At 63.0% G+C, this 115,343-nt stretch carries 88 protein-coding genes, 1 tRNA gene and 1 pseudogene (1 of these 90 cut by a window edge); 56 read left to right on the top strand and 34 right to left on the bottom strand.

The annotated features are described in order from the left end of the window. The 11 genes from HMPREF3170_RS10915 to HMPREF3170_RS10865 form a co-directional block, all read left to right on the top strand. Window positions 1-371: the end of a glycosyltransferase gene (locus HMPREF3170_RS10915; RefSeq protein ID WP_256365846.1), read on the top strand. It extends 1,579 nt beyond the left edge of the window; only the last 371 of its 1,950 coding nucleotides appear in the window; the start codon falls outside the window, past its left edge; it ends in the stop codon at window positions 369-371. Beyond that, window positions 358-861, top strand: coding sequence for a phosphatase PAP2 family protein (locus tag HMPREF3170_RS10910; RefSeq protein ID WP_070479664.1), 504 nt, complete (start codon window positions 358-360; stop codon window positions 859-861). Before HMPREF3170_RS10915 ends, HMPREF3170_RS10910 begins: the two co-directional genes overlap by 14 nt. Then, entirely contained in the window at window positions 858-1,844 is a 987-nt protein-coding gene (locus HMPREF3170_RS10905; protein WP_070479662.1) for a decaprenyl-phosphate phosphoribosyltransferase, read from the top strand. Before HMPREF3170_RS10910 ends, HMPREF3170_RS10905 begins: the two co-directional genes overlap by 4 nt. A 13-nt stretch (window positions 1,845-1,857) precedes the next feature. Next, the gene (locus HMPREF3170_RS10900; protein ID WP_070479660.1) at window positions 1,858-3,666 is read left to right on the top strand and encodes an arabinofuranosyltransferase AftB family protein; all 1,809 of its coding nucleotides are present in this window, start codon (window positions 1,858-1,860) and stop codon (window positions 3,664-3,666) included. A gap of 27 nt (window positions 3,667-3,693) precedes the next feature. Then, the gene (locus tag HMPREF3170_RS10895; protein WP_070361775.1) at window positions 3,694-4,695 is read left to right on the top strand and encodes an alpha/beta hydrolase; all 1,002 of its coding nucleotides are present in this window, start codon (window positions 3,694-3,696) and stop codon (window positions 4,693-4,695) included. A 370-nt stretch (window positions 4,696-5,065) separates the two neighbouring features. Beyond that, the gene (locus tag HMPREF3170_RS10890; RefSeq protein WP_070479658.1) at window positions 5,066-7,009 is read left to right on the top strand and encodes an alpha/beta hydrolase-fold protein; all 1,944 of its coding nucleotides are present in this window, start codon (window positions 5,066-5,068) and stop codon (window positions 7,007-7,009) included. Between the two features lie 9 nt (window positions 7,010-7,018). After that, window positions 7,019-7,486 carry a DUF732 domain-containing protein gene (locus HMPREF3170_RS10885; protein WP_070479656.1) on the top strand — a complete coding sequence of 156 codons (468 nt, stop codon included), beginning with the start codon at window positions 7,019-7,021 and terminating at the stop codon, window positions 7,484-7,486. A gap of 9 nt (window positions 7,487-7,495) precedes the next feature. Continuing rightward, window positions 7,496-8,425, top strand: coding sequence for a cutinase family protein (locus tag HMPREF3170_RS10880; protein ID WP_070479655.1), 930 nt, complete (start codon window positions 7,496-7,498; stop codon window positions 8,423-8,425). A gap of 39 nt (window positions 8,426-8,464) precedes the next feature. After that, window positions 8,465-10,258, top strand: a complete 1,794-nt coding sequence (locus HMPREF3170_RS10875) for a FadD32-like long-chain-fatty-acid--AMP ligase (protein ID WP_070479653.1) — start codon at window positions 8,465-8,467, stop codon at window positions 10,256-10,258. Between the two features lie 38 nt (window positions 10,259-10,296). Further along, the gene (locus tag HMPREF3170_RS10870) at window positions 10,297-14,994 is read left to right on the top strand and encodes a type I polyketide synthase (protein ID WP_070479651.1); all 4,698 of its coding nucleotides are present in this window, start codon (window positions 10,297-10,299) and stop codon (window positions 14,992-14,994) included. Further along, window positions 14,984-16,528 carry an acyl-CoA carboxylase subunit beta gene (locus tag HMPREF3170_RS10865; RefSeq protein WP_070479649.1) on the top strand — a complete coding sequence of 515 codons (1,545 nt, stop codon included), beginning with the start codon at window positions 14,984-14,986 and terminating at the stop codon, window positions 16,526-16,528. The genes HMPREF3170_RS10870 and HMPREF3170_RS10865 overlap by 11 nt, the downstream gene beginning before the upstream one ends. 132 nt (window positions 16,529-16,660) lie before the next feature. Here the strand turns inward: HMPREF3170_RS10865 and HMPREF3170_RS10860 are convergent, their stop codons facing one another. The 6 genes from HMPREF3170_RS10860 to HMPREF3170_RS10835 form a co-directional block, all read right to left on the bottom strand. Beyond that, complete coding sequence (locus HMPREF3170_RS10860; protein WP_070479647.1) at window positions 16,661-17,005, bottom strand: DUF3054 domain-containing protein; 345 nt, start codon at window positions 17,003-17,005, stop codon at window positions 16,661-16,663. A gap of 85 nt (window positions 17,006-17,090) precedes the next feature. Then, window positions 17,091-17,501, bottom strand: a complete 411-nt coding sequence (locus HMPREF3170_RS10855) for a DUF305 domain-containing protein (protein ID WP_083290996.1) — start codon at window positions 17,499-17,501, stop codon at window positions 17,091-17,093. 82 nt (window positions 17,502-17,583) lie between these two features. Beyond that, entirely contained in the window at window positions 17,584-19,806 is a 2,223-nt protein-coding gene (locus HMPREF3170_RS10850) for a copper-translocating P-type ATPase (protein WP_070479645.1), read from the bottom strand. Window positions 19,807-19,857: 51 nt separating this feature from the next. Beyond that, complete coding sequence (locus tag HMPREF3170_RS10845; RefSeq protein ID WP_070479644.1) at window positions 19,858-20,184, bottom strand: heavy-metal-associated domain-containing protein; 327 nt, start codon at window positions 20,182-20,184, stop codon at window positions 19,858-19,860. A 113-nt stretch (window positions 20,185-20,297) separates the two neighbouring features. Further along, window positions 20,298-21,425 (bottom strand): sensor histidine kinase, encoded by a 1,128-nt coding sequence (locus HMPREF3170_RS10840; protein ID WP_070479642.1) that lies wholly within the window; start codon window positions 21,423-21,425, stop codon window positions 20,298-20,300. Beyond that, complete coding sequence (locus HMPREF3170_RS10835) at window positions 21,422-22,144, bottom strand: response regulator transcription factor (RefSeq protein WP_070479640.1); 723 nt, start codon at window positions 22,142-22,144, stop codon at window positions 21,422-21,424. Before HMPREF3170_RS10835 ends, HMPREF3170_RS10840 begins: the two co-directional genes overlap by 4 nt. Before the next feature lie 404 nt (window positions 22,145-22,548). Between HMPREF3170_RS10835 and HMPREF3170_RS10830 the strand changes: the two genes are divergently transcribed. The 3 genes and pseudogenes from HMPREF3170_RS10830 to HMPREF3170_RS12010 form a co-directional block, all read left to right on the top strand. Further along, on the top strand, window positions 22,549-23,124 hold the full coding sequence (locus HMPREF3170_RS10830) for a CueP family metal-binding protein (protein WP_070479638.1): 576 nt from the start codon (window positions 22,549-22,551) through the stop codon (window positions 23,122-23,124). A gap of 71 nt (window positions 23,125-23,195) precedes the next feature. After that, on the top strand, window positions 23,196-24,671 hold the full coding sequence (locus tag HMPREF3170_RS10825) for a multicopper oxidase family protein (protein WP_070479637.1): 1,476 nt from the start codon (window positions 23,196-23,198) through the stop codon (window positions 24,669-24,671). 87 nt (window positions 24,672-24,758) lie between these two features. Next, a pseudogene (locus HMPREF3170_RS12010) lies at window positions 24,759-24,973 on the top strand (cytochrome c biogenesis protein CcdA); the annotation flags it as partial. A gap of 269 nt (window positions 24,974-25,242) precedes the next feature. On the opposite strand, the gene HMPREF3170_RS10820 reads toward HMPREF3170_RS12010, so the two are convergent. The 4 genes from HMPREF3170_RS10820 to trmB are packed head-to-tail and all read right to left on the bottom strand — an operon-like array spanning window position 25,243 to window position 29,998. After that, the gene (locus HMPREF3170_RS10820; RefSeq protein WP_246814976.1) at window positions 25,243-26,241 is read right to left on the bottom strand and encodes a lysylphosphatidylglycerol synthase transmembrane domain-containing protein; all 999 of its coding nucleotides are present in this window, start codon (window positions 26,239-26,241) and stop codon (window positions 25,243-25,245) included. Continuing rightward, window positions 26,225-28,543: an MMPL family transporter gene (locus HMPREF3170_RS10815; protein WP_070479633.1), complete on the bottom strand. Its 2,319-nt coding sequence runs from the start codon at window positions 28,541-28,543 to the stop codon at window positions 26,225-26,227. The genes HMPREF3170_RS10820 and HMPREF3170_RS10815 overlap by 17 nt, the downstream gene beginning before the upstream one ends. 9 nt (window positions 28,544-28,552) lie before the next feature. Beyond that, window positions 28,553-29,233: an NYN domain-containing protein gene (locus HMPREF3170_RS10810; RefSeq protein ID WP_070479631.1), complete on the bottom strand. Its 681-nt coding sequence runs from the start codon at window positions 29,231-29,233 to the stop codon at window positions 28,553-28,555. A 3-nt stretch (window positions 29,234-29,236) separates the two neighbouring features. After that, on the bottom strand, window positions 29,237-29,998 hold the full coding sequence (gene trmB / locus HMPREF3170_RS10805) for a tRNA (guanosine(46)-N7)-methyltransferase TrmB (protein WP_070479629.1): 762 nt from the start codon (window positions 29,996-29,998) through the stop codon (window positions 29,237-29,239). 329 nt (window positions 29,999-30,327) lie between these two features. Here trmB and HMPREF3170_RS10800 point away from each other — a divergent pair, with 329 nt between their 5' ends. Beyond that, window positions 30,328-32,151, top strand: coding sequence for a phosphoenolpyruvate carboxykinase (GTP) (locus HMPREF3170_RS10800; RefSeq protein ID WP_083290995.1), 1,824 nt, complete (start codon window positions 30,328-30,330; stop codon window positions 32,149-32,151). A 60-nt stretch (window positions 32,152-32,211) separates the two neighbouring features. Here the strand turns inward: HMPREF3170_RS10800 and HMPREF3170_RS10795 are convergent, their stop codons facing one another. After that, entirely contained in the window at window positions 32,212-32,595 is a 384-nt protein-coding gene (locus tag HMPREF3170_RS10795; protein ID WP_070479627.1) for a hypothetical protein, read from the bottom strand. Between the two features lie 11 nt (window positions 32,596-32,606). Beyond that, the gene (locus HMPREF3170_RS10790) at window positions 32,607-33,347 is read right to left on the bottom strand and encodes a class I SAM-dependent methyltransferase (protein WP_070479626.1); all 741 of its coding nucleotides are present in this window, start codon (window positions 33,345-33,347) and stop codon (window positions 32,607-32,609) included. Window positions 33,348-33,351: 4 nt separating this feature from the next. Between HMPREF3170_RS10790 and HMPREF3170_RS10785 the strand changes: the two genes are divergently transcribed. Beyond that, complete coding sequence (locus HMPREF3170_RS10785) at window positions 33,352-34,428, top strand: glycosyltransferase family 4 protein (RefSeq protein ID WP_070479720.1); 1,077 nt, start codon at window positions 33,352-33,354, stop codon at window positions 34,426-34,428. Here HMPREF3170_RS10785 and HMPREF3170_RS10780 read toward each other — a convergent pair. Continuing rightward, a complete protein-coding gene (locus tag HMPREF3170_RS10780) occupies window positions 34,425-34,880 on the bottom strand; it encodes a DIP1984 family protein (RefSeq protein WP_070479719.1) in 456 nt (151 codons plus the stop codon). The two genes, HMPREF3170_RS10785 and HMPREF3170_RS10780, sit on opposite strands and share 4 nt — an antisense overlap. Window positions 34,881-35,367: 487 nt before the next feature. Between HMPREF3170_RS10780 and HMPREF3170_RS12005 the strand changes: the two genes are divergently transcribed. Then, entirely contained in the window at window positions 35,368-35,880 is a 513-nt protein-coding gene (locus tag HMPREF3170_RS12005) for a hypothetical protein (protein ID WP_246814975.1), read from the top strand. Between the two features lie 254 nt (window positions 35,881-36,134). Here HMPREF3170_RS12005 and HMPREF3170_RS11775 read toward each other — a convergent pair whose 3' ends face one another. The 5 genes from HMPREF3170_RS11775 to HMPREF3170_RS10755 form a co-directional block, all read right to left on the bottom strand. Next, entirely contained in the window at window positions 36,135-36,284 is a 150-nt protein-coding gene (locus tag HMPREF3170_RS11775; RefSeq protein WP_168161646.1) for a hypothetical protein, read from the bottom strand. A 196-nt stretch (window positions 36,285-36,480) separates the two neighbouring features. Beyond that, window positions 36,481-37,215, bottom strand: a complete 735-nt coding sequence (locus HMPREF3170_RS10770) for a DNA methyltransferase (RefSeq protein ID WP_371327498.1) — start codon at window positions 37,213-37,215, stop codon at window positions 36,481-36,483. 1,222 nt (window positions 37,216-38,437) lie between these two features. Beyond that, window positions 38,438-38,665 carry a three-helix bundle dimerization domain-containing protein gene (locus HMPREF3170_RS10765; RefSeq protein ID WP_070479620.1) on the bottom strand — a complete coding sequence of 76 codons (228 nt, stop codon included), beginning with the start codon at window positions 38,663-38,665 and terminating at the stop codon, window positions 38,438-38,440. 94 nt (window positions 38,666-38,759) lie between these two features. After that, the gene (locus tag HMPREF3170_RS11605; protein WP_246814974.1) at window positions 38,760-39,794 is read right to left on the bottom strand and encodes an MmpA family trehalose lipid delivery protein; all 1,035 of its coding nucleotides are present in this window, start codon (window positions 39,792-39,794) and stop codon (window positions 38,760-38,762) included. 349 nt (window positions 39,795-40,143) lie between these two features. Next, window positions 40,144-40,806 carry a porin PorA family protein gene (locus HMPREF3170_RS10755; protein WP_141742288.1) on the bottom strand — a complete coding sequence of 221 codons (663 nt, stop codon included), beginning with the start codon at window positions 40,804-40,806 and terminating at the stop codon, window positions 40,144-40,146. On the opposite strand from HMPREF3170_RS10755, the gene HMPREF3170_RS10750 reads away from it, so the two are divergent. The 5 genes from HMPREF3170_RS10750 (at window position 40,768) to HMPREF3170_RS10730 (ending at window position 45,454) form a co-directional block, all read left to right on the top strand. Beyond that, window positions 40,768-41,910: an acyltransferase family protein gene (locus HMPREF3170_RS10750; protein ID WP_083290992.1), complete on the top strand. Its 1,143-nt coding sequence runs from the start codon at window positions 40,768-40,770 to the stop codon at window positions 41,908-41,910. The two genes, HMPREF3170_RS10755 and HMPREF3170_RS10750, sit on opposite strands and share 39 nt — an antisense overlap. 65 nt (window positions 41,911-41,975) lie before the next feature. After that, window positions 41,976-43,160, top strand: a complete 1,185-nt coding sequence (locus HMPREF3170_RS10745) for an ABC transporter substrate-binding protein (RefSeq protein WP_070479615.1) — start codon at window positions 41,976-41,978, stop codon at window positions 43,158-43,160. A 7-nt stretch (window positions 43,161-43,167) separates the two neighbouring features. Further along, a complete protein-coding gene (locus HMPREF3170_RS10740) occupies window positions 43,168-44,217 on the top strand; it encodes a FecCD family ABC transporter permease (protein WP_070479613.1) in 1,050 nt (349 codons plus the stop codon). 2 nt (window positions 44,218-44,219) lie between these two features. Then, on the top strand, window positions 44,220-44,945 hold the full coding sequence (locus HMPREF3170_RS10735; RefSeq protein ID WP_070479612.1) for an ABC transporter ATP-binding protein: 726 nt from the start codon (window positions 44,220-44,222) through the stop codon (window positions 44,943-44,945). A 38-nt stretch (window positions 44,946-44,983) separates the two neighbouring features. Next, the gene (locus HMPREF3170_RS10730) at window positions 44,984-45,454 is read left to right on the top strand and encodes a hypothetical protein (RefSeq protein WP_070479610.1); all 471 of its coding nucleotides are present in this window, start codon (window positions 44,984-44,986) and stop codon (window positions 45,452-45,454) included. A 317-nt stretch (window positions 45,455-45,771) separates the two neighbouring features. On the opposite strand, the gene HMPREF3170_RS10725 is transcribed toward HMPREF3170_RS10730, so the two are convergent. The 3 genes from HMPREF3170_RS10725 to HMPREF3170_RS11420 form a co-directional block, all read right to left on the bottom strand. After that, window positions 45,772-46,044, bottom strand: a complete 273-nt coding sequence (locus HMPREF3170_RS10725) for a hypothetical protein (RefSeq protein WP_070361796.1) — start codon at window positions 46,042-46,044, stop codon at window positions 45,772-45,774. A gap of 532 nt (window positions 46,045-46,576) precedes the next feature. Next, the gene (locus HMPREF3170_RS10720) at window positions 46,577-49,531 is read right to left on the bottom strand and encodes an alpha-(1->3)-arabinofuranosyltransferase domain-containing protein (RefSeq protein ID WP_070479609.1); all 2,955 of its coding nucleotides are present in this window, start codon (window positions 49,529-49,531) and stop codon (window positions 46,577-46,579) included. Further along, the gene (locus HMPREF3170_RS11420) at window positions 49,518-49,694 is read right to left on the bottom strand and encodes a DUF2613 family protein (protein ID WP_071565697.1); all 177 of its coding nucleotides are present in this window, start codon (window positions 49,692-49,694) and stop codon (window positions 49,518-49,520) included. Before HMPREF3170_RS11420 ends, HMPREF3170_RS10720 begins: the two co-directional genes overlap by 14 nt. Here HMPREF3170_RS11420 and HMPREF3170_RS10715 point away from each other — a divergent pair, their 5' ends adjacent. The 7 genes from HMPREF3170_RS10715 (at window position 49,695) to HMPREF3170_RS10685 (ending at window position 59,581) form a co-directional block, all read left to right on the top strand. Beyond that, on the top strand, window positions 49,695-50,882 hold the full coding sequence (locus HMPREF3170_RS10715; RefSeq protein ID WP_070479607.1) for a glycoside hydrolase family 3 N-terminal domain-containing protein: 1,188 nt from the start codon (window positions 49,695-49,697) through the stop codon (window positions 50,880-50,882). A 25-nt stretch (window positions 50,883-50,907) separates the two neighbouring features. Then, window positions 50,908-52,554 carry a VanW family protein gene (locus HMPREF3170_RS10710; RefSeq protein ID WP_070479605.1) on the top strand — a complete coding sequence of 549 codons (1,647 nt, stop codon included), beginning with the start codon at window positions 50,908-50,910 and terminating at the stop codon, window positions 52,552-52,554. Window positions 52,555-53,350: 796 nt separating this feature from the next. After that, complete coding sequence (locus HMPREF3170_RS10705; protein WP_070361799.1) at window positions 53,351-55,138, top strand: ABC transporter ATP-binding protein; 1,788 nt, start codon at window positions 53,351-53,353, stop codon at window positions 55,136-55,138. Then, window positions 55,135-56,883, top strand: a complete 1,749-nt coding sequence (locus tag HMPREF3170_RS10700; RefSeq protein WP_070361800.1) for an ABC transporter ATP-binding protein — start codon at window positions 55,135-55,137, stop codon at window positions 56,881-56,883. Before HMPREF3170_RS10705 ends, HMPREF3170_RS10700 begins: the two co-directional genes overlap by 4 nt. A 34-nt stretch (window positions 56,884-56,917) precedes the next feature. Further along, window positions 56,918-57,514 (top strand): MptD family putative ECF transporter S component, encoded by a 597-nt coding sequence (locus HMPREF3170_RS10695; protein WP_070361801.1) that lies wholly within the window; start codon window positions 56,918-56,920, stop codon window positions 57,512-57,514. Then, a complete protein-coding gene (locus tag HMPREF3170_RS10690) occupies window positions 57,507-58,193 on the top strand; it encodes an energy-coupling factor transporter transmembrane component T family protein (RefSeq protein ID WP_070361802.1) in 687 nt (228 codons plus the stop codon). Before HMPREF3170_RS10695 ends, HMPREF3170_RS10690 begins: the two co-directional genes overlap by 8 nt. Then, the gene (locus HMPREF3170_RS10685) at window positions 58,190-59,581 is read left to right on the top strand and encodes an ABC transporter ATP-binding protein (protein WP_070361803.1); all 1,392 of its coding nucleotides are present in this window, start codon (window positions 58,190-58,192) and stop codon (window positions 59,579-59,581) included. The genes HMPREF3170_RS10690 and HMPREF3170_RS10685 overlap by 4 nt, the downstream gene beginning before the upstream one ends. Before the next feature lie 149 nt (window positions 59,582-59,730). Here the strand turns inward: HMPREF3170_RS10685 and HMPREF3170_RS10680 are convergent. Together HMPREF3170_RS10680 and HMPREF3170_RS10675 are read right to left on the bottom strand one after the other, a co-directional pair. Beyond that, window positions 59,731-59,804, bottom strand: a tRNA-Gly gene (locus HMPREF3170_RS10680). A gap of 57 nt (window positions 59,805-59,861) precedes the next feature. Next, complete coding sequence (locus HMPREF3170_RS10675) at window positions 59,862-60,758, bottom strand: lipase family alpha/beta hydrolase (protein ID WP_070361804.1); 897 nt, start codon at window positions 60,756-60,758, stop codon at window positions 59,862-59,864. A 44-nt stretch (window positions 60,759-60,802) separates the two neighbouring features. Here HMPREF3170_RS10675 and dcd point away from each other — a divergent pair, with 44 nt between their 5' ends. Then, the gene (gene dcd / locus HMPREF3170_RS10670) at window positions 60,803-61,366 is read left to right on the top strand and encodes a dCTP deaminase (protein ID WP_070479603.1); all 564 of its coding nucleotides are present in this window, start codon (window positions 60,803-60,805) and stop codon (window positions 61,364-61,366) included. A gap of 12 nt (window positions 61,367-61,378) precedes the next feature. Then, window positions 61,379-62,647, top strand: a complete 1,269-nt coding sequence (locus HMPREF3170_RS10665) for a UDP-glucose dehydrogenase family protein (protein WP_141742287.1) — start codon at window positions 61,379-61,381, stop codon at window positions 62,645-62,647. On the opposite strand, the gene HMPREF3170_RS10660 is transcribed toward HMPREF3170_RS10665, so the two are convergent. The 6 genes from HMPREF3170_RS10660 to HMPREF3170_RS10635 all read right to left on the bottom strand — a co-directional run bounded on the left by HMPREF3170_RS10660 (window position 62,644) and on the right by HMPREF3170_RS10635 (window position 69,494). Beyond that, window positions 62,644-63,930 carry a pyridoxal phosphate-dependent aminotransferase gene (locus tag HMPREF3170_RS10660; RefSeq protein WP_070479601.1) on the bottom strand — a complete coding sequence of 429 codons (1,287 nt, stop codon included), beginning with the start codon at window positions 63,928-63,930 and terminating at the stop codon, window positions 62,644-62,646. The two genes, HMPREF3170_RS10665 and HMPREF3170_RS10660, sit on opposite strands and share 4 nt — an antisense overlap. 22 nt (window positions 63,931-63,952) lie before the next feature. After that, on the bottom strand, window positions 63,953-64,603 hold the full coding sequence (locus HMPREF3170_RS10655) for a DUF1707 SHOCT-like domain-containing protein (protein WP_246814973.1): 651 nt from the start codon (window positions 64,601-64,603) through the stop codon (window positions 63,953-63,955). A gap of 139 nt (window positions 64,604-64,742) precedes the next feature. Beyond that, entirely contained in the window at window positions 64,743-65,966 is a 1,224-nt protein-coding gene (locus HMPREF3170_RS10650) for a Na/Pi symporter (protein WP_240492779.1), read from the bottom strand. A 130-nt stretch (window positions 65,967-66,096) separates the two neighbouring features. Continuing rightward, window positions 66,097-66,807, bottom strand: coding sequence for a chymotrypsin family serine protease (locus HMPREF3170_RS10645; RefSeq protein WP_070479600.1), 711 nt, complete (start codon window positions 66,805-66,807; stop codon window positions 66,097-66,099). A gap of 10 nt (window positions 66,808-66,817) precedes the next feature. Continuing rightward, window positions 66,818-68,173 (bottom strand): FAD-dependent oxidoreductase, encoded by a 1,356-nt coding sequence (locus HMPREF3170_RS10640; RefSeq protein ID WP_070479598.1) that lies wholly within the window; start codon window positions 68,171-68,173, stop codon window positions 66,818-66,820. Window positions 68,174-68,231: 58 nt separating this feature from the next. Beyond that, entirely contained in the window at window positions 68,232-69,494 is a 1,263-nt protein-coding gene (locus HMPREF3170_RS10635) for an AI-2E family transporter (RefSeq protein WP_070479596.1), read from the bottom strand. 241 nt (window positions 69,495-69,735) lie between these two features. On the opposite strand from HMPREF3170_RS10635, the gene dnaK reads away from it, so the two are divergent. The 4 genes from dnaK (at window position 69,736) to HMPREF3170_RS10615 (ending at window position 73,908) form a co-directional block, all read left to right on the top strand. Then, a complete protein-coding gene (dnaK, locus tag HMPREF3170_RS10630) occupies window positions 69,736-71,565 on the top strand; it encodes a molecular chaperone DnaK (RefSeq protein WP_070479595.1) in 1,830 nt (609 codons plus the stop codon). Window positions 71,566-71,595: 30 nt separating this feature from the next. Beyond that, entirely contained in the window at window positions 71,596-72,183 is a 588-nt protein-coding gene (gene grpE, locus HMPREF3170_RS10625) for a nucleotide exchange factor GrpE (protein ID WP_070479593.1), read from the top strand. A 103-nt stretch (window positions 72,184-72,286) separates the two neighbouring features. After that, a complete protein-coding gene (gene dnaJ / locus HMPREF3170_RS10620; RefSeq protein ID WP_070479591.1) occupies window positions 72,287-73,492 on the top strand; it encodes a molecular chaperone DnaJ in 1,206 nt (401 codons plus the stop codon). Between the two features lie 2 nt (window positions 73,493-73,494). Continuing rightward, window positions 73,495-73,908, top strand: a complete 414-nt coding sequence (locus tag HMPREF3170_RS10615; protein ID WP_070479590.1) for a heat shock protein transcriptional repressor HspR — start codon at window positions 73,495-73,497, stop codon at window positions 73,906-73,908. A gap of 472 nt (window positions 73,909-74,380) precedes the next feature. Here the strand turns inward: HMPREF3170_RS10615 and HMPREF3170_RS10610 are convergent, their stop codons facing one another. The 3 genes from HMPREF3170_RS10610 to HMPREF3170_RS10600 are packed head-to-tail and all read right to left on the bottom strand — an operon-like array spanning window position 74,381 to window position 77,614. Next, window positions 74,381-76,144 (bottom strand): pyruvate dehydrogenase, encoded by a 1,764-nt coding sequence (locus HMPREF3170_RS10610; RefSeq protein ID WP_070479588.1) that lies wholly within the window; start codon window positions 76,142-76,144, stop codon window positions 74,381-74,383. Window positions 76,145-76,191: 47 nt separating this feature from the next. Continuing rightward, window positions 76,192-77,376, bottom strand: a complete 1,185-nt coding sequence (locus HMPREF3170_RS10605; protein WP_070479586.1) for an alpha/beta hydrolase — start codon at window positions 77,374-77,376, stop codon at window positions 76,192-76,194. Next, complete coding sequence (locus HMPREF3170_RS10600; protein ID WP_070479585.1) at window positions 77,369-77,614, bottom strand: hypothetical protein; 246 nt, start codon at window positions 77,612-77,614, stop codon at window positions 77,369-77,371. The genes HMPREF3170_RS10605 and HMPREF3170_RS10600 overlap by 8 nt, the downstream gene beginning before the upstream one ends. 89 nt (window positions 77,615-77,703) lie before the next feature. Here HMPREF3170_RS10600 and HMPREF3170_RS10595 point away from each other — a divergent pair, with 89 nt between their 5' ends. After that, window positions 77,704-78,546 carry a carbon-nitrogen hydrolase family protein gene (locus tag HMPREF3170_RS10595; protein ID WP_070479583.1) on the top strand — a complete coding sequence of 281 codons (843 nt, stop codon included), beginning with the start codon at window positions 77,704-77,706 and terminating at the stop codon, window positions 78,544-78,546. Here the strand turns inward: HMPREF3170_RS10595 and HMPREF3170_RS10590 are convergent. Next, window positions 78,503-79,603 (bottom strand): ferredoxin reductase domain-containing protein, encoded by a 1,101-nt coding sequence (locus HMPREF3170_RS10590; protein WP_070479581.1) that lies wholly within the window; start codon window positions 79,601-79,603, stop codon window positions 78,503-78,505. The two genes, HMPREF3170_RS10595 and HMPREF3170_RS10590, sit on opposite strands and share 44 nt — an antisense overlap. Before the next feature lie 79 nt (window positions 79,604-79,682). Between HMPREF3170_RS10590 and HMPREF3170_RS10585 the strand changes: the two genes are divergently transcribed. The 14 genes from HMPREF3170_RS10585 (at window position 79,683) to HMPREF3170_RS10525 (ending at window position 99,477) form a co-directional block, all read left to right on the top strand. Then, window positions 79,683-81,035 carry a sodium/glutamate symporter gene (locus HMPREF3170_RS10585; RefSeq protein WP_070479579.1) on the top strand — a complete coding sequence of 451 codons (1,353 nt, stop codon included), beginning with the start codon at window positions 79,683-79,685 and terminating at the stop codon, window positions 81,033-81,035. Window positions 81,036-81,300: 265 nt separating this feature from the next. Continuing rightward, window positions 81,301-83,859: an ATP-dependent chaperone ClpB gene (gene clpB, locus HMPREF3170_RS10580; protein ID WP_070479578.1), complete on the top strand. Its 2,559-nt coding sequence runs from the start codon at window positions 81,301-81,303 to the stop codon at window positions 83,857-83,859. Window positions 83,860-83,881: 22 nt separating this feature from the next. Next, window positions 83,882-84,295: a DUF4265 domain-containing protein gene (locus tag HMPREF3170_RS10575; protein ID WP_070479576.1), complete on the top strand. Its 414-nt coding sequence runs from the start codon at window positions 83,882-83,884 to the stop codon at window positions 84,293-84,295. A 23-nt stretch (window positions 84,296-84,318) separates the two neighbouring features. Beyond that, the gene (locus HMPREF3170_RS10570; RefSeq protein ID WP_070479575.1) at window positions 84,319-85,161 is read left to right on the top strand and encodes a sulfurtransferase; all 843 of its coding nucleotides are present in this window, start codon (window positions 84,319-84,321) and stop codon (window positions 85,159-85,161) included. A 12-nt stretch (window positions 85,162-85,173) separates the two neighbouring features. Then, a complete protein-coding gene (locus HMPREF3170_RS10565) occupies window positions 85,174-86,313 on the top strand; it encodes a type III secretion system chaperone family protein (protein ID WP_246814972.1) in 1,140 nt (379 codons plus the stop codon). Continuing rightward, window positions 86,303-86,836 (top strand): orotate phosphoribosyltransferase, encoded by a 534-nt coding sequence (gene pyrE / locus HMPREF3170_RS10560; protein WP_070479573.1) that lies wholly within the window; start codon window positions 86,303-86,305, stop codon window positions 86,834-86,836. Before HMPREF3170_RS10565 ends, pyrE begins: the two co-directional genes overlap by 11 nt. Then, entirely contained in the window at window positions 86,823-87,488 is a 666-nt protein-coding gene (locus tag HMPREF3170_RS10555; protein WP_083290988.1) for a TrmH family RNA methyltransferase, read from the top strand. The genes pyrE and HMPREF3170_RS10555 overlap by 14 nt, the downstream gene beginning before the upstream one ends. 12 nt (window positions 87,489-87,500) lie before the next feature. Beyond that, entirely contained in the window at window positions 87,501-88,712 is a 1,212-nt protein-coding gene (locus tag HMPREF3170_RS10550; RefSeq protein WP_070479572.1) for a glycoside hydrolase family 76 protein, read from the top strand. Between the two features lie 45 nt (window positions 88,713-88,757). Next, on the top strand, window positions 88,758-89,798 hold the full coding sequence (gene fbaA, locus HMPREF3170_RS10545; RefSeq protein WP_256006653.1) for a class II fructose-bisphosphate aldolase: 1,041 nt from the start codon (window positions 88,758-88,760) through the stop codon (window positions 89,796-89,798). A gap of 508 nt (window positions 89,799-90,306) precedes the next feature. Continuing rightward, on the top strand, window positions 90,307-90,543 hold the full coding sequence (locus HMPREF3170_RS10540; protein ID WP_070361826.1) for a type II toxin-antitoxin system RelB family antitoxin: 237 nt from the start codon (window positions 90,307-90,309) through the stop codon (window positions 90,541-90,543). Next, the gene (locus HMPREF3170_RS11410; protein WP_371327497.1) at window positions 90,431-90,790 is read left to right on the top strand and encodes a type II toxin-antitoxin system RelE family toxin; all 360 of its coding nucleotides are present in this window, start codon (window positions 90,431-90,433) and stop codon (window positions 90,788-90,790) included. Before HMPREF3170_RS10540 ends, HMPREF3170_RS11410 begins: the two co-directional genes overlap by 113 nt. A gap of 77 nt (window positions 90,791-90,867) precedes the next feature. Next, window positions 90,868-92,040 carry an FUSC family protein gene (locus HMPREF3170_RS10535; protein WP_070479570.1) on the top strand — a complete coding sequence of 391 codons (1,173 nt, stop codon included), beginning with the start codon at window positions 90,868-90,870 and terminating at the stop codon, window positions 92,038-92,040. A 235-nt stretch (window positions 92,041-92,275) separates the two neighbouring features. Beyond that, on the top strand, window positions 92,276-97,096 hold the full coding sequence (locus HMPREF3170_RS10530; protein WP_141742286.1) for a YPDG domain-containing protein: 4,821 nt from the start codon (window positions 92,276-92,278) through the stop codon (window positions 97,094-97,096). 32 nt (window positions 97,097-97,128) lie between these two features. Then, complete coding sequence (locus HMPREF3170_RS10525) at window positions 97,129-99,477, top strand: hypothetical protein (RefSeq protein ID WP_070479566.1); 2,349 nt, start codon at window positions 97,129-97,131, stop codon at window positions 99,475-99,477. On the opposite strand, the gene HMPREF3170_RS10520 is transcribed toward HMPREF3170_RS10525, so the two are convergent. Next, window positions 99,474-100,358 (bottom strand): hypothetical protein, encoded by an 885-nt coding sequence (locus HMPREF3170_RS10520; protein ID WP_070479564.1) that lies wholly within the window; start codon window positions 100,356-100,358, stop codon window positions 99,474-99,476. The genes HMPREF3170_RS10525 and HMPREF3170_RS10520 overlap by 4 nt on opposite strands. A 50-nt stretch (window positions 100,359-100,408) precedes the next feature. Here HMPREF3170_RS10520 and HMPREF3170_RS10515 point away from each other — a divergent pair, with 50 nt between their 5' ends. The 6 genes from HMPREF3170_RS10515 to HMPREF3170_RS10490 all read left to right on the top strand — a co-directional run bounded on the left by HMPREF3170_RS10515 (window position 100,409) and on the right by HMPREF3170_RS10490 (window position 115,124). Then, entirely contained in the window at window positions 100,409-101,698 is a 1,290-nt protein-coding gene (locus HMPREF3170_RS10515; RefSeq protein WP_070361829.1) for an adenylosuccinate synthase, read from the top strand. 257 nt (window positions 101,699-101,955) lie between these two features. Beyond that, a complete protein-coding gene (locus HMPREF3170_RS10510; RefSeq protein WP_246814970.1) occupies window positions 101,956-103,119 on the top strand; it encodes an ATP-grasp domain-containing protein in 1,164 nt (387 codons plus the stop codon). Window positions 103,120-103,216: 97 nt separating this feature from the next. Continuing rightward, window positions 103,217-107,335 carry a YPDG domain-containing protein gene (locus tag HMPREF3170_RS10505; protein WP_070479563.1) on the top strand — a complete coding sequence of 1,373 codons (4,119 nt, stop codon included), beginning with the start codon at window positions 103,217-103,219 and terminating at the stop codon, window positions 107,333-107,335. Window positions 107,336-107,361: 26 nt separating this feature from the next. After that, window positions 107,362-108,669: an AAA family ATPase gene (locus tag HMPREF3170_RS10500; RefSeq protein ID WP_070479561.1), complete on the top strand. Its 1,308-nt coding sequence runs from the start codon at window positions 107,362-107,364 to the stop codon at window positions 108,667-108,669. Next, window positions 108,638-109,492 (top strand): HNH endonuclease family protein, encoded by an 855-nt coding sequence (locus HMPREF3170_RS10495; protein ID WP_141742285.1) that lies wholly within the window; start codon window positions 108,638-108,640, stop codon window positions 109,490-109,492. The genes HMPREF3170_RS10500 and HMPREF3170_RS10495 overlap by 32 nt, the downstream gene beginning before the upstream one ends. A gap of 553 nt (window positions 109,493-110,045) precedes the next feature. Further along, window positions 110,046-115,124, top strand: coding sequence for a Rib/alpha-like domain-containing protein (locus HMPREF3170_RS10490; RefSeq protein WP_070479558.1), 5,079 nt, complete (start codon window positions 110,046-110,048; stop codon window positions 115,122-115,124). The last annotated feature ends 219 nt before the right edge of the window (window positions 115,125-115,343 follow it).

Below are 115,343 nucleotides of genomic sequence, written 5' to 3'. Positions count from 1 at the left end.
CCACCAAGAACATCGGCGGGCGCCTGGCCAAGCTGAAGAAGATCCCGTGGGCGGTCAAGGCGCTGCGCCACCAGTTCACCCAGGAGAACCAGGAGCACTGGGAGGCGCCGCAGCTGAACCTCACCGCGGAGGAGGCCCGCTGGTTCACGCTGGCCCGCCTCGACTCGGCGACGGTGGCCACGGCAGGTGGCACGGGTGTGGCGTTCCGCAAGCGCAACAAGGCGCTTGCGGACGACCTGCTGCGCGAAACCAAGGCGCTACAGGAAGAAATCAAGGAGCGCTGGCAGGAGCTACGCCAGCAGTACGAAGCCGCGAAACCGGCGCTGACCAGCGCTGAGAACTGGGGGAAGGTGTTCGATGAGCAAGCGTGAGGCTGATATCCTCGTCGCGATCCAGAACGCGGCGTACACCCCGGCAGCCGTCAAGGCGGCCAGGGGCCTGAGCCACTTCGGCGAGCACGACCTTGGCTGGTTGGCCGTCGCGGGGCTCGGGGCGGGCGTCGATAAGAAGAGGCGCTCGAAGTGGCTGGCGCTGGGCGTGGGCACTTTCGTGGCGCACGCGGCGAGCGTCGTCATCAAGCGGATTGTGCGGCGCCCAAGGCCGCATGACCCCCGCGTGAACATTGGCGTGGCCACCCCCTCCAAGCTCTCGTTCCCGAGCTCGCATGCGACGAACACGGGCGCGGCCGCGGTGCACCTGATGGACATCACGGGCAAGAAGTGGCCGCTGCTGCTCGTGCCCGTGATGATGTTCTCCCGCAACCTCCTTGGCGTCCACTACCCGACGGATACTATTGTCGGTGCTTTGCTCGGCGCCGGGTGCGCCAAAGCGACGATCAAGGTGGAAAGGCAGCTGAAGTGAGCAACACGCAACCGCACGAACCCTTTTTGAAGCCGGAGCCCCACACCGAGGGCGTGGACTACCAGCAGGTACGCGTCCCGCCGAAGAACCTTCCCGACGCCATGGTGAAGGGCCTTCGCCCGAAGCAGTGGGTGAAGAACGTCCTGGTGCTGGCGGCTCCACTGGCCGCTGGGACGGAGGCCTGGACGTCCCGCACCGCGCTGGACGTGCTGCTGGCGTTCGTGGTGTTCTGCTTCGGCGCCTCCTCGATCTACCTTGTCAACGATGCCCGCGACGTGGAGAGCGACCGCGAGCACCCGACGAAGCGCTTCCGCCCGATCGCCTCGGGCATGCTGCCGATCAACCTGGCCTACGCGATGGCGGTGGTGCTCATCGTCGCAGCGCTTGGCCTCTCCTTCTTAGCGACGGACGGCTTCGCCCTCGCCCTCGTGATTGGCATCTATATTGCGCTGCAGCTCGGCTACTGCTTCGGCTGGAAGCACATCCCGGTCATTGACATCGCGCTGGTGTCCTCCGGGTTCATGCTGCGCACGATGGCCGGTGGCGTGGCGGCGAACATTGACCTGTCGCAGTGGTTCCTGCTGGTCGCGGCGTTCGGTTCGCTGTTCATGGCGTCGGGCAAGCGCTACGCGGAGCTGCTGCTGGCGCAGGAGACGGGCGCGAAGATCCGCAAGGCCCTGGAGGGCTACACGGCCACCTACCTGCGCTTCGTGTGGACCCTGTCCGCGACCGCCGTCGTGATGAGCTACGCCCTGTGGGGCTTCCAGCTTTCCAACTCGGTCGAGGGCGCGGCCGCGGTCTGGTACCAGATTTCGATGGTGCCGTTTGTGATCGCGATCCTGCGCTACGCCGCGAAGGTTGACGGTGGTCACGGCGGCGCGCCGGACGAGATTGCCCTGGAAGACCGGGTGCTGCAGATGCTGGCCGCGGCCTGGATACTGTGCATTGTGCTGGCAGTTTACGTGGTGCCAGTGCTGGCTTAGTAACATTGGCGCAATGAAGATCAACGCCCGGGTGACGCTGCTGCTGTCGTGCGCCATTGCGGGCGTGTTCGCATTTTGGGGCGGGTGGACCAGGCGCTGGATGTCTGACGACGGCCTCATCGTCCTGCGCACCGTGCGCAACCTGCTGGCCGGCAATGGCCCAGTCTTCAACGCAGGCGAGCGCGTGGAGGCGAACACCTCCACGCTGTGGCAGTACTTGATCACCGCCTTCGCGATGGTCAGCGACGCCCGCCTGGAAACCATCGCGATGTGGCTCGCGCTGCTGTGCACCGTCGTCGCGGCGGTGCTGGCCACCTACGCTGCGGGCAGGTTCTGGCGCACCGCGCCGGTGGTGCCGCTGGGCATCTTGGTCTACTTCGCCCTGCCGCCCGCGCGCGACTTCGCCACCTCCGGGCTGGAGTGGGGCCTGTCCCTGCTGTGGCTGGCGGCGTGGTGGGCGCTACTCGTCCAGTGGGCGGGCGGCACCGCGCGCCGCGCCGCCCCCGTGGTCGGCTACTGGCTGGCCTTCTGGTGCGGGCTGTCCTGGCTGGTCCGCCCCGAGCTGGCGCTCTACGGCGGACTGACCGGCCTGGTCCTGTTGGTGTACTCGCCGCGCAAGACGCTCGGCATCCTGGCGGCCGCGCTGCCCGTGCCCGCCGCCTACCAGATCTTCCGCATGGGCTACTACGGGCTGCTCACCCCGCACACCGCGGTGGCCAAGTCCGCCTCCGGCAGCGAGTGGGCCGAAGGTGCCACATACGCCTGGGACTTCATCGGGCCCTACGCGCTGTACCTGCCGCTCCTGCTGGTCATCGCGGTACTCCTTATTTCTTTACGACGCCTCCTCGTCACCGGACGCCGCGCCGCCATCGTGGCGCTCGTCGTGGGGTGCGCGCTGATCCACATCCTGTACGTGCTGCGCGTCGGCGGCGACTTCATGCACGGACGCATGTGGCTGCTGCCGCTCTTCGCGCTGCTGCTGCCGGTGATGGCCGCCCCACTGACGCGCCTCAACGTGGTGGTTGCGCTGGTGTTGGTGGTGTGGGCGTCGATAATTGTGGTGCGTGCCCACCCGCTCGACGAGGACATCCACAGCAGGACGGCGAAAGAGCTCGGCATCGTTGACGAGCGCGAGTTCTGGACGATGGCCGTCAACCGCGAACCAGACAACCCGCCGCGCTACGCCGAAGACTTCCTGGGCTCGAAACTCATGATGAACTACACAGACGCTGTCATCGAGGCCCGCGACGCTGGTGCTGCGCAGATCGCACCGGGGCTTATCAGCCGCGACCCGGAGCTCTACTCCTGGTACCCGCGCCCCCGCGTCCCCGAGGCTGACAGTGACCTGCAGGCCTACCCGTTGTCGCTTTACCTGATCAACCTCGGGATGACCAGCATGAACGCGCCTCTCGACGTGCGCGTCCTCGACACCGTCGGACTCGCCACACCGCTCGCGGCCCGCATGCCGCGCGATCCCGAAGGGCGCGTCGGGCACGACAAGCAGCTCGCCGCCGAATGGCAAGTTGCGGACACGGCCGTCGACCTCTCAAAGCTGCCTGAGTGGATCGACCAGGACGAAGCACGCCAAGCCCGCGCCGCACTCCGTAGCCCCGAAATAGCCGAGCTGCTCGCCACCTCCCGCGAGCCAATGAGCCGCGAACGCTTCTGGAAGAACATCAAATACTCGCTGGGTAACGGCCGAACCCTCCAGCTTTCCGACGACCCCTCCACCTACCTCAGCTACCTCACAGACGACGAACAGGCACGGCTCAGCCAAGGCGAGGATTTGGGTATCCATAGCGGTACCCGTGTAGTTTGGTAGCAAACTGCTGAGAAAGGGAAACGCTGTATGAAGAACCGCCACGGACTCATGGGCCTAGTGGTAGCGCTCCTGACCGCGCTGTCGATGATCGTCGCCGCCCCCCAAGCACAAGCCGCTAACCGTGACTGGCTGCGCCCCGACTCCACCGGAACCTGCGAGTGGGACCGCGTCGGCTACTGGGTACAACGCTGCACCGTCTGGTCGCCAGCAATGGGCCGCCACATCACCGTCCAGATCCAGCCCGCTCAGCGCGGCGGAAACGCCGGCCTCTACATGCTCGACGGCCTCCGCGCCACCGAACGCACCAACGCCTGGGTCCAAGACGTCAACGCAGCACGCACCTTCGTCAACCACAACATCACCCTCGTGATGCCTGTCGGCGGCCAGTCCTCCTTCTACACCGACTGGAACGCGCCAGCCACCTACAACTTCAACAGCCCCGTCACCTACAAGTGGGACACCTTCCTGTCCAAGGAGCTGCCCGCATACCTGCAGCGCCACTTCGGCGTATCCCCGACGAACAACTCCATCCTCGGCCTGTCCATGGGCGGCACCGCCGCGATCAACCTCGCCGCGCTGCACCCGCAGCAGTTCCGCCAGGTGCTGTCCTACTCCGGCTACCTCACCACCACCATCCCCGGCGCCCAAACCGCGCTGCGCCTCGCACTTCTCGACGGCGGCCTCTACAACCTCAACGCCATGTGGGGCTCCATCTTTGATCCCCGCCGCTACGAGAACGACCCATTCCTGAACATGGGTAACCTGCGGGGCCGCGACGTCTACGTCTCCGCCGGAAGCGGCACTCCATCCGCACGCGACGACCGCTACTTGCCACAGCACAAGGCCGCCGGCATCGCGCTGGAGATGGTCGCGAACTTCACCACACGCCTGTGGAGCGCCAAGGCCACGGCCACCGGCGTCAAGCACACCGCCGTGTTCACGCCTGTTGGCCTGCACAACTGGGAACAGTTCGGCCAGCAGCTTGAGTACACGAAGCCGCGCATCCTCAACGTGATGAACGCCTGGTAGTTTTTGGCTCTTGCCCCCGTCAGCCTCGCCTGGCGGGGTTCTTTTTGTCTGCGCTGAGGGCGCGAGTGCCACAGGACGCAATTCGCAAACTGGTACTTTTCGTATTTGCAGTTCAAAAAAGGGCTAGTCGAAAACGATTGTGTCTTTTGGCACCGATATCCACCCAACGCCAAATAACTCGGTGGCGCTCCGGCGTGTCTGGTGGCTAAACTCTCAAGGCATACTTAACCTTTAGAGTGATTTGTTAGCGCCGTCGCTGGTTGATTCCGGGGGAGGGGAACCCTCGGAGTTGGTCGTAGAGCACGCGGCGCTGGTTGTGCACACCCAAAAAATGGCAAAAGCCCAGAAGAAGAGTTGAGGCAGGAAATTCATGCGTGAGACCCGTTCCCCTATGAATCGGATGAAGAAGGCTGCGATTGTTGCGGCAGCGGTGCCGATGGTGGCGTCGTTAGTTCCGGTGTTGTCGACGTCGGCTGCGGCGCAGTCGTCGTTGCCGCTGTCGAGTAACCGTGGTGGGCTGTCGGATAATATTCGGCCGTCGGACCCGCCGAAGCGGACGCCGATTGAGGTTGATAAGAACCCGCAGATCCCGGGCCTGCCTGAGGGCGTGAGCGTGGACCGCATTGAGTGGTTGACGAACCGCCGCGTGGCTGTGTTTATTCGTTCGGCGGCGATGCCGGAGCAGCTGATGCAGGTGCAGATCCTGCTGGCGCGTGACTGGCACTCGAATCCGCAGGCGAAGTTCCCTGAGGTGTGGGCGCTGGATGGTCTGCGTGCTCGTGATGATGAGAATGGCTGGACCATCGAGACGAATATTGAGCAGTTCTACGCTGACAAGAACGTGAACGTGATCCTGCCGGTTGGTGGCGAGTCTTCGTTCTACTCGGATTGGCAGCGCCCGAACAACGGGAAGAATTACAAGTGGGAGACCTTCTTGACGAAGGAGCTCGTCCCGGTGCTGAACAACGAGTTCCGCTCGAACAACAGCCGCGCTGTGGTGGGCATCTCGATGGGTGGTACCGCCGCGATTAACCTGGCGGAGCGTAACCCGCACCTGTTCAAGTTCGTGGGTTCCTTCTCTGGCTACTTGGACACCACGACCACAGGTATGCCGACGGCGATTAAGGCCGCGCAGATGGATGCGGGCGGCTACGACTCGGAGGCGATGTGGGGCCCGGCTGGGTCGCAGGACTGGATTGACCACGACCCGAAGCTTGGCATTGAGGCGTTGAAGGACATGACGGTGTACGTGTCCTCGGGCTCGGGCCGCGATGACTTTGGTAACCCGGAGTCGGTGGCGAAGGGCGCTGCGAACCCGGCTGGTGTCGGGCTTGAGGTGATTTCTCGCTTGTCGACGCAGACCTTCGTCGATTACGCGTCGCGGACGCCGGTGAAGCCGGTTGTGAAGTTCCGTCCGTCGGGCGTGCACTCCTGGGAGTACTGGCAGTTTGAGATGACGCAGGCCTGGCCGTACATCGCGAATGCGTTGGCGTTGGCGGAGGCGGACCGCGGTTCGGACTGCAACCCGGTGGGCGCGATTGCTGAGGCGACGAAGTCTGGTGTGATCGGTAGCTGCGTGAATAACGAGTACGACGTCGCTGACGGCAAGGGCAAGGCCGAGGACTTCCGTGGTGGTACCGCGTTCTGGTCCCCGAAGACGGGTGCGTACCCGCTGTTCGGCGCGATTTTGGCGAAGTACAGCGGCCTGGGTGGCGCGTCGAGCTGGCTCGGTTTCCCGACCACCGGTGAGACTAAGACGCCGGACGGCGTCGGCCGCTTCGTCCACTTCGAGAACGGTTCGATTTACTGGACGCCGCAGACTGGCGCCTACGCTATCCCTGGCGACATGTTCAAGGCCTGGGGCGAGAACGGCTACGAGACGGGCGACCTGAAGTACCCGGTTGCTGAGGCGAACCAGGTGGGCAAGGGCTACGTGCAGAAGTTCCAGGGCGGGTTCCTGACCCGCAACCCGGATAAGAGCCACAACATTGTCCACGGCGCGATCGCCGAGAAGTACGGCGAGCTGGGCACGGCGACGAGCGCGCTGGGCTACCCGAAGAGCAACGAGATCGCGATCCGCGGAGGGTTCTTCCAGCAGTTCGAGAAGGGCAACATCTACTGGTCGCCAGAGACCGGCGCACACGTGGTGCTCTATGGCGACATCTTCGAGGAGTGGGGCAAGCGCGGCTACGAGCAGGGCGCGATGGGCTGGCCGACCTCGGACATGCGCGAAATCCCTGCCGGTGGACTGGTGATTGACTTCCAGCACGGAACGCTGGAGCAGGTCAACGGCGTGGTCCGCGAGCGGAAGTAAGGAGCGGCGATGAAGCGACTGCTGACGAGCGCAAGCCTCTGCCTCGCGTTGGGCTTGGCGGCCTGCGGTGGCACGACGGTGGAAAGCGATGACGTAACGGCGACGCAGGCCCCGCCGACGGCAACGTCGTCGGCGTCTGGCACTGCGAAGGCGACGACGTCGGAGGGAGCGAAGCCGGCGTCGAAAAACCAGGGCCCGGCGGATCAGCCGGCGCGCGAGGTGACCTCGATTCCGGAGCAGGCGCCGACGTTTAGCCCGAAAGAGCAGGCGTTCCTTGACCAGCTGCAGCAAAGCGGCGTGAATGTGAAGGGCGTCGAGGATCAGTTGACGGCGACGGGCGCGACGGTGTGCAATGGTGACTCCGTGACGCGCGATGCGGTTGCGGGGCAGCTGGTAGAGCAGCGCCGCACCGATTTGGATGCGAATGCCGTGGCGGCGCTGATTGGTGAAACCGCGCAGTCCAAGCTGTGCAAGTAAGGGAGTAATATGCGCAGAGCAGGCGTTGTAGCTGCGGTCATTGTGGTGCTCGCGGCGATTGGGCTGGGGGTATTCCAGTGGCTCAAGAACCAGGACGGGCCGAGTGTCGTTGAGCCGGGTGAGCCGGGCACGTCGACGGAGGCTCGCCAGGAGCCGGATTGGTGCCCGACGGTGGAGTTCGTTTCGATTCCGGGCACGTGGGAATCGTCAATTGACGACGACCCCTTCGCCCCGCAGGCGAACCCGAACAGCTTCATGCTGTCGATTACGAAGCCGCTGCAGGAGCGCTACCCGATTGACCAGGTGCGCGTGTTCACGGTGCCGTACACGGCGCAGTTCCGGAACATCCAGACTCCGCAGGGCCGCAACGAGATGAGCTACGACGAGTCCCGCGCTGAGGGCACGGCGCGCGCGAACGGTGAGATTGCGTTTGTGGCGGAGCAGTGTCCGTCGACGAAGTTCATTGTGGCAGGGTTCTCGCAGGGCGCGGTGATTGCGGGCGATATTACGAGCCAGATTGGCGCGGGGACGCACGCGTTGCCGCCGGAGCGCCTGCTGGGCTCGTTGATGATTGCGGACGGGCGCCGCGAGAACGGCGTCGGCGTGAATCCTGGTGTTGAGCTGCGTGGCGTTGGAGCTGAGATTGCGCTGCGCCCGCTGCAGATGGTTGTCAGCGCGGCGACGCCGGGCGCGACGATGACCGGTGCGCGGCAGGGTGGCTTCGGCCAGGTGGCTGACCGTGCGTACGAGATTTGTGCGCCGAATGATTCCATCTGTGACGCGCCGCAGGATATCGGAAATGCTGTGGACCGCGCGAGTGCGTTGTTGCTGGCCAACGGCAATCACGCAATGTATGCCACGAACCCGGATGTGATTCCGGGTACCACTACGCCGCAATGGGCTGTAGATTGGGCAATGTCCGTAATTGATTCTTTCTAGAAACTAACTAATTCTAGGACCTGACTACAAGGAGTGCCCATGGATCTCCAAGTACTGATTCAGCGGTTTATTGACGAAACCGGCCAGATCAAACTCCCGCCGAACTTCACCATCCCGGCCCTGACCGAGATGCTCTACGGGGCGGCGGCACAAGCCGGTGCGACAGACACCATCAATATCCGCTCGTGGGACTACTCCGCAGACCCGGACGGGGCGCTGCGCACGTTCACGCGCGCGGAAGTAAACACACGGATCAAGTCGGTGGCGGCGCGCCTGCAGCAGATCGGAAAGCCGGGGGACCGCGTGGCCATCCTGGCGGACAACTGCCCCGAGTACATCTTCGGATTCATGGGTGCCATGTACGCTGGTCAGATCCCGGTGCCGCTCTACGACCCGACCGAGCCAGGCCACGAAGGCCACCTGCGCGCCGTCCTCGCCGACGCCGAGGCCAACGTGGTGCTCACCAACAAGCAGGGCGCGCCAGCAGTGCGCGCTTTCTTCGCGGAGCTGCCGGGCAAGGAACGCCCGCGCATCATCGCGGTCGACGCGCTGCCGGACACGCTCGCTGCCGGCTGGGTGGCCGGACAGGTGGAGGGGGACGTCGATACGTCGGACAATGTGTCCTTCCTGCAGTACACCTCCGGCTCCACCCGCAACCCGGCAGGCGTGATGCTCACCAACGAGTCCATCGTGTCTAACGTCATCCAGATCTATACGGCGGCGAAGCTGGAACAGCCGATGCGCGTGCCGTGCTGGCTGCCACTGCACCACGACATGGGCATCATCATCTCGATGATGCTGATCATCCTCGGCAGCGAGTTCGAGCTATTCACCCCGCGTGACTTCATCCAGCAGCCGATGCGCTGGGTGGAACGCCTCGGTCGCTGCGAGAGCGACCCGGAGGACATCCACGTCTTCACCGCGGCGCCCAACTTCGCGCTCGAGCTGTGCGCTCGTGCCGTCGGGCACGCGCCGCAGGACCTGGACCTGTCCGTCCTCGACGCCCTCGTCATCGGTTCTGAGCCGGTGACGAAGCCGAGCGTCGACAGCTTCATTGCGGCCTACGAGGGCTTCAACCTGGACCGCAAAGCGATGCGCCCCTCCTACGGGCTCGCGGAGGCGACCCTGCTCGTTTCCACCCCGCAGACCCCGGACCGCCCCAAGTTCGTCACCCTCGACCGTGACAAGCTCACCGAGGGGCTTGCGGTAGAGACAGATGGCGGCGTTGTGATGGCCTCCAACGGCCAGCCGGTGTCATGGATGCACTTCGCCGTCGTCGACCCGCAGACCCACGACGAGGTCGCGCCTGGCACCATCGGCGAGCTGTGGGCACACGGCCCGAACATCGCCCTCGGCTACCAGGACCGCGCGCGCGACACCGCCGACACCTTCGGCAACACCATCGGCGCCACGCTCCAGGAAGGCCTGCCGAAGGACGGCTGGCTGGCAACGGGGGACCTGGGCACGCTTCTCGACGGCCACCTCTACATCACCGGCCGTGTCAAGGACCTCATCGTCGTCGCAGGACGTAACCACTACCCGCAGGACATCGAGGCCACCGTCATGGAGGCCAGCGAACATGTGCGCAAGGATTCGGTGGCGGCGTTTGCGGTGCCGGGGGAGGACGTCGAAAAGCTGGTGTTGCTTGTCGAGCGCGCCGAGACTGCGACCCCGGAAGGCGACGCCGACGCCATCGCCGCGATCCGCTCCGCCGTGACCGCGAAGCACGGGCTGGCGCCGTCGGACATCCGCTTCTACGCGCCGAACGAGATCGCGCGTTCCTCCTCAGGCAAGATTGCGCGCCAGGTCAACGCGAAGAACTACCAAGGCTGATAACGAAAAGAAAGGCACGACCGATAGGGTTGGATGCTATGAGTGAGAATGCATTGATCCAGTGGCTGCAACAGTGGGTTGCGGAGACGACAGGTGTGGAAAGCGTTGACGCGACCACCCCGTTTGAGTCCTACGGGCTCTCGTCCCGCGACGCAGTGGTTCTCTCCGGGGAACTGGAGAAGCTACTGGGCCGACGCATTGACCCCACCGTGGCCTACCAGTACCCGACGATCGCTGCCTTGGCCCACGCGCTGACCGCTGACGCCCCGGCGGCGTCGAACGTCGTCGCCACCGGCCGCGACGTGGAGGCGAAGGGTCACGACATCGCCATCGTCGGCACGGCCGGGCGGTTCCCGGGCGCGAATAACGTGGACGAGTACTGGGAGCTGATCGCCGCAGGCGAGGTCACGACCGGCCCGCTGCCGGAGGGCCGCTGGTCCGAGTACAACTCGGACCCGTTCCTGCGCACCAAGATGCGTGAGGAAGCCACCGACGGCGGCTACCTCGACGACATCGCCGCCTTCGACAACGAGTTCTTCGGCCTGTCCCCGCTGGAGGCGAAGAATATCGATCCGCAGCAGCGCATCATGCTGGAGGTCGCCTGGGAGGCGCTTGAGGACGCCCACATCCCCGCCGACTCGCTGCGTGGGCAGCGCGTGGGCGTGTTCGTCGGTTCCTCGAATAACGACTACGGCATGCTCATGGGCGCTGACCCGGCGCAGGCGCACCCGTACGCGCTGACCGGCGCGTCCAGCGCGGTGATCCCGAACCGGATCTCCTACGCCTTCGACTTCCGCGGGCCGTCCATGAACGTGGACACGGCCTGCTCTTCCTCGCTGGTGTCGGTGCACCACGCGGTGCGCGCCCTTCGCGAGGGCGAAGCCGACGTCGCCCTCGCCGGCGGCGTGAACATCCTGGCCAACCCGTTTGCTTCCCTGATGTTCTCGGAGCTGGGCGTGATTTCGCCCTCCGGGAAGATCCACGCATTCTCTGATGACGCGGACGGCATCGTTCGCTCGGAAGCGGCCGGGTTCATCGTGCTCAAGCGCGTGGAGGACGCCATCGCCGACGGCGACGACATCCTCGCCGTGATCAAGGGCAGCGCCACCAATTCGGACGGCCACTCCAACGGCCTGACCGCCCCGAACCCGGAGGCCCAGGTGGATGTGCTGCAACAGGCGTACGCCGACGCGGGCGTGGACCCGCGCACCGTCGACCTCGTGGAGGCCCACGGCACCGGCACCATCCTCGGCGACCCGATTGAGGCCACCGCGCTGGGCCAGGTCTGCGGTGCCGGACGCGAGGCTGGCCAGCCGCTGCTGCTCGGCTCGGCGAAGTCGAATATCGGCCACTCGGAGTCCGCCGCGGGCGTGGCCGCGCTGATCAAGGTCGTCCAGGCCCTGCAGCACGACACGATCCCGGCCATGGCGAACTTCGCCGGCCCGAACCGCTACGTCGACTTCGACGCCAACAACCTCGAAGTCGTCGAGGACCCGCGCGAGTGGCCGCAGTACTCTGGTCGGCGCGTGGCGGGTGTCTCCGGCTTCGGCTTCGGCGGCACGAACGCGCACGTCGTGGTCAAGGAGTTCGACCCGGCCGACTACGAGGCAGCACCGCAGCGCCTCGAGGCGCTCACCGGCGTATCGACGGCCACCCTGCCCGTCAGCGGCCTTCTGACCTCGCGCCGCAAGACCGCAGCAGCCGGGCTTGCCGACGCGCTCGAGGGACGCCCCGACGCGGACCTTATTCCTTTTGCGCGGTCGTTAGCGCTGCGTAACCATGGCCGTTCCGCCGCGGTGGTTACCGCCGCAACGACCGAGGAGGCCGTCAAACGGCTGCGCCAGGTCGCCGAGGGCAAGGTCGGCCCCGGTATCGCCGTGGCGGATTCGCCGAACGCGCTCGGCCCGGTGTTTGTGTACTCCGGCTTCGGCTCCCAGCACCGCAAGATGGCGAAGCAGCTCATGGCATCCTCGCCGCTGTTTGCGCAGCGGATGCGTGAGCTGGACTCCATCGTCCAGTTCGAGGCCGGCTGGTCCATCATCGAAATCATCGAGGATGACGGGCTGACCTACGATACCGAGACCGGCCAGGTCGCGGTGACCGCCTACCAGATCGCGCTGACCGACATGCTGGACGCCGCCGGGATCCGCCCGGCCGCCGTGATGGGCATGTCCATGGGTGAGATTGCCGCGGGCTACGCCTCCGGCGGCATCAGCGCGAAGGACGCGATGGTCATCGCGTGCCACCGCGCCCGCCTGATGGGTGAGGGCGAAGCGCTCACCGCCGACACCGACGCCGAGGGCGCCATGGCCGTCGTCGAATTGAGTGCTGATCAATTGGAGGGCACGGGCGTCGAAGCGGCCGTGTTCGCCGGGCCTGGCATGCTCACCGTCGGCGGCCCCGTTGGTGCGGTGAAGGGGCTCGTCGAGAAGCTGGAAGGCGAAGGCAAGTTCGCACGACTGATGCGCGTGCGCGGCGCCGGGCACACGAGTGCGCTCGACCCGATCCTGGGCGACCTGGCAGCGCAGATCGCCGGGATTGAGGCGCGCCCGCTGCGCGTACCGCTGCTGAGCAGCGTCGACGAGCGCGTGGTGTACCAGCCGGGCCAGATCGTGCACACCGACGAATACTTCCTGCGCATGACGCGCCAGCCGGTCTACATCCAGCAGGCCACCGAGACCGCGTTCGCCGAGGGCTACACCACGCTCGTGGAGGTCGCACCGAACCCGGTGGCGATCATGGGCCTGATGAACACCGCGTTCGCCTCGGGCAAGCCGGACGCGCAGCTGCTGTTCACTTGCAAGCGCAAGGTCGACGAGGTGGAGTCCATTTTGGACCTCGCCGCGAAGCTGTACGTCACCGGCACCGCCGTCGATTTCACCGCGTTCTACGGCCGCGGCCCGCGTATCGACGCCCCACTAACCCAGTTCAAGCGCTCCGAGTTCTGGACCGACGCGCGCCCCGCCTCCGCGCACACCTCGCTGCTCGGCGCGAAGGTGCGCCTGCCGGAGGGCCAGGTCGCGTACTCGACGGCCGCGGACACGCTGTTTAGCCCGCACCAGATTATCGACGCCGTCGCCGCCGAAGTCCTGCCCGGCTCCCGGGTGGTGGCCTACGAGGACCACGACGTACTGCCTGCAGAGGGCGACGTAACCACCATCGCGGCGACCTCGCTCGGCGGGGTGAGCGTGAAGGTGTTCCACGAGGACACGCTGCTTGCGGAGGGCTTCGCTACCGCGCTCGACCTTGGCGGTGCTGTTGAAGAGGACTCAATAGCTGAGGCTACTGGTGACGCCGCGCCGGCCGTGGAGGAGCTCGCCGACGTCGACGCCATCCGTTGGGACCCGAACTCCGGCGAGTCCGTCGCGCAGCGCCTGCGCTCCATCGTGTCCGAGTCCATGGGCTACGACGCCGAGGACCTCCCCGACGAGCTACCGCTCATCGACCTCGGCCTCGACTCCCTGATGGGCATGCGCATCAAGAACCGCGTGGAGAACGACTTCCAGATCCCGCCATTGCCAGTACAAACGCTTCGCGACGCCTCCGTCGCCGACGTCATCCGCATCGTCGAGGACGCGGTCGCCGGGGTGCAGTCTGAGACCGCTGATGCTGCCGCTGAGCCAGCCGAAGCCGCTGCCGAACCCACCGAGAAGTCGGAGGGCGCCCAGGGCGTCGGCGTCGCACCCCGCGACGCCTCCGAGCGCATGGTCTTCGGCGCGTGGGCCAAGTTCACCGGCACCGCCGCCGCGGGCGTGACCTCCGAGCTGCCCGCCATCGACGACGCGCAGGCCGAAGCCATCGCCAACCACCTGAGCGAGCGTTCCGGCATCACCGTGACCGCGGAGCAGGTCAAGGACGCGGAAACGCTCGAGCCGCTCGCCGACATCGTGCGCGAGGGCCTCGAAACCGAGGTCGAAGGCAACATCCGGGTGCTGCAGCAGCCAGAGCACACCACCAAGCCGCCAGTGTTCGTGTTCCACCCGGCCGGTGGGTCCAGTGCGGTGTACCAGCCGTTGGCTCGTCGATTAGCAGACGACGTCGCGGTGTACGGCGTCGAGCGCCTCGAGGGCACCCTCGAAGAGCGCGCCGCGGCCTACGTGGAAGACATCAACCGCATCGCGCCCGAGGGCAAGGTCGTGCTCGCGGGCTGGTCCTTCGGTGGCGCACTCGCCTACGAAGTGGCGCACCAGCTGGGCAACGACCGCATCGCGTACATCGCGCTGCTGGACACCACCCAGCCGTCCGAGCCAGCCCCCGACACCCCGGAGGAGACCAAGGCGCGTTGGGAGCGCTACGCCAAGTTTGCCAAGGACACCTACGGGCTGGACTTCCCGGTGCCCTTCGACCTGCTGGAGACGGCAGGGGAGGACGCGGTGCTCAACATGCTGGCCGAGTTCCTGGCCACCACCGACGCCTCCGAGCACGGTCTCGCCGCCGGTGTGCTGGAGCACCAGCGCGCGTCCTTCGTCGATAACCAGATCCTCAACCGCCTCGACTTCGCCCGCTGGGCAGACGTGCAGGTGCCGGTGCTGCTGTTCCGCGCCGAGCGCATGCACGACGGCGCCATTACCCTGGAGCCGGCCTACGCCCACATTGACGAGGACGGTGGCTGGGGCGCTATCGTGAAGGATTTGACGATCGTCCATCTGCCGGGCGACCATTTGGCAGTAGTTGACGAGCCCGCGGTTGGCATCGTGGGCAAGTACATGAACGAATGGATTGATAATGGCAACTAGCGCAGAAAAGCTCACTGACCTGCGTGCACGTCTAGAAAAAGCGCAGGACCCCGGTTCAGAGCGCTCGCGGAAGCGCCGCGACGACGCCGGGAACACCACCCCGCGCCAGCGCATCGCCGCGCTGCTCGACGAAGGCTCCTTCGTCGAGATCGGTGCCCTGGCCCGCACACCCGGCGACGAGAAAGCCGTCTACTCCGACGGCGTCGTCACCGGCTACGGACGTGTCGACGGCCGCCCCGTCGCCGTCTACGCCCACGACAAAACCGTCTACGGCGGTTCCGTCGGCGTCACCTTCGGCCGCAAGGTCGTCGAGGTCATGGAGTTCGCGATCAAGATCGGCTGCCCCGTCATCGGCATCCAGGACTCCGGCGGTGCCCGCATCCAAGACGCCGTGACGTCCCTGGCCATGTACTCCGAGATCGCCCGCCGCCAGCTCCCGCTATCCGGCCGCAGCCCGCAGATCTCCATCATGCTGGGCAAGTCCGCCGGCGGTGCCGTCTACGCGCCCGTGACCACCGACTTCGTCGTCGCCGTCGACGGCCAGTCCGAAATGTACGTCACCGGCCCCAACGTCATCCGCGAAGTCACCGGCGAAGACATCACCTCCGCCGAACTCGGTGGCGCCCGCGTGCAGGAGCAGTCCGGCAATATCCAGGCCGTCGTCGGCTCCGAGGAAGAAGCCTTCGACTACGTCCGCGACCTCCTCGCCCACCTGCCGACGTCCACCTTCGACCCAGCCCCCGTCGAATGGGCCCCCGAGGACGACGACCTCGACGACTCCGCCCTCGACACCTTCATGCCCGACGACACCAACGCCGGCTACGACATGATGGACCTCCTCGTGCAGCTCGGCGACGACGAGAACCTCGTCGAAATCCAGGCAGGATACGCCGAGAACCTCATCTGCGCCTTCGGGCGCATCGACGGCCGCACCGTCGGCTTCGTCGCCAACAACCCCATGTACCAGGCCGGGTGCATCGACGCCGACGCCGCCGACAAAGGCGCGCGCTTCATCCGCACCTGCGACGCATACAACATCCCCCTCGTCTTCGTCGTGGACACGCCCGGCTACCTGCCCGGCGTCGACCAGGAACGCGAAGGCCTCATCCACCGCGGCGCCAAACTAGCATTCGCCGTCGTCGAAGCCACCGTGCCAAAGGTCACCCTCATCGTGCGCAAAGCATACGGCGGGGCCTACGCCGTCATGGGTTCCAAGAACCTCACCGGCGACATCAACCTCGCCTGGCCGACCGCGCAAATCGCCGTCATGGGCTCCTCCGCCGCCGTTGTCATGATCCAAGGCAAGCAGCTCGCCGCCATCGAGGACCCCGCCCAGCGCGAAGCGATGAAGAAGATGTTCATGGACTTCTACGACGAAACCATGACCTCCCCATACGTCGCCGCCGAACGCGGGTTCATCGACTCGATGATCGAGCCGTCCCAAACCCGCCTCTCTTTACGACGCGCCCTTCGCCAACTTGCCACCAAACAAGAGCAAGACCTGCCGAAGAAGCACACCATCAGTCCCCTCTAAAACACATAAGGAGAAGAATTTCATGCTTTCCTCAGCACTCGACATCGCCGGAGACATCATCAACCACCTCGTGTGGATGATCTACGCCCTCCAGGGCGGCGACTTCCTCGCCAACATGGGTTGGCTGTCGAGCTAACGCCGCTTCAGAATCAGTTTCGCTGCACCGCGCCATCCCAGCATGAGCAGCGCCGACATGCTGCTCGCCACGATGACGAACGAGTAGTGCGGCAGCTTGTGGCGGTAGAAGCCCCAAATGATCAGGCCCACCACGATCGTGATGAGCCAAATCAGCCACCCCTTGTCTTTGCGGGTGGCCAGCCACGCCAACCCCAGCCCGACCGCGAACGGCAGGAAGGTTTCCAACCAGCCGAAGAAGTTCAGCGGCATGTCTTCGGTCTGGTGCGCGATGCGCGCGAGCAGCGCGAACGCGGCGATGGCAACGTAGTCAGCAGCAATTGCATACGGTTTTTTGATCATGCCAGACAGTCTAACGCGGTGCCAGGCGGCGCGGAGAAGCTGGTGGTGTGAGGTGATCTGAGGCGCTAGGTCTCGCAAAACCCGCTTAGCGAATTTGTGAACAGATTTGCGGTTGTGGCCGAACGGCGCGGCCTAATCTGCAAAGTGTAGCAATAGGATTGTAGTAATCCTCCCGAGGGAGTGGCTGCGGGCCCCAGGCCCCGAGCATGGCGTTCATCCGGTCAATCTCCGGTCCCTGGGCGTCAATAACCCCCTGGGCAAACTCCACAACCTGGGCGAGGATACCCTCCTTGGCCAGGGGCATCTCACTCATCTCCACGGCCTGCTGGTGATGGGGGATCATCATCTGGGCAAACATGATGTCCGTGTCGTCGTGATCGGCGGAGATCTCCCGGTCCGCCTCAGTCGTCGCAGTGTTGGTGGCCGAGGTGGTGGCATCGGTGTTGCCTGACTCGGGGGCCTCACCGCAGGCGGCTAGCGCCGGGGTGGAGGCCACGGCGAGAGCGGAAAGAACAGGGGGTGCGCCTCATGGTGGGGTCTTTCAGGGCCATATGGAGGCAGTGGAGAGAAGTGGTGGATCAGTGGACGGCGGTGGATGCCGGAGTAGGCGTGGTGTGTTCCTCCTTCGACTCGGTCGGAGCCAGGTGAGCCGGATCCAGATCAATACGGCGCAACAGCTGGGCGTTCAGGGCCACCACGATGGTCGAGGCAGACATTAAGATCGCACCCACGGCCGGGGACAACACGAACCCGATCGGTGCGAGCACGCCGGCGGCCAGCGGCACGGCGAGGATGTTGTAGCCAGAGGCCCAGATCAGGTTCTGGATCATCTTGCGGTAGCTGGCCTGGGAGAGCTCAATCATCGACAGCACTGCCCGCGGGTCATCACTGGCTAGGACCACCCCGGCAGATTCCATGGCCACATCCGTGCCGGCACCGATGGCGATACCGACCTCCGCGCGAGTCAGAGCGGGGGCGTCATTGACACCGTCACCGACCATGGCCACGCTCAAACCCCGGTCCTGCAGCTGCATGACCTTGGTGTCTTTGTCCTGGGGCAGGACCTCGGCGAAGACCTCATCAATGCCTAAGTCGTGACCGACCGCGTGGGCCACCTGCTGGGCGTCGCCGGTGATCATCGCAACCTTCACCCCGCGGTCCTGCAGGGCTTTCACGGCGGCGCGGGATTCAGGGCGGATCTTGTCCTCGACGGCCACCGCACCGATGATCTGACCGTCGCGGACAATATGGAGCACACCAGCCCCACGCTCGGTCCAGGCGCTGGTGGTGTCGGTGAGCTCGGCCGGGGTGGTGAGGTTGAACTCGCGCAGCATGTTCGGCCCGCCCACGAGGATCTCAGCGCCATCGACAGTGGCCCGGACCCCCCGGCCGGAGGCGGCGCTGAAACCAGTTGCACGGATTTGCCGACGGGACGCCTCGGGATGGGCGGCCGCGGCCTCCACGATGGCGCGGGCCACGGGGTGCTCGCTGTCGGCCTCCGCGGTGGCGGCCAGGGCCAGCAGCTCGCCCTCGGTGACGCCGACAGCTGCCGCGACATCGGTGACCGCGTGCGCACCCTCGGTCAGGGTGCCGGTTTTGTCGAAGAGTACCACGTCGATGGTGCGCATCCGCTCGAGCGCCATCCGGTCCTTGATGAGCACCCCGGATTTCGCGGCCCGCTCGCTGGAGATCGCAATGACCAGCGGAATCGCCAGGCCCAAGGCATGCGGGCAGGCGATGACCAGCACCGTGACCGTGCGCACCACAGCATCGTCCGGGCTGCCGATGATGGTCCACACCACCGCGGTGATCAGAGCGGAGATCAGCGCGAACCAGAACAACAATGCCGCCGCCCGATCCGCCAGGGCCTGGGCCCGAGAGGAGGACTCCTGGGCGTCGGCAACCATGCGTTGGATCCCGGCCAGAGCGGTGTCCCCGCCGGTAGCCTCCACCCGGATGCGGACGGTGTTGTCGGTGGCCACGGTACCGGCGACCACCTTGTCACCGGTGTCGCGGAAGACGGGACGGGATTCGCCGGTGATCATCGCCTCATCGAATTCGGCGGCTCCGTCGATGATGGTTCCGTCGGCCGGCACCCGGGCACCGGCCCTCACCAGCACGACGTCGTCGACGACCAGCTCGGAGATGGCCACGGTGCGGGTGGTCCCGTCGGTGACTTTCTCGGCTTCATCCGGCAACAGGGCAGCCAGCGCGTCAAGCGCGGAGGACGCTGCCCCGAGAGCGCGCATCTCCAGCCAGTGGCCCAGCAGCATGATGGTCACCAGCAGGGCCAGCTCCCACCAGAAGTCCAGGTCAAAACCGCCCAGCCCCAGAGTGGTGACCCAGGAGGCGACAAACGCCACGGTGATGGCCATGGCGATCAGGAGCATCATCCCGGGTTGGCGGGATTTCAGTTCATTCCATCCGCCCTTAAGGAAAGGCGTTCCGCCGTAGACGAAGATGATCGTGCCCAGCACCGGGGGGATCCAGGTGGATCCAGGGAATGCCGGGAGGTGGTAGCCGAGCAGTTGGGCGACCATGGGGCTGAAAATAACGACGGGAATGGACAGAATCAACGACCACCAGAAGCGGTCCCGAAACATTGCGGTGCTGTGTCCGGCGTGTTCGCCGTGACCATGAACGTGGTGGTCTTCGTCCAGGGCGGAGTGCGGGTGATCGTGGGGCATCGCATGGCCGTGGGTGTCGGCATCTGCGTGGTGTTCGTGGCTGGCATGATCCGGGTGGTAGGTGTGGTCTGTTTCCGGAGCGGGGTGATCACCGGAATGGTTGGGAGTGTTCATGACGTTCCTTTCGCTCAACCCGGTCGGGGTCGAGATTATGGGTAAAACTGATCAGGATAAGACGGCGTAGCCGGCCTCCTCGATGGTCCGGCGAACCATCTCCGGAGGTACGACACCGGTGACCGTGACGGTGGAGACACCACCAGCAGCGAGATCGATCTGGACGTCGTCGACCTGGGGGAGGGCTTGAAGGGCCTGGGCCACGCTTTTCGCGCAGTGCCCGCAGGTCAGACCGGTGACCTGGTAGCTAGGGGAGGATCCTCCTGCTGACGAGTCGCTGGCGGCAGGGATGGAGGCAGTGTCGGCACGTGAGGCAGGTCCGCAACAGCTGCAGCCGTGGGAGGCCATCGGCAAGAGGCGGGGCGGGGACGTGATCATGGGAAAGCTCCTTCGGGTCGGTGGGATGCGACGATGCTACGCTCTAACGCATATCCCCTGAGGTATATTTTCGAGGGGTGGAGGGCACGGCCCTCACGCGAGGCAGGGTGTGGTCACCGAGCAGCCTCCTCACTGTCGGGAGGGGACAGCGGGAGGCGGAGGGTAAACACCGCTCCGCGACCAGGTCCGGGGGAGGTGGCGGTGAGAGTGCCGCCGTGGGCCTCGATCAAGGCCTTGGAGATGGTCAGACCGATACCGGACCCGCCGTTGTCCCGGCTGCGAGCGGCATCCCCCCGGTAGAAGCGTTCGAAGATGTGTCCGAGCTGGCTAGGTGGGATTCCCTCGCCGTCATCGGCGACGTGGATGAGCGCGGTGGACGCCCCCTGGCGCTGAACGCTGATCCGGACCTGCCCGCCGGCCGGGGTGTGCCGTAGCGCGTTGGACAGGAGATTGCTCATCACCTGGCCGAAGCGTTGCCGGTCCACGAGCACCCGGGCGGTGTCCGTAATGGTCTCGACCTGTAAATCGACGCCTTTGTCAGCATAAGCTTCCCCCGCGGCAGCAGCGGCGGTATGGAGCAGATCCCCGAGCCCTTCCTCCACCAGGTCCAAATCGATCCGGTGTTCCTGGGCCCGGGAGACATCGTCAATGTCTTCCATCAACCGGGTCAGGCGGGTGAGTTGGTCAGCCATGATCGTGTGGTTGGCATTATTCCAGTCCACGACCCCGTCCTGGAGACCATCGAGGTAGACCGTGAGCACCGATAAGGGGGTGCCCATTTCGTGGGCCAGATCAGAGAGCATCTGGCGGCGGACCTGTTCGGTGTGTTCCAGCCGGTCGGCCATGGTGTTGAAGGCATGCGCCAGGGTGGCGACCTCGGGGCCTGCTTCTCCGGCGGGCACGCGGGTACGGGAGTTACCGGCCGCTAGGCTGGTAGCGGCGCGGGTGAGATCCTGCAGGGGGGTGCGCAGACGACGCGATAACCACAGGCTGGCCAGTAGGGCGCTGATCAAGGCAGTGGGCAGGGCGACGGCCAGGGTGATCAGGTTGGCGTCCCGGTAGGCCTGCTCGGCATGGAACAGCTCCAGCGAGGGGTCCTCCCGGCCGGCCATCAACATATGATCATGGAACAGGGTCGGGCCCACCGTCGTGGCCACGGCCGTGGCCACCAGCAGGCTAATCACCACGACCAACACCTGGGCGGCCAGGAAGCGGAAGGTCAGGCCGGGTCCGTGATTCATGGCTGCCCCATCCGGTAGCCCACGCCGCGCACGGTGTCGATAAACCCCCGGCCTCGGGTGTCGGTGCCGAGCTTGCGACGCAAGTTGCCGATGTGGACATCGACGATGCGTTCATCACCGACCCAGGTGGTGTCCCAGACCTCGGTGACCAGGTCGTGGCGGGTCAGCGCCTGGCCGGGGCGCAGGGCCAGGGCAACCAGCAGCTCGAACTCCGTGCGGGTGAGCTCCACGGTCGTCTCCCCCACCCGCACCTGATGGGCGACGGGGTCAAGGATGAGGTCACCAACGATCAAGGGGGTGGTCACCTGCGGTGGGGTGGTGCTGGTGCGCGGGCGGCGCAGCACCGCATGCACCCGGGTCACCAGTTCCCGGATGCTAAAAGGTTTGGTGATGTAGTCATCCGCCCCCAGGGTCAAACCGCTGATCTTGTCGTCCTCGCTGCCACGCGCGGTGAGCATGAGGATGTAGCAGTCCGAAAAGGTGCGGATCCGTCGGCATACCTCCAGGCCGTCGAGTTCGGGCAGCCCCAGATCCAGCACCACAACATCGGGGGAAAAGCGACGAGCCTCGTCCACGGCCTGGGTGCCGGTGTGCGCCTGGTGGGTATCGAAGCCTGCCCGGATGAGGTAGGAGGCCACCATCTGAGCCAGGGGTTGTTCATCATCGACGACCAGCACCCGCCCCGGGGGCGTGGTGGTGGTCGGTGTGTGGTCAGCCATAGACCCTAGTATCGCGCCAGCCAGGGGGGAATACCACCTTCACTCAGTGCCCAGCGGGGAATCTTCATCAAATCTTCAAACATCACCCTTCGATCGCCGTCACCCCTGTGCCCCCACCCCGGGCCGGCGGCATCGCCTCCCCTGGTCGGTTCAGCAGGCGCCACCAGGGATTTCACTGCCTGCGCCGCATACCCGGGGCGGGTAGAAGGACATCGCCCACGGCTGTGGAGTGGTGTCCCGGTGGTGACCTAGCCCACTGAATTCACCCCCTTTTCGCCCTGTTATAAGGCTGTGAGCAGGGTTTTTGATTTCTACTCCGTCAGGCACCCGTGCAAGATAACGGTATGGCACCGACCTTGAGGCGGTGTCTTCTCACAGTGTTACCACGATCCAAGGAGATTGACGTGAAACGAGCAGCGATCGCAGCCGCCGCCCTTGCCCTCGCCCTCACGGGGTGTTCGACCGCCGACCCGGAACCCACGGCCGACGGGACGGTGTCCCAAGATACATTCCTGACTACCCATGGCCTGGCCGACATGGACGCGGTGGAGATCATTGATCACCTCGACCGGCAGAAGGTCACTGAGCGCCCCACGGATCTGATCGCCTCAGTGCGTGCCGATGAACTGCTGCTCTCGAGCGGTGACCAGGAAGTCGTGGTCGATCTTCCCGACAATCAGACGTATGTCTCGATCGCACCCTATCTCAACTCCACCCACGACTGCTTCTACCACAGCCTCACGACCTGCGTGGGGGAACTCAGCAATGAGGACATCCAGGTCAAGATCACCGATGAGGCGACCGGTGAGGTGCTGGTGGACGAGGAGACAACCACCTTCGACAATGGGTTTATTGGCTTCTGGCTTCCCGATGATGTCACCGGCCTGATTGAGGTCAGCTACCAGGGGCGTACCGGTACCACGGAGTTTTCCACCACCGACGACGGTGCCACCTGTGTCACAGACCTGCGCCTGACGTAATGGCTCAGCAGGGCCCTCATCTGCACCTGTCTCTCCGTGTCACTGAATTCTTACACCAGGAAGGTTAAATCATGACGAACGCGTTTTCCCGACGACAGTTTCTGCTCGGCGGGCTCGTCCTCGCCGGCACCGGGGCCGTGGCCGCCTGCACCAGCGACCCTGGACCCGCTGCCTCGGCACCAGGTTCCTCCCTTCGCCCCACTCCCACTGCGCTCGGTGAGCCGACGGTGCGGCGGACACTGACCGCCCGGCCCCTCTCCCTGGATATCGGCGGCATCGAAGCCAAGACGTGGGGATACGTCTCTGACACCGGGGATGCGGCCATTGAGGCCACCGCCGGCGACGTCCTCCAGGTCGATATCACCAATGAATTGCCTGAGAGCACCTCCATCCACTGGCATGGCATCGCACTCCACAACGCCGCCGACGGTGTGCCCGGCATGACCCAGGACCCCATTGAACCTGGCGAGTCTTTCTCCTATGTTTTTGAAGTCCCCCACGGTGGCACCTACTTCTACCATTCCCACTCCGGCCTGCAGCTTGATCGCGGCCTCCACGCCCCATTGATCATCCGTGACCCGCAAGACGCTGAGGACCAGGACGTCGAGTGGACCATCGTGCTCGACGACTGGGTCGATGGTATTCAGGGCACTCCCGACGATGAGCTCGATAAGCTCACCGTAATGGGTTCGGGCGACCATAACGGGAGGATGGGAATGGGAGGTCACGGCCACATGATGCACGGCACCCCGGACCGGGTTCTGGGCGGGGATGCCGGCGATGTGATGTATCCGCACTACCTCATCAACGGACGTATCCCCCGCGCTCACCGAACCTTCGAGGCTCGCCCGGGCGATAAGGCCCGCCTGCGGTTTATCAACTCCGGCGGTGACACCATCTTCAAGGTGGCCCTCGGTGGTCACCGCATGACCGTCACCCACACCGACGGCTTCCCTGTCCAGCCCAGGGAGACCGAATCGATCTACCTGTCGATGGGCGAGCGTGTCGACGTCGAGGTCATCCTCGACGACGGCGTCTTCCCGCTCACGGCTTTGGCGGTGGGTAAGGACGACCGCGCCTTCGCCGTCATCCGCACCGCCGGCGGCCAGGCCCCCCGCCCCGATGTCGACTTCCCCGAGTTGTCGTCCACCGGACTGCTCCTGTCCTCTCTGAAGCCTGCAGACCGTGCACTCCTGCCCGAGGGCACACCAGACCGAGAAGTTGGCATCGACCTGGGCGGGCAGATGATGCCGTATGAATGGAGCATTCTCACCGACGGCCAATCCTCCTCCGCGACCGTGCAGGAGGGCCAGCGCCTGCGGATGGTCATGCGCAACAGGACCATGATGCCCCATCCCATGCACATCCACGGACACACGTGGGCGCTGCCCGGCAGCGGCGGGCTGCGCAAGGACACCGTCCTTCTCCGCCACGGTGAAACCATGATCGCCGACCTGATCGCTGACAACCCCGGTGAGTGGGCATTTCACTGCCATAACGCCTATCACATGGAAACCGGGATGTTCAGCTCGCTTCGCTACGAGTAACGCCCACAGCAGGGTTGAGTGCCGAGGTAGGCAGAGTCGCTGCAGACCACTCACCGGGCCACTGATGATCTTCCTCGGTGTTTCGGCATGCTGGTTGCGGCAGCTGCCGGTCTGATCTCGTTCGCTTCCCCGTGCGTCGTACCCCTGGTATCCGGGTATATGTCGTATCTGGCCAGTGCGGTCGGCGGGGAGGTCGACTACGACGCCGAGGGGGCACGGTGGTCACCATATGCCAGTGGGCGGTAGCGGGTGCGGCCGGGGTGTTCATTCTCGGCTTCACCATAGTCTTTGTGCTGGCCACTTCAGTACGACTACCGTCATCGCTGTGTCCTTCCTACCCGGTGTTGCACCGCGTGACCTGGGGTGTTCACGAGTTCAACGGAAGGAAGTTCCCGGGCCGGGGAACCATTTTGGGCCTGAAGCCGGTTCCGGTCGACCAGCACTCACGTTTTCCCAGGTGGCGACGTATGTCCACGAAGAAAGGTCCCGAGTTCACCGTGAGCCGGGGAACTTTTTCGGGGCGACCGGGCCAGACCGGGCCAGACCAGGCCAGGCCAGGCCAGGACCGACTTCACGCCTTGCCCAGCATGTAGCCGCGCCCGGCGTACTCCGCCGTGTGGACGACCCAGCCGATGGCGGTGATGAGGGCGAAGGAGATGAGTCGGTAGAGGACGGTGACGGCGGTGGCGTCGACAAGGGTGAGGCCGACGGTGACCAGGGAGCCGGCGAGGATGGCCTCCACGGTGCCCACGCCGCCGGGCGTGACTTGGGCGGCGCCGGCGAGTTTGGTCATGATGAACGCGAGGGTGATGCCCATGGCGGAGGTTTCGTTGAGGCCGGGGTTGAAACCTGGGGCGGTGCCGAGGACGGACCAGGCGCAGAAGTAGAGCACGGCCAGGTCGAGGACCTGGTTGAGCAGGGAGAATGCGGCAGCTGCGGTGAAGCGGCGGCGTGACATTTGGATGGCGGCGACTTGGTCCACAACGCCGCTGGCTTTGGTGGCGACGCGCTCGGGAAGGAAGCGCAGCCAGCGTTTCAGTACGGCTGGGTTGCGGGTGGCCCAGTAGAGGGCGCCGACGACGGCCGCAGTGCCCAAAAGTGATCCGGCCAGGGCCCATACTGAGAGGCGGGCGCCCATGAACACGACGGCGCTGATGCCGATGAGCGCCATCCACACAGTTGACAACGCCCCGGAGACGACGAAGAACCAGGCGCACAGGCCGGTGGAGGCGCCCCAGGACTGGTGGACGCGGAAGGTCAGCCACGCGGAGAGTGCCGGGCCGCCGGGGACGGTGGTGGACCAGGCGTTGGAGGCGAGCGTGATGTTGATGCAGTTGCGCAGGGTGGCGATGCGCCCTTCGATGTTGAGGAGCACCAGCATCACGGCGGCCATGGCGGCGATGGCGCCGAACGCGGTGGCGACGGCGCCGACGAGCGGCAGTAGGTCGGCGCGGCGCAGCGTGGTCCAGGCTTCGCCGAGGAAGGGGAGGCGGTCGCGAAACAGCACCAGGCCGACAATCAGGATGACGACGGGTGCTGTCCAGCGCAGCCACTTAGCGTTCAAGTTCACGCTTCTTGAGCTGCTCGAGGGCCCGGCGGGCTTCGAGTTCCTGCATCAGTTCCGTGAAGGGGACCAGGTCAGCGTTTTCGTTGACGGTCCTGCCTGCGCGGGCGGGGGAGGGGTCGAGGGCGATCGCTTCGTCGACGGGGGTGTGGGTGGGGTCGGAGGGGGCGTCGACAAGCGGGACGGAGCTGGAGCCTTCGCCGAGGCTGCGGTAGGCGCGCTTGACCCAGCGTGGTGCCCACCAGTTGTCCTCGCGCAACAGGTGCATGACGGAGGGCACGATGAGCAGGCGGATGATGGTGGCGTCGAGGGCCAGGGAGACGATCATGCCGAATGCGATGTACTTCATCATGACGATGTCGCTCATGGCGAAAGCGGCGGCGACCACGATCATGATGGCTGCGGCCGCGGTGATGATGCCGCCGGTGTGTGCCGTGCCGTACTTGATGGATTGGTCGGTGGTGGCGCGGTTGTGGCGGGCCTCGACCATGCGGGAGACGAGGAAGACTTCGTAGTCGGTGGACAGGCCGTAGAGGATCGCGATGATGAGCACCAGCACTGGGCTCATCAGTGGGCCTGGGGTGAAGTTGAGCAGGCCGGAGCCGACGCCGTCAACGAAGACGAGGGTGAGGAATCCGAGGGTGGCGCCGATGCCGAGCACGTTCATGATGACGGCCTTCGCTGGCAGAATCAGCGACCCGAACAGTAGCGCCATCAGCAGGAACGTGGCCAGCACCATGTAGAGCGCCATCCAGGGCAGCCGCTCCAAGAGGGCCTCGATGGATTCGACTTCCATGGCCGGGGTGCCCGCGATGTAGACGCCGACGCCTTCTGGCGCCTCGATGGCGCGCAGCTGGTCCACGACTGCTTGGCCGCCGTTGCGGTCCGTCAGCGGCGCGGAGAGCACCGTGGTGCCGTCCTTCGTCGCCTGGGACGGGGACAGCGGCTTGGCTAGGCCGGTGACTTCGCGGGACTGCAGGACCACGTCCACGAGTTGCTCGTTGGTCGCGTTGGTGACCACGAGCTTGATCGGGTCGGTGCGAAACGCCGGGAACTCTTCGTTGAAGGCGTCTTGCGCCTGTCGCGTTTCCTGGTTGGGTGGCAGGTAGCTTTCGTTGATGCCGCCGAAGGTGATGCCGACCATCGGCACGGTGAGCAGCAGCAGCGCGCCCGTCGCGCCGACGACTACTTTCTTGGAGTTGCGCATCGCCCACGCCGGAAGCCGGTACCACACGGTGTCTTCTATTCGACGCCCCCTTCGCGACGTGCGCCGCACCGACCACTTATCGATGTTCGGCCCCAGCATGCCGAACAGCGCCGGCAGCATAGTCACGGAGATGACCGCGGCGAGCATCACAGCGCTAATTGCGCCGTAGGCCACGGACTTGAGGAAGGCCTGCGGGAACATGAGCAGGCCGGACAGCGCCACCCCGACCATCAGCGCGGAGAAGAACACGGTCTTGCCGGCGGTGGTCGTGGTGGCGGCGACAGCCTCCTCGGTGCTCACGCCGCGGTCGAGTTCCTCGCGGAAGCGGGAGACCATGAACAGGCCGTAGTCGATGGCCAGGCCCAGGCCGAGCAGCGTGATGATGGACTGGGAGAAGATGTTGACCTGCTGGAACTGCGCCAGGATGGACAGCAGCGACAGGGAGCCGATGATGGACAGGATGCCCACGATCAGCGGCATTGCCGCGGCGACCACGCCACCGAAGACGAACAGCAAGATGATGGCCACGAACACCAGGCCGACTTTCTCGGCGCGGGCGATGTCGTTGGCCATGCCGGTGTCCAGCGCGTCCGCGACGGCGGTGGCGCCGGCGATCTGCACGGTGGCGTCCCCGGGCAGCGTGATGTCGTTGAGTGCCGGTTGGATGGTGCGGAAGTCTTTCAGCGTCTGCTCGCCGTCGCCGGCCAGGCCGATCGCGGCGAAGGCGGCGGTGCCGTCCTCGGTGATCTGCTGCTGGTTCGGCGCGGAGAAGTAGCTGGTGATGTGGTCGATCTGGTCGGGGAACTGGGTTTTTAAGGCCTCGATTTGTCGGTTGGCCTCGTTGAACACGGCGGGGTCGGCCACGCCCTGTGGGGCGCGGACGAGCAGGATGACGTCACCGGCGTTGTCGCGGCCAAACGTGTCGTTCTCGATGGTGGCGGCCGTGGTGGAGTCCGCGCGGGGGTCCTCCCAGCCTTCCTGCGAGAGGCGTTCGCCCAGCTTGGAGCCGAAGAGCACCTGCAGCACCACGATCACCGCGATGACCACGATTGGCAGCACCTTGCGCTGCCGGTACGCGAAATGTCCCCACCTGTAAAACACGGCCAGCTCCTACTTTTCCTTGGTGTTGTGCAGCAACGAGGTCAGTGGGCGGAATGGCTGCAGCCATGCGCCGCCGTCCGGCAGGGATTCCAGGTTGATGCGCGGCAGCGGCTCCAGGAAGACGTTCGGGATGTCCTCGAGGTCCACGAAGCGCAGAAGTGGGGAGTCGACGGCCCACGCGGCGTGCTCGTGAAACCCGATGACGGTCACGGGCAGGCCGTCTTCCGCGAGCTGTTCGAGCGGCTCTTGGAAGTTTTGGCCGTCGGCAGACGCGACGACGACGCCGCGCAGCACGCCCTCGTCGAGGCGGCGGCGGATGTGGGTGAGCATGTCCTGATCGACGTCCGAATCCTCAGCAGTCTTCGGTTTTGCGAAGACCGCGAAACCCACGTTGCGCAGCGCGTCCACCCACGGGCGGACCGATTCGGCGTTGTGGGCGGCGACGTTGGTAAACACGGTGGCCTCCGGCTCGATGGTGGAGCCGGTGTCCTGCGAGGCCTTCGCCGCGAGCCCGATCAGCCAGTGGCCGAGGGCGTCGAATCGCGGACGCTGCGACCCGGAAGGCCGCCCGCCGAGGATCGCGCCGAGCCCCATGTCAAGGTTCGGTGCGTCCCAGACAAGCAGGTAGGTTTCTGGGCCGGGTTCGGCCCCTGGTGTGTAGGGGTGCGTCTTGTCCTGCAGGTCCTGCATGGTTTACTTCTTCTCCCAGAGGTATTCGCGGATCGTATGGTCTTTTTCCAACCCTTTCCCCTCGAATTTAGTGATGACCTGACGGTCTGTCAGCAACGGCGCCTCCGGCCACGGCCAACCCTTGTATTCCAGCATGGGTTCCACGTTGACGAGTTCGTCGATCCACTCGGCATAGTCGGCGTGGTCGGTGGCCACGTGCAGTACGCCGCCTTTCTTCAGGCGCGTCGCGATAAGGTTCAGCGTGCCTGACTGGATAATGCGGCGCTTGTGGTGGCGCGCCTTCGGCCACGGGTCCGGGAAGAAGATGCGCACCCCGTCGAGGGACTCCTCGCCGAACATGCGGGCCAGCACCTCGACGCCGTCGCCCCGCACCATGCGGATGTTATCGATCTCGCCGCGCACCACGGAGCCGAGCAGCTTCGCCAGGCCCGGCTTGTACAGCTCGACCGCAATCACGTTGGTGTCCGCCTCCAGCGGCGCCATCGCCGCGGTGGAGGTGCCGGTGCCTGAGCCGATCTCGAGGATCGTCGGGTGGCCCGTGCGACCGAACCACTCGTCGACGTCGATGGGGGTGTCGCTGAGCATCTGCCCCAGGCGCGGCCAGTGCTCCTCGAAGAGCGCCTCCTGGTTGTCCGTCAGCGTGCCGCGGCGGAACGTCACCGAGCCGAGGCGCGGGTAGTCCAGGCCGGTATCAAATTCAGTTTGTGGGGGCCGCCCGTGGGGCAGTTCGCCCATGCCGGGGCGTGGATTCTCAGACATGTTCATCGTGTTCATTGTCCACACGGTGTGGTGAAATGCAATTCCCCCATTTACCCCCAAAATAGGGTGAATGTGGGTCCGGTCACGTTTGTTTTCGGGTTTGCGCGGTGAAAGAATGTTGTTTTTGCTGCGTACGGCCCATATTTATTGACGTCTCACCGTTCGGGCACACCCCTTTTCGGGGCACATTTACATGCTCACTCTTGGTCGTATCTATGAAGTATGTCACTGGTTATGACCGGGGTGGGCGTCGAAAAGCTGGAGGCAGACCAGCGTAACCGTGATTTCGATAGGCTTGGGACCTAGAGGTTTGTCTATTTTGACCAGGAGAGATTATGACCACTGCCGTGAAGCGCATCGAAGGCAACGTACCAACCGACAATGAGCAGCTCATTGCTTGGATCAACGACGCTGTCGACCTCTTTGACCCGGACAAGGTGGTTTTCGCGGACGGATCCCAGGAAGAGTGGGACCGCCTCGCAGCCGAGCTGGTGGAGAAGGGCACGCTGATCAAGCTCAACGAAGAGAAGCGCCCGAACTCCTTCCTTGCACGTTCGAACCCTTCCGACGTCGCACGTGTTGAGTCTCGCACCTTCATCGCCACCGAAGACGAGGACGGCGCAGGCCCAACCAACAACTGGCGCGACCCAGCCGAGCTCAAGGCTGAAATGCGCGAGCACTTCAGCGGCTCCATGAAGGGGCGCACCATGTACGTTGTGCCGTTCTGCATGGGCCCAATCAGCGACCCGGACCCGAAGCTGGGCGTCCAGCTCACTGACTCCGCATACGTGGTCATGTCCATGCGTGTGATGACCCGCATGGGCCAGGAAGCGCTGGACAAGATCGAGGGTGACAAGTTCGTACCGTGCCTCCACTCCGTCGGCGCACCGCTCGAGCCAGGCCAGGAAGACGTCGCATGGCCATGCAACGAGACGAAGTACATCTCCCAGTTCCCAGAGACCAAGGAAATCTGGTCCTACGGCTCCGGCTACGGCGGCAACGCAATCCTGGCGAAGAAGTGCTTCGCCCTGCGTATCGCGTCCGTCATGGCGAAGGAAGAGGGCTGGATGGCTGAGCACATGCTCATCCTGAAGCTCACCTCCCCAGAGGGCAAGGTCTACCACATCACCGGCGCATTCCCGTCCGCGTGTGGCAAGACCAACCTGGCAATGCTCACCCCGTCCCTCGAGGGTTGGACTTCCGAGGTTGTCGGCGACGACATCGCCTGGATGCACCTGCGTGAGGACGGCCTCTACGCCGTCAACCCAGAAAACGGCTTCTTCGGCGTGGCACCTGGCACGAACTACAAGTCCAACCCAATCGCCATGAAGACGATGGAGCCGGGCAACACCCTGTTCACGAACGTCGGCCTCACCGACGACGGCGACGTCTGGTGGGAAGGCATGGACGGCGACGCCCCAGCACACCTCGTGGACTGGCACGGCAACGACTGGACCCCAGAGTCCGGCGAGAAGGCCGCCCACCCGAACTCCCGCTACTGCACCCCGATCGCACAGTGCCCAACCGCCGCACCGGAGTACGACGACTGGAAGGGCGTCAAGGTCGACGCCATCCTCTTCGGCGGACGCCGCCCGGACACCGTGCCGCTGGTCACCCAGGCGCACGACTGGGAGCACGGCACCATGATCGGTGCAATGCTCTCCTCCGGCCAGACCGCAGCCTCCGCAGAGGCGAAGGTTGGCTCCCTGCGCCACGACCCGATGGCCATGCTGCCGTTCATCGGCTACAACGTCGGTGACTACTTCCAGCACTGGATCGACATGGGCCGCGAAGGCGGGGACCGCATGCCGGCGATCTTCCTGGTGAACTGGTTCCGCCGCGGCGAGGATGGCCGCTACCTGTGGCCAGGCTTCGGCGAGAACTCCCGCGTCCTGAAGTGGATCGTGGACCGCATCGAAGGCCGCGTCGGCGCAGACGAGACCGTGGTCGGCTACACCGCCCGCGCAGAAGACCTGGACCTGGAGGGCCTCGACGAGCCAATCGAGGACGTCAAGGAAGCCCTCTACCCGGATCCGAAGCTGTGGGAGGGCGACGTCGCTGATGCCCGCGAGTACTTCGCTGGCCTCGGCGACCGCGTTCCGAAAGAAATCTTCGAGCAGCTGGACAAGCTCGAGGAGCGCGTCAACGCCGCGAAGTAAATCGCAGTAAGCCTCTAAGGTAAAAGGCCCGCCGTGTGGCGGGCCTTTGCTTATGTGAACTTAGCGAACAGTAATTTTGACGACCTGCGGTTGATCAAAGTTGCTGACCTGCGCGTGGCCTTCCAGCCGTGTCTTTCCGGAGGACAGCGCCGCGACACTCGGGCAGGACGCGTCGATGCGTTCTTCCCCCGGCTCGAGCTTCCAGTAGTAGACGGAGTTCTTGTCGGTGTAGTGCACCTTTTCCTGACGCAGGCCACCGAGTGAGCATACGCCCGCTGACTTGCCATCTTCGGTGACTACCTGGATGACTGACTGCTCGCCACGAGGCTGCACGACGGGCGCTTTCGAGTTGGTTTCGCCCATCACGACGGCCACCACGATGGAGACCACCGCCAACACGGCTGCGAAAATGGACGGGGCTTGGAATTGGATGGGGAGTTTCATGGTTACGTATCCTACCCCCGCAGCACGACCACCAGGTTGGAAACCGCAAACTCGCGAAGCAGGGGCACCCGCGTGAGCCACCAGGCCCAGCGTGGGTGGTAGCGCGGGAACGCAGCGAGGAGCCTGCCGGTCGACTCCGCCCACGCCACACCCTCCTTCGCTGAGACCGCGAAGAGGGACTCGCCCCACTTGTTCTTCGGCTCGTGCCCGTGAGCGGCCACGTAGCGCGAACGGGCGAACTCGCCACCCACGTAGTGCTGCCACAGACCGGTCTCGTGCCCGCCGAAAGGGCCCAGCCACACCGTATAACTCAGCACCGCCAGGCCGCCGGGCTTGACCACCCGCAACATCTCCTCAGCCATCGTCTGCCAATCCGGGATGTGCTCGGCAACGTTGGAGGAGTACACCACGTCGAAGGAGTCCGTGGCGAAGGGGAGCGCGGTGCCGTCGCCACGAACGGAGCCGTAGCCGGAAATACCGGCGGCGGACAGCTCCGAGACGCTCGGCTCCACGCCCACATAGAACGTGTCCGCGAAGGCCTCGGCGAAATAGCCCGGCCCACCGCCCACGTCTAACACCGACTTGCCCCGCAGGGGGGATGCGGTGAGGTCGGAGGAGAGGGCGTCGAGAAGCTGGTAGGTGTCGCGGGCCAACCCCTCGTAGAAAATGCGGGGCCGGAACTGCTCATAGCGAAACGAGCGCAACAAGCGCAACGAACGTGCCAAGGTGGCCAGGTGGCGGGTACGGTACATGACAATGAAGATACTGCTGATGTGTTGGCGCGACTCTACCCACCCACAAGGTGGCGGCTCCGAGGCGTACCTGGAACGCGTCGGCGAAGCACTCGCGGCCGCCGGCCACCAGGTGATCTACCGTACCGCGAAACACACCGACGCCCCGCGCATTACCCGTCGAAACGGCATCCGCTTCGAGCGCGCCGGCGGCAAATACAGCGTCTACTTGCTCGCGCCGTTCGCCGCGTGGCGGCACCGGCCCGACGTCATCGTGGACACCCAAAACGGCATCCCCTTCTTCGCACGCCTCTACTCGCGGGCCACGACCGTGCTGCTCACCCACCACTGCCACAAGGAACAGTGGCCGGTGGCTGGGCCGATCATCGGGCGGTTCGGGTGGTGGCTGGAATCCAAGGTGGCGCCGCGGGTGTATCGCTGGGCGCCGTATGTGACGGTCTCGCAGGCCTCGAAACGCGACCTGGAGGCGCTCGGGGTGGACCCGGCGGCGATCCGCATCATCGAAAACGGAGTGGACCCAGTGCCCGCCGAACTGCCCACCCTCGCCGACGACGGCCGCACCCACGTGGTCACCCTCTCCCGGCTCGTGCCACACAAGCAGATCGAGCACGCCATCGACGCCGTCGCTGCCCTCGACAACGTGGTGCTCGACGTGATCGGCTCCGGCTGGTGGGAAGACCAACTCCGCGACTACGCCGGCGACCTTGCAGGCGAGCGCGTCATCTTCCACGGCCACGTCGCCGACGACCACAAACACGCCCTGCTCGCTCGCGCGCAACTCCACCTCATGCCCAGCGCCAAAGAAGGCTGGGGCATCGCCGTCATCGAAGCCGCCCAACACGCCGTCCCCACCATCGGCTACGCGGGGGCAGGCGGCCTCGCCGACTCAGTACAGCACGGGGAAACCGGCATGCTCGTGGAAACGCAGGCCGAGTTCGTCGCCGAAGTCGCCCACCTTCTTGACGACGCCCCCCTCCGCCACACCCTCGGCACCCAGGCGCAACAGCGCGCCGGGACCTACTCGTGGGCGGAAACTGGGCGCAAGTTCACCCAGTTCATCGACTCTCTCACGCGCCCTTAGAGCAGCTCCGTCGACCAGTTCAACTGCTGAATCTTCGTATCCAGCTCCCGGTACTCCTTCGCCGCCTTATCCGCCATCGCGCGCAACTGGCCCACATCCACAGTGGACACATACCGCACCTCGGAGGCCGAATACCGATCCGCGCGTGCCGACGCTGCATCAGCCACCGCGCTATAAAACCTCCGAGCGCGCAAAAACGCATCCCGACGCGCAATCGCATCCGTCAACGTTGCGTCCCCCTCAAACGGCGTCGACGCATTCGTGTGGTTAATCCGGCGCACCAGCGTCTCAATGCTCTGCAGCACCGACGCCGACTCCTGCAGCAACGCCTCCGAATCCTCCACCGGGGTATCCCCCTCCTGGATCCGCGCATTCTGCGTCAAACGACGCTCCAACTCATTCAGCCGATCCTGTGCCTGCGCCCGCTTCGCCAGCGCCTCTGCCAACAACATCGCATCCTCCTTCAAAAAATAGGCGGCCACCCCCAGCACCGTGGTAGTTCCCAATTCTCATGTGCACTGTACCCGTGTACCTTGTGCAGGCTTAGGGATCAATCACAGGGACCCGGAAAGCCACCGGGTTACAGGTTTGGGTGGTTTCCAATTGCGCCCGAGGAAACCGGTCGGGCTGGTGCTCGCTGAGTGGCCTGTGCACCACGATAGCAGGTTGGGGGCGTTGGGGTTGGTGCCGGTTTCGGGTCTGGTTTCGTGGCTGGTTTCGGGGCAGGTTTCGGTCCGGTTTTGCTCCGGTTTCGTTCCGGTCGAGGTGTTTAAGGAGTGCGATGCTGGTCGCCGAAAATCGACCCGGTGGGGTGAGAAAGCGCGACCTGCATCGCACTCCTTGAATCCCACGCTTTGAGTGGTTTTGAGGGTGAGGAGCATGTTTCGCGTTCGCGTATATAGCGACCCAACGCGCGTCGTGGAGAGTAAAATCCCGAGCATGGCTAACAGTGGTTCCCGGGTGACTCCTTCGCCGCGTATCTACCTGGCGTATGTGAAACGTTTATTTCTAGACGACCCTCGCAAGTCTTTACAGGTTTTGGCGGGAGCTAGTTTTGAGGAAAATACGATCCTCGGCTGGATCGAAGAAGGGAAACTGATAAACCATGAAATATGGTACGAGGACATTCCTATCGACAACCTCTCTCACTCTGGAGCTGTGCCAAGTGAAATCCTCGTCCATTTTACCGGATCTTTTATGGACGAAGACTACTGGAATCACGACATTCAATGGTGGGATCCTGTAGGGCGTAAAGCTTTCGTCCCTGAGAGTTTACTCGGAATCGAGCGTCCTCGGCCGGAGCGTGAACAAACATTAGACGAAGACGGTTATTTGGGTGATGACACGTACCTGTGGAGGGTCCCATGCCCGTGGGAGAGTGACTTCTTACTGTCGCCCTTCACAGAACGAAGTAACGTGAACATCAATTACGGCCGTCCTTATTCAGTCTGAGTTTCATTCTGAAAGCTCGTCGGGTGGGGACGACACTGATCAGTGGAACAGCTCACGGCGCTCGGACCCACCATACGCCGTGGAGGGTTATTCGGATTGAAAATAACGTGAGCAGTAGTGTGGTTTGGCGAAAAGGTATTGCGAAAGTGGTGAGCGCTCGGTAGCCTCGGAGGTGACAGCGTGGTTCATTGCCGGACTGTCGCTGCTCTATAAAAAGAGCCCCAACTAGTTGCAGATAGTTGAGGCTCTCGGGCCTAACGACCCATGTGAAGTATCACCGAAATGAACTTCACGGTTACGGTCGCAAGTGTTACGACCTTGACTGCCACATCAAGCCAGCTATGCTTCGTGGCGTCAAGGTCTTTTCCGTTGCGACCGGGTGTATCCAATGAGTGCTTACCCATCTTCTACCTCCCTAACGTCGTAGGGTTGTCCCTCGCCAAACAAGGCACACGGGGCAGCCCACGTCACGCGCGGGCCTACCGCGCACCGACAGAGGGAGTCACGCTCACATCACCGTGTAGGGCCATCAGCGTGAACCGGAATTAACGGTAGCAGTAGTGGGTGGGTGAGCGGAGGACTCTGAAATCATTCCCACGATCACGAGGGGGTATCAGCAAGTTTCCGGGTGGGTGCACTGGTGCTGGCTGCTCGATACTGTTGAACTCGCTTAACTCGTTCTCTTGCCAGAGGCATTTTCTTGAAGTCCTCGGCACTCGCATCACCCAGCCAAAGTCCCCAACGCTTCTTGCCCTGCAAGAATTCGCGAGAACCGACCCAAGGGTGGAGGAAGTTTGAAGCGAACGGTTCTTTGGCAAGATACTCGTCTTTTTCTTCTTCGGTGAAGAGATAGTTTCCATCATCAATTGGTTTGTTGCCGATGCCGATGACAGGTACGTCGCAAAGGGGCCTATTGCGATTCCAGACGAAAATATCCGGCGCGTTGGCCAGGTATGTGTTGAGGCGGCTCGGGTGGAGATCCATCGGGTTTGAGTCTGGCGTCTCGTAGTGGAATAGGCGCGGGGTGACCTTTTGCTTTGAAAAGCTCACGATGACGCAGAAGACATGAGCTTGGTCACTTGCTTCGTTCGCCCAACGGAAGGTGTCGTGCGCGAAGTCAATGTGGAAGCCCAATTGGGTGATTGGGTACCAAATGTTTGCTACCTGTTCGCCTTGGACAACCGAGTTGGTCGATACGAATGCCGTGCGTACGGTGTGGTCGCCCATGTACTCTGCGGCCTTGATGAACCAACCCGCTACGTAGTCGATGTTGCCGACATTCTTCGTTCCCTTTGGAAAGACTGAAGTGCCCCAGGTTTTGTTCCGTCTGAGCAGATGGGAAAATCTGGGGGCACTTCAATTGACTTCCTTCACCCCGTTCACTAGGTGTGAGGAAGTTGAAGGTTGGTGACCGAAGCAATCTTAGATCGCCGAAATTCGGCCTGCGCGATAGCTCGGTAGAAGTTATCATTATTAGCACCACTGCCAATATCTACGGAGGATCTGGAGCACCACATCGTGAAAGAAAAGCTCACAACAGCCCTAGAACCAATCGTCGGTACGTCCTACTCGCTGATGATCGCAGACGTTATTGCTTGGCTGGCCCTATAAAAACATGGACAATATCGAGCATCGCATTTCCCAATTAGAACTTAACCAAGGACGGCTCGCAATCCTACTCAGCTCAGCCCCCGAAGAGCATAAAGCGTGGGATAAAGCGTGCCTATGCCATGACCTCACCTTCGAACAAGAATACAGGGCTCGACAAGAAATCCTAGATTTCCTCAACTCAGAAGCGACTGATAGTAACGAACTACTATCAAAAGTAAGCCACATCGTAGGACATCCCGCAGTAGCTCGCGACCTCGTAAGCGCATTTAAACAACGTGGCACGGCAGCTCAACGATGGAAAGAAATAGACTCGGAAAACCTACTCTGACCATTCAGCTCACTGACTGAATGTTTCACAGAAAGAGCATCAAGTGTTGAACTAGTACTCAACGTTTGATGCTTTTGTCTTTCTGTTTTCCCATATGAGGGCGCTCCACTGGTGAGTGCATCGCTGGAGGGCCTGAAACGTGGTATTACGAACCTGATCAGCCCTTCTATTTGGCAGATTCAACAGCAGAATCATGTATTAGGATGGAGATTTCCATTTTGCAGGGTGGAAAGTACGGAATCCGCTTTTACCCTAGCCATTGGCCTCAACAAGATGGTGGTGAAGTGCCCCGGTTTTTGTTCCTAGGCATGTGCCTTGTTTTCCATTATCCCGTGGTCCTGGGAACTTTCTTTGTGGTCAGTCGTCGCGACCTGGGGAAACACTACGTCGGTCGACTAGAGCAGCTGCAAAACGCAAAATGGTTCCCGAGCTTGGGAACTATTTCAGCGGGCTCGAGCGAGCGAACGACGTGACCTGGGGAAACGCGTTCGGAGGTGAGCTCCGAAACCCCCGAAAACGCGAAAAAGTTCCCGGACGCAGGGCGCGGGAACTTTTTCACATATAGGAGGAAGGGGGATGGGGTGGGACAGAGCGCGTTGAGTATGAGCGAGCCGGAGTTTAGGCGGCTGCGAGGAGGCTGCCTGCGCGCAGGCGGTTGAGCATCTCGGCTTCGACGAGGACGGGGATGAAGTCTTCGACGGTTGCGGTGCTGCAGTGCTCGGCGAGGACGGCGTCGAAGGCGTTGTTGATTTCAGCTTCGCTGAATTGTGGGGTCCAGGCCTCGATGAGGTCGTGGCGGATGTTGCGAAGTACGCGCTTCTGGATGGTGTTGAACTGAATCTGCATGATTACGCTCCTTGTTAAACTCTTGTTTACCTGGAGTTCACTTTAACCTGCCCGCGCAAATGCTGCAACCTTTCCAATAATGGGCGCGCCCCAACTATCTAATACGCCTGGTCAATACCGCAATCAGGGGCGAGACGCACCACAAACCGAACAGTCCGAGGCCAAGCGGCGGCAGCCCGACGGGCGCAGCACCCGTGTTTACCGAGCGGCCATCTGGGTACACCACCACGCCGACGCCCATCGAGGCGGCAAGCCCCACATCCGCGTTAAGGGCGGACCAGCGCGGGGACGGCGGGTCGACTTCCACGTCGCCAATGCGCAGCGCGCCGGACTCGACGACGTTCATGATTTTGGGGGCGGGGTCGACGATGGTGGCGCCGTCGGCGCGTCGGGTGAGGGTGGGGCGGTCGACGAAGAAGACGTCGCGGCCCTGGTCGTCGACGTGCGGGATCGGGAGGGAGGAGGCCGGAACTGGGGTGAGGGCGGAGAGGGCGAAGGGGGCGTCGAGAAGCTGGAGGAGGGCGAAACTGCCCGCGAGCTGGGCGCGAAGCCCCGGCAGGTTGCCGGCGGCGGTGACGTAGGCGGGGATGGCGAGGATGAGGAGTTTGTGGGCGTCGCGAAGGAGGCCGCCGCCGGGAACGTGCTGGATGATGGGGGTGAGCCAGCCTGCCCACGACGCGAGCGCCAGTGCAAACCCGAGGCCCGCCAGCACGAGGAGGCGGCGCGGGACGTGGCGCCACGCCAGGCACAGTACGGCAAAAAGCAATACGCCGAAGATGGCGAAGCCGGAGGCGCGGGAGGCGGGTACGGCGTGGGCGTTCCAGATCCCGCCCAGGCCGAGCAGTGCACCGAGGGTGCCGACGCTCCCCTCCGCACGCGGGGCGAACATGGCGGCGGCCTGCGCCGAGGATGTGCCCTGTCCGCCGCTAAAAGCGGCAACTGCACCGGCGACAATCCAGGGCGCGCAGGTCAGGGCGCTGAACAGCCAGCGCCTGGAGTGGAGGGCGGCCGCGATGGCGCCGGTTGGGGTCAGCGAACACACCCACTGGGCAGCGATGCTGCCGCGCGCGCCAAGTGCCACCAGCGGCAGCAGCCAGGCGGCCACCGCCACCGACCACTGCCCCTGCAACAGGCGCTCGACGACGAACGGGTTCCACACCGCGACCGTGATCGCCGCGAACCGGCCCCAGCCGTTACGCCCGATCCGCCAGCCAGCCCGCGCGGCAGCGGCGGCGGCGCCGACCACGAGCGCGCGCACCGCCAGCACTGGGAAGGGGAGGACAGCGAGCAGCGCGTCCTGGGGGACGTTGCGGGCGGGCAAGTCCCCGAAGCCGAGGGCGGCGCGGGTCAGCGCCATGTCCGGCAGGACGAGCATGTCCCGGTAGGCGAGCGCCTCGCCCGGCGCGAGGAACGGCCAGGTCACGCCGAGGACCAGGGCCGCCGCGTAGGCGAACAGCAGCCAGGAGAGCAGACGCCCCTTAATCACGGCGGCGCCGCACCAGTAGGACGAAGGCGTAGAAGAGCGCGAGCGCGCTCACCAGGCGGGTTACAAACGCCATGACCTGGAGGGATTTGAGGATGTGGACGTCGTGAAGTGCGGCGGAGGCCGCGGTGGCCTTGGACTCGTCGCTGAGCGTGTAGAGGCCCTGCAGCGGGCCGCGCGTGATGGTCCACGACTCGTCGAGGAGGCGGCCGGTGCGGCGCTCGACGTCGATGGTGCGCTCGGCGTGGTACTCGGGCACGTCGATGGTGGCGGTGTACCTGTAGGTTTCCAGGCCCGCGACCCAGCCCGCGCCGAGGTAGTCCAGGGGCACGACGAGGTCCGCAAGCGGGTCGTAGAACGGGTAGGAGCGGCGCTCCGGGTTGTACGGCAGGACGTAGCCGAGGCCCTGGCGCCCGCTGGTGGGGTAGGCGGAGGCCGGGTTGACCTCGAAGGAGTCCTCGGCGATGACGGTGCCCTCGTTGCGGACGGTGGCGGACATGGTCAGCGCCTTCTTCTTCGGGTGCTCCTCCGAGGGACCCTCCGTGATGAGGAGGGTGCGGGTGAGGGCGGAGGGGCCGTCGAAAAGGAGGGTGCTTTCGGTGGGGGCGAGCACCCGCTGGTGGTTGATGATGAGCGGGGACAGGAAGTTCAGCGCCACGCACACCGCGATGATGGCGGCGCAGATGCCCAGGCGCCGTTTGCTTACAATGTCCACATCAGAAACATTAACGTACTCCCGGAACTGGCGGGCCTGCGCGGTATCGCGGCGCTCGGCATTGTGGTGACGCACGTGGCGTTCCAGACGGCCACCGACTCGCCGGTGCTCGCGCGCTTCGACTACTTCGTGGCCGTCTTCTTCGCGCTGTCGGCGTTTTTGCTGGCGCGCGGCGAGCCCCGCCCGGCGCGCGAGTACTACTGGCGTCGCGTCGCCCGCATTGTGCCTGCGTACGTGGTGTCCGTGGCGATCATCGTGGTGACGTTGCCGCCACTGGCGGGGGTGCGCGCCGGCCCGCTTCTGGCCAACCTGACGCTTACGCAGCTCTACGTCCCCGGCGGGCTTATCGACGGCCTCACCCAGCACTGGTCCCTCTGTGTCGAGGTGGCGTTCTACCTGGTCCTGCCCGCCTACCTAGCGTGCGGGCGCCGGGGCCGCGCCGTGGTGTTGGCGGTGGCGGTGGCGGCCGCCCTGGTGTGGCCGCACCTGATCCCCGCCCCCGAGCAGACGCCGGGGGAGCTAAACCTGCAGATCTGGCCGATCTCCTTTGCGCCGTGGTTCGCGGTGGGCCTGCTGTGCGCGGAGGCGGAGCGCGCCGGGCACACGTGGCGGCTGCGGGTGCCGGGGCTGCGCTGGGTGTTCCCGGCGTTGTCGTTGCCGGTCGCGTGGGCGGGCGGGGTGCTGGGCCCTGCGGGGCTGGAGCACCCGAGCGCCGCCGAGTTCAACGTCCGGGTGCTGCTCGGCGCGCTGTTCGCAGCGCTGTGGATCGTGCCGTTCGCGCTCGCGCCGCGCCTGCACGGCACCGCCCTGTGCACCCGCCCGGCGCAACTGCTGGGCCGCTGGTCGTACTCGCTGTTCCTGTGGCACATGGCGGTGCTCTACTTCGTGTTCCCAATCTTGGGGGTAGGGCTTTTCGACGCCCACTTCGTCCCCGCCCTCACCCTGACGGTGCTGTTGAGCCTGGTGGTGAGCTATCTGTCCTACTCGTGGGTGGAGGTGCCGGGGGCGAAGGGGGTGCCCCAACTACGCGCCAGGCTTGTTAGGTAAGGCTTGCCTGATATATTGTTGTTCCGCTCTATTGGAACAAATGTTACTACGGCAAGGAAACCACTGTGAACATCCTGCGTAAAGCAATGACCGGCGCCGTCGCACTGTGCGCGGCCGCCTCACTCGCCGCGTGCTCGGGCGACAGCGCCGACACCACCCCATCCGCCGAGCCGACCCAGGCGGACAAGGCGCTGACCGTCACCGACGTCACCGGCCGCGAAGTCACCTTCGACCACGCGCCGGAGCGCATCGTCCTCGGCGAGGGCCGTGGCGTCTTCGCCACCGCGCTGCTCGGCGGGGACCCCTTCGACCACGTCGTGGCCTACGGCAACGACCTGACCAAGGCCGCCCCGGCGTTCAAGGACAAGGTCTTCGAAATCAGCGAGGGCGCCATGAAGGCGCAGGAGATCGGCAACATCGGCAAGGGTGACGTCTCCCTGGAGACCCTCATGGCGCAGGAGCCGGACGTCGTTGTGATGACGCTCGACCAGAAGAAAGTCGCCGAGGAATCCGGCCTCCTGGAAAAGATGGACCAGACCGGCATGAAGTACGTCTTCACCGACTTCCGCCAGTCCCCACTCGAGCACACCGTCAGCTCCGTGCAGCTGCTCGGCGACCTGCTGGGCAAGTCGGAACGCGCTAAGGAGTACGGCGAGTTCTACGAATCGAAGGTCGAAGAGATCAAGGGTCGGGTCGAAGAGGCCGTCGCAAAGGACGGAGAGAAAGACGGCCTGATCTGGTCCGCCGCGGGCTTCGTTGACTGCTGCAGCACCCCGGGCAAGGCGAACCTCGGCCAGCTGCTCACCGCCGCGGGCGGCAACAACCTGGGCGAACAGCTCATCACCGCCGACTCTAAGCAGTTCAGCGCCGAGAAGATGATCGAGCTGCAGCCCGAAAACCTCATCGTCACCGGCGGTGAGTGGGCGCGCAAGCCCGACCAGCCGGACACCTTCAGCCACGTCGAGCTCGGCTACCAGTCCAGCCCACAGCGCGCCGCCGAAACCCTGAACAACCCGCTGGGCACTCCGGGCCTGGACCTGCTGCAGGCTCCGAAGCAGGGTAAGTACTTCGCCGTCTACCACCAGTTCTACGACAACCCGTACAACGTGTTCGCGCTGGAGGCGTTCGCGAAGTGGCTGCACCCAGAATCCTTCGCTGACATGGACCCGGCGAAGGACTTCGAACAGTTCCACGCCGACTGGCTGCCGTTCGACTACTCCGGCGCGTTCTTCGCCCAGGCACAGCAGTAGGGGAACCATGAACCAGCAAGATCAGGCGATCCGCGCCTACCACCAGCGAGGACGACGCAAACTCATCGCGATTAGCGCGCTGCTGCTCGTCGCGTTCGTCAGCTTCGTCGTTGCCACGGTGGTCGGCCCGATCAACCTCAGCGCCTCCCAGCTTCTCGACGCCCTCCTCCACCCCAACACCGCACCCGAGCAAGCCTCCGTGGTCCTGTGGGACCTGCGCCTGCCGGCCTCGGTGATGGCGCTGCTCATCGGCGCGTCCCTGGGACTTGCGGGCGGGATGATGCAAACCATCCTGGACAACCCGCTCGCGGAGCCGTTCACGCTGGGCATCTCGGCGGCGGCCGCGTTCGGCGCCGCGATGTCGATCGTGCTGGGCATCAACCTGATCGCGCACCCCCAGTTCAACCTGGCGCTCGCCGCTGCGCTGGCCGCCTTGGTGGCGGTGGCCGTCGTCGCCGCAGCAGCCGTGTGGCGCGGCGCCGCCGCCGAAACCATGATCCTGCTCGGCATCGCCCTGTCCTTCTTCTTCCAGGCGCTGCTGTCGCTCATGCAGTACGGCGCAACGCTTGAGGCGCTGCAACAGATCGTCTTCTGGACGCTCGGCTCCATGCAGCGCGCCACCTGGCTCGCCGACGGCATCATCGGCGTCCTCCTTGCCGCCGCAATCCCGTTCGTGGTGTTCAACGCCTGGCGGCTCACCGCCCTCCGACTTGGCGACGCCCGCGCCGCCTCCCTCGGCATCAACGTCTCCCGCCTGCGCGTCACCACCCTGATCGTGGCATCCCTGCTGGCAGCAGCTTCGGTGGCCTTCGCCGGTGTCATCGGCTTCATCGGACTGGTCGGCCCCCACATCGCCCGCATGTTGGTCGGGGAGGACCAGAAGTTCTACCTCCCCGCCTCCGCCGCGGCCGGCGCGCTGCTGCTCACCGCCGCGCACGCCGTCTCCATCACCGTCAAACCAGGCCTGGTGATCCCGATCGGCATCATCACGGCCATCGTCGGCGTCCCATTCTTCGTCTTCCTGATCTTCTCCCGCTACCGCAAGGCAGGCCACTAACCATGATCGTCGCCACAGACCTCAACGTTGCCTACGGACGCACCCCTATCCTCCACGACATGACCTTTCGCCTGGGCACCCCCGGCGCCGTCACCGGCCTCCTCGGCCCCAACGCCACCGGTAAGTCCACCCTGGTCAAAACCATCGCCGGGCTCAAAACCCCCACGTCCGGCACCGTCACCACCACCTGCGAGCCCCACGACGTCGGCTACGTCCCTCAAGACCTCTTAACCAGCGCGTCGCTGACCGCGTTCGAATCCATCGTCGTCGCCGCAAAAGCCGGCGGGGCCGTCACCAACCCACTCGAAGCCACCGCCGCGATGATGGACCGCCTCGGCATCCTCCACATCTCCGACCGGATGGTCTGCCACATGTCCGGTGGCCAGCGCCAACTCGTCGGCGTCGCCCAGATGCTGGTACGCGAACCCCAACTCCTCCTTCTCGACGAGCCCACCTCCGCCCTCGACCTCCACCACCAAGTCAGCCTGCTCACCATCATCCGCAACATCGTCGCCGACACCGAACGCCAAGCCGTCGTCGCGATCCACGACCTCAACCTCGCCGCCCGCTACTGCGACGAACTCCTCGTCATGAAAGCCGGGCGCGTGGTCACGCACGGCGAGCCCCTCGACGTACTCACCCCCGAACTCCTCCAAGAGGTCTACGGCATCGAAGCCCGCGTCCTCTACGACCCGGTCTCCGGTGCGCCTGTCATCTGCCCTGCGTAGACGCCCAAACAAGCTATGATGCGTGTTAAGGAGCGAAAATGTCTGGAGTACTTTCTAAACTTGGTATCAACGCAGGGCTGAACGCACAAAATGTACATTTGGTCGGCGCTATTTTAGCGGTGGTGGCGATAGTCGGAAGCGCCATCGGAATAGTCTCAGCCACCCCTGTCGGCGACGAACTCAGCAGCGCAATGGGGATCGTCCACAAAACACGACAACAACCCTCCGACGTGGAGGCGCGCAACGATCTCAAAAATGAGCGTCAAGTCAAATGGTCGGGCTATCAAGTAATCAGCCCCACACAAATACGTGTGTTCTTCCCCGCCGGAACCGAAACTTGCTACGGATACCGCGTGGAGACATCCGAGACCGCGACATCAGTAAAAGTTAGAGTGTACGAAGGGAATATTCCAGGATCGCCTGATAAGTGCATCCTGATCGGTCGCCCGGCCTCCATGAAGGTGACGCTGCAGTCGCCACTAGGGGCTCGCTTGCTTCAGAACTGGTAGATCACATGCTTGGTGTGTGAGAGTTTTCCGGCGTTTCTTTTGACCCGTGCCCTCATGGGCACGGGTCAAATTACGTGTGGAGCTCAATAAATTTCGGATTCACCTCGCGTACCCCACGCCGTCGTCTGACCTGTGTGGTCGGGCGGTTTTTGTTCCGGTCGAGGTGTTAAAAGCGTGCGATGCTGGTCGCCGGAAATCAGCCGGGCTGGTTGAAAGTGCGCGACCTGCATCGCACGCTTCTAAGCGCACGCTTTGAGCATCGTTGGGGCTTGATGGACTGAAAACGCGGTAAAGCTATCGCCTGCAACTCGAAGAATTCAGGCTGATTCACCCTTCTGCCAAGCAACGATTGCTTCAGAAAAAGAGAGATCTGGATTCTTCTCCCGATAGCTCTTTAACTCTGCTGCCGAAGGGATTGGCAGATCAGAAGCAATAACATCATCGAGTGCTGAGCGCCGATTATGCGACCGCAACCCCCACACGCCAATCGCCGCGACTACCGTCGCAAGCAGAAACTGGCCGGAAAGAAGCCCCAGTACCGCCGCGAATAGAGCCAAATATGATCCAATGATCGTCAGTTTCTCAGACATAACGACACCTTTCGCAATATCTCGGGCGTGCTATCTACTCAAAGCACTGGTCTTTGATTCCTGCAATTTTTGTCAGCTCTGCTGTGAGCACCGACTGCGATCATTCTAGTGATTGCTGCCGCACATCGCAGAGCGCTTGTAGATGGAGTGGCGTGCTGTCACCCGATTTTGTTCCGGTCGAGGTGTTAAAGGAGTGCGATGCTGGTCGCTGGAAATCGGTCGGGCCGGACGAGAATGCGCGACCTGCATCGCTCGCTTCTAAGCGCACGCTTTAAACGGTTTTGGGGTGCGATGATCGGCCGGGTGTGCACCAAATTCCTGCATGAGGTTCGCGCGACCTGGAGGGGTTACAAACGCGCTCGCCGAAAATCCGGAATCTGGTGCGAAGAAGCAGTGGGCTCGGGAACTTTCTTCGTAGACAGACGACGCGACCTGGGGAAACACAAGTGTTAGTCGACCGGAACCGGCCTCAAACGCGAAATGGTTCCCAGGCGCGGGGGACTTTTTCAGCAGGCGGCCGGGCAACCAAAATCTAGTCCGGCCAGGCGAGGCAGGCCACCGCGACGCACCCGGCCACGAGCATGAGGGCGGCGTCGCCGGCGTACCCGGCGGAAGGCCAGGGCGCGCGTGCCAGCCACAGTCCCATCACGGTGATGGCGCCGGCGGCAATGTAGCGTCTGGCCAGGAGGGTAAAGCGGCGCACCGCCCAGACTCCGATGGCGCTGACGATCCCGAGTACCGGGTTGATGCACAGCGCGGCTGCCAGCGGCAACGCTGCCACCATCCTGCCGGGGATGGGGCGGGCCGGAGTGCCAACAAACCGGCGTCGACACGCGAACCACAGCAACACCAGCGCGGTGACCAGGCTGAGCGCCGCCCCGCCGAATAGGCTGAGGCGGTAGGGGCGCTCGCCTGCGAAGGAGAACGTGAGGGTGCCGCCGTGGCGGGCGGGGATGTGGAAGGCGAGTTGGCCGGCGTCGATGCGTTGGGGGGTGAGTGGTTCGCCGTCGAGGCTGGCCTGCAGGCCCGGGTTGAACGCGCGGGTGGTGATGAGCAGGCGGTCCTGGTCGGCGGGCACAACTGCGCCACCAATAACCGGCTCCCAAGAAACAGCAGGCGCAGGCCCGCGCCGCAGCGTGATCGTTTCGGCGTCCGTGACCAATTCGTGGCGCCCGGCGGGAAGGAAGACGGTGTTGGTGGCGGAGGAGCCGTCGATAAGGGCGGGGGAGGAGAGGTGCCATTCGGCGTCTTCGGCGGTGGTGAAGGCGCGCTGCAGTGTGGTGGTTTCGGGCATGAGGCGTTGGAAGAAGTAGGTGTCGGCTGTGCCGGGGACGTCGACGATGCGGTGGATGCCGGCGTCGATTTCGGTGATGCCGACGGGTTCGGTGAGCGTGAGGGTGGTTTCGCCGCGTACGCTGATGGTGCGGGGTTGGTCGGCGACGAGGCTGAGCGTGCGCTCGCCGGAAGCGTCCGTGACCTGCACTTTTGTGTTGGCGGTGGCGGTGATGGTGGCGGTGTCGGCGTTGGGGGTGAAGCGTAGCCACGGGTGGGGGTCTTGGGCGGCGGGCCACCAGGCGGTGTCGTCGAGGCCGTCGAATGCGGCGGTCAGTGACCGGGAGGCGCGGGCGCCGCCGAAGGCGGTGGCGTCGGCGGCGGAGGAAGAAGCTGAAGCGCTGCCTGCCATGGCTACGCCGACGGGTGTGCCCGCAGACGGGTAGTCTGGCACCCGGTTGCGCACGTCTTTGCCCTCCGAAGCGGTGGCCAGGTGCGCGGACTGCGCGCGCTGCACGGCGCCGTAGTTGCGCACCGCCAGCGCCGGGGTATCGGTCACGATGTCCGCATCGCCGCTGGTCAGGGTGGCGGGGAAGTAGCCGAACTCGCGCCACAACAGGGGCAGGGCCTCGCCGCCGGCGTCGACGCGGACGGGGGTGGCGCTGGTCAGCATCATGTCGCGCGTGGGCTCCAGCGCATAGATATCGACGTCCCCGAAGCGCACGGTCGGCTCGCCAAGATTAGGCACGCTTGTCGACGCCACCGCCTCCTCCAAATCGTGCCGGACCACGACGACGCCCACCCCGATGGCGCGCAGCGCCTCCGAGTCCACGGCGCGCACCTGGCCGTCCATCCCGCGGATTGCCTCCGGGTCGACGAGGGGGATGGCGTCGCGCACGGCGAAGCGCGCCTGACTGAGCGCCTGGATGGGTTCGTCGCGCGTCCAGCCCCAGGTCTGGCGGGCGAAGGGGGCGGCGGGGACGACGAGCGTGCGGGTGCCGGTGGCGTGTTCGTCGAGCCAGCGGGCCGCCGCGACCCAATCTTTGGACGGTTCCTGCCAGGTGCCTTGCGGAAGGAGGCGCAGCGACCACGCCGGGGATACCGCGACCGCCACCAGCGTGACGGCGCCGACCAGCTGCGGGGTGCGCGCCCGGGACACTACCCACCCGGCTCCCAACACCAGGGGGAGGCGGACCAACGGGTCGAACTTGTGCAGGTTGCGGAAGGCGGCGAGGGGGGCGTCGAAAAGTGAAGGGTGGGCATGCGCGAAACACAGCATGCCGACGCCCACCGCGAAGACCGCGACGAGCGGGCCGCGGGCGGGTATGTCGCGCCGGGCCAGCCCCGCGATGCCGAGTGCCGCCACACCCGCCGTGAGCAGCACGAATACGGGTTCGGTGACCAGGAGGTGCCCGGCGGCGCGCTCGGCGTCGACGAACGGGGTCCAGCTGGTGGTGCCGCGCAGGACCTCGATCGGGTTGAGCCAGGCAGTGGTCACTGAGGCGGACTCAATAAAGTCGGTGAACGGTGGGGAATAGCGGCCGAGGACCACGAGCGGGCCGAGCCACCACGCGTTGACCAGCACCGCGCCCACCGGCCACAGCGCGGCGGCGCGCCACTGGCGCTGCGCGCACAGCACGAGCAGGGCGGGCAGGCAGGCGGCGATGGTGGCCGTCGCGTTGACCGCGCCCATGCACGCCACCGGCAGCAGCGCGGCGGCAAGGCGAGGCCCCCGGCGCTGGGCCCCCAGCAGCGGCAGCAGCGTCCACGGCACCAATGCCACAGGCCACGCCTCCGAAGAAATGGCGGTCAGCGTGGTGAGGATGCGCGGGCTGAACGCGTAGAGCGCCCCGGCCACCGCCGGGCCCGCCACCCCGCGCATGCCCATCCGCCTGGCTAGCGCGTACGTCCCGGAGAACGCCAGGCCGACCAGGAGCGTCCACCAGCAGCGCTGCAGCACCCACGCGGGCAGCGGCAGCAGGAAAAACGCGCCCTGGGGGAAGAGGTAGCCGTACGCCTGGTTCTGCAGCTGCCCGAGCGTGAAGCGGTCCGTGTAGGCGTGCATCGCCTGCGCGAGGAACCCGGCAGGGTTGGTGGTGAGGTCGAACTTGGTATCGGCGGCGATCTGCCCCGGCGCCTGCGCCCACACAATCAGCACGATGATTGCCCACGCGACCAGGTGGGGAGTGAGGCTGCGGAGTTTAGCGCGCGCCATATTCCGGGCCGCCAAGCACGGCCTCGTCTGCCGGGACGGCGTTGGACACCGGCACGGAATTCTGCCCGGAGAACGCCGCTACCCCAATCACGCCCACCACGCCGAGCACAACACCGACGACGGCGCTAGCCACAACGGAAGGCAAGGTAGTACGGTTTGACATGTGCAAAAGCGTACCAGACGTGTATGGGGGTCCGCCGCGGCGACGGCGGGGCTCGTCGTCGTGCTTGCCGGGTGCGCGCCCGAGCCAGCCCCACAACCCGTGACGACGCCCGCTCCGCTCCACAACCACATCCCACTCCTGCCCACCGACACGGTGCCAATTACCGAGATTGTCCCCAAAACGCCTGCTCAGCAGCGCGTCCCGGAGGACCTGCGGGCGCGCGTCGCATCCCTCATGGTCGTTGGTGTGAAGAACTACGACCAGGCCCGCGCGGCCCTCGACCAGGGCGTCGGCGGGCTCATCATCCCCAGCTGGGCCGACCCCAAGCTTCTCGATGACCCCGGCCGCGACATCAATGCGCTGCGCGAGCAGTACCCGCGCGGGTTCACCGTCGCCATCGATTTCGAGGGCGGTCGCGTCCAACGCCACACCGACATCCTGGGGGACTTCCCCGCGCCGGGCCGCCTCGCCACCGGGACGCCCGCGGTGATCCAGGGCACCGGCTACGACATCGGCCGCTCGCTTCGCGCCCACGGCATCAATGTGGACTACGCCCCGGTCGTCGACATCGATGCCGCCGACCTGGCCATCATCGGGGACCGCGCCTTCCACCGCGACCCCGCCGAGGTCGCCCGCATCGCCGGGCTCTTCTCCCAAGGCCTTCTCGACTCCGGCGTCACCCCCACCTTCAAACACTTCCCGGGGCACGGCCGCGCCTCAGGCGACACCCACAAGAAGCTCGCCACTACGCCCCCAATCGGGGACCTGCACGCCTTCGACCTGGTCCCCTACGGCGAGCTCCTGCAGCGCTTCCCGCGCGCCAGCGTCATGGTCGGCCACATGATCGTGCCCGGCCTCGGCGCCGAGGGCGTGCCCAGCAGCCTCAACCCGGAGGCCTACCGCATCCTGCGCGAAGGCGACTACCCCGGCGGTGTCCCCTTCGAAGGCGTCGCCGTTACCGACGACCTTTCCGGCATGCGCGGCATCCTCGAATACGCCCCCACACCCGACGCAGTCCGCCTCGCCATCAGCGCAGGTGCCGACCAAGCCCTCTGGTCCTCCGGCCACGACATCGCGCGGATCATCGATGGTGTCGTAGCGGGCGTCGAAAAGGGAGAAATCCCCGAATCCCGCATCGACGAAGCCGCGACCCGCGTGCAACAACAACTCATTGACGTTGGGTTATAGCCCAAACTCTATTACCCTGGGGCGGGTGAATAGGGCAACAAAGATCTTCATCGGCTTCTCCGTGGGCGTGCTCGCGGTGCTGCTGGCCATCTACCTCGCCGACCTGGCGCTCAACCGCGGCCACGTGCCGCGCGGCACCACCGTCGGCGGCGTCGCCATCGGCGGACTCACCCCGCAGGAAGCAGAAGCCGAGCTCAAAGCCCAGCTTGGCGACGCCCCCTCACGCCCCATCACCGTCACCTCCGGGCCCGAGCGCGCCGAAGTGGTGCCGCAGCGCGCCGGGCTCGGCATCGACTACTTGGCGACCGTGGAGGCGGCCGGGCTGCAGTCCGCAAGCCCGATTGAGCGCCTCAGCGGCCTGATCCGCGAGCACGAAGTGGCCGTCGTCCCCAGCGTCGACGACTCGAAACTCGCCCCAGAAATCACCCGCCTGCAAAAAGAACTGCACCGCGACCCCGTCAACGCCGCCATCACCCTCGAAGGCGGCACCGCCCGCGAACGCACCCCCGAGGACGGCCAGGACGTGCCCGCCGACGCGCTGCGCACCCAGCTGACCGCCCACTGGCTCAACCCAGACGGCGTCACCGTTGAGCCGCAACCAATAGCGCCGCGCATCGGCGCTCCTGCTCTCAAGGAAGCGATGGACGGCCCGGTCCACCGCGCCCTCTCCGGGCCACTCACCGTCAACGGCCGCGAAGACGTCACAGCAGTGATCCCCAAGGAACGCATCGGCGAAATCCTCCACTTCGATGAGGGGCTGAAACCCGTCGTCGACTACAAAGCAGCCGGCGCGATCCTCGGCGAGCAGCTGCAAGAGTCCGAGGTAGAGGCCAAAAACGCACGCGTCTTGACCAGCGGCGGCATCGAGCCCTCCGTCGACGGCATCAACGTTGACTGGGACGCCACCTTCAAAGGTTTCGACGACCGCCTCCTCCACGACGCCGACCGCACCTGGGACGCCACCTACAAAGACGTCCCCGCCACCTTCACCACCGCCGACGCCGAACAAGCAACCTTCAACGACACCGTCGGCACCTTCACCACCGGCGGCTTTTCCGGCGCCTCCGGCGAGAACATCCGCATCGTTGCCAACACCGTCAACGGCGCCATCGTCAACCCTGGCGAAACGTTCTCCCTCAACGGCTACACCGGCCCCCGCGGCACCGCCCAGGGTTACGTCGAATCCGGCATCATCATCAATGGCCGCGGCGGCACCGCCGTCGGCGGCGGCATCTCCCAGTTCGCCACCACCCTCTACAACGCCGCCTACTTCGCCGGCATGACCGACGTCGCCTCCACCCCGCACTCCTACTACATTTCCCGCTACCCTGCCGGGCGCGAAGCTACCGTCTACGAAGGCGCCATCGACCTCGCCTTCCGCAACGACAGCAACCACCCCGTCAAAATCGTCACCAACTACGGTGGCGGCAACATCACCGTCAGCCTCCTCGGTGTCAAGACCGTCAACGTGCAGTCCATCAACGGCGGGCGCTGGGCCTATACCCAGCCGCAACCCCGCACCGTCACCGGCCCCGACTGCGCCCCATCCGGCGGCGCCCCCGGCTTCACCACCTCCGACACCCGCGTGATCACCGACCTCGCCGGCAACGAACTCAGCCGCGAAACCACCACCACGGTCTACGACCCGCAGCCCATCGTCCGCTGCGGGTAGGGTCTCTGTTCTTGGCTTCTTCCCTTTCGCTCCAGTGACAAAAGACGCACCTCTTGACGTCTAGCCCTTTTACGGCCTGCGGTTATGGCGACCAAATTTTTCCGGGTTGCGTCTTTTGCCACTCGCGTCTCCGCCCACCTCAAAAACGGCAAACGTAAACACCCCTGCAAAAGGGGTGTTAGTGGAGGCTTAGACGTCGAAAATGATAAAAGCCGCATGAGCCACTAAACCCCTGTTGAGCTGGGATTTAGCTGTTTTTGAGACTGCTCGCTACTTCGCTGGAGGTTCGGCGATCCGGCAGTCATCGCTGTAACGCCCACTGGGGGTGGCGTCCGTTTGAAGCCAAGGGGATCTGCGGGTGGGCTTGCGTTAGCGGGTATCTGGTTAGGGGGTGTCATCGCTTTCAGCTAGTGGTTGGAGGGCACGGAGTGTTTCAATACCGGCTTGATTGAGCGTTTCGAGAATTAACTCTGTGAGTGTTTCGTACTCTTGAGCAGTAGATGGACTTGCTTCAGGTTCGTGTTGGACAGTCCTGAAGTGCTTGATCGGTGCGAACCCATTTCGCGGGCGCAGCAAACTTCCAGCCCAAGAGCCTTCGTTCTTACAGATGTAGAGTGGAGCGCACTCATTGACCATGTCATTGTAGACGAGGATACGATCCGGTTGGTATTCCGCACCGGTGAACAGGTAAGCATGGCCTTGAAAGGGTGATGCTCGTATCGGTTGATGTGCACGGTTAGGTACACCTCCCAGAAAGCGAGTAAGGTTAGACTTACCTAATAAGGATGGTGTTTACGTGAACGATAGTGTAACGGATCAGGTTGTTGACGGTGAGTATGGGTCCGCGAAGGAAAAATCTGTCGCTGGCCAGAACGCGATCCGTCAGCTATCGCAGCCGGTGAAAGGCAAACTGTTTATCGCGCAGGTTTTGGCTTTTCTCTCAGGCGTGTTGGCTATTGCCCCGTATGTGGCTCTGGTGGAGCTTGGCAGAGAACTTATGCAAGACCAGGTGGACCCGGCGCGGGTGAACTGGATCGTCATGCTCCTCGTCAGCGCATACATGGCCCGGTTGACCTTATATTTTGTTGCATTGGGCGTGACGCATTTTATTGACCTGTCGTTGCGTAATCAGATGCGTCGGCAAATTGCCGCCCGAATGTCGACTGCTCCGCTGTCGTGGTTTACCCGCGAGGGTGAGGGGAAGATCCGCAAGACCATTCAGGATGATACGGCCACGGTGCATACAGTGATCGCGCACGGGCCGATTGAGAAACTGAACGCGATCGTATCCCCGCTCGCCTTGTTGGTGTATGCGTTTGTGGTGGATTGGCGGCTCGCTCTGCTGTCGATTGCGACGATTCCGATTTATGTGGGCATGTATGGCATGTCGATGCGTGGGATGAATGAGAAGACCGCACAAATGGACACCAAGCTCGCTCAGGTTTCGGCAACGATGGCCGAGTTCGTTGCCGGTATCTCAGTGGTGAAAGCATTCGGCAAGGTCGGCCAAGCACATAAAGCCTATTTAGATGCGGCTAACGAGTTTTCTAAGTTCTACCGGGCGTGGTGTATGCCGCTGGTGTCGATGTCGGTCGCCTCATTTTCGTGGGTGTCGATCCCGGTGTTGTTGATCGTGAACCTTGGCGGTGGCGCGTTGATGATGAACGCCGGTTGGGTGAGCATCTACGAGGTGATAACGACGACGTTGATCGCCTTGGTGCTGCCGGGAGCGTTGATGGCAGTCGCAACCATCGCCTGGTCGTACCAGCTCGCAGGGTCTGCGGCAGTGAGGCTGGTGAACGTCATGGAGCTACCAGCGTTGAGTCAGCCCGATGCGCCACAGACACCACACGGTCATGATATCGAGATTCGGGGTGTGTCGTATGCCTATGACGACACCCAGGCATTAGACGAGGTGAGCCTGAGCATTCCGGCAGGCACGGTGACCGCGCTGGTTGGCCCGTCGGGTGCGGGGAAGTCGACGTTGGCGAGTTTAATTGCCCGCTTCGATGACCCGGACGCTGGCACGATCACTATCGGCGGGGTTGATCTAAAGAGCATTTCCCAGGATTTGTTGTATTCGACGGTCGCGTTCGTCTTGCAAGATGCACAGCTTATTCGCGACACCATCCACAACAACATTGCCCTGGGCGCGCCAGACGCAACCTTGGATCAGGTGCGACAGGCGGCGAGAGCCGCGCAGATCGACGAGTTCATCATGAGCCTGCCAGATGGTTACGACACCGTGTTGGGGGAGGACACCCACGTTTCGGGCGGGCAGGCAGCCCGTATCGCGATCGCCCGGGCGCTCATGGTTGATGCCCCAGTGTTGGTGCTGGACGAGGCGACGGCGATGGCGGACCCGGAATCGGAATCGAAAATTCAACAAGCTCTCTCGACTCTTGCCAAAGGCAGAACCGTGATTGTGATCGCCCACCGGTTGGCGTCGATCAGGGGCGCGGATCAGATTGTCGTCATGGAACGCGGGCGCATTGCTGTGGTCGGTAAACACGACGAGCTGTTGGGTAATGCGCACTATCAGGCACTTCTTGCCCAAGGTGCATGTGAGGAGATGACACGATGAATCAACTATTGCTGCCACGCTTTAAGCGTTTGATGGAACCCGCCTCGTGGCGTGACCTCTCGGTCGGTCAAGCGTGGGGTGCGGTCTCAGGACTGTGTCACGGCTTTGCCCTGCTGATTCTGCTTCCCGCAGCAAGTGCCCTAGCGACCGGAATGCCGGTGTGGGGGTTATCGTTTTGGGGCTGGCTCATCGCCTTGGCGGTGATCTCGGTAGCGGGTGTAGGCACCGAGTTTTATGGCATGCGCACCGGCTATATTGGCGCGCTCGGGTTCATTCACGACGTCCACCACGCAATAGGTAACAAAGTAGCCCGCCTACCGTTGGGAGTGTTCGATTCGGGTAGCTCTGGCCGACTGTCGCGCATGGTCACCCAGGAAATGATGAACTTGGGCGAGTCGGCGGCGCACTTCATTTTCTCCCTCGTCCAAAAACTCTCAGCCGTGCTGGTGATCACTGTGGGAACCTGGTTCTGGGATTGGCGGCTGGGACTGACCTTGACGATCGCGTTCCCGATCATGCTCGCATTCCTCCATATCTCCCGCGTGCTTCTTGATAAAGGTAAGCAGGTTTCCGAACCAGCTGAGTCAGAATTGGCGGCTCGCATGGTCGAATTCGCCACCTGCCAAGGCGCGCTGCGCTCCTGCCATGTCGCCGACGACTACCCGGCCCTTGATCGGGCATTCAAACAGGCTGACCGCAAAAGCCGCAAAGCATTGTGGATCGAAACATTAGCGAACCTGATTAATGGAATGTTCGTCCAAGCCCTTGTCGTGATAATGATCTGGCTGACCGCCCAACTCGCCCTCGGCGGGCAAATGAATGCGCTGAACGCCGTGGTCACAATCGGCATGTGCCTGCGGTTCACCACCATGCTCCAAGACATCGGTGGCTGCATGACCGGGCTGGAAGAACGCCGCCAGCAGATGAACCACGTCGACAAGGTCATGGATGCCCCCGAACTGTCCGAACCCGATGCCTCTACACCAGCGAGGGCACCTGGTGATGTTCGTTTCGAGGACGTCACCTTCAGCTACGATCCGGACACCCCGGTGCTGCACGATATGTCCTTCCATGTCCCGCAAGGCGGCATGTGTGCCCTGGTTGGTCCATCTGGGTGCGGGAAGACGACGATCGCCCGGATGGTTGCACGTTTCTGGGATGTGCAGTCCGGCAGCGTGCGCGTTGGCGGAGTGGACGTGCGCGAGCAGACCACCGAAGATTTGATGCGCCAGATATCTCTGGTCTTCCAAGACGTCTACTTATTCAACGACACTCTCGAAGCCAACATTCGCCTTGGCAATCCCGAAGCTACTGATGAAGAAATCAGGTGGGCCGCTGAGCTGTCGGGCGTGACGGAAATTGTCAACCGCCTCCCAGACGGCTGGAATTCATTGGCGGGTGCTGGCGGGCGTGCACTGTCAGGTGGGGAACGCCAACGAGTGTCCATCGCTCGCGCCTTGGTGAAGAAAGCCCCGATCGTGCTGTTCGATGAGGCCACCAGCGCGTTGGACGCGGAAAATGAAGCCAACATTGTTGCGGCGATGAACGAGCTGCGTAAGCACTCCACACTAATTGTCATCGCCCACAAACTTGAAACCATTCGCCAAGCTGACCAAATCATTGTGCTCTCCCACGATGGGCGTATCGCCCAGCGCGGGTGCCACGACGAGCTGGTCAACCAGCCGGGTCAATACCGCGATTTCTGGCAAGAACGCATCAACGCAGCTGGATGGCAACTCGTCTAAACACAGCACGTATAAGCACATGAAAGGAAAAACTATGTCTACGCCTACATCCTCGCGCCTCAACACGCGCGACTTCATCAACATTGGCGTCTTCACCGCCTTGATGTTCGTCATCGTGTTTGCATTCGGAATGCTCGGGTTCATCCCCGCCGCCATGTATGCCGGCTTCTTGCTTTCTATTCTCGTTAACGGCATCGTCTTTGCGCTGTTCACAGCACGCACTCCGAAGATGGGGGCATTGACAATCATGCTGATTATCATCGAAATCCTCTTCTTCGTGACCGGCCACTGGGTAGGGGGAATCGCGGTGGCCGCTGTATTCGGCCTGCTCGCCGACCTAGTCATTACCAAGGGGCCGAAGAGCGTGAAGGTTCGCGTTCCGCTGGCATACGCACTGTTTATTCTGCCGATCTATGTTTCCCCGTGGATGCCGCTATTTATGGACCAAGACGCATATATGTCGCAGATCGCCGAACAAATGGGCGCCGAGTATGCCGCGAAGATGGCGCAGGTTGTCACGATTCCGATTCTGTTGGGCTTCTTCGTTGTGATGCTCATCGTGGGCTGGCTTGCTGGTCTGTTGGGAACCAGGGTGGCGCGTAAGCACTTTGAACGGGCCGGTCTTGTCTAAACTTCCCGACCCGCGCACGATTATCGTAGCGCTCGTCATCGTCTCCACCACGATCTACAGTGCCTACTCGCCGTGGTTCGTGTGTGCTCTGGGCGGATTCGCCGCCGTGATGCTGGCGAGCGCTGCGATCAACCCCAACACGCTCGTGCGCCCGAGCTGGGTGGCCGTCTACCTGGCCACGTTTGCGGTCCTCGGCGGGCTCGTCTTCGTGATACCACTGGTGTGGAAGTCAACGGTCAGCGCGTTCCTCATGCTGTTTTTGCAGTGGATGTGGCGATTCAGTGTCAGCGCAGGCATGGGCGCATACGCGATCGGTGTAATCCGACCCGCCACCTTGCAAAAAGCACTCGTCAGCTCACGGATCCCGACCTGTTTCACGATCCCAATCTCGGTTGCCTTACGGGTGCTGCCCGTGATCGGCCACGAGGTTAAAGCGATCTCAGATGCGATGAAACTACGCGGCATGTCTGCGTTTTCCCTGCGCGCGGCCCAGTACTTCACAATCCCGCTGCTATCGACCGTGGTACGCAGCGGGGACGAACTGGCATCTGCTGCCCTCGTGCGAGGACTGGGCGGAACCGCAAAGCCCACCTCAGTCACGGTCGTGAAATTCCGTGTGATCGACGCAGTCATTCTGCTCGTCGTTATCGGCTTCGCGATATGGAGAATCGTCCTATGACAATAACCCAAGCCACCGGCGTCACCTTCACCTATCGAGGAGCAGACCACCCCTCAATCACTGACGCAACCATCACCATCACACCTGGAACCGTCACCTTGCTGTGTGGCGCATCGGGATCGGGGAAAACCACCGCGCTACGGCTGTTTAACGGGCTCATCCCGCACTTTCACGACGGCGACCTTACCGGAAGCGTCACAGTCGACGACATTGACGTGGCACGAGTAGATCTATCAGAGCTTGCCCACCACTGTTCGACAGTGTTTCAAAACCCACGCACCCAGTTCTACACCACTCACGTGCGCCAAGAACTCGCCTTCGGCCCAGAAAATCTCGGCCGCGCCCCGCAGGAGATCTGTGCCCGCATTGACGAGGTTGCAGCCGAGTTAGGTATCGCCGACCTGTTGGAATCCCGCGTCACACAGCTGTCGGGCGGGCAGATGCAACGCGTGGCCTGCGCCGTCGCCATGTGCAACAACACGTCGCTGATCGTCTTTGACGAGCCGACCGCGAACCTATCAGCTGATCTTATCGGCCAACTCGCCACACTCATCGCCAGGCTCAAAGCTGATGGACACACGATCATCATTGCTGAACACCGGCTAAGTTTTCTTTCCGGGATCGCTGACCGTGTCTACTGCTTCGACAAAGGCAAGATCGCCCTCACCGCAACCGGCGAAGAGTTCTACGCTACCTCGGATGAGGAGCGCAAACAGCTTGGACTGCGATCCCTAGTGACTGTGTCTATGCCACAACTTCCGGAACCGGCAGGGGAGGGGCTCACGATCGACAACCTCACCTTCGCCTACCGGCAGGGGAAAACGGTTCTCAACGTCGACCATGCGCTCTTTCCGGCAGGGAAAATCACAGCGCTCCTCGGCCCGTGCGGTTCAGGGAAATCAACCCTGGCACGCATTGTTTGCGGACTAGAAAAAGCCAAACACGCATCCATCATACTCAATGGACAAAAATTCCCCAGCCGTGACGCCTACCTTGTGATGCAAGACCCTACCCGACAGTTGTTCTCAGATACCGTCATCGACGAAGTCACGCTCGGCACGACCAAAGCCGAAAAGCAACACATCGATGCCCACGCGATCCTTGAAGAACTCGACCTTGCCGACCACGAGGCTGACCATCCCCAAGCACTCTCTGGCGGGCAGCGCCAACGCCTGGTTATTGCTACAGCGCTTGCTGCGAACAAGAAAGTTTACATCTTCGACGAACCCACGTCCGGTGTTGGCTACAAGCACCTTGTCGCGATTTCCCGAGTAATGCGTAAACTCGCTGACACTGGTGCCGTCGTCATTGTCATCACCCACGACGCTGAACTCGTTACCGAGGTCGCCGACCATAGCGTCCGCCTTGACCAGATCAACGCCTGCTAACGCAAACGCTCGCTCAGCCGAAAGAGAGGAAAGCGCTTCCGCAGGTCAGAGCTAATGCGCTATACACTCGCTAACGCAAGCGATTTTCTTGACCCCCTTGGGGCGTACGCGCTAACGCAAACGCCTACTTATCATTTTCGACGTCATAGTGGAGCCGGCGACGGGAATCGAACCCGCACTCTCAGCTTGGGAAGCTGATGTTCTACCACTAAACTACGCCGGCAGCGCATGTAATGCAGCAGTGGGTAATTTTAGCACCGCGCTGCTAATTCGCCAAACGCTAGCGGGCTGCGTCGGACCCGTCGGGGAGTGCGCTGAGTGAGCAGGCGCGCTGGTTGGGGGTGCGGTCGTCGGCGGTGCGCTCGAGGCCCCACCGGGTGAGGGCCGCGACGGTGAGGTCGGACTGCATGTTGGGGTGCAGGACTCGGCCGGAGTTCGGGCAGGATGCTTCGATGTTGATGTTGACGACGTCCGCTCCGTCGACAGCTTGCAGGATTGAGGTGCTGTTTGGGGTGGCGGTGACGTCGGATGGTGAATAGAGCGAGGTGTACACGATTCCGGCTTGGGTGTCGGGGAGTGCGTTGAGGGCCTGGATCTCGGGGGAGTCGTTGAGCTGTTGGAGTGCGCCTGGTCCGACGAGGAACGCCGCGAGGCGTGGGAGTGCGCGGGCGATGGGGGAGAGGAATCGGCCGGCGCCGTTGAGGTCGGTGCCGTGGAAGGTGGCGCCAACGGTGACTGCGCGCCGGACGTTGTCGCCACCGCCGAGCTCGGCGATGTACTTCTTCACCAGCAGGCCGCCTTGGGAGTGTGCGACGAGGTCGACCTGGTCGGCACCGGTTGCTTCCTTGACACGTTCGACGTTGCGCGCGAGTTCGCGCGCGGAGCTGTTGATGTCGGCGTTGCCGTAGGAACCGGGGAAGAGAGAGGGCAGTCCGCTGCCACGGCCGTAGTTGAAGCCCCATACGCAGTAGCCTGCGGCTTTGAGGGCGACGGCGTTTTGGGCCCACTTTTCGGTGTTTGCGGAGGTGCCGTGTACATAGAGCACGGGTGTTGTTTTGTCGGCGGCGGGGACGCAAGAGGCGTCGTTAAATATGTCGCTGGTGTTCGCTGTGGCGATTGGGGCGCCACTGACCGCGAGAGCGGCGGTCAGGAGAATGGTCGAGAGGATTCGGTGCATGCGTTTACTTTAGCCCCACCCCAAAGCAGGCTAGACTAGGCGCCGTGCTTCTTTCAGACCATGACATTCGTGACGCCGTTGATTCGGGACGCCTCGGTATTGCACCGTATGACGCTGCGTTGGTGCAGCCGTCGTCGGTGGATGTGCGTTTGGATCGGTTCTTCCGCGTGTTTAATAACTCGCGCTATACCCATATTGATCCGCGTGAGGAGATGCCGAATCTAACCACGTTGGTTGAGGTCCCCGAGGGTGAGGGGTTTGTACTGCACCCGGGCGAGTTTGTGTTGGCGTCGACGTTGGAGAAGTTCACGTTGCCAGCCGATTTGGCTGGGCGTCTAGAGGGCAAGAGTTCTCTGGGCAGGCTTGGCCTGTTGACGCACTCGACGGCCGGGTTCATCGATCCGGGGTTTTCGGGCTACATCACGCTTGAGCTGTCGAATGTGGCGAATTTGCCGATTGTGTTGTGGCCGGAGATGAAGGTCGGCCAGTTGGCGTTGTTCGCGATGACGTCGCCGGCGGAGGTGCCGTACGGCAGTGGCGCGTTGGGCTCGAAGTATCAGGGGCAGCGGGGTCCGACGCCGTCGAAGGCGTACTTGAACTTCCGTTAGGGGGCCGTACGCATGCGGTTGTCGGTGGTCGGCGCGGGGTATTTGGGGGCGACGCACGCCGCGTGCATGGCTGAGCTTGGCCACGAGGTCCTGGCGGTGGATACGGACGCGGCGAAGGTTGCGGCGTTGCAGTCGGGGAGGGCGCCGTTTTTCGAGCCCGGCCTCGACACATTGCTGCAGCGCCACACGGCGTCGGGTCGGCTGCGCTTCACCACCGATCTGCGCGAGGTAGCGGGGTTCGCGAGGGTGCATTTTTTGGCCGTCGGCACGCCGCAGGTTTCCGGTGGGCTCGCCGCGGACACTTCATTTCTTGACGACGCCACCTCCCACCTCTCCGCAATCCTTGAGGGGGAGCACCTGGTGGTGGGCAAGTCGACGGTGCCGGTGGGCACTGCGCGCCGCCTGCAGGAGCGCCTCCCGGATGCGGTGGAGGTGGCGTGGAACCCGGAGTTTCTGCGCGAGGGCCACGCGGTGAGCGATACGTTGGCGCCGGACCGGATCGTGGTGGGGCAGCGTCCGGGTGGGCGCGCGGAGCAGGTGCTGCGGGAGGTGTACGCCACTCCTATTGAGCATGGCTCACCAATTGTGGTGACGGATCTTCCCACCGCTGAGCTGGTGAAAGTGGCGGCGAATGCGTTTTTGGCCACGAAGATTTCCTTCATCAACGCGGTCGCGGAGGTGTGCGACGCCGCAGGCGCGGACGTCACCCAGCTTGCGGACGCCATCGGGTTGGACGCGCGCATCGGGCGCCAGTTCCTGAACGCAGGGCTCGGCTTCGGCGGCGGCTGCCTACCGAAGGACGTCCGGGCGTTCATCGCACGCGCCGAGGAGCTCGGCGCCGGGGATTCGGTGCGCTTCCTCCGGGAGGTCGACGCCATCAACCAGGGGCGCCGCGCCCGCATCGTTGACCTGGTGCGACGGGAGCTAGATACGCTGGAGGGGCGCACCATCGCGGTGTTGGGGGCGGCGTTCAAACCGAACTCGGATGACATCCGGGATTCGCCGGCGCTCGACGTCGCGCAGCGCCTCTTCGAGGCCGGTGCTCGCGTGCGCGTCCACGACCCGAAGGCCCTCGACAACGCCCGCGCCGCCTACCCCGACCTTGACTTTCCCGGCACGCTCGCGCAGGCCACCGCTGGCGCGGACCTGTGCATCCTGGCGACCGAGTGGGATGCGTTCCTGCAGCCGCTGGTGGGCGTCGATAAGCGAGTAATTATCGACGCCCGCAACGCCCTCGACGTGCCCACCTGGCAGCAGGCGGGCTGGCGAGTCATCCGCTAGTGCTGGTGGTAGTCAGCCAGGAAGTTGCCGAGGCGCTCGATGGCGTTTTCCAGCTGTGACGCCCACGGCAGCGTGACCACGCGGAAGTGGTCCGGGGTGGGGTAGTTGAAGCCGGTGCCCTGCACCATGAGGATCTTCTCGCTCTTGAGCAGATCCAGCATGAAGCGCTCGTCGTCGTGGATGTGGTACATCTCCGTGTCGATCTTCGGGAAGGCGTACAGGGCGCCCTTCGGCTCCACGACGGAAATGCCCGGGATCTCGCGCAGCTTGCGCACGGCGACGTTGCGCTGCTTGTGCAGTCGTCCGCCGTCCGCGGTGAGCTCGTAAATCGACTGGCGCCCACCCAGGGCCACCTGGATCGCGTGCTGGCCAGGCACGTTCGCGCACAGGCGCGTGCCGGAGAGCAGATCCAAGCCCTCGATGAGGCCCTTCGCCCGGCGGCGTGGCCCCGTGAGCACCATCCAGCCGGCGCGGTACCCGCACACCCGGTACGCCTTCGACAAGCCGTTGAACGTCAGGGTGATCACGTCCGGGGCAACCTCCGCCATGGAGATGTGCTGGGCACCGTCGTAAAGGATGCGGTCGTAGATCTCGTCGGCGAAGATCATCAGCTCGTGCTCGCGTGCGATGTTCGCGATGCCCTCGAGTGTCTCCCGCGAGTACACCGCACCCGTCGGGTTGTTCGGGTTGATCACCACGATGGCCTTGGTCCTGCTGGTCACCTTGGAGCGGATGTCCTCCAGCGAGGGGTTCCAGTCGTCCTCCTCGTCGCACTTGTAGTGCACCACCTTGCCGCCCGCAAGTGTCGACGCCGCCGTCCACAGCGGATAGTCCGGCGTCGGAATGAGGATCTCGTCCCCCTCATTCAGGGCGGCCTGCGTGACCATGCTGATCAGCTCGGACACACCGTTGCCCAGGTAGACATCATCGATGTCGAACGCCGGGAAGTCCGGAATCATCTCGTAGCGCGTCACAATCGCGCGACGCGCCGAAATAATGCCTTTCGACGTGGTGTAGCCCTGGGACGTCGGCAAATTGGCAATCATGTCGCGCATGATCACATCCGGCGCCTCAAACCCGAACACGGCCGGGTTGCCCGTGTTCAGCTTCAGGATGGTGTGGCCGTCGCGCTCCATCTCCTCCGCGGTCGCGCTCACCGGGCCGCGAATGTCATAAAACACGTTCTTCAGCTTCTCGGCCTGGTCAAAGTGCCGGTGCCGCTTAAGCGGTGTGTGCTGCGGGCTCTTGTCTTCTGATGCTTCTGATTGCTTCTTGTTGGCCATGTGCCAATACTAGCGCCCGAACCTAACCACGTTTGTTGAACCGCTGCATCGTCTGCTGCGCGATATTCAACGCATCGTTCTTCAGCTGGTCCATCTGCTGGCGCTGCTGCTGCTTCCGCATCGCGATCTCCGCCGCCTGATGCGACTGCAACTCCAACTGCTGCATCTTGACCGCCTGGCGCTGCGCCCGCTGAATCTGCCGCACCGAGGGCGCGTACCAGCTATCCGGGCCCACCTTCATCACGTACAACAAGATGAACACGGTCGGGATGATCAGCAGCGACAGTACGGCCAGGAAGTTTTCGCCCATCTCGGAAAAGACGACGATGAAAGCGAGGCTGGCGATCGTCGACAAGCCCATCAGACCACCGCGCACATTGCGACCCCTCCTGCGGGCCAGCTCAATGTCCTCACCCGTGTACACCGGGGAGTTCTGGACCTGCTGCGCCGGCACCTGACACTGGCCCGGCTTCTGCGGCAAATCCTGGAACAACGCCATCAAGTCCGGCGAGTACTCCGCTTTCGCGACAGCCGCACACCGCCTATCGAACTCGTCCATGGTCAGGCGCCCCTCACCGAACGCCACCGACAATGCCGTCACCGCGTCATTGCGGTCGGTGTCACTGATGCGGTAGTTGAACTGGAAATTCGGATTCGGCTGAGGCATGGTCATAGCTCCTAAGCATACTTGGCTGGTGCGGACTGTCCTAGAACTGCAAAGTGTAGTAACAGGAATGTAGTAATCCCCGAAATGGGCGCCAAAAATCCGGATTACTACATTCCTGTTACTACAGTTTGGGTTTTGTCAGCCCCTAGGACACCAAGTTGGTGATGAAGATCGCCAGCAGTGGCAGCGCGAAGAACACGCTGCCGACCCAGATAAAGATGTACACCTTGTTCTTATCGGCGAGGCCGGCGAGCCACTCGGCACCCTTCGGAGGAAGTGCGCGCAGGAAGGGCACCGACATGATGATGATCGCTGCGAAGGTGTTGAAGAGGGTGTGTACCAGGGCGGTCTGCATGGCGACCTCGGCAACCTCGGGCGGCGCGGAAAACGCCGCGATCAACCCGGTCACCGTGGTACCGATGTTGGCGCCGACCACGAACGGGAACAGGTCTCGCATGTGGAACTTGCCCGACGCCGCCAGCGGCACCGTCAGCGACGTGGTGGTGGAGGAGGACTGTACCGCCGTGGTGATGACGGCGCCGGAAAGCACACCGGAGAGGGTGCCCTTGCCGAGTGCCGCGTGCAGGAACTCCTGCGCCCGGCCGACCAGCAGCGTGCCGAGCATGTTGCCGATGAACCCGATGACCACCATGATCAGGGCGATGCCGCCAATCGAGAGGATGATGCCGCCCCACACGTGGCTCAGCGGGCTGACGGCGGTTTCGGCGAGGGAGACGAGTGGTTCGGTGATGGCGTCGACAAAGTCGCCGATGCCGCTGAAGATCGTGTTGAGGATGCCGCCGGAACCACCGCTGGTGTAGTGCGCGATCGCGCCCGAGGTCTTTTGCAGGAAGCCGGTGGCGAGCTCGAGCGGCATGAAGATGGCCAGGGCGATCAGGTTGAAGAAGTCGTGCACAGTGGCCATCGCGAAGGCGCGGCGGAACTGCTCCTTGTTGCCCGAAAGACCGAGCGCGACGAGGGTTGCGGTGACGGTGGTGCCCAGGTTGGCGCCGAAGAGCATCGGGATGGCGATTTCGATGGGCAGGCCACCCGCAACCATGCCGACGGTAATCGATGTGGTGGTGGAGGAGGACTGCATGATCGCCGTGGCGAGGATACCGATGCCCAGGCCCACGAACGGGTTCTGTGCAAACGAGAAGAGTTCCTCGGCGCGGTCACCGGCGGCCATCTGGAAGCCGGCGCCGATCATGCTCACCGCGTTGAGCAGCAGCCACACCGCGACGACGACGGACATCCAGTCCACGAAGGTCTTGAAGGGGCCACCGAACGGCAGGAAACCCAGTGGGTCTTTCTTACCTGCGTCTGCTCCGTCGGGGTGGTGCGTGAACGTCGTTGTCGCGGTGTCCATGCTCATATGATGAAGCGCTTCCTGTCGTCGAAAAAACTCTCGCCAAAAAGGGCCCAAGGTGTGGGCCAACGTATCACCATAATGTGCGCACGTGCACGGCCGGTAACACCAAAGTGAACTTTAGGCGAACTTATCGCAGCTGCCGCGCGTACCAGCCCGGGATCGAGTTTGACGACGTCGTGGGCTGGTCAAGGTCCATAGAAACAGGAGATAGCAGTTCGGGTCCGAAGTACAGCTCCGGGTAGGAGCCGGTCATCCAGTACTTCTTGTCTTTCCATACCCCGCCGGAGGTGACGGCGACGAAGCCGCGGCCCGGGATCCAGATGGGGCCGCCGGAGTCACCGTGGCGAGGCCCGGCGATGGAGGTTGCCACCATGTTGCCGCGCACCCCAGTGACGTGCCCGCAGAACTCGCGGCGCGTGGTGGCGCCGTAGGAGCAGACGCGCTCGCCCGGGCGCACCGCGTTGGGGTGGACCTTCGCGTTGCCAGAGAACCGGTTGGCGCCGGCGGTAGCGCCGGAGAGGGTGACGTAGGCGAAGTCGTTGGGGCCGTCGGCGGAAACGAGCCAGCCGGGGAAGGAGATCACCGTGCCGATGCGCCGGCCGCTGCCGTCAAGCACCTGCTGGAACGGGAACTTCACGCAGTGACGCGCGATGGCGATCTGGTTGCGCGCATGGTCCACGTAGCCGACGGTGCAGATACCGTAGGCCAGCCCCATGTCGAGGCGGACGCGGTCGCCCTGGTTCACCACCGGCCGCGCGTCGGCAGCGGGGGCGAGCAGGGAAGCGGCGGTGGCGACGCCCACGCAGGCGGCGGCGATCTTATTCAAAAACTGGCGCATAGCCAGCAGCTTACTGCTTGTGGTGGGCGTAGGAGACCATTTCGTCCCACTCGACGATCTTCTTGCGCTCGCGGCTGTGGGTGGCGCACTCCTCGCCGAGCTTGCGCTCTGCTTCATCCAGGCGGTACCAGCCGTCCCAGGTGGTGTAGTCGATGCTGCGCTCGTCGAGCAGGCCGAGGATCGCGTCCGGGTCCTCGTGGGTCGGGGTGTTGAGCTTGCCGGCGTCTGCGTCGGCGATGAGCATGTCGGTCGTTTCCTTCGCGTCCGATTTCGTGTTGCCGATCAGGCCGACCGGGCCGCGCTTGATCCAGCCGGTGACGTAGAGGGAGTCCTCGAAGCCGTCCTCGCCGAGGACGTGGCCGCCGTCGTTCGGGATGACGTGGCGCTCAAGGTCGAACGGGACGCCCTCGACAGGCTCGGAGCGGTAGCCGATTGCGTGGTAGACCTGCTGGACTGGCCAGTCGGTGAACTTGCCGGTGCCTCGCAGCCCGCCCTCGCCGTCGAACTCGGTGCGCTCGGTGCGGATGCCGACAATGTCGTCGCCCTCAGTGAGCACCTCGACTGGGGACTCGAAGAAGTGAATGTGGATCTTGTGCGGGGCATCATCCGGCTCGCGCATCGCGTACTGCTCCAGGACCTGGCAGTTCAGGTCGATGGACTTGTCGGCGCGGCGCAGCTCCTCGGAGGGGCCGTCGTAATCAATGTCCTCTGGGTCGACGAGCACCTGGATGGTGTCCGACTCGTCGAGCTCGCGCAGCTCCTTCGGCGTGAACTTCGCCTGTGCCGGGCCGCGACGGCCGAACATGTGGATGACCTCGGCCTTGTTGTTCTTCAGGGACTCGTAGACGTTGTCCGGGATCTCGGTGACCAGCAGCTCGTCGCCGGTCTTTGCAAGGATACGGGAGATATCCAGCGCCACATTGCCGACGCCCACCACTGCGACCTCGCGTGCCTCCAGGTTCCAGGAGCGCTCGAAGCGCGGGTTGCCGTCGTAAAACCCGACGAACTCACCGGCGCCGATGGACTTGTCGCCGCCAGGGACGAGGAACTCGCGGTCGCGGACAGCGCCGGCGGAGATGATGATGGCGTCGTAGTACTCGCGCAGCTCATCAATGGTGATGTCGCGGCCGACGGTGATGTTGCCCAGGAAACGCAGGTTCGGCTTATCCATCACGTTGTGCAGCGACTTCACGATGCCCTTGATGCGCGGGTGGTCCGGGGCGACACCGTAGCGGATGAGGCCGAACGGCGCAGGCATCTGCTCAAACAGGTCGACGTGGATCTCGTGCTCCTGATTGCGGATGAGCAGATCGGATGCGTAGATACCGGCTGGTCCGGCACCTACGACAGCGACGCGCAGACTCATAGAAATATGTCCTTTCGGTTTTTGAGGCTAGTTATCTTAACAATATAGCGCTACGTGTTTAGTTCTTGGAGCGCCTGCCCATTTGTGCCATGTGTTCGCGCACGGCGTTGAAGGCCTCCTTGGAGTCCAACGTCTGGCTCTGTTGGGTGGCCATTTGGACCTCGTCGGGGGTGACTTCGCCAGTTCGGAGCGAGACCATCTCTGCCCAGTAGCGGAACCAGACAGCGAGGACCGCGGCGACCGGCACCGCGAGGAACGCGCCGACGATGCCGAACAGCGTGCCGCCGAGCGCCACGGAGAGCAGCACGATCGCTGCGTGCAGGCCCATTGCCTGGGACTGCAGGATCGGCTGGAGGATGTTGCTCTCCAGCTGCTGCACCACGATGATGAGCACGAGCACCAGGATGGCGTTGGTCAGGCCGTTGGAGACCAGCGCGATGATCACCGCCAACGCGCCCGCCGTGACCGCACCGATGATGGGGACGAAGCCCGCGAAGAACGTGATCACTGCCAGGACCGGCCACAGTGGCACGCCGAGTAGGAGCAGGCCGAGGCCGATGAAGATGGCGTCGACAGCCGAGACGACCGCCTGCGTGCGGATGAAGCCGGACAGCGTGTTCCAGGAACGCATGCAGACCTCGGTGAGGTGCCAACCGGCGCGCACGCCGACGTAACCCTTGAGCCACGGCAGGAACTTTGAGCCGTCCTTCAGGAAGAAGAAGGTGAGGATCAGGGTCAGCGCCAAGGTGGTGCCGACGGACGCGATCGCCCCGAGGCCTGAGAACACACCAGACGCGATGTTGGAGGCCTGGCCTCGCAGGACGTTCGTGACCTGGTCGATGACCTCTTGAACCTTGGTTGGATCGATGAGCTCGTTATCGACGTTGTCGCGCAGCCAGTGCGTGATCTGGTCAATACCCTGCTGCGCCTGGTCGACGAGCTGGGTGCCCTGGGTGCGAACGGTCGGGGCCATCGCGGCGAAAATGCCGCCGATGATGGCGAACGCCCCCACGAGCACGCCGGCCGCAGCGAGCGCAGGCGGCGCTTTCTTCTTGCGCAGCCAGTCCACTGGCGGCCACAGCACCGTGCACACGATGAGCGCTAGGAAGATCGGCAGCAGTCCCATCCAGACGTACTTCAGCAGGTACAGCAGGATGGCGGTGGCGGCGACGATGATGATGAATCTCGCCGCCCAAGCTGCCGCGGTGCGCCCGTCGGAGGCGATGACCGTGCTGCGGTCAACATTTTCTGAGGAAAGCTCCTGCGCGGCGTCGGCCGCGGTGGGCTGTGTTTCCTCCTGTGGTTCAACTTCGTTGTTCATACCAAGACATTGTGCCAGACCTCTCCGACATAACTTATTTACACCCCCTGGACTGCAAGATTAGGAAAAGTTGAGTCGAGTGGGAATAACTTTCTGGATTGCATGTTGTAAGGATTGAGCGTGACAGGCTCAAGGTTGGCGGAACTTCTGCTACAGTGGTTCCCGTCAAGTTGAGTCGAGGCGATTCAACTTCGGATTAACTTCAGAAATGACTTCGACAAACACAGGAGGAAATGTAGAAATGGGACGCGCAGTAGGTATTGACCTTGGTACGACAAACTCGGTTGTCTCTGTCCTTGAAGGCGGAGAGCCGGTAGTTATCGCGAACGCTGAGGGTTCGCGCACCACCCCGTCTGTCGTCGCGTTTGCGAAGAACGGCGAGGTGCTGGTTGGCCAGTCCGCGAAGAACCAGGCGGTCACCAACGTTGACCGCACGATCCGCTCCGTTAAGCGTCACATGGGCGAAGACTGGACGGTCGAGATTGATGACAAGAAGTACACCCCGCAGGAGATTTCCGCACGTACGCTGCAGAAGCTGAAGAGGGACGCAGAGGCATACCTCGGCGAGGAGGTTACCGACGCCGTCATTACCGTCCCTGCCTACTTCGAGGACGCACAGCGTCAGGCTACGAAGGAAGCCGGCCAGATCGCAGGTCTGAACGTCCTGCGTATCGTCAACGAGCCGACGGCAGCTGCACTGGCATACGGCCTGGAGAAGGCTGACAAGGAGCAGACCATCCTGGTCTTCGACCTTGGTGGCGGTACCTTCGACGTCTCCCTGCTGGAGATCGGCGACGGCGTCGTAGAGGTCCTGGCAACCGCGGGTGACAACGAGCTCGGTGGCGACGACTGGGACAACCGCGTGGTTGAGTGGCTCGTCGATAAGTTCAAGTCTGCACAGGGCGTCGACCTGTCCAAGGACAAGATGGCGATGCAGCGCCTGCGTGAGGCCGCTGAGAAGGCAAAGATCGAGCTGTCTTCCTCCCAGCAGGCATCCATCAACCTGCCATACATCACGGTTGATGCCGAGAAGAACCCACTGTTCCTCGACGAGACGCTGACGCGCACCGAGTTCCAGAAGATCACCTCTGACCTGCTGGACCGCACCAAGGCGCCGTTCAACCAGGTCATCAAGGACGCTGGACTCTCCGTCGGCGAGATTGACCACGTTGTGCTGGTCGGTGGTTCCACTCGTATGCCGGCCGTGACCGACATGGTCAAGGAGCTCACCGGCGGCAAGGAGCCGAACAAGTCCGTGAACCCGGACGAGGTCGTGGCACTCGGTGCGGCGCTGCAGGCAGGTGTCCTGCGTGGCGACGTCAAGGACGTCCTGCTTCTCGACGTCACCCCGCTCTCCCTCGGCATCGAGACCAAGGGCGGCGTGATGACCAAGCTCATCGAGCGCAACACCACCATCCCGACGAAGCGTTCCGAGACCTTCACCACGGCTGAAGACAACCAGCCAAGCGTGCAGATCCAGGTCTTCCAGGGCGAGCGCGAGATGGCTTCCGCGAACAAGCTGCTCGGCTCCTTCGAGCTGGCAGGTATCGCTCCGGCACCGCGCGGTGTTCCGCAGATTGAGGTCACCTTCGACATCGACGCCAACGGCATCGTGTCCGTCTCCGCAAAGGACAAGGCGACCGGCAAGGAGAACACGATCAAGATCCAGGACGGCTCCGGCCTGTCCCAGGAGGAGATCGACCGCATGATCAAGGACGCCGAGGCACACGCCGACGAGGACAAGAAGCGTCGCGAGGAGCAGGAAACCCGCAACGGTGCAGAGTCCGCCGCCTACCAGACGCGCAAGTTCATGGAGGACAACGCCGACAAGCTGCCGGAGGACCTCAAGACCCGCGTCACCGAGGCAGCCGACGCCGTCGACGAAGCACTCAAGGGAGATGACCTTGAAGCGGTGAAGTCGGCCGTCGAGAAGCTGAACACTGAGTCGCAGGAGCTGGGCAAGGTGCTCTACGAGGCACAGGCCAACGAGGGCGCGACCCAGGCCGAGGCAGCCGACGACAACGTCGTCGACGCCGAGGTAGTCGACGAAGACACCGACGAAACCAAGTAGACACCAGCAACACTGCAGAAGGAGGTCACCATGACGAACCCGAACACTCCGGAACCGGAGCAGGTTGAAGACCTGATCGAAGAAGCCGAGGCAGTAGCAGCAGAAGCTGCCGAACCCGAGGCTGAAGCTGAGGTCGACGCCGACGCTGCACCGGAAACGGACGAGGGCGAGCAGGATGACGTCGAAAAGCAGCTTGCTGAGCGGACCGAAGACCTGCAACGTGTGAGCGCCGAGTACGCAAACTACCGGCGCCGCACAGAGCGGGAACGCGCGGCCATCGCCGAGCACGCGAAAGCAGCCTTCGCTACCGAACTGCTCCCGCTTCTCGACGACCTCGACCTCGCCGAACAACACGGAGACTTGAACGAAGGCCCACTGAAAGCCTTCGCCGACAAACTCCGCGGCGTGGCCACCGCGCAACGCGTCCAAGCCTTCGGCGCAGAAGGCGACGCCTTTGACCCCGAAACCCACGAGGCAGTCCAAGACCTGTCCTCCGGCGACGACAAAGTCATCGGCACTGTGCTGCGCAAGGGCTACCGCGTAGGCGACCGACTCGTGCGAAACGCAATGGTCATCATCGCCGATCCTGCGGAAGAGCCTGCTGAAGACAACGAGTAACAACAAAACCCAGGGCCGGGGCGTGAGGTGCGCGAAAAGCGGCCTTCACGCCCCGGTTTTGTACTTGAAATAACAAAATTCATCCGAGAAAGGAGGGTGCGAGATGGCTATGCAACAAGAGTGGGCCAACAAGGACTACTACGGCGACCTCGGCGTCTCCAAAGACGCGTCCACAGCTGACATTAAGAAGGCATATCGCAAGCTCGCACGTGAAAACCACCCCGACTCCAACCCCGGCAACAAAGCCGCCGAGGAGAAGTTTAAGAAGGTGGCAGAAGCGTACGACGTCGTCGGCGACGAAGAAAAACGCAAAGAATACGACCAGTTCAAGGCGATGATGAGCTCCGGCGGCTTCGGCGGCCGATTCGGAGGGGCAGGAGGTCCCGGCTTTCCGGGAGGGTTTCGCCAAACGGGGCAGAGCGACTTCAACTTCTCCGACCTCTCCGACATCTTCGGAGGAGCCGGGGGTGCTGGACAAGCTGGAGAAGGCGGCCTTGGTGATCTCTTCGGTGGCCTCTTTAACCGCGGCGGCGCTGCTGGCAGGAACGCTCGGCCGTCGCGGGGGGCGGACGTCGAGACGGAAATAACCCTCGACTTCCGCGAAGCCGCCAAGGGCACCACCTTCCCCGTCGAACTCACCGGCGACGCCCCATGCACCACATGCCACGGCTCCGGATCCAAATCCGGCCACGTCACCCAGTGCGAACAGTGCCACGGCTCCGGCTATGTCCGCGAGAACTCCGGCGCATTCGGCATGGCCCGCCCATGCTCCAACTGCGGTGGCACCGGCGACGTGATCAAGGACCCGTGCACCACGTGCCACGGCACCGGCACCGTCCGGCGCTCCCGCACCATCACGGTGCGCATCCCCGCCGGCGTTGTCGACGGCCAAAAAGTGCGCCTCGCAGGACAAGGCGAAGCAGGCCCCAACGGCAAACCAGCCGGCGACCTCTTCGTCACCGTCCACGTCCGACCCGACAAAGTGTTCACCCGCACCGGCGACGACCTCGAAGTCACCGTCCCCGTCTCCTTCAGCGAACTCGCCCTCGGCGGCACCATCACCGTGCCCACCCTGGACAAACACGTCCGCGTGAAGGTCCCCGCAGGCACCCCCAACGGGCGCACCCTGCGCGTTAAAGGGCGTGGCGTGCCACGCAAATCCGGCAACGCCGGCGACCTGCTGGTCACCGTCGAAGTCGCAGTGCCCAAGGACCTGGACGCAGCCGCCACCAGCGCACTGCGCGCCTACCAACAAGCCGAACGCGACTCCGGCTTCGACCCGCGCGCCGGGTGGGCAGGAGGTGCATAACCATGGCTGAGGAGTACTACGTCATCTCCGTCGCCGCCGAACTCACCGGCATGCACGCCCAAACCCTGCGCACCTACGACCGCATCGGCCTGGTCACACCGATGCGGACCAGCGGCGGCGGACGCCGCTACTCCCGACGCGACATCTCCATGCTGCGCCGGATCCAACAGCTCTCCCAGGAAGACGGCGTCAACCTGGCCGGCATCAAAACCATCATCGAGCTCACCGAACACATCGACGAGCTCCAAGAAGAACTGGCGGCCAAACGCGAAGAAAACGCACAACTACGCCAACGCTTGGAACGCCAACGCTTGGAAACCCGCCCGCGTGGCGGCGAACTCGTCCACGTTCCGCGCTCCACCGCGCTGGTGACGTGGGAACCGTCCTCCGCCAGGTCACGGCGCCGGGCGCGGTAAGGTTGGACAGCTTCCGCCTTGCTTTGATGCTTGGCGGGGGCTGTTTTCGTTTGTTAGGGGGTTCTTGGGGGCTGGTGCGTGCTGTGTTTTGCCCTCGCTGCGTTCGTGTCGAGGTGTTTAGGGAGTGCGACGCTGGTCGTCGAAAATCGGCCCGGTTGGGTGAGAAAGCGCGACCTGCATCGCACGCTTTGAAGCCCACGCTTTGAATGGTTTGAGGGCGCCAGGCAGGGGAGGGTGCGCACCAAATTCCTACATCGGGTTTGTGCGACCTGGGTTTTGCAAACGCGCTCGCCGGAAACCCGGAATCTGGTGCGAAGAAGCAGTGGTCGTGGGAACTTTCTTCGTAGACAGATGACGCGACCTGGGGAAACGCAAGTGCTGGTCGACGCGGGCGAGGCCACAAACCCCCAAAAACGCGAAGTGGCCCCGGGTAAAAACCCGAGGCCACAAAGCCGCAAAACCTAGCGCATCATTACTTGAACGTGATCGACGCTGCGCCGCCGATGTGGCGGAGGTTGGAGCGTGCGAGGTCGACCATGCGGCCGACGCCACCGTCGAGGACGGTTTTGGTTGCGGCGGCGGTGAAGCCCTTCATCATGTCCCAGGTGATGTTTGGTGGCATGGAGAGGGCGTCCGGGTCGGTGACGATGTCGACGAGGACGGGGCCGTCGTAGGCGAGGGCCTCCTTGAGCTTCGGGCGCAGGTCGGCTGGGTCTTCGATGCGGAAGGACTTGATGCCGACGCCTTCGGCGATGTTGGCGTAGTTGACGCCGTCGTGGTCGGTTTCGTGCTCGGGGAAGCCTTGGACGAGCATTTCGAGTTTGACCATGCCGAGTGAGGAGTTATTGAACACGATGGTCTTCACTGGCAGGTTGTGCAGCTTGACGGTGAGCAGTTCGCCGAGCAGCATGCCGAGGCCGCCGTCGCCGGACCAGGAGATGACCTGGCGGTCGGGGAATGCGGCTTGCACGCCGATGGCTTGCGGGAGGGCGTTGGCCATGGTGCCGTGCAGGAAGGATGCGGATTCGTCGCGCTTGCCGTTGGGGGTGAGGTAGCGGGAGGACCACACGTTGCACATACCGGTGTCGACGGTGAAGTAGGCGTCTTCGTCGGCGAGTTCGTCGAGGACGGAGGCGGCGAGCTCTGGGTGGATTGGGGTGCGGGCTTCGCGGGCTTCCGTCGTGTACTTGCCGACGACCGACTCCAGCAGCTCAGCGTGACGCTTCAGCATTGCGTCCAGGAAGGAGCGGTCCTTCTTCTCCTCGATGTGCGGGAGGATGTTTTCGATGACGCTCTTGACGTCGCCGATGACTGGGTAGTGCACCTTGGTGCGGCGGCCGATGTGGGCGCCGTCGATGTCGATCTGGGCGACGTTCTTGCTGGGCAGCCAGTCGGTGTATGGGAAGTCGGTGCCGACCATGATGAAGAGGTCTGCCTTGTCGGAGGCTTCGTGGCAGGCGCCGTAGCCGAGGAGGCCGGACATGCCGACGTCGTATGGGTTGTCGTACTCGATGTACATCTTGCCGCGGAAGGAGTGGCCGACTGGTGCCTTGATCTTTTCGGCAAGTGCGAAGACTTCGTCGCGGGCGTCCTTGGCTCCGTAGCCGCAGAAGAGGGTGACGGTGTCTGCCTCGTTGATGGCTTCGACCAGGCGGGCGGCTTCGGCTGGGTCTGGGTAGACGCGCTTGTTGCCGCCGGTGGCGTAGTTGCCGGACAGGGTTGGGGCGTCGGCGGTGACTTCTTGTGCGAAGACGTCACCTGGGACGACGACGACCGATACGCCGTTGCCGGACATGGTGTTCTGGATGGCGTTGTGGACGACGCGCATGCCCTGGTCGGCGGAGTTTGCCATCTCGCAGTAGGAAGAGCACTCCTGGAAGAGCATTTCTGGGTGGGTTTCCTGGAAGAAGGACGAACCGATGTGGAAGGACGGGATGTGCGAGGCGATTGCGAGGACCTTTGCGCCGTTGCGGTGCGCCTCGAAGAGTCCTTGGACGAAGTGGGTGTTGCCTGGGCCGCAGGATGCGCCGCACACTGCGAGTTCGTCGGTTGCGAGTGCGTCGGAGCCGGCGGCGAATGCGGCGGCTTCCTCGTTGCGCACGTGGACCCATTCGATGCCTTGGGTGCGGACGGCGTCGGAAAGCGGGTTGAGGGAGTCACCGACGAGGCCGTAGATGCGCTTGACGCCGAGCTCCTTCAGCTTGGCAACGAATGCCGAGGCGAAGTTCTGAGCCATTCCTAAAATCTCCTTTTATTTGAAGAATAAATTAACCGCTTATCATGTTACCTTTGTTCCTCCTGGAACTCGAAAGATTGTGTGAGATCTGACACAAAGGCCTCGTCTGTGAAGTAGGCGCTATGACCGCCCGTCACCCCAGGTAGGACGCGCGCGCCGTAGGCGGGATCAGTTGGCGACGCCCCCAGCACCGCCTGCGGACCGGACCTGGTCCACAGGATCGGATCGTCGGGAGAATCCACGGCGACCACCCGCGAGTCCGGCCCTGCCAGTCGTAGGTCGCTCACGTGGCTACCGGCGACGCCGGCGCTGCCGACGAGCCAGAGCTGGTCGGTAAGCAGGCCGTGGTGGACGGCGGCCTCGGTGGCCACACGCGTGCCATAACTGTGGGCGAGGACCACCCGGTGGGCGTTGGGGAAGCGGTCGGTGAGCGCGAGTTGGAAGGCGGAGAGGTCGTCGGCGCCGCGGCGCGCCGGGCCGGGGTCCAGCCCGTTGACCACGTTGGGTGGCGGGTCGTAGCCCTGCCAGAGGATCACTGTGGCGCCGGTGCGCTCGGCGAGGAACTGCGCCCGGGCAAGTTCACCGCCCAGGCCCTCAGGTCGGCCGGTGGATACGCCCGCGACCATGGTGATCACACGCGCCGGGTCCACCACGTCACCGACCGCCAGTGTCGCCGACACGGGCCCGGCTTCGAGTACGGTCGCGCCCGCGGACTCAACGAGCTCGCGGCGCGCCGGGTCGAGCGCGGCCAGGTTTGTCCGGTGTATCTGGCCAAGCTCTACGCCGTGGCGCGCGATGAGCGGCACGTGCCCGCGCGCCGCCTCCAGCTCCCGCTCGTGCGCCTTGCACAGGGCCTCGAGCTCGGCGGCGCACAGCGTGTCGAAGGTCCGCGAGACCCCGTTCAGCACCTGCACCGCCAGCGCGTAGACGGGGCTGCCGCGCAGGGATCGGGCCATCGCGTCGAGGCGCGCCTGCCAAGTGGCGTAGCGGCGCAGCACCTTGGCGGCCTGGGTGAGGTCGTCGGCAGGGTGGGCGAAGGTGGCGTCGACACGCTGGAGGCGCTGCAGGGCAGCAGTCGGTGCGGACCCGCCAAAACCGACCCCCACCAGGTCTGACCTGGCAACGTGGCACGCCTGCGATCGCGCGCGGAACTCGGTCACGGCACTGTCCAGCACACCCGCGGCGACCATCAGCTGCCCGGCGTCTAGAGCAGGGCGGTAGGCGTCAGACATGGCGCAACGCCTCCGCGAGGCGGGTGTCGCAGTGGATGCAGTCGTCCGCAAATGAGGCGATGGATTCTAAGTGCGTGTTGAGGGCGGTGGTGGAGGCGTCGAAAAGTGATTGGGCGCGATCCTCCAGCGAGCGCAACGCGGCCGCGCTGGCGCTGTCGCGCAGCTCAGCGCGGGGGAGCGACGTGCGGGCGACGCGGTGGGAGCGGGCGAGGGACGGGATAGTCGTTGAGAGATGCATGCCCCCATCCTCGAAAACCCGCCGAAGCAGGGCAAGGAAAAACCCTGAAACCCTGTGGATAAAATTTCAGATTCGCTAAAGTTATCCACATGCGTATCGCATTGGCACAATTCACCAGCGGACCTGATAAAATGCGCAACCTTTCGCGCATAGAACCCCAGGTCAGGGAGGCCGCGCGCCGGGGCGCGACGCTCATCGTGTTGCCGGAGGCGGCCTCGCACGCGTTCGGGGCCGGTCGCCTCGACTACCAGGCCGAGGACACCGATGGGCCGTTCACGCAGGGGCTGTTTTCGCTGGCCAAGGAGCTGGGCGTGACCATCGTGGCGGGCTCGTTCCGCCCGGCGGACACCGTCGGCAGCATCAACCGCGTCTACAACACCACACTGATCCTCGACGGCCACAGCGACACCCCACGCATCCTCACCTATGACAAGGTGCACCTTTACGACGCCCACAGCTACCACGAGTCCCGCACCGTCAAGGCCGGCGACACCCTGCTCACGTTCCGGCACGGTGACGCCACCATCGGCGTGGCCACCTGTTTCGACATCCGCTTCCCGGAGCAGTTCAAGGAGCTGGCGGCGATGGGTGCGCACGTCATCGTGGTGCCCACGAGCTGGGCGGACGGCCCAGGCAAGCTCGAGGAGTGGCGCTTATTGACGCGCGCCCGCGCCCTCGACTCCGGCGCGTTCATCGCGGCGGCCGGGCAGTCCCGTCCGAACCACGAGACCGAGGCCGGCGAGAAGTCCGGCCCGACCGGCATCGGGTTCTCCACTGTTGTGGCGCCGGACGGGCACCGGATCGTGGAGGCCGGCTACGGCCCCGAGCTCCTCGATGCCGACATCGACATCGCGCAGGTCGCGGCCGTGCAGGAGGACGTACCTCTTATTAGACTCTCGGAAACTGGACCGCTGCGTCAGTCGCGCATGTAAGGACCCGGTCAGCCCCCGCAGCTTCGAGGACCTCGCGGTACTCCGCAACCTCGGCGCCCTTGCCACACAGCACGATCTGGTGGTCCCACCACGTGCCCGGCGCCGACACGAACGCCGACCCCGGCACCCAAATGGCCTTCGCGGAGCTCTCCCCAAACTCGCCCGGGGTCGGCGCGACGCGCGTGACCTGCAGCCACGGCTGCGAATCGGCGAGCGAGTTGATGGTGCGGGTGTCGTAAAAATCGGAGGCGGCGTCCCCGCACACCACCAGGTGCACCTCGGGGCGGATGCGTTCCTCGATGAGCCCGAACACCACCGACTTCGCAGCCGCCCAACCGGTCCCCACCGCCACGAGCAGCATCTTCGGCCGGTTCGCCCGCACCGCAGGGCCTCGCGCCGCCCCTAACGTCAGGTAGTCGCCGACCTTCACATCCGGGCCGTCGAGGTGGAACTCGAGCTGCCCGAACCGGTTCGGCGGCACCGCAGGCGCACACGCCCACCACTCGCCCTGGTTGCCCGCGCGCATCACCGGCAGCGCCTGCCCCGCTGCATATCCGACCGCCGCGGACGCCTCCGCCCGCACGATCCACGCCGAACCATCCTGCGAAACCTGCGTCACCTGCGCCACCGACGCCGCAGCCACCCCGGCCTCGTCAGCCTCCCGCGACACCCGCTCCATCTCGCGGGCCGCCCGCACCAACACCTGCGTATCGACGCCCACAACCCCACCAACGATCTCCGCCACCGCCGGAAACTCCGACGCCGGAAACCCCGTCCGCCGCAGATCCAACGCCCACTCGCGAAGCGGGGTAAGGGTTGCCTCAGGGATTGCTGCCCCCGCCGACTCGGACTCCTGGGTGGACGCGAGGGTGAACGAAGTGGCGTCGACAAGTACTTGGGGCACCTCCGTGGCACTTTCCGGGAAGACCATCGCTGCCTGCGGATACTGCTCCACAATCCGCGCAAACAGCGTGGCGCGCACCTCGGAATCCTGCTCCGCGAGCACCTGCAATGCGGCCGCATTCGGGCCATCCGCGACGGGGGCAAACTTTCTCATAGGGCCAGGGTACTGTTTCTCAGCCTCGGTGAGGTGGACTAGTGTGAGCAGGGAAACAATTAGAGAGAAAGGTGCCGCAGTGGACTACACGCCGTACACACTTCTGACGGATATCGGATGGATCTCCATCCTGCTCATCATCGGAAACGTGCTCCGAAACCGACTGAAAGTGTTACAGGCGCTGCTCCTGCCGGCACCGATCACCGCCGGGCTGCTCGGGCTCATCCTCGGGCAAGAGGTCCTCGGCGTCATTCACTGGTCCGACCAAGTCGGCACCTACACAACGCTGCTCATCGCCGTCGTGTTCGCCTCCATGGCCTACTCCATGAACCTCGGCGGCTCCGTCGCCTCAGGCGCCCGCAACATGTGGGGCTACTCGACGGCCATGTTCATGGGCCAGTGGGGCATCTTCATCCTCCTGGGGCTGTACTTCTTCGCGCCATTCTTCGGCACCGAACCATGGTTCGGCATGATGCTCCCGGTCGGCTTCGTCGGCGGCTTCGGCACCGCCGCCGCCGTCGGCTCTGCACTTGAGGACATCGGCATCGCCGAAGCGTCTTCCATCGGATTCACCTCCGCCACCGTGGGAACCCTCGTCGCTATCGTTGGTGGCGTCATCGTTGCAAACTGGGGTATCCGGAAAGGCAAGGCAACCGAACTCCGTGGCACCCTCCCCGAAGACCTGCGCACCGGCTACATCGCCGCCGAGTCCGAGCGCCCCTCCATCGGACGCGCAACCACAAACCCATCCTCCATCGAACCGCTGGCACTCCACGCCGGATTCATCCTCATCACCGTGCTGATCGCCTACACCGTCAACACCTGGATCAAGAGCATGTGGAGCAACGTCTCCATCCCACTGTTCGCCATGGCCTTCGTCATCGGCCTTATCGGCCGCGGCCTGCTCGTCGCCTTCAAACGGCCCAACTACCTCGACCGCGAAACCATCTCCACCGTCTCCGGCGCCGCCACCGACTTCATGATCGCCTTCGGCATCGCCTCCATCGTCCCCGCAGCACTCGCCGGGTACTGGCAAGCCCTGCTCATCATGTTCGTGCTCGGCACCGTCTTCTGCGTCGTATGGATGGCCTGGGCCGGCCCGCTCTTCTTCGGCGAAAACTGGCTCGAGCGCGGCATCTTCGGCTGGGGCTGGGCAACCGCCGCCGTCGCGACCGGTATCGCCCTGCTCAAGATGGTCGACCCCAAACTGAAGTCCGGCACTCTCAACGAATACGGTGTGGCCTACGTCGGCTTCGCCCCATTCGAGATCGGTATGACTATCCTCGCCCCAATCGCCATCATCGCCGGGTTCACCACCGCGTTCGGCTGGGTGTCGTTCCTGATCGCCGTTGCGGTGGTGGTCGTGGCGTTCGCGCTGAAGTGGGTGCCCGCCAAGAAACACGGCTCAGGGGCCGTGGCTGCCCAGGAATAGGGCCGGCATTTTCCTAGATGGTAGTAACAGGAATGTAGTAATCCGCTTTTTGGGGCCATTTTCGGGGATTACTACAATCCTGTTACTACCATTTGCGTTTTGACGTGGGGTTTCAGAGCGTTTCCAAGGGCTCGCCGAGCCCCAAAATCTGCAACGCCACCCCCGAAAACGCCCCACATCCAACCTTGAGTGGAACAGACTCAACTTCTCGTGCGTTAGGGAGAGTGAACAACAAAACAAAACGCAAAGAGAAAGGAAAACGGACATGTCTTCGTTTAACCCAACTACGAAAACGCAGGAGGCGTTGCAACAGGCGCTGCAGCAGGCGTCGGCAAAGGGGAACCCGGATATTCGTCCGGCGCATTTACTTGAGGCGATCCTGAAGCAGGAGGACGGCATTGCAGCGCCGGTGTTGCAGGCGACGGGTGTGGACCCGCAGACGGTCGCGAAGGAGGCGGCTGAGCTGGTCGATTCCTACCCGAAGGCGGAGGGCCAGAATATGGCGAATCCGAACTTTAACCGCGACGGCCTGAATGTGTTGAACGCGGCGCAGGAGTTGGCGGGTGAGCTCGGCGACGAGTTCGTGTCCACCGAGGTGCTGCTGGCGGGTATCGCGCGCGGGAATGATGACGCGGCGGAGCTGCTGAAGAAGCGCGGCGCTACGTTTGAGGCGATTAAGGCGGCGTTCCAGTCGGTTCGCGGCAATAAGAAGGTCACCACTGAGTCGCCGGAGGATCAGTTCCAGGCGCTGGAGAAGTATTCGACGGACCTTACCTCGCGTGCGCGCAAGGGCAAGATTGACCCGGTCATTGGTCGCGATTCGGAGATTCGACGCGTGGTGCAGGTGCTTTCCCGTCGTACGAAGAATAATCCGGTGTTGATTGGTGAGCCGGGCGTCGGTAAGACGGCGATCGTTGAGGGCCTTGCAAGGCGCATCGTGGCGGGCGACGTCCCGGAGTCGCTGAAGGGTAAGACGCTGATCTCCCTGGACCTCGGGTCGATGGTCGCGGGCGCGAAGTACCGCGGCGAGTTCGAGGAGCGCCTGAAGGCGGTGTTGGACGAGATTAAGGAGTCCGACGGGCAGATCATCACGTTTATTGACGAGCTCCACACCATCGTCGGCGCTGGCGCCACGGGCGAGGGCGCGATGGATGCTGGCAACATGATTAAGCCGATGTTGGCGCGCGGCGAGCTTCGGCTGGTTGGTGCGACGACGTTGGATGAGTACCGCCAGTTCATCGAGAAGGATGCGGCGCTGGAGCGTCGGTTCCAGCAGGTGTACGTGGGTGAGCCGACTGTGGAGGACACGATCGGTATCCTGCGTGGCCTGAAGGAGCGCTACGAGGTGCACCACGGCGTGCGGATCCAGGATTCGGCGTTGGTGGCGGCGGCGGAGCTGTCCAACCGCTACATCAGGAACCGGTTCTTGCCGGATAAGGCGATTGACCTGGTCGATGAGGCGGGTTCGCGGCTGCGGATGGGGATTGATTCTTCGCCGCAGGAGATTGATGAGCTGGAGCGTATCGTTCGCAGGCTTGAGATCGAGGAGATCGCGCTGCAGAAGGAGTCCGACGAGGCCTCGAAGGAGCGTCTGACGGATTTGCGCCAGGAGTTGGCGGATCAGCGCGAGAAGCTCGGTGAGCTGAAGGCGCGTTGGTCGAATGAGAAGGCGGAGATCGATAAGGTGCAGGCTGCGAAGGAGGAGCTGGAGCACCTGCGCAACGAGTCCGAGATCGCGGAGCGCGAGGGCGATTACGCGAAGGTGTCGGAGCTGCGTTACGGCCGCATTCCGGAGCTGGAGCAGCAGGTCAAGGACGCTGAGGAGGCGGCGGGGGCGTCGTCAAGGACGATGCTCACGGAGGAGGTTTCTCCTGAGGTGATTGCTGAGGTTGTGTCGGCGTGGACGGGTATCCCTGCGGGCAAGATGATGCAGGGTGAGACCGAAAAGCTGCTGGACATGGAGGCAATCCTGGCTGGCCGCGTTGTGGGTCAGAAGGAAGCTGTCGTGGCTGTGTCGGATGCGGTGCGGCGTTCGCGTGCGGGCGTTGCGGATCCGAACCGTCCGATTGGTTCCTTCCTGTTCCTGGGCCCGACTGGCGTGGGTAAGACGGAGCTTGCGAAGGCGCTGTCGGAGTTCCTCTTCGATGACGAGGCGGCGATGGTGCGCATCGATATGTCGGAGTACGGCGAGAAGCACTCGGTCGCGCGTCTGGTCGGTGCCCCTCCGGGGTACGTCGGCTACGACGCTGGCGGCCAGCTCACTGAGGCTGTGCGCCGTCGCCCGTACTCGCTGGTGCTGTTCGATGAGGTTGAGAAGGCGCACCAGGATGTGTTCGATGTGTTGCTGCAGGTCCTCGACGAGGGCCGCCTGACCGACGGCCAGGGCCGCACGGTGGATTTCCGTAACACGGTGATCATCCTGACGTCGAACTTGGGCGCGGGCGGTGACCGTGAGCAGATCATGAACGCGGTGAAGTCGCACTTCAAGCCGGAGTTCATCAACCGTCTCGATGATGTGGTGGTGTTCGAGCCGCTGACGAAGGAGCAGCTGGTGGGCATCGTCGATATTCAGCTGGGCACGCTCGCCGATCGCCTTGCTTCTCGACGCCTCCAGCTCCGCGTCTCCGACGCCGCGAAGGGCTGGCTCGCAGACCGCGGCTACGACCCTGCATATGGTGCGCGCCCGTTGCGTCGCGTGATCCAGCAGGCGATTGGTGACCGGTTGGCGAAGGAGCTGCTGGCCGGCGCGATCCGCGACGGTGACGTGGTGCAGGTTGATGTCGCGGAAGGCGGCGAGGAGTTGGCGGTGTCGGCAGTGAAGTAGCGTTCGGGCTACACTGCTGTCCATGCAACCAACGACGACGATTTACACACGGGTGGCCGTGCCAGGCGTGGAGAACGAGCAACTTGAGGCTCACCAGCTTGGTGGCGGCCACTTCGTCGTTGCGTCGGTGCCGTTTGTGGACGTGTCGTTGGCGGTGGGGGACATCGTGGAGTGCGTGCGTGTTGGCGGCATGTTCCACGTGAATAAGGTCGTGGTGCGCGGGGGTGCGTCCACGGTGCGGATTTTGCCGCAGGGGGAGTCGCCGTTTTCGCTGGCGGAGACGTTGTTGGCGTTTGGCTGCCGGGTGGAGATGGGCCCGGGTGGGATGTTGGCGGCGTCGATAGGGGCGGATTGTCCGAAGGCCGGGATTGATGAATGGCTGGAGGGTTTGGCCGCGTCTGGAGTGATCCAGCTCGCACCTGGCTATACAGCGTGAGCCATACGCGTATGGTGTTATGTATGACTGTTTTTATTTCTCCGCAGGAGCTGTACGAACGTATTAAGTCCGGCAAGAAGCAGACGGTGCTTGATGTTTCTTGGGAGCCGGAGGCAGGCAAGGCCTGGCAGAAGTTCCAGTCCGAGCACATCCCGACTGCCGTCTACGGTGACCTGGAGGGCCACCTCGTGGGCATGCCGGGCCGCCGCCAGGGCCGCAATCCGCTGCCGTCGCTCGCCGTGATCGATGAGGCGCTCGAGGAGTGGGGCGTCGAGGCGAACCGCCCGGTCTTCATCTACGACCAGGGCTCCGGCGTCTTCGCCGCCCGCGCGTGGTGGATCATGCGCTGGGCTGGCCTGGAGCACGTCCACATTATCGACGGCGGCTTCCGCGAGTGGGAGGCCGAGGGCCTCAAGACCATCGCCGGCCCGGGCAACGTGGTTGTCCCGCGCGACCTGGAGCTGGAGGGCAGCAAGCTTCCGGTGGCGACGCTGGAGGACGTACAGCAGTTCGAGGGCATCCTGATTGATGCGCGTGATGAGAAGCGCTTTGCGGGGCGTCGAGAAGTATTGGACTTGAAGGCGGGCCACATTCCGTCGGCGCTGAACCTGCCGGCGGCGGACCTGTTCTGCAAGGAAACGAGGAAGGTCAAGGAGACGGACTACATCCGCGACCGCTTCGCAAGCCTGGGAGTGACGCAGAATACGGACCCGGCGAAGATGATTACGTACTCGGGTTCGGGCAACCACTCCGCGCTGCTCATCGCGGCGATGGAGCACGCGGGCCTGCCGGTGGCCACGCATTATGTGGGTGGCTGGTCGCAGTGGAGTGCACGGTTGGGGAATAAGGTCGCCACGGCACTGTAGTATCAATCTTCGATGATTGCTTACGTGTTGTTTGGGCTGGCCGCGCTGCTCGTGGTCGCGGCTGTCTGGTTGTGGTTTGCACCTGCGTCTTCTTCCTTATCGACGCCCCCTCCGCCACCAGCCGAGCCCTCGCCTGAGGCTGAGCCGGACGTGGAGCCTGAGGCCGAGCAGGAGCCTGCGCTCGAGGTGGAAGAAGAGCCGGAACCAGAGCCCGAGCCTGCCCCGGAGCCAGAGCCACAGCTAGAGCTGGAACAGGCCCCGGAACCAGAGCCGGAGCCCGAACCAACACCGGCGCCCGAGCCTGCCCCGAAGCGCCCGCACCGCATGTCGGGCCTGCAGCTGCCGGGCGCGTCGCGCCGGGAGCGCCGCCTGTGGGCGGAACAGCACGGCTTCCGCTTCTCCAAGGTGGATGAGTACCTGGTCGACGAGTGGCACCGGGGTGCGGCGGCGTCCGGTGCGGAACCGCGCGATGTCGTGGCGGGCCAGGTCTACGGCCACGATGTCCGCGTGGTGGACCTTGGCGGTGTGACGGTGGTGGCCGTCGCAACGGGTGAGGTCAGCGACATCGTGGTGGATATGCGCCGTCCGCAGTTCCAGGCGGATTCCTCGGCGGATTTGGTGCTGGTGGAAACCGTCGAGGGCTTCGAACTGTTCACGAACGAGCCCGGCCCCGTCCTGCGCTTCATCGATGTGCGCGTGTGTACCGCCTTGCGCGAGATGCCCGAAAGCGTGTGCGCGGTGTGGTGCGAGCAAGACTGGGTGTTGGCCCAGCTGGAACGCGGTTCGACGCCGCAGGACTGGGAGGACACGTTCGCGCCGCTGGCGCTACTGGCGGACGCGGCACGCACGCTGCCACCGCGCGAGGCGGCGGCGCTTGCGCCGGTGCTCGGTGCCGAGGAGGCACCTGAGCCGGAGACCCCGCAGGTGCAGCGCCCGGAGGAACCACTTGAGCTGCCGACCCGCGTGACCGGCGGCGGATTCGGCGAGTTGGAGGACCACGAGATTGGGGCGGATTCTGTGGCGCCGATCGCGGACGGTTCACCTGCCGAAGACGACGCGCAGCTCTATGATTTGACCAGAGTGCGCCGCGAGCAGCAGCCCTCCACAATTTTCAACGACACGCCGAAGGAGCCAACCGATCATGAACGATAAAGCACGCCTCGCAGAGCTGGTGAAGGAACTGGCCGTGGTGCACGGCAAGGTCACGCTTTCCTCCGGGAAGGAGGCGGACTACTACGTGGATCTGCGTCGTGCGACGTTGCACCATGAGGCTGCGCCGCTGATCGGCAAGCTGTTGCGTGAGATGACGGCGGACCTGGAGTTCGACGCGGTCGGTGGCCTGACGCTGGGTGCGGACCCGGTGGCCACGGCCGTGATGCACGCTGACGGCCGCCCGATCGACGCGTTCGTGGTGCGCAAGGAGGCGAAGAAGCACGGGATGCAGCGCCGGATTGAGGGACCGTCGATTGTTGGCAAGAAGGTGCTGGTGGTGGAGGACACCACCACGACCGGCAACTCGCCGCTGACCGCGGTGGAGGCCGTGCGCGCCGAGGGCGCGGAGGTTGTCGCGGTGGCTACCGTGGTGGACCGCGCGACCGGCGCCGCCGACGCCCTGCACGAGGCCGGCCTGGACTACCGATTCCTGCTGGGGCTCGAGGATCTTGGACTCAACTGAGCAGGCTGAGCAGGCCAAAGGACCGACGGAGTGGAATGAGGGCCGCCACGGCGTAGGCCCGTGGGAGGGCCCGTGGCCGGATGACCCCCGCCTGGATCCGCAGTTTTTGGAGGAAGGGGATCGTCGCAACGTAGTGGACGCTTACCGCTACTGGTCGCTGGAGGCGATCCGGGAGGAGCTGGATCAGCGGCGCCACCCGTTCCACGTCGCGATTGAGAACTTTGAAAACGACGCCAACATCGGCACCGTGGTGCGCACCGCGAACGCGTTTCTGGCCGAGGAGGTCCACATTATTGGGCGGCGGCGCTGGAACCGGCGCGGCGCGATGGTGACGGACCGCTACCAGCACATCCGCCACCACGCGACGATCGAGGACTTCGCCCAGTGGGCCAAGGAGCACGACCTGCCGATTGTGGCGATCGATAACACGCCCGGCTGCGTGCCGCTCGAAACGGCGGAACTTCCGCAGCGCTGCGTGTTAGTGTTCGGGCAGGAAGGCCCCGGCATTACGGACGAGACGCAGCGCGAGGCGTCGATGACGTGCTCGATTGCGCAGTTCGGCTCGACGCGCTCGATTAACGCGGGTGTTGCCGCGGGCATCGCGATGCACGCGTGGGTGCGCCAGCACGCCGACTTGAGTACTGCTTGGTGAAAGGTGAAGGTTGTGGAAGAAACCGCCGCGGAAACATGGTCGCACCGCGCTGACCTGGCTCAATCGGCCGTGCAGGAGCGGCACGCCTCCCGCCTGTGGGGGCTGCCGAAGACGAACCTCGCCGTGGTCACGTGGCCGCCGGGCTCGAAGGATCGCCTCTACTGGCACTGGCATTACTGGTGGCAGGCCCACTATTTGGACTGCCAGATCGACGCCGCTATTCGACGCCCCACCAAAACCCACAAGCGCCGCCTCAAAGACACCCTGCGTGGCATCCAGCGCCGTAACCTGGGCAAGCTGACGAAGAACAAGTACTACGACGACAAGGCCTGGCTGGCCCTGGCGTGGAACCGCGCCGTCGACGAGGGCTTGGCGCGCCGCACGAAGGCCCTCGACGCCCTGGAGTTCGACCTGCTCGCAGGCATCGACCCGGTGATGGGTGTGCTGCCGTGGCGCACGGAGGAAACCTTCTACAACGTGCCCTCGAACGGCCCGGCCGCCCTCTTGTTCGCGCGCACTGGCCGCCTGGACAAGGCCCGCGAGCTGCTTGACTGGACGTTCGACAACCTGGTCACCGAGTCAGGCCTGGTGCAGGATGGGATTCGGATGCGGATGCATGGCCCGGAGGTCGTCGACAAGCTGTATACGTACAACCAGGGCACGGTGCTCGGCGCGAGCCTAGAGATCGCGCTGGCGTTGCGCGCCGACGTCGGACTTCGCGACGACGAGCCAATCGACTCCTTCGCGTACTCAAAACGCGCCGACGATTCCGTGTTTTACATCACACATATCCGGGCAATCGTGGAAGCGATTGTCCTGCATATGGCTACCCCCCAGGGGGTGATTCTGAACAAGTCCTACGAATCCGGCGACGGCGACGGCGGACTCTTCAAGGGAATTCTGGCACGCTACCTTGCCGATGTTGCAGTCCGTCTCCCTGAAGATTCCCGCCAGAACATCGCGACCAAAAAGATAGCATCAAGGCTGATTATGGCCTCGGCGGAGTCCCTTTGGTCCCATCGTTTGGAGGTCGACGGACTGCCGATCTTCTCCGCGCGATGGACCGAAGACGCCCGCCTTCCCCACAATTACGGGCTCGGGCCTTCGTCCTTGAGCGAGGCTGTCGGGTTGGTCCGAATTGATGAGAGGGACCTTTCGGTACAGCTTTCCGGGTGGATGCTGCTGGAGGCTGCTGCGCGGGTGGCGGCTGCAAATAGTCAGTAAAGCAGGCATACTGGTTGGCGTACCTAAGAAGCTCTAGTGGAGGTTATCTTCATGCCAATTGCAACCCCTGAGGTCTACAACCAGATGCTCGACACTGCAAAGAAGGGCGGGTTCGCATACCCGGCCATCAACTGCACCTCGTCTGAGACCATCAACGCCGCAATTCGTGGTTTCGCAGAAGCCGAGTCTGACGGCATCATCCAGTTCTCTACCGGCGGTGCAGAGTTCGGCTCTGGCTTGTCCGTGAAGAACAAGGTTGCTGGTGCCCAGGCGCTTGCTGCGTTCGCACATGAGATCGCTAAGCACTACGACGTCAACATCGCGCTGCACACCGACCACTGCCAGCTCGAGGTTCTCGACGAGTACGTCCGCCCACTGATCGCGATCTCCCAGGAGCGCGTCGACCGCGGCGAGAACCCACTGTTCCAGTCCCACATGTGGGACGGCTCCGCTATCCCAATCGACCACAACCTTGAGGTCGCCCAGGAACTCCTGGAGAAGGCGCACAAGGCCAACATCATCCTCGAGGTCGAGATCGGCGTCGTCGGTGGCGAAGAGGACGGCGTCCAGGCTAAGGCCGGCGCGAACCTGTACACCAGCGAGGAGGACTTCGAGAAGACCATCGACGCACTGGGCACCGGCGAGAACGGCCGCTACCTGCTGGCCGCAACCTTCGGCAACGTCCACGGCGTGTACAAGCCGGGCAACGTGAAGCTGCGCCCAGAGGTCCTCGACATGGGCCAGAAGGTCGCCGAGAAGAAGCTCGGCCTCGCAGCAGGCACCAACCCATTCGACTTCGTCTTCCACGGTGGCTCCGGCTCCGAGAAGGAGAAGATCGAGGAGGCTCTGCGCTACGGCGTCATCAAGATGAACGTTGACACCGACACCCAGTACGCATTCACCCGCCCAGTGGTCTCCCACATGTTCGAGAACTACAACGGCGTCCTGAAGATCGACGGCGAAGTGGGCAACAAGAAGGTCTACGACCCACGCTCCTACATGAAGAAGGCTGAGCAGGGCATGGCCGACCGCGTCATCGAAGCCTGCCAGGACCTGCGCTCCGTTGGCACCTCCGTGTCCAAGTAGTCGTACTGCTTGCTTTTCTGAAACCCCCTTGGGCCTTCGCGGTCCTGGGGGTTTCTTCGTGTGTGGGGTGGTTTGGGCCCCTTTGGGGGTCCTTTGCGGCCTGCTGTGCACCAAAATCGCTGTTTGGCCAGGGACGACCTGGGGTTTTGTTGTGGCGGTTTTCTGGAATCCGCGAATTTGGTGTCTTGGCCTTTTGCCCGCGCACCAAATTCCCTCTCTTGGTCCCCGCGACCTGGGGTTTTACGAAGCCGCTTCTCCAAAAACCTGGAATCTGGTGTCGCCGCTTTTCACGCCAGTGCCAAAGGACGCAATCCCTTCCGCCGAATCCGCCAAAAGCCCAGGTCGCGAAAAATGCGGTGCGTCTATTGGCACTGAAAGCGTCTGGAACGTTCAAGCAATTCATGCTTCATGCGGTTAGGTGTCTTGAAATGTGACTATTTTGTATTTGCTGTCGAGGGACTGCTGGCTTGGGGTGACAGGCTTGGCAGGCTTGTGTATACATGTATACATGAGTGGATCAGTGATTAGTTTGCGAATGGACGAAGTCCAGAAACGTCGGCTTGACGAGCTTGCTACAAAGACAGGTAGGCCAAAGGCGTTCTACATCCGTGAGGCAATTGAGGCCTATCTTGATGACGCTGAATACATCTACGAGCTTCAGGCTGAGGCGGAAGCTGTTCGTAGGGGCGAGCTGGAAACTGTTACCCTCGATGAACTTAAGGCCGAGTGTGGCCTGGCAGATTGAGTTTTCGCCTAGGGCACGAAAGGCGGTGCGACGGCTAGACAAGCAGGTACAGCGTCGGCTTTTTCAAGTCTTGGGTGATTTGTCGCGGTTGAATGATCCACGCGTCCGCGGTAAAGCCCTTGTAGGTGGAATATCAGGGTTGTGGCGTTGGCGTGTCGGGGACTATCGGGTAATTGCTGAGATTCAAGATGACACGGTGACGGTGTTGGTGGTTGATGTGGGGCACCGTGGAGAAATTTATAGGTAGTGGACCGCCCTCACCCACGCTGCTCCCGTCGACCGGAACGAAAACGGCACGACCACCCGGGGCGCTATGGTTATGGCATGGCGAAAGAGAGAATGGGTACGCGTGCCCGGTTGGCGTCGGTGGATCAGTCGATTCAGGCGCGGTTGATGCGTGTGCGCAAGCGTCTGTTGCCGATTCTGCAGATGGGTATCGCGGCGGGTATTGCGTATTGGATCGCGGGGGACATTATTGGGAACGCGAAGCCGTTTTTTGCCCCGATTTCGGTGGTGATCATTATTGGCATGTCGGGTGGGGAGCGTATTACGAAGGCGATCGATTTGTCGATTGGTTGTGCGTTGGGCGTGCTGGTGGGGGATTCGCTGTTTTACAGGTTGGGGGATGGGGGTTGGCAGATTGCGGCGATTGTGTCGGGCAGTTTGTTGATTGCGTCGTTCTTTTCGAAGTCGCAGTTGGTGAATAACCAGGTGGCGATTGGTTCGATTCTGATCGCGACGATTATGCCGCCTGGTGCGGAGGTGACGGGTTTTGACCGTACGATTGACGCGGCGGTGGGTTGCATGGTGGCGTTGGCCACGATTGCTCTGATTCCGCAGGGGCCGATGGAGCCGGTGCGCGCGGAGATTTCGAACTTGATGGGGTTGATGAGTTCAGTGCTTGACGACGTCGCCATAGGCCTCACCGACCGCGATCCTCAAGTAATCGATGATGCGTTGGAGGCGATCCGCGGGTCGCAGACGGATATTGACGATATGGCGTCGGCGGTGAACGCGGGTAAGGAGACGACGAAGATTTCGCCGTTTTTGTGGGGTGCGCGCCGCTATATCAATTCGCTGAGCTTGGTGATCCCGCCGGTGGATAACGCGGTGCGTTCGTGCCGAGTGCTGGCGCGTCGGGCGCTGGTGCTGTGTGAGGATGGGGATCACGTCTCGCCGAAGCAGATCGTGCTTATCGACGCCCTCGCGAAAGTATGCCTGGATGTTTCCGAGGTGTACGAGGTGAAGTCCAGGCGCGCACAGGCCACCGTGATCCCGCAGATCGTGAACGAGTTGCGGGCGGTGGCGCAGGGCTCCTCGGTAGACATGCTGGAAAAAGACGCGGTGCTGTCGGAGTATGCGATTCTTGCGCAGACGCGTTCGCTGACGGTGGACCTGCTGCAGGTGTGCGGCATGTCGAGGGAGTCCGCGCTGGCGGCGCTGGCCCCGACCTCTGATACGCCGGCGTACCCGCCGGAGTCCTTCGATTTGGACTAGGCGGGGCTGCAGAAGCCCTGGTTGCTACCCCCGTTCCGGGTGTTTGGATACCGAACAGTACCGATACTGGGGTGAGTTTCCGCAGTTCATGGCGAATTGTCAGAGAACTTGGAAATAGGTCCAAATTATTGTTGGCAATTGTTTCGGACATTCATATTCTTAGTAGAGAACTGTTGGAGAACGCCCAGGTCGACAACTTAGCGACGGCCACGGGCTCCCCCGAAAGGTCCGAACATTGGATAATTATTCCCGCTCATACCGTAAATCTTCTGTACGCCGTGGCACGTCGATTGCTGCGGCCGCATTGTCGTTTGCTCTGGTAGCACCACTGGCGCAGCCGGTGGCGTTTGCGCAGGAGGATCCTGCTGTTGTTGTCGATGGCGTAGGTGCACAGTCTACTGCTGAAGCATACGCTGATGCGATCCACTCGCCAGGTGCGACTGATCAGAAGGGCACGATTTCCGGTTCTGTCAAGGAGATTGTTGAAGGCGGTGTTGGTTTCGGTAGCGTTCAGGATTCCGGAAAGCCCTTGAAGGGCGTGAAGGTGTATGCCCAGTGGTACGAGGGGCTCAAGACTGAGCATGCGTCGCCAATCTATTACACCGAGTCGGATGAAAACGGTAACTTCACGCTGAATATGGCGCCGTATACGGATGCTGAGGGTGTGGAGCGCCAGTTCCAGGCGGATGCGTCTGTTGGTGAGACTGTTCCGCAGCGTGACCATAAGAGCGAGAAGATCCGTGTTTGGGCAGAGCTGCCAGAAGATTTGGCAAGTAAGTACCGTTTGGTGCATCAGCCGGCCGCTGGTATTTTTCCTCCGACGGCTGTTACTCCTGGGACTCAGGGTGATGGCGTCTGGAGTGGTAACAAGGTCTCTGAGGTGAAGATTCAGTTTGCCCAGAAGACGCAGTTGCCGCAGCACCTGCCACAGGACAAGTGGGTTGAGTCTCAGGGCAGTGGGCTGTATGGCTCGTATCAGGGGCGTGCGTTTTGGAATTTGGATGTTGCCTCTGGCGCGTTGAGGCATGAGACGGTCTCGAAGTATGACGGCAAGGATGTGCCTGCTGCGGGCCTGCAGGTTGTTGGTTCGTACTTGTCTGATGAGGCTGTTAAGGCGATCAATGAGTACGTGAAGAAGAATTTTGCGGGTAAGACGCTGCGTGGCAATGGCTGGACTGTTGATGATGAGCAGGGTCTGCAGCAGTGGATTCATGAGCAGGTAGCGGCTGATCCAGAGGGTTGGATTGCTGAGACGGTCAAGACCACTACTGATGCTAATGGTGAATTCTCGTTGTATTGGAGGGGCCTGTGGGGCAATAGCTGGGAGAGCACTCCGGGTACTTTGACGCCGCCGGCGGACAAGCTGCATACGCTTGCTGGGTCTCGTGATGAGGGAACGTTTATTAACGGCAATCGCACCTCGAAGCACGTGAACATGGACTGGTCGTTTGTGCAGATTCTGGATAGGGCCGGCAACGTCCTGCCGGATAATGTGGGTACGTTGTATCCGTGGGTTTTGGGTAATTGGGATGGCCCGAATTCTGGTACATACGCCCAGGCCTTTGGTGGCGATGGTGCTTTGATTAACAAGCAGGATGATCAGTATCTGCGTTGGAATATTGCGTTGTACCCAGCACCGTTGAAGTTTGATGTGCTGGAGAAGAATACGTATGACAACTGGGCTCGTGTTGGTGAGACTGTTGAGACGCTGACGACTGGTTTGCCGATTGGTGATGGTCTTGAGTACTTTATCGAGTGGACCAATGATGCTGGTGAGGTTGTCAAGACTTGTGGTCCGGTGATGCCTGATGCTGATACGACGATTGCATCGTGTGCGGTGAAGGTGCCGGCTGATGTCGAGCATGGTGATGTGTTCACTGCGCATTTGTACCAGGGCAAGGACAACTCGGGTACGTTGCTTGCACAGGATGCGTTTGCTGTGACGACGTCGTACTTGGCGTATGGGCCTGAGGATGCGAAGGTTGGTGTTGCGAAGGAGTCGACACCGAAGTTTGATGATCCGGATACTGCTCCTGTTGAGGAGAAGCTTGAGTCGGCTGAGTTCTTCTTGAATGAGGACAAGCTGCCTGAGGGTGTTACCAAGGATCAGGTCAAGGTTGATCCGAAGACTGGTGTGGTGACGTTTACGCCGAAGGCTGGCCAGGAAGGCAAGTCGTTCGATATTCCGGTGAAGATGGTTGATACGGCTATCCAGGTACCGGTGTATGACGATAACGCTGACCCGGTTGTTGACGCGGAGGGTAACCAGGTTACTCGCCCGCGTACGATTTTCCATGCGTCGGCAACGTTTAAGGTTGCGGCGACGCCGGTTGCTGACACGGTTGAGCCGAAGTATGAGGACAAGCTTGTTGTTCCGGGTGAGCCTGCGGAGTCCACTCCGACCTTCACCGACAAGGACGGCAAGGAAGTTACGCCTCCTGAGGGTACGAAGTTTGCTATCCCGGAGGACTTCACCGCTCCTGAGGGCTACACCGTTGACATCGATAAGGACGGCAAGGTCACGGTTAAGGCTGATCCTGAGAAGCTTAACGGTGATACTGTCGAGGAGTTCGAGGTTCCGGTCACGGTGACCTATCCGGATGGTTCCACCGATAAGACGTCTGCGAAGTTTGAGTTGGATACCGATGGTGATGGCACCCCGGATTCCAAGGATGATGACGACGACAATGACGGCATCAAGGATGACGAAGAGAAGGACAAGGGTTCTAACCCGAAGGACAAGGATTCGATTCCGGCAGCTGTCTTGGATCCGGGTGTTCTTATTCAGAATCCTCAGGTGATTAAGGATCCGCAGGTCGTTGTTGAGGGTCAGCCGTCTGATCCGTTTGATACGGCGAAGAATGTTCCGGAAGGCGGCAAGGTCACTGTTGATGGTCTGCCGGATGGTCTGACTGTTGATGAGAAGTCCGGTAAGGTCACGGGTACCCTGGAGAAGATCACTGACTGGGGTAAGGAAGAGGAAGAGCGTGACGTAACTGTCACGGTCACTTTCACCGATAAGGACGGCAAGAAGGTTGCCAAGGATGACAAGGTGATCACGGTTCAGCGTGATACTGATAGTGATGGCATCCCGGATGTCACTGACAATGATGACGATGGTGATGGCGTCTCCGATGAGCAGGAGAAGGAAGCCGGAACGGATCCGAAGGATCCGAACTCCAAGCCTGAAAACCCGTCTGTAGTTCCGAACAGCAACTCCACTGTGCCGGCTGATGGTAAGTCCCACGAGGTTAGCAAGGTTGAGAACCCGAACGGTGATGAGACCGGCAAGCTTGTCGATAAGGACGGCAAGGAGATTCCGGGCTCCAAGGTCGAGATCGACAAGGGCGGCAACGTGAAGGTGACGGTGCCTGAGGGTACTGATCCGCAGGATGCCAAGGTCATCGTTACCAGCAAGGATGGCAACAAGGTTGGTGAGATCGACGTCAAGATTGTTGATCCGCGATCGGATGCTGCGAAGAACACTCCGGACTACGGTGATCGCAAGAACGTCGAGGCCGGCAAGGTTGAAGAGGTGAACCCATTTGAGGGCAAGACCGGTGTTCCTGTGAAGGAAGCGAAGGGCAAGCCTTCTGCTGGTTCTGATGATTGGGCCTTCAAGACTGGCGAGACCAACGGTGTTGTTGAGGCAACGGCCCCTGATTACAAGAAGGTCGCTGACAAGATCGATTCTGAGCTGCCGAAGATTGATAGCAGCTGGGAGAAGTTCAAGGAGATCTTCACTCCGTATGTTCGTCCGTCGGTAGATGTTGACTTCATCTACAACGATAAGTCGAAGAACTCTGCATCCGCGGACTTCGATCTGGTTGGTAAGGACGGTAAGTCCTTGCTGGACCCGAATGGTGACTTCGATGGTGACGGTGTTTCTAACGAGGATGAGATCAAGGGTGGTTCGAACCCGGCTGATGAGACCTCGAAGCCGAGGCCTCAGGAGTCGGAAGACGAGACCGCACCGTCCTCCTCGAAGTACATCCCGGTCTACCCGGTGTCGTATGTGCGGGCGGGGGAGAAGGGGACGTCGATACGTCCGAATGTGACGGTGAAGGATGATGGGTTCGACTTCACCCGCCAGCCGATGCCGAAGGGCGCGAAGTTCAGCACTGACTACAAGGGCGCGAGCTTCGATGAGCATGGCGCGCTGACGATTATGGCGCCGAAGGGTGTCGACGAGGTCGTGGTCCCTGTGACCGTGACCTTCGCCGATGGCACTACGGCGACGACGAACGCGAAGTTCGTCGTGCGCGCGAACCACGCCGCCGAGAGCTACGCCCCGGCGTACGAGCTGGGTGTGAACGCGTCTCCGGGCGAGACCGTGCTGGTGCACCAGACCGGTGAGGAGTCGCTGCCTGCGGGCACCGAGTTTGAACTGGTTCGCAAGGCAAGCGACCTGAACGGTTGGATCGTGCGCGTGAACCCGGAGACCGGCGTGATTGAGGCAACCGCGCCGCAGGGCAACGACGCGAAGCGGGCAACGCTCGCCGTGAAGGTGTCCTACTTCGACGGATCGGAGCAGACCATCAAGGCCACTGTTGATCCAGGCTCAACGAATAGCATGGCGGCGAAGCTGCAGCCGACAAAGACCACCTTGGAGGTCGGCGTTGGTGAAACAGAGGCAAGCAACGTGTTCTCCGAGGCCCCGAAGGGCACGAAGTTCGCGCTGGCAGAGCAGGTCAGCGGCGACGGGTGGACCGTCGCCATCGACGAGACGACCGGCACCCTCACGGTGAAGACGGACGAGACCGTGAAGCCGAATGCGAAGCGCACCGTCCCGGTGCAGGTTACGCTGCCGGATGGTTCCCGCAAGGTTGTGGACGTGCAGGTCAAGGCTGTGAAGCCGACTGCGCCGACTCCGGAGCCGAAGCCAGCACCAGCGCCGTCGGGTAGCTCGCAGAGCAGCGTGAATGGCTCCTCGGCGGGCTCGGTGATCGGGATCGTCGTCGGCCTGCTGGCGCTGATTGGTGGCGTCGGTTGGGCATTGAAGATGAACGAGCCGCAGATCCGCCAGATCCTGCGTGACATGGGTATCCACATCTAGGCACTGATCGAGCGAAGAAGGAAAACGTAGACATGAAACAACAAGCAATTGCTATCGCTGCGTCGGCTGCGTTGCTCGGCGGTGTCGTCACTGTTCCGGCAATGCCTGTGGCTCGGGCGGAGGAGGTCTCCGTGGAGCAGGATGCGTCGGCGGGCGCGTTCACCGGTTTCAATATTGATGAGTCCAAGACGACGTTCATGCGGTACGCGCACCCGTTCTCGGCGGGCGGTCGCATGGCCGTCTCTGTGCAGAACAGCGTCGCGCTTGATGGCAGCTGGGTGAACATGGACGCCTCGAACACGAAGGTGGCGAAGCAGGGCAACACTGTCACGCTCGTGACCAAGGAGAAGGGTGCAACCATCACTCGCACCTTCCTTTTCGACGGCAACTCCGTCACCGTCAACGTGGATGTCGATGCTCCGGCCGGCGTCCAGACGCAGGTTGACCTGACATCGGTGTTCCGGGACCGCGAGTACACTGCCGAGTTCCGCGACGGCGCCTACCACCTCACGCCGACCGCGCCTGGCTATGAGGCTACGGTGAAGTACGGGGACGACGCGTACGCGACGGGCGTGGCGGCGACGTGGGGCGGATTGGCGGGCGCCCTCAACGACCCAGCTCAGGGCGGCGTTGACCCGAACGGGGCATCCAACCAGCGCGGCCGTTGGTTTAACGCGTACGGCGGCAAGGTCTCCGCAAGCATGACGATGGAGATGATCACTCAGGCGGACGCAGCCGACTCCGACGGCGACGGCCTGCCGGATGTTTGGGAAGAGGAAGGCGTCATGCTCAGTGACGGCCGCTTCCTCAACCTTCCGGCGTGGGGTGCGGACCCTCACAAGAAGGACATCTTCCTACAGCTGAACTGGATGCCGTCCGAGTGGGAGCACCACGGCTGCGCAACAGGCGACCGTTTCGACCCCACTACTGAGGGGTACTTAACGTACGCGGAGTGCGCGCAGTTCAATAAGAACGTGTACCGCCCGTCGCGCCAGGTGCTGAAGAACCTGGAGAAGACGTTCGCGGACGCGGGCGTAAACCTGCACATTGATGCGGGCCCGCTGTACTCGCCAGATATTGTGCTGAAGGATACGGCCGGTGGCCAGCACGAGAAGCTGGGCTACAAGGAGTTCTCCTTCGTGCAGAACAAGGGCCTCGACGACGAGGACCAGCTGGGTCGCTGGCAGAAAGAGCTGCTCGGGGACCGCTCTGCGGTGTTCCACGTTGGTGTGATTGGGGACCGTCAGTCGGCGAAGACCATGAGTTCCGGCCTTGGCCGCGAGGGTAGCGCGTTCTTCGTGGCGAAGGGCGCGAACCTGACCACGGATAAGCAGCTCGAGGGCACGATTCTGCACGAGTTCGGCCACGTCCTCGGCCTGGGTCACGACGGCGCTGCGACGCCGGAGTCCCGCGAGTGGTCGAAGCAGCACCCGGGCGGGGACCGCAACTTCCTGCCGGAGTACAAGTCGGTGATGAACTACCTGTACCAGTTCGCTCACCCGGATTATTCCCACTCGCCGGTGGCCAACGAAAGGAATTACGGTACCGAGGAGCAGGCTCGCAAGCAGTACGAGCAGTGCGAGCAGGCACGCCAGTGCTACCCGGGCACCTACTCGATCCCGGCGGACTGGGACAATCTGAAGTTCCACGGCAAGGACATCGGTAAGGCGGATGGCGTGGTGCGCGAGAAGTTCGAGCCGCACGTCGACGACCACGAGGACAAGGACTCCCACACCCTCGCCGTCTACGCCGCGGCGGACAACAACAAGAAGGCCGGCCTCAAGCTTGACGACGCCACCAAGGGTGGCAACGGCATCTCCCTGCAGAAGCAGAACAACGAGGTCCACGCCATCCTGGACAACCAGGGTATTGACGCCTCCGAGTTCACCATCGAGGCCGCCTGGGGTGCTGGGAACACGTTCACCTCGCAGCCGATCTCGCTGGGTTCGGTCACGGATAAGGCGAACTACACCCGCAACGTGACCATCCCGTTGAAGTCCCTGCGCGGCGTGTCCGGCAAGACCATGCCTCTGGATTTGCGCGTGAAGAACGACGCGGGCAAGGTCGTGTTCGAGGAAACGTTCACCTTGCCGGTGCTGGACTACACCGCGGCGGAGGCTTCGAAGGTTCGCAAGGAGCTGGAGAAGGCGCCGAAATTGAAGGTGGAAAAGCAGCGCATCGCGCAGGACCTGCCGAAGCAGCCGGAGGCCAAGCCGGCGCCGACCACGAAGCCATCCCCAGCTCCTGCTCCTGACCAGCAGCCGGAGCAGCGCAGCCCGTGGCCGATCATCGTCGGCGTGCTGCTCGCGCTCGGCGGAGCGGCGGCAGCGGTAGTCGGCTGGCTCAACGCAAACGGCGGCATCCCGCCGTTCCTGCGCTAACCGCGCACCGACTGGATGTCGCGAAGGTGGCGGTAGAACGTCACCCGCTGCAGAGGCCGCGGGTGGGCGACACCATCCACCACCAGCGTGATGTCCTCCCCGCCGGACTGTAGCGCCCGGCCAGTCAGAACGGTCGCCGGGTCCGTGAGGGCCGGGGCGACCGTTTTGCCTTTCACAAACATCCCGCCAAGCGGCATGCCCGCCAACCCCTCGAGTCGCTGCGGGTCCACGCGGCGCCCCTCCGGCACCACGAGCGGCGTGACCAGCCGTGACGCCGCCAGCCCCGGCGCATCCGGGGTGGGCACCAGGCGCGCTCCGAACTGCCCAAAGAACCGCGCGGACGGCTCCTCGCCCGTGCGCATCACCAGCTGCTGCGAGTCCACGACGATCTCCCCCACGTATTCGCTGCGCCCATCCCCGTGGGAGAGCGTCGCCGAGCCAGCGACCACCACGCCCGTGTCCGTCCGAATACACGGCGACGGCACCACAGGCCCCTCTACGGCCAGGTCCACGGAGCCCGCACCCCACGCCACCGCCGCCGGCGACGCCGGATCAGCAGGCAGGTACGCGACCTCGATCCACATCACGTCCGCGCGCATCAGCCGCGTCAGCACCGCACTCAGCGCGGCATCACTGCCGGACACGACCACGCGCAGCCGCTCCTCAGGCCGCTGCGGCGCCAACTGCGGGGCACCCAGGTGCTCCACCGACGGCGACTTCTGGATCTCCGCCAAGCTCGGCGTCGGGTCGTGGGGGAGGGCGGAGCTGGCGGCGTCGAGAAGAAAAGAAAGCTCACTTCTCGACGGCACCTCCGACAGTGTGACCTCCTCCGCACCCGGGACTGTGAGGGAGCTAGCACACGCACAATGAAGAAGACGCATGCCATTCACGCTACAATAAGCCCGGATTAGTGCCTATAAAAGGAGAGAGAATGTCCGCCATCATCATTGTCGGCGCCCAATGGGGCGACGAGGGGAAAGGCAAAGCCACCGATATCCTCGGCGGGAAAGTCGACTACGTAGTCAAACCCAACGGCGGTAACAACGCAGGCCACACGGTTGTCGTGGGCGGCGAAAAGTACGAACTCAAGCTACTGCCGGCAGGCGTGCTCAGCGAGAACGCCACCCCAATCCTGGGCAACGGCGTCGTTATCAACCTCGAAGCGCTCTTCGACGAAATCGACGGCCTCGAAGCCCGCGGCGCCAACGCCTCGCGCCTCCGCATCTCCGGCAACGCGCACCTCGTCGCGCCCTACCACCAGACACTCGACCGCGTCCAAGAACGCTTCCTGGGCAAGCGCGCCATCGGCACCACCGGCCGCGGCATCGGCCCCACCTACGCCGACAAAGTCGCCCGCGTCGGCCTGCGCGTCCAAGACATCCTCGACGAATCAATCCTCCGCCAGAAGATCGAATCGGCGCTGGACGTCAAGAACCAAATGCTGGTCAAGATGTACAACCGCCGCGCCATCGAAGCCGACGCAATGATGGACTACTTCATGTCCTACGCCGAACGCCTCAAGCCCATGATTATCGACGCCGAAAACGTCCTCAACACCGGACTCGCCGAAGGCAAGCACGTCCTCATGGAAGGCGGCCAGGCCACCATGCTCGACGTCGACCACGGCACCTACCCGTTCGTGACCTCCTCCAACCCGACCGCCGGCGGCGCCTGCGTCGGCTCCGGCATCGGGCCGACCAAGATCACGGCGACCCTGGGCATCGTCAAGGCGTACACCACGCGCGTCGGCGCGGGCCCGTTCCCTACCGAGCTGTTTGATAAGTGGGGCGAGTACCTGCAGGAAACCGGCGGCGAAGTTGGCGTGAACACCGGCCGCAAGCGTCGCTGCGGCTGGTACGACTCCGTCGTCGCCCGCTACGCCGCCCGCGTCAACGGCTTCACCGACTACTTCCTGACCAAGCTCGACGTCCTCACCGGCATCGGCGAAATCCCGATCTGCGTCGCCTACGACGTCGACGGCGTCCGCCACGACGAAATGCCGCTGACCCAGTCCGACTTCCACCACGCCACCCCCATCTACGAAACGATGCCGGCCTGGGACGAGGACATCACCGGCTGCACCACCTTCGAGGAACTCCCGCAGAAGGCCCAGGACTACGTCCTCCGCCTGGAGGAGCTCTCCGGCGCGCCGATTAGCTACATCGGCGTCGGTCCTGGCCGCGACCAGACCATCGTCCGCTTCGACGTGATGGACCGCTAGCTTTCTGCTTCCTCCGAAGTTCGGGACCTGGGAGACGCTCCCAGGTCCTCTTTTTTGCTCGGGCCGAGGGGTGGATATGTGCCTCTCAACTTTATTCGGAAAATCGTGAACAAAATTGCGCTTTTTGTGACCGCGCACACAAGCAAATTTGTTCACAATTTCCCGACTCCGCTCGAGAGCACACCTTCCCCCTTCAGGGCTCATGCAGGCCCCTTCAAGTTTGCTCACCACATACGCGGCTGAATATGCTGACCACTATGAACGCAGCAATGCCCGAAGAGCAGCAGTCAGAGCAGCAACAGCAGCTCGACAACGAGCCCATTACTCAGCTCGACCCCGCGCGGGATTTGAGGTGTGACCCTCGCCAGGTGCTGGTGCTGGGCGACAGCGTGGTTGAGGAGGAGCTCGCGTGGTCCTTCAAGCAGCTCGGGTTTGACGTGACGCATCTGCGCACCACTGAAATAGAGGCGGAAGACATGCAGCAGCGGTATCCGTCGTTGACGGTGGCGGGCGCCGGGGTGGACTCTGAGGTGCTCAAGGAGCTGGAGGAGCGCGCCGGGTCGATTGTGGCGCCGTCGGTGGAGGCGCAGGAGCTGTGCAGTTCGCGTGAGGGTGTGCGGGCGACGGCGACGGATTCCTTGGGTTTGCCGACGTTGCGTTGTGAGTTCGTCCGTTCTCCGGAGGAGCTGGAGGAGGCGGCGTTGCGGTTGGGTTTGCCGGTCGTCGTGAAGCCGGGGCGCTCGTCGGAGGGGCAGGGCCAGACGGTGCTGCGGAGTGAGGAAGACTTGAGCGTTGAGGTGGTCAAGGCGTGGGAGGCGGCTGCGGAGGTGGACCCGGAGGGTCCGGTGGTCGTGGAGCGGTTTATTGAGTTTGATTTTGAGTTGACGATTTTGGCGGCTCGTTCGGTGGACCCGGCGACGGGTGAGTTGGCGACGTGGTTCTGTGAGCCGATCGGTACGCGGCATGAGCGCGGCCGTTTGGTGGAGGCGTGGCAGCCGGCGGTGTTGTCGGAGGCTGCGGCGGGGAACGCGAGGTCGATTGCGGCGCGGATTACGGGGGCGCTCGGCGGGCAGGGCTTGTACGCGGTGGAGATGTTCGTGGCTGGTGATGAGGTGTACTTTTCTGATGCGCGTCCGCGGCCGTCCTTGGATGGGTTGTTGACGCGTGCGACGCAGCGCCTGAACCAGTGTTCGTTGCACGCGAGGGCGGTCATTGGTCTGCCTATTGACGCCACCTTGGTCAGCCCGGGTGCAATGGTCCTGGTGGAGGATGTTGTCCCGAGCGTGGATGGCCTTGCGAAGGCGATGTCGGTGGCGGAGACTGGTGTGCGTTTTGTGGATGGTGCTGCGGTGGTGACGTCGACGGGTGAGTCGGCGCAGGAGGCGCGGGACCGGGCGACGCTGGCGGCGTCGCGCCTGTAAAACCAGCGTAAAACCAAAGCCGTCTTGGAAATGGCCTAATTTATTGGTTTAATTGACAGATTACTGCAATCTTTTTTGGAGATGGAGTTGTCTGCGCATGAACACTTCCCGGTTGGGCATGGCGGTGGTTGCTGCGGTGGTGGCGTCGTCAATTGTGGTGCCGCAGGCGTCGGCGCAGATTGATGTGGAGGCGGCGAAGCCGTTTCTGAACGTGGTTGCGCCGGATTATGCGCAGGCGCTGCATTCGACGGAGGCGCTGTTTTCGCCGGGGAATCCGGATGATCCGGCGACGGTGAGTGGTTCGGTGAAGCTGCCGATGGAGGTGGCGCGTTCGGCGCGGACGGTGAGTGCGTCGGCGAAGGTGCTGACGAACCGCAAGGGGGAGCCGCTGGGGCGGCCGGTGATGGTTGATGATGGTTCGGGGAATTTGACGCCGGCGTTGCATCCGGGGACGTGGGCGCCGGTGCGCCGCGAGCCGATTCGTGTGTTCGCGCAGTGGTATGAGGGCGTGTATACGGAGCATTCGTCGCCGACGTTTTATACGGAGGTGGATGAGAACGGGAACTTTTCGCTGAAGCTGCAGCCGTATGTGGATGCGCGTGGGGTGGAGCGTGAGTTTTTGGCGGATGCGACGGTCGGCGTGGTTGGTTCGGGTGATCGCGGGCGTGATCAGTTGCGTGAGAAGCTGCGCGTCTGGGTGGAGCTGCCGGAGAGCGTGCGGGATGACTACCGCCTGATCCATCAGCCGGCGGGTATTGTGCCGCCGACGAATTGGTTGGGCAATGTGACGCCTTCGTATGAGACGAATGGTTGGTGGCGTGGCGGCAAGGTGAATGGCTTCTTCGTGGCGTACCAGGACCGGAGGAACTCGGCGCAGCATCTGAAGGACCGCTCGAAGTGGGTTGAGAATGACGGCTCGGGAACTCCGTTTGGTGTGTACACGGGGCAGATGTTTTGGAATACGGTGGATACGCCGTATAACCGGCGCTACCAGGAGTCGATGACGAACAATGCGGGGGATGCGCCGGCTGCTGGGATGATGGTGGTCGGCTCCTACTTGTCGGATGAGGCAGTGGCGAAGACGCTCGAGTATGGCAAGAAGCAGTTCGGCAAGAAGGTGCGTAGCCGATCGTGGACGCCGGAGGATGAGAAACAGCTGCAGCTGTGGATCAATGAGCAGATTGCGAAGGACCAGAGCTGGATCGCGGAAACCGCCGTGACCACGACGGACGAGAATGGTGACTTTAACCTGTACTGGCGGGGTACCTACGGTGACACTTACAGCTATCCCGGTCTGGTAGGAAGCTGGCATCACCGGGTTGCGGAGTCGTGGGATGAGGGCTCGTGGGCCAAGGGCAATATGTATTCCAAGCACATCAACTGGGAATGGACCTATATTTCGATCCTGACACCGGACGGCAAGGAGCTGCCGAACAACGTTGGTGCGATCCACCCGTGGGCACTGGGCTACTGGGGCGGCCCAGGTCCGAGTGGTGGCTACTTCGACTACTGGTCGGGTTCGGATGTGCCGTGGCTGAAGGCCTGGGCAGGCTCGGCGTACGCGGGGTCGACGCTGGTGAGCTCGCCGCGCTACGCCTTATCGACGGCCCCCTTGAAGTTCCACGTGGAGAAGCGGAACACGTTTAACAACTGGGCGCCTCCGGGGGAGACGGTTCGCACGTTTGGTTCGGGCGTGCCGCTTTCGAAGGGATTGAGTTACAAAATCGTCTGGTATGACGACGAAGGCGAACGGGTTCACGAGTGCAAGGCAACGACGCCGGATGACCAGGCGCGCATTGCGTCGTGTGACTTCAAGGTGCCGGATGATGCGAAGCAGGGCGATACGTACATTGCCCGCCTGTTCTACGCGTCGGACGCTGGCAACGTGCAGGCGATGTTGGCGCAGGATTCGTTTGCGGTGACGCACATGTTCCTGGAGTACGGGGATCCGGTTGAGGCGGCCGTCGGTAGACCGGCGGAGGCCACGCCGAGCTTTGATAACCCCGATTCGAATCCGGTGGAGGCGAAGCCGGAGCGCGCGGAGTTCCAGCTGGGCTCGCTGCCGTTCGGGGTTGACGCGTCCCAGGTGAGCGTGGATGATGAGGGCGTGGTCCGTTTCACGCCACGCATGGACCAGGTTGGCGAGCGCATTGAGATCCCGGTGGAGATGCTGGACCCGAGTAACAAGATCCAGCGTTATGATGCGCAGGGTTCGCAGGGCCCGGGCTCGCGTCCGGTGTCGGCCGCGATTGCGACATTCGTGCCGCACGTTGCCCAGTACGCCTTGGAGTACAAGGAGCAGCAGGTGGAGCCGGGGCAGACGGCGAAGTTCCCGGCACCGACGTTCGATGATCGCGCGACGAAGAAGCGTGAGAAGCTCACGTTCGAGGGCACCCAGTTCGAGCTGGAGCGCCCCGTGGAGGGCGTCACTATCGACGCCGACACCGGCGAGCTCACGGTCGATGTTTCGCATCGCCAGCTCACTGATGTTGAGGTCCCGGTCGTGGCGCACGTCCCGTACGAGGATCCAATCCGCGGCGTGGCGAAGGTTCGCCTCCGCATGCCGCTGCCGGTACTGAGCACGGTTGAGCAGCAGTCAGTAGCGGCGGGTGCACACCAGGAGCGCCTGGTTCCGACGGTGGAGCACGCCGGCAACGCACAGGCTCGACTGGAGCGCATCGGTGCCGAAGGGAAGTCTGTTGAGGGTGCCTCAGTAGACCTGGACCTGGATTCTGGCGCGATGCTGCTGACTGTCCCGGTGGAGACCAAGCCTGGCGACGACTACGTGATTGTCGTCTCCGCGCTCTCTACCGGCGAAGAGATCGGCCGCATTCCGCTGCGCGTTACCGAGAACGTCGCGGACCTCTACACGCCGAAGTACCAGGGCGCGACGACGAAGGCCAACGGGGATATCACGCTGGACAACCTGGGCGATGCCCTGCCGAAGGATGCAGAGGTCTCGGTCAGTGGCCCGCTGGACTGGGGCGTTACCGTCGAAGGCGACGCGGTGAAGCTGCACGCGCCGAAGCACGCGACCCCGGGCACCGTGGTCTTCGATATCACGGTGCGCTACAAGGACGGCTCCTCCGACGTGATGCCGGTGCGCGTCCGCGTGGCCGCCCCGGTCACGACGACAGCGCCGACCTCCACCACACCGACCTCCGCCGCTCCTACGGCGACGGTGCCGACGTCCACCGCGACGCCTGAACCAGCACCGGTGACGACGAAGGGGACGTCGACAAGCGAGGCGACCTCGCAGGCCCCGACCACCCCAGCGACCGCGCCGGGCACCACCCCAGTGCCGACCACCTCGGCGGCCCCGATTCCGCCGGCGGACGCCCGCGCGAACTACGCCGACCCGAACAGTGCGCTCGGCCGCGTGCCGGTTGACATGGGCGGACGCGCCATGACGCGCGATCCGTTCGCCGACTCGCTGGCGCTGGTGCGCAGCTACGAGATGCACGCCCCGGCCGGCGCGCACGGCTGGGAGTTCACCCTCGACGAGAACACCGGCCAGATCCACGCGGTTGCACCGTCGCAGGAGTTCCTCGCCGCGCTCTTCGAGGAGGCCTATGGCAGTGCCCGCGACGGCGTGGTGCAGCTGCGCCCGCCTGTGTGGGCCCAGTTTGCGGTGGATTTCCAGCACGTGCTTCGCCCGGCGGTCAACGTGATCGTCGAGCACGAGGACGGCCGCGTCGAGCTGGCCACAGCAGCCTTCGAGCTTCTCGACGCCCACAAGCACCCACTGCTCGACCGCACAGCGGACGCCGACGGTGACGGCGTGTCCAACCTCGACGAGTTGGAACAGCGCACGAACCCGTTTGCCGTGCCAGCCCCGACCCCGACCTCGGAGCCGGAACAACCAACCGAGACCACTACGCTTGCGCCCACGACGGTGCAGAAGCCGGATTCCGGTTCGGAGCGTTGGGAAGTGGAGAAGTGCATCGCGGTGTCCGTCGCTGCTGGCGTGCCGCTGCTGTTGCTGCTGCCGCTGGGTATCGCGGCGCAGGAGATCCCTGGCGTGCAGCAGGCGCTTGCTCCGATGCGCAAGGCGATGGCCGACGCGTTCGGCCCTGGCGGCCAGTCCGGCGTGAAGAACCCGGAGATCGCGCTGGCTGGCGCGGGCTTGCTGGCGTTCGGCGTGGCGCTCAGTGCTTTGATCTACACGCAGTGCGGGCCAGAGGTGAACAAGGACGGGCTGAGCAGTAAGCAGTAGAGGTCGGTTCCGGTATAGTCAAGCGCATGTCTGAGTGGAGGTTTGAAACCCTAGAGCTTGAGAACTTTCGTAACTACGAACGGTTCTCGCTCCACTTTCACGAGCGCTTGACTGTTCTTACCGGTGTGAACGGTGCCGGAAAGACTGCAGTGCTGGATGCATTGAAAATCATCCTTTCGGTGCCAGTTGGGGTTTTCGGCTACCAAGCAGTTGGAATCAAGCAGGACGACGCGCACTTAGCGCCACAGTTGGGAAACAACAACCGCGTGTCTCAGGTGGAACCGTACTACCCGGTGTCCGTCAATGCTGACTTGGTATGTGGCAATGAACGTTTTGAGATGACGCGCTCACTCAACGGGCCGAAGCGGAAAACAGTTGGGGCGAATTCTGAATTCCGGAAGTACTGTGAGTCCTTGAAAGAGGAGCTTATCGCGGACGCGAGTATGAAGACCGCTCCGCTCCTTGCAGCGTATGGTGTCGAGCGCTTAGTGAAGGAGATTCCGCGCAAGGCGTCTGTGCCCACTTCCCGTCTATCGGCCTACGACAATGTGCTGGATCCTCGTTCGGATTTGAACCAGCTTTCGTCATACATTGAATATCTGGACGCGCAGCGCCTCGACGCGCTCAGCGCTGACGAGTCTCTTAAGACGAATGCCGATGCACAGCAGCTGCAGTCCATCTTTGACTCGTGCAATAGCATCCTTGAGCCAACAGGGTGGGGGAATGCCCGGTGGGACCGGAAGGCGAAGTCCGTGGTGCTTACGCACAAGCAACATGGGACCCTGCCACTTTCTTTGATGGCAACTGGCACGAAGATTTGTGCTGGTCTAGCGCTTGATATCGCTACTCGTATGGGCCGACTCAACCCACACCTTTCTGGTGAGGAGCTGCGGCGCCAGACTCCCGGCATCGTGCTCATTGATGAAGTGGACATGCACCTACACCCATCGTGGCAAAGGAAGATTTTGCCGACGCTGTTGGAAACCTTTCCCGCCGTACAGTTCATCGTGACGACGCACAGCCCGTTGGTCATTGCCAACGCGGAGACAGCATCAGTCCGGGCTCTCGTAGACAATGAGGCGCACACACCCGAGTATGCACAGGGCCTTGATATTGAGACGGTAATCGAACGAGTCCAGGGGGTGGATCCTACACCGGATACAGCGAACCGCAGGATGCTCACCACCTATATGGAGATGGTTCACGCCGGGCAAGGCAATAGTGAGGAAGCCCTTGGATTGCGCCGACGGATTGAGGAATCCCTCGGCGGCCTCGACCTTGTACCAGAACTATTGGAAGCAGATGCGTATCTGTTTCTTGAAGGTGACGGTTAGGGGGGAACCGACAGTGTTTATTCAGCGCCGTCAGGACAACCAAGAAGAACAGCAGCTGCGCGCAGAGCTTCAACGTGCGCTTCGCCAGGGCTTGGAGTTCCATGATTACCCAGGCAAGGATAAGCTCCGCGCATTTCTGCTGAATCGCCAAGGCCATCGGTGTGCTTATTGCGAGCGAAGGATCAACGACAAGCGGCGCACCTCAAAGAAATCTCAAGCAGACACGCGCCGCGCTCCAACGAATAAGATTGAGCACTTTCATCCTCAGAGCAGTGTGACTGCTAGTGATGAGTGCAGGGCTGCTGCGGGATGCAACGAATTGCACGAATCTTCTCTGGAACTCACCAACTTGCTCGCGGTGTGCGCAGGGCAGACTGACTTTGCGGGTGTGGTGAGTCGCCACTGTGATACAAGCAAAGCCAACACTGATATTTGTGCCCAGTTGAAAAACCCAAACACCGCCGAACAACGCGATCCATCGGCTCCTGAGCTGGGCAGCCTGGTTGTCGTGGAAAGGGACGGAACGGTGCGCCCAAACCCGGCATATTTTCCCGGCGAAGAGGAAATGAAGGCCGCGCAAGACGTTCTCAACGATGTACTCAACCTCAACGCCATTTGGCTGAAGGAGGCTAGGGCAAAGCTGTACGCACTCTTGACACGAGGCCTTGTTAGCGCGATCAAAGAGCAGTCGCGCAAGCACCACAACGTGAGCCGACGCCAGCTACGCCAGAAGATTGTGAGGGCGCGACTCAAAACGCTTGAGACGAAAGCACCGGAGTTTCCGTCGGTCTACCTCAGCTTCTGCGTGGAAAACTCGCAGTAGACCGCCTTATATCAACTATTAGAACGCCCCTATTAGGGGGCCTTTCGCGCTTCTTGGAGATTTCTCGCCATCACTTTGGCTGATCTTTGTCTGGAAAACTCGGGGAGGAACTCGTTTCGGCAATTACCTGATAAGACGCTGAACTAAAGGTCTGATGCAAATGTCGTGAGCGCTACGTTTGTGTTTCGTTCGATGTGTTTAGGTTTTATTCCCGTTGGGGCTCAAAGAATGTTTGGCGGTAATCCGCTTGGCTGCTGTTGAAAGTCAAAAGAAATAGGGCCGTTATCAATTCATTCTTAAAACGCTTTAACCAAAAGAAAAGTAACCGGCCGGGGATGGGGTTTCAGTTTGAGTCGATGCAGGCTGCCGTGGATTACGGTCGAATAGGCGCTGAATACGGGCGGAATTGCGCAAGTTTCTCGCGAAAAAGGATTCCTAGAACAGTGCACTCCTGTCGATATTGTTTAGTTTCGGGAAAGGTCTGTGTGCCTTATTGACGGGCACGGACACAACTTTCTGGACATTCAGATCTTCGGGAAGAAGGAAGAAACATATGCGAAAGAGCATCACGGCACGTCGTGGCACTTCGATTGCTGCCGCGGCGTTGTCCTTTGCACTGGTGGCCCCGCTGGCTCAACCTGTTGCGTTTGCACAAGACAACCCGCCGGCTTCTGCTGCTCCTGCCTCAAGCGCTGACAAGGGCGCCCAGCAAGCAGCAGCGAACGATGCCGATCCGTACGGCGCGATCTACTCGCCAGGCATCAGCGGTGGAAAGCACACGATCAGCGGCATCGCCATGGTCTTCGACCAGTTGCCAGGCAGCTCGTGGGGCCCGAGCTTGCCTGAGTACGGCACAGCACTTCCAGCTGCGAATTCGGGGACTGGCGCGAACTTTAAAGGCGCTACTGTCTACGCACAGTGGTTTGAAAAGCCTGACAAGTCAGCCACCGGTGGCGAACCTAACGTTGCTTCGCCTATCTATAAAACGACGGTCAATGAAGACGGCACGTTTGCGATTAACATGCGTCCGTACCTGGATCCGACCGGCCAATATCGCGAGTTTTGGGCGCAGTACGCTTTCACTGCAGGAATGCGTGGACAGCGGGTAAAGATCTGGGTTGATGGGTACGACCGCAACGAGTTCCGCGCTGCGCGTGGCTACGGTGAGCGCGTCATGCCCGATGGAACGGTTATTGATACCACTGGTGGTGTCTACTGGAATACCCCGACTGGGTACGTGTCCAGCGCGCACCAGCTCTTCGTCCGTAAGTCGAAGCCTGAGGAGATGCTTGGGTCAGAATCCGGATGGCGTGAGGTCTCAGAGCAAGAAAAGAAGATGCCGTGGTCGAACGGCGGAGCCATTACAGGTAAAGCGTACTGGAACCTGAACCAAGGTCTGGGCAAACAGGCTCAGAAAGATCTGGCTGGTTCAAGCGGTGACCGCAAGGTCAAGGGTCTGAAGGTTGTCGGAGCGTATCTCTCCGACAAGGCAGTGAACGCGATTACCAAATACGCTGAGGAGAACCGTGGTTCTGAGTTCCAGGACCACACCCTTCGCGGTGCAGGTTGGGATATCCAGGACGAAACGAAACTCCAAGCGTGGATCCGCGACCAGATCAAGCAAAACCCTGACTGGATTGCAGAAAAGGTCACCACGACGACGGACGGTAATGGCGAATACCGCCTGCAGTTCAAGGGGACGTATGGCATTTTGCCGAACAAACCGGGGTACGTTCCGGAGGAGCTGGCCGGAACGGTAGCGAAGGACGCGGCCGATGGCACGTTCACGGCGAACACTGCGTATCTCTATGCTGACGCCAAACACGTGAACTGGGACTGGATGTACGTGGAGGCACCCGACCTGCCAGAGGGAACGTCCAACATGGGCGCCTGGCGTGGAAACGTGTGGCAGGGGTTGACGTCCACAAACTGGGGTGTGTCGAACCTGGCGACGTCTGAGCCAGCCGACCAATTCGATATGCGTGGTATGCAAGCAGTACTCCGCACCCCTAACTACAACATTTCTTCGTGGGACATGGTCCTGTTCCCGAACCGAATCAATTTTGAAGTAGCAAAGTACGATTCGAAGACGAAGTTCGCGCGGAAGGGTGATTCTACGTTCGCGCAGACCGCCAGCTTGCCAGCGGCGGATATGAACGCGTTGTATGAGGTTGAGTGGACGGACTCGAACGGCAAGGTCCTGCAGGTCTGCAAGGGTGCCGATTCATCAGGCAAGCTGCTTCCAAGTGGTGAGGGCAACGGCCTCACTGCGTCCTCTGCCGGGACGTTGCCGAACTGCCCTGTGAGTGTTCCTGAGGACCTCAAGGAAAAGACCATCTACACGGCGACGCTGTATGGCTTGGACGAGAACGGTGCACGTATCCCGCTTGGGTCCGACTCGTTCACCGCCGTGGTTGGCATTGCGGCAGAGGTCGGGCCGGAGTACAAGGAAACCCCTGCGCGTATCGGCGAGGAAACCTCGTCAAAGCCTGCGACGTTTATTGACCTCGAAACGGGTGAGGCGATCCCTGCTGATGACAAACGCTTAGAGGGCGCAACGTTTGAGGTCGTCGAGGATGCGATCCCAGAGGGCTGGGTCGTGGCTGTTGACCCGAAGACCGGTGCAGTCACATTCACGGCTGGTCCGAACGGACGTGACGGCCATGCGCTCAAGCCTGGTGACATTGAAGAAATCCCTGTCCGGGTCACATACTCCGACGGTACGACGAACGGCGCGATTGCACCTGTGCGTATTGCTGGTGAACGCGACGAAGTTGAACCAGCCTACGATGAGCAGCGTGTGGTTCCAGGAACACCTGCTTCGACTGAGCCAAAGTTCTTTGCTCAGCAGCTTGATGGAACTGTTACGGAGACCGCCGTAGAGCACCCTGAAGGTGTTTCGTTCAAGAAGGATCCAGACTTTGAAACCCCGGCCGGGTACACGGTTGATGTAGATCCCGCGACCGGAAAGGTCACGGTGACTGCTCCGGAGAAGCCTGCCGATGACACGGCTGAGGTTGTCACGGTGCCCGTCGTTGTTACCTACAAGGACGGCACGGAAGATACCGTTGAGGCGGTGTTCAAGCTTGACACCGATGGTGACGGTGAGCCGGATGTCACGGATAAGGATGACGACGGCGACGGCATCGATGACGTCGATGAAGAGAAAGCTGGCACGAAATCGAAGGATGCAAACTCTGCGCCGTCGAGTATCAAAGATATTGACGACGCCACAGTCACCGTCCGCGAACCCATTACTCCGATCGCAGTGGTGGTTGAGAAGCTACCAATTGGTGGTTCCGTTGAGGTCACGGGGCTGCCGGATGGCCTGAAGTACAACAAGGAGACGGGCCAGATTGAGGGCACTCCGACAACGCCGACGCCGAAGGATGAGCCTGCTGAGGTGACCGTGAAGGTTCTCGGCGAGGACGGCGAACCGGTCGTTGATAAGGATGGCAAGCCGGTTGAGAAGACCTTTAAGATCACGGTGCAAAGCCAGGCTGGCAAGTACGACCCGCAGGGCAAGGACCAGGAGGTTGCGAAGAACTCCGAGCCGAAGGCTGAGGACTCGATCGCGAACAAGGACAAACTTCCGGAGGGCACCAAGTACACCTGGAAGGATGCGCCGAAGACCGACACCTCTGGTGACAAGAAGGCTGTCGTTGTTGTGACCTACCCGGATGGTTCCACCGATGAGGTGCCGGTGACGGTGAAGGTTGCCAAGGATCAGGCTGAGCAGTTCGACCCGGAGGGTAAGGACCAGACGGTGGAGACCGGCAAGAAGCCGGAGCCGAAGGACAACGTCAAGGATGCGGACAAGCTGCCAAAGGGCACGACGTTCGCATACAAGAAGGAACCGGATACCTCTACCGCTGGTGACAAGCCGGTCACCGTCATCGTGACCTACCCGGACGGTTCTACCGACGAGGTACAGGCCACAGTGAAGGTGGAAGATCCGAAGACGGAGGATCCGAAGCCGAAGCCGAAGCCGGAGCAGCCGAAGAAGTCCGACGCTGACACATACGAGCCGCAGGTCCAGGACAAGACCGTCGCGCCGAATGAGGTGCCGGAAGCCAAGGACCACGTGACCAACGTCGACGAGCTGCCGGAGGGCACGACCTTCGAGTACGAGCAGGCTCCGGACACCTCTACTGAGGGCGACAAGCCGGTGACCATCGTCGTCACTTACCCGGATGGCACCACCGACAAGGTTAATGCCAACGTCAAGGTGCAGAAGAACGCGACCGACGCCGACAAGAACGACCCGCAGGGCCAGGACCAGAAGGTCGAGACGGGTGGCACCCCGGATGCGAAGGGCAACATCAAGGACGCCGACAAACTGCCAAAGGGTACGTCGTTCAAGTACAAGGAGACCCCGGATACCTCGAAGCCGGGCGTCTACGACGTCACTGTTGTTGTGACCTACCCGGACGGCTCCACCGACGAGGTGCAGACGACCATCACCGTCGGCACCGACGCTGAGCGTTTCGTGCCGGAGTACGACAAGGTCACGGGCGTTCCGGTTGATGGCGAGAAGAACACCAACGACCCATTCGGCACCAAGGCGCCGGTGAAGAGCGCTGAGGCGAAGAAGCCTGAGGGTGCTGAGAAGTGGGCGTTCACCCCGCAGGACAACGGCGTGCTCACAGCGAAGGCACCGTCGATGACGGACGTCTCCGACGAGTTTAAGGCGAAGCTGCCGGAGCTGAAGAGCACTGACGTCGAGAAGCGTTGGGACAAGTTCTTTGAAACCTTCACACCGTTCGCCCGCCCGGCTGTCGAGGTTGACTTCACCTACGAAGACGACTCGAGGAACAGCGCGACCGCCAACTTCGACCTGATCGGCAAGGATGGCAACTCGCTGCTGGATCCGAATGGTGACTTCGATGGCGACGGCGTCACGAATGAAGCTGAGGTCAAGGCTGGCTCCGACCCGGCGAACGACGGCGAGAAGCCAGACACCACCGCGCCGACAGTGAACCCGATTACGGCTGGTGACACGAAGATCTCCGGCAAGGGCGACCGCCCGAACGAGACGATCATCGTCACGCTGCCGAATGGCAAGGAACTTGAGGCCACGACCGACGCGAACGGCAACTGGTCCGTGAACCTGCCAAAGGGTGTTGAGCTCAAGCAGGGCGACAAGGTCAACGTGAGGGACGGCCATGACAATAAGGCGAAGACCGTCACGGTTGCTGGCAAGGTCAACGCTGGAGCCTGCGCAGCGACTGCTGTGGGCTTCGGTCTGCCGCTGATCGCGTTCCTGCCGCTGGGTCTGGCTTCCCAGATCCAGATCCCGGTCCTGAGTGACCTCGCTGGTCAGGTTGAGGCTCAGCTGCAGGCTGCGAACACCCGCATCCAGCAGCAGGCTGGCATCTTTAATCCGGAGATGGCGCGCCAGGCGGAGCGCATTAACGCGCAGCTGCGCACCGTCGGTGCGGACCTCGGCATGGTTGTCGCTGGCATCGCACTGATCGCCGCTGGCGTCCTGGCAGGCACGTTCATTTACGACGCCTGCAAGCCCGGCGGCCCAAGCTCCTCTGTGAAGGACCTGGAGCTGAAGGGGTCCTCCGGTAAGACGACGAAGTTGTCGTCGGAGCCTGCAAAGAAGGAAGGCAAGTCGACGAAATAGCCAGTTGCGCGCGATCCGCTTTGCACCCCCGAGTAGGGGGCCGGGTTGCGTGAAGCTGGACTGAATATCCGATAAGAAAAACTCAAGCTGTGGTCCGTTACCGAATGTGTAGCGGGCCACAGCTTATTTATTTTATGAATTGGGCTATTTGAAGAAGAGGTGTACCACACATGTACTTTTGCGCCGGAAAGCAGGTGTGACAACGTTTCGGGGGGGGGG

This window comes from Corynebacterium sp. HMSC08D02, from assembly GCF_001807505.1.
Lineage (GTDB): Bacteria > Actinomycetota > Actinomycetes > Mycobacteriales > Mycobacteriaceae > Corynebacterium > Corynebacterium pseudogenitalium.
This window is presented reverse-complemented; position numbering and strand designations above follow the sequence as displayed.

Excerpts from the sequence above, each read along its gene's own strand:
- HMPREF3170_RS10910 (WP_070479664.1), top strand. The coding sequence starts at position 358 with ATGAGCAAGCGTGAGGCTGATATCCTCGTCGCGATCCAGAACGCGGCG.
- HMPREF3170_RS10900 (WP_070479660.1), top strand. The coding sequence starts at position 1,858 with ATGAAGATCAACGCCCGGGTGACGCTGCTGCTGTCGTGCGCCATTGCG.
- HMPREF3170_RS10895 (WP_070361775.1), top strand. The coding sequence starts at position 3,694 with ATGAAGAACCGCCACGGACTCATGGGCCTAGTGGTAGCGCTCCTGACC.
- HMPREF3170_RS10890 (WP_070479658.1), top strand. The coding sequence starts at position 5,066 with ATGCGTGAGACCCGTTCCCCTATGAATCGGATGAAGAAGGCTGCGATT.
- HMPREF3170_RS10885 (WP_070479656.1), top strand. The coding sequence starts at position 7,019 with ATGAAGCGACTGCTGACGAGCGCAAGCCTCTGCCTCGCGTTGGGCTTG.
- HMPREF3170_RS10880 (WP_070479655.1), top strand. The coding sequence starts at position 7,496 with ATGCGCAGAGCAGGCGTTGTAGCTGCGGTCATTGTGGTGCTCGCGGCG.
- HMPREF3170_RS10875 (WP_070479653.1), top strand. The coding sequence starts at position 8,465 with ATGGATCTCCAAGTACTGATTCAGCGGTTTATTGACGAAACCGGCCAG.
- HMPREF3170_RS10870 (WP_070479651.1), top strand. The coding sequence starts at position 10,297 with ATGAGTGAGAATGCATTGATCCAGTGGCTGCAACAGTGGGTTGCGGAG.
- HMPREF3170_RS10865 (WP_070479649.1), top strand. The coding sequence starts at position 14,984 with ATGGCAACTAGCGCAGAAAAGCTCACTGACCTGCGTGCACGTCTAGAA.
- HMPREF3170_RS10860 (WP_070479647.1), bottom strand. The coding sequence starts at position 17,005 with ATGATCAAAAAACCGTATGCAATTGCTGCTGACTACGTTGCCATCGCC.
- HMPREF3170_RS10850 (WP_070479645.1), bottom strand. The coding sequence starts at position 19,806 with ATGAACACTCCCAACCATTCCGGTGATCACCCCGCTCCGGAAACAGAC.
- HMPREF3170_RS10845 (WP_070479644.1), bottom strand. The coding sequence starts at position 20,184 with ATGATCACGTCCCCGCCCCGCCTCTTGCCGATGGCCTCCCACGGCTGC.
- HMPREF3170_RS10840 (WP_070479642.1), bottom strand. The coding sequence starts at position 21,425 with ATGAATCACGGACCCGGCCTGACCTTCCGCTTCCTGGCCGCCCAGGTG.
- HMPREF3170_RS10835 (WP_070479640.1), bottom strand. The coding sequence starts at position 22,144 with ATGGCTGACCACACACCGACCACCACCACGCCCCCGGGGCGGGTGCTG.
- HMPREF3170_RS10825 (WP_070479637.1), top strand. The coding sequence starts at position 23,196 with ATGACGAACGCGTTTTCCCGACGACAGTTTCTGCTCGGCGGGCTCGTC.
- HMPREF3170_RS10810 (WP_070479631.1), bottom strand. The coding sequence starts at position 29,233 with ATGCAGGACCTGCAGGACAAGACGCACCCCTACACACCAGGGGCCGAA.
- trmB (WP_070479629.1), bottom strand. The coding sequence starts at position 29,998 with ATGAACATGTCTGAGAATCCACGCCCCGGCATGGGCGAACTGCCCCAC.
- HMPREF3170_RS10800 (WP_083290995.1), top strand. The coding sequence starts at position 30,328 with ATGACCACTGCCGTGAAGCGCATCGAAGGCAACGTACCAACCGACAAT.
- HMPREF3170_RS10795 (WP_070479627.1), bottom strand. The coding sequence starts at position 32,595 with ATGAAACTCCCCATCCAATTCCAAGCCCCGTCCATTTTCGCAGCCGTG.
- HMPREF3170_RS10790 (WP_070479626.1), bottom strand. The coding sequence starts at position 33,347 with ATGTACCGTACCCGCCACCTGGCCACCTTGGCACGTTCGTTGCGCTTG.
- HMPREF3170_RS10785 (WP_070479720.1), top strand. The coding sequence starts at position 33,352 with ATGAAGATACTGCTGATGTGTTGGCGCGACTCTACCCACCCACAAGGT.
- HMPREF3170_RS10780 (WP_070479719.1), bottom strand. The coding sequence starts at position 34,880 with ATGTTGTTGGCAGAGGCGCTGGCGAAGCGGGCGCAGGCACAGGATCGG.
- HMPREF3170_RS12005 (WP_246814975.1), top strand. The coding sequence starts at position 35,368 with ATGGCTAACAGTGGTTCCCGGGTGACTCCTTCGCCGCGTATCTACCTG.
- HMPREF3170_RS11775 (WP_168161646.1), bottom strand. The coding sequence starts at position 36,284 with ATGGGTAAGCACTCATTGGATACACCCGGTCGCAACGGAAAAGACCTT.
- HMPREF3170_RS10765 (WP_070479620.1), bottom strand. The coding sequence starts at position 38,665 with ATGCAGATTCAGTTCAACACCATCCAGAAGCGCGTACTTCGCAACATC.
- HMPREF3170_RS10740 (WP_070479613.1), top strand. The coding sequence starts at position 43,168 with ATGAACCAGCAAGATCAGGCGATCCGCGCCTACCACCAGCGAGGACGA.
- HMPREF3170_RS10735 (WP_070479612.1), top strand. The coding sequence starts at position 44,220 with ATGATCGTCGCCACAGACCTCAACGTTGCCTACGGACGCACCCCTATC.
- HMPREF3170_RS10730 (WP_070479610.1), top strand. The coding sequence starts at position 44,984 with ATGTCTGGAGTACTTTCTAAACTTGGTATCAACGCAGGGCTGAACGCA.
- HMPREF3170_RS10725 (WP_070361796.1), bottom strand. The coding sequence starts at position 46,044 with ATGTCTGAGAAACTGACGATCATTGGATCATATTTGGCTCTATTCGCG.
- HMPREF3170_RS10720 (WP_070479609.1), bottom strand. The coding sequence starts at position 49,531 with ATGGCGCGCGCTAAACTCCGCAGCCTCACTCCCCACCTGGTCGCGTGG.
- HMPREF3170_RS11420 (WP_071565697.1), bottom strand. The coding sequence starts at position 49,694 with ATGTCAAACCGTACTACCTTGCCTTCCGTTGTGGCTAGCGCCGTCGTC.
- HMPREF3170_RS10700 (WP_070361800.1), top strand. The coding sequence starts at position 55,135 with ATGAATCAACTATTGCTGCCACGCTTTAAGCGTTTGATGGAACCCGCC.
- HMPREF3170_RS10695 (WP_070361801.1), top strand. The coding sequence starts at position 56,918 with ATGTCTACGCCTACATCCTCGCGCCTCAACACGCGCGACTTCATCAAC.
- HMPREF3170_RS10685 (WP_070361803.1), top strand. The coding sequence starts at position 58,190 with ATGACAATAACCCAAGCCACCGGCGTCACCTTCACCTATCGAGGAGCA.
- HMPREF3170_RS10675 (WP_070361804.1), bottom strand. The coding sequence starts at position 60,758 with ATGCACCGAATCCTCTCGACCATTCTCCTGACCGCCGCTCTCGCGGTC.
- HMPREF3170_RS10665 (WP_141742287.1), top strand. The coding sequence starts at position 61,379 with ATGCGGTTGTCGGTGGTCGGCGCGGGGTATTTGGGGGCGACGCACGCC.
- HMPREF3170_RS10660 (WP_070479601.1), bottom strand. The coding sequence starts at position 63,930 with ATGGCCAACAAGAAGCAATCAGAAGCATCAGAAGACAAGAGCCCGCAG.
- HMPREF3170_RS10655 (WP_246814973.1), bottom strand. The coding sequence starts at position 64,603 with ATGACCATGCCTCAGCCGAATCCGAATTTCCAGTTCAACTACCGCATC.
- HMPREF3170_RS10650 (WP_240492779.1), bottom strand. The coding sequence starts at position 65,966 with ATGGACACCGCGACAACGACGTTCACGCACCACCCCGACGGAGCAGAC.
- HMPREF3170_RS10645 (WP_070479600.1), bottom strand. The coding sequence starts at position 66,807 with ATGCGCCAGTTTTTGAATAAGATCGCCGCCGCCTGCGTGGGCGTCGCC.
- HMPREF3170_RS10640 (WP_070479598.1), bottom strand. The coding sequence starts at position 68,173 with ATGAGTCTGCGCGTCGCTGTCGTAGGTGCCGGACCAGCCGGTATCTAC.
- HMPREF3170_RS10635 (WP_070479596.1), bottom strand. The coding sequence starts at position 69,494 with ATGAACAACGAAGTTGAACCACAGGAGGAAACACAGCCCACCGCGGCC.
- dnaK (WP_070479595.1), top strand. The coding sequence starts at position 69,736 with ATGGGACGCGCAGTAGGTATTGACCTTGGTACGACAAACTCGGTTGTC.
- grpE (WP_070479593.1), top strand. The coding sequence starts at position 71,596 with ATGACGAACCCGAACACTCCGGAACCGGAGCAGGTTGAAGACCTGATC.
- dnaJ (WP_070479591.1), top strand. The coding sequence starts at position 72,287 with ATGGCTATGCAACAAGAGTGGGCCAACAAGGACTACTACGGCGACCTC.
- HMPREF3170_RS10615 (WP_070479590.1), top strand. The coding sequence starts at position 73,495 with ATGGCTGAGGAGTACTACGTCATCTCCGTCGCCGCCGAACTCACCGGC.
- HMPREF3170_RS10610 (WP_070479588.1), bottom strand. The coding sequence starts at position 76,144 with ATGGCTCAGAACTTCGCCTCGGCATTCGTTGCCAAGCTGAAGGAGCTC.
- HMPREF3170_RS10605 (WP_070479586.1), bottom strand. The coding sequence starts at position 77,376 with ATGTCTGACGCCTACCGCCCTGCTCTAGACGCCGGGCAGCTGATGGTC.
- HMPREF3170_RS10600 (WP_070479585.1), bottom strand. The coding sequence starts at position 77,614 with ATGCATCTCTCAACGACTATCCCGTCCCTCGCCCGCTCCCACCGCGTC.
- HMPREF3170_RS10595 (WP_070479583.1), top strand. The coding sequence starts at position 77,704 with ATGCGTATCGCATTGGCACAATTCACCAGCGGACCTGATAAAATGCGC.
- HMPREF3170_RS10590 (WP_070479581.1), bottom strand. The coding sequence starts at position 79,603 with ATGAGAAAGTTTGCCCCCGTCGCGGATGGCCCGAATGCGGCCGCATTG.
- clpB (WP_070479578.1), top strand. The coding sequence starts at position 81,301 with ATGTCTTCGTTTAACCCAACTACGAAAACGCAGGAGGCGTTGCAACAG.
- HMPREF3170_RS10575 (WP_070479576.1), top strand. The coding sequence starts at position 83,882 with ATGCAACCAACGACGACGATTTACACACGGGTGGCCGTGCCAGGCGTG.
- HMPREF3170_RS10570 (WP_070479575.1), top strand. The coding sequence starts at position 84,319 with ATGACTGTTTTTATTTCTCCGCAGGAGCTGTACGAACGTATTAAGTCC.
- HMPREF3170_RS10565 (WP_246814972.1), top strand. The coding sequence starts at position 85,174 with ATGATTGCTTACGTGTTGTTTGGGCTGGCCGCGCTGCTCGTGGTCGCG.
- pyrE (WP_070479573.1), top strand. The coding sequence starts at position 86,303 with ATGAACGATAAAGCACGCCTCGCAGAGCTGGTGAAGGAACTGGCCGTG.
- HMPREF3170_RS10540 (WP_070361826.1), top strand. The coding sequence starts at position 90,307 with ATGAGTGGATCAGTGATTAGTTTGCGAATGGACGAAGTCCAGAAACGT.
- HMPREF3170_RS11410 (WP_371327497.1), top strand. The coding sequence starts at position 90,431 with ATGACGCTGAATACATCTACGAGCTTCAGGCTGAGGCGGAAGCTGTTC.
- HMPREF3170_RS10535 (WP_070479570.1), top strand. The coding sequence starts at position 90,868 with ATGGCGAAAGAGAGAATGGGTACGCGTGCCCGGTTGGCGTCGGTGGAT.
- HMPREF3170_RS10525 (WP_070479566.1), top strand. The coding sequence starts at position 97,129 with ATGAAACAACAAGCAATTGCTATCGCTGCGTCGGCTGCGTTGCTCGGC.
- HMPREF3170_RS10520 (WP_070479564.1), bottom strand. The coding sequence starts at position 100,358 with ATGCGTCTTCTTCATTGTGCGTGTGCTAGCTCCCTCACAGTCCCGGGT.
- HMPREF3170_RS10515 (WP_070361829.1), top strand. The coding sequence starts at position 100,409 with ATGTCCGCCATCATCATTGTCGGCGCCCAATGGGGCGACGAGGGGAAA.
- HMPREF3170_RS10510 (WP_246814970.1), top strand. The coding sequence starts at position 101,956 with ATGAACGCAGCAATGCCCGAAGAGCAGCAGTCAGAGCAGCAACAGCAG.
- HMPREF3170_RS10505 (WP_070479563.1), top strand. The coding sequence starts at position 103,217 with ATGAACACTTCCCGGTTGGGCATGGCGGTGGTTGCTGCGGTGGTGGCG.
- HMPREF3170_RS10500 (WP_070479561.1), top strand. The coding sequence starts at position 107,362 with ATGTCTGAGTGGAGGTTTGAAACCCTAGAGCTTGAGAACTTTCGTAAC.
- HMPREF3170_RS10495 (WP_141742285.1), top strand. The coding sequence starts at position 108,638 with ATGCGTATCTGTTTCTTGAAGGTGACGGTTAGGGGGGAACCGACAGTG.
- HMPREF3170_RS10490 (WP_070479558.1), top strand. The coding sequence starts at position 110,046 with ATGCGAAAGAGCATCACGGCACGTCGTGGCACTTCGATTGCTGCCGCG.